The organism is Clostridium sp. UBA5988 (genome assembly GCF_002435615.1).
Classification (GTDB): Bacteria; Bacillota; Clostridia; order Clostridiales; family Clostridiaceae; genus Clostridium_J; species Clostridium_J sulfidigenes.
Genome location: NZ_DJBA01000009.1, coordinates 57672 through 166900 on the forward strand (window position 1 = coordinate 57672; position 109229 = coordinate 166900).

Consider the following 109229-nt stretch of genomic DNA (forward strand, 5'->3'; position numbering starts at 1 on the left):
GAAAGTCCAATATAATAATGATCTCCTACCATCATTATGTCTCCTGCTTCAACAGTACCTGGCTCTTTAATATATTCAATATTTTCATAGAAATTCTCTAAAGCTTCCTGCATGTCCCTTTGGAGAATTTCATTTCTTCTACTTAATGCACCAGGACGAGTAACAATTGCACATTTTCTTGTACAAAGTGCAACATCCTCTACAAAACAGGAATCAGGAAATTCTTCATTTGCATCTAATACTGTTATATTTACACCACATTCTCTTAGTGTTTCAATATATTTATCATGTTGTTTTAATGCCAATTCATAATCAGGCTTTCCCAGATTAGCTGTAGTTATACCCTCTACTAAACCTTTGCATGGTCTTCTCACAATTACATTTTTAAACATCTCAATTCCCCCTATACACTTTACTTCTATATAAAAATATGAAACATGTTACATTAATATTCATAGATTAAAATTTTATTTATTGCAATGCAGCTCTCTTTTTAGGTGCTTTGAAGAAGAAATTGAAAAATATCTACAATCTATGAATTATTCCATTAATGTCACTGGATTTCTAAAAAAAAAGTAAAGATATGATTCTATAAAAAATACTTGTAAGAACTATATTCTATGTAAAAAACTTAGCAGAGAAGTCTCTATAGAAATTGCTAATTTACTAGACCTATTATTTAAAAATTTCCCTATATAAATAGTTATATAGGGAAATTTTTAAATATATAAATATATGCCTATTTTGCTAGTTAACTAGTTAAATAGTTAACTATTTGTTCTGTCCATGCGGGTTTCAATGATTTTCATATAGGAGTGTTATGATTTTATATAAGAATTAATGCTCTAATTATATTTTTGACTTATTAACTTTTTCTCATATAATTTTTTAAATCCCCTACATCCTTCTTTAGATCTTCTACATCTTTTTTCACTTCATCTACTATCCTTAATTTATCGGTAAGGTGTGATATCACATCTTGATAATTTTTTTCTCTTTCTTCTTGCTTCACATCTCTTTTTTCTTGAGCTTTTAGTATATAGAATAATAAAAATATACTTAGTACAGCCCAAATGCCTTGGGATAAAGCTACCTTTAGAATTTCATTCTCCATCATTTATTTCACACTCCTTACTTGATATATTTATTTATTAGTAAGACTGTAATGACGTTTTGCTAAGAGAACACATTTTGGGTTTATTATTTATATGCCTAAAGCTCACAAATTAATATAAATGTATTTTACTATTAATAACCTTAAATTATCTGACAATACTTTTTATTTTATTTCTCCTTTCTGCATTCTAAAATAAAATTTAATAAGTTCTTAGATTTATTAAATTGCAATATGGCGATATGGCTATGAAAATTTATGATTATATGTCAATAAATTTATAATCATGTATTTATTGACATATATATTATATTTTAGTATAATCGACAAGAAGAGAGGTGTATTTATGAAGATTTTACATGTTAACCAGCAGGACAAGAAAAAAGAGGAAAAGAAATCAACAGTTGTTGAACCTATGGGCTGTGGAAAGTGCCATTGGTCAAAGCAAAGAGAATAATCCTCTTGTTGTATTGAGGCAAAAATTGAGCCCTAGGGCTCAATTTTTTTAATATAAGTATAAAAGGTGGGATTTATTATATGTTAAATTATTTAATAAAGATAAGAATAAACTTTTTTGCAACACTAATATTTAGTTCTTTTAATAGTTTGTTAGCAGTGGGACTAGCTTATGTGATGATGACATGTGTTGACTTTGCCACGTCTGGTCAACTATCTTCAGCTCTGAATTTTCTTCCTTGGCTATTACTGTATTTGTTGTTGTGCGTCTGTATTGATCTTTTATATCGTAAATCAAAATGGGAATGTTTATCTATTGCAAAATCAAATCTTCGTGATGATACCTTTAAGAAAATTCAAAATTTGTCCAGTATTAGTTTTCATAAGAAAAATACTGGTGAATGGATATCTCTGCTAACCAACGATTTGGACATAGTTGAGGAATCTTATTTTAGTGCTTTTTTTAGATTATTTGAGAGTATATTTGAACTTACAATTAGTTTGTTATTGTTGTTACTTATATCACCTATACTTGCAGGATTTGTCTTGTTAATCACTTTTATTCAATTAATAATACCTAAAATAATGAGTAAAAACCTATCTAAAGCGAAAGGAATTATGTCCGATGCAGCTTCATCATTTACCACCACTGCATCAGAGCATTTAACAGGAATGGACCTTTTAAAATGTTTTCATGTTACTGCCCAGTCCTTTGATATGATGAGTGAAAGAAATAATAACTGGGAGAAAAAAAGATATCATTCCAGGTTACTTTCATCTTTTGCTAATCTAATGTCTTTTACTATGGGCAATATACTGTATATTGGTATATATTTTATCGGAGCTATACTTGTTATTCTAGGATATGAAACTGTTGGAACCCTTGTTGCAGCATCCCAACTTGTAGTGTACATTAGTTCACCCCTTGTATGTTTAAGTGATGATTTAGGTGAAATAAAAAGTGCCCGAGAAATAATTCATCAGCTTCATAACAATTTTGATGACACAGGAATATTCTTAAATGAATATAAACAAATTGATAAGACTTTTGAAGCTCTTAGAGTAGTTAATCTGGATTTTAATTACGATGATAATACTATTTTTAGTGATGTAAATTTTGAGATTGCTGCAAATAAAAAATATTTCTTCTCTGCCCAGTCAGGGTCAGGTAAGACTACCCTTATTAACTTATTAATAGGAACCCTTCCTCCTACAAATGGAAATATCTATTTCAATCATACAAATATAACTGAATTAAATCCAGTTGATTATAACCGATTTCTTCAAGTAAGCTCACAAAATACTTTTATATTTAATGCAACACTTCGAAATAACATTACTCTGTTTTCTGAACAGTTTACTGATAAGGAAATAAATGATGTAATTGAGAGAGTTGGACTGAAATACATCTTGGAGCGCACAAGACAAGGATTGGATCAAGTTATAGGGCAAAGTGGATTTACTTTATCTGGAGGAGAGAAACAGCGTATAGCATTAGCCAGAATAGAATTATTTAATCCAAATATGATAATTTATGATGAAAGTTTTGCAAATCTTGATGAAGGAACAACCCAAGAATTGCTTGAGTTGATATTATCTCGTCCAAAAAGTACAGTTATTATTATATCCCATCAAATGTCGCCAAATATGATTAAGTGGTTTGATTATTTAATTACAATTAATAATAAGAAAATCGCTATTGAGGAGATTGAAAGTTATGAGTAATAGTAGTGATCTATCAATTAAAAATAAAGATGATTTTCCCATTAATAGTATTTTAAAAGCACGACTTGATTTACAACAAATTGGTATTTTGGTCCAAGAGTTATGGAATTCAGTTGGCTCTAGTATATTTAGCGTGCATATTATTGTGTTAAACACAACACTTACAGCAAACGGAAAGGGGATTTCGAAGGAATTAGCTTTAGCAAGTGCCTATGGTGAATTAATAGAAAGACTATCATTTTGTTTGCCTTTTAGAGTATCTCCTTTCTATAAAATGTTTTATGAAAAAATTTATTCAATAGAAGAAAATAAACTATTTATTCATATGCCATTTGAAAATTGGATTAAAAGTAGTAGTGCTGATACCTATTTTAGTCTGTTAAATAACGGTTTGGAAGAAAACAGTAAAGATCATTGTATTAATCTGTGGTGTGAACGAAAAGGAAACTGCCGCAATTATGATTTGGTTTCACGCTTTAATTTACTGTTACCTAGTAACTCAAGTTTAGATGAAAGCTTATTTCAATATGAACTTGATATTTCATATGCAGTATTAGATTACTACTATGGCTCTAATGGCATGTGTGCTGGTAATACTAAAGAAGAAGCTTTAGTTCAAGGCATTTGCGAAATTATTGAACGTGCAGTGCAATTTCAAGTGCTTGCTGAAAATGAAAATGAAATTTACGATATAACAGATTCATACTTTACAAATAGTTCCAATATAAATAATGATTATAAATATCTATATTCACATAACTTTAAATTAAAGATACTTTTGGTAGAAAATAAATTTAATTGTCCTGTTATAGCAGTTATTATTTTTAATGATATTGGGGGCTACTATGTTTCTTTTGGGTGTCATCCAAATATCTGGATAGCAATTGAGAGGAGCATTACTGAGTTATTTCAGGGATATAGCTTAGATACTCTTAGTGATGCATTTAAATACGAGTATTTATATCATGATGATCACCATAAAAATGAAAATTATGTAGCTTTGCTAAAATATGGAGTGGGGCATTATCCCATGAATTTTATTTTAAGGAATTATCCTGTTATGGATATCAAAAATTTTACCTGTGCAGTAAAGACAAATGTAGATTATTTAGATGAAATAATAGTTAATATAATGAATTTAGGCCTACCGATTTATGCAGTTAGCGGTTTGGATTTCGACTTACACACCTTTCAAGTAATTATTCCAAGTGTAAGTGAAGCTGAAAATATCCTTCCTGCAAGAAAACTTCGTTCTGACGCTCATGACAGCATTTATTCAAATTTAAGTGAAGTAGACAGAAAATCATGCCTAAAAATAGCAGATTATTGTTCTGAACTTTGGGCAAATGGAGATAAAACTATGGTTCAGCTATTAGATATTTCTAATTATTCTATTTACGAAAGATGTGAAACTCAAGTTGATGGTATTCAGTCTTCCCTCTTTATAAGTATGTTATATATTAAGGCAAAAGAGTGGGATAAGGCCTATGAGTATATGTTACATTTTCTCTCTGAAATAAAAATAATTAATGGAATTAATAAAGAAAACTTCATTTATTATTCTTTGTATAGCAATGCACTTGATATGCTAAGAAAAGGCGCAAGTAAAGATTATATTCTGGAATCTATAAAAATGATTGATCCACAAACTTTTGATGAGCTTCAAGGTGTTTTATTTAATAATGAAGACATTTTTATAAACTTCCCCAAGCTTGAATCAGAATCTTTACTTGCTTATAGTGAATCCCTTAGAAATTGCTTTGAGGCTGAAAAAACATGCTTAAATAGCCTTCTATGTAGGTAACTATATGAGAAAATTAAGTAATTATGTAGAGATAATAAAAACAGATATGGGATACTTGTTGTTTAATAAGCTTAATGAAATGATTGTAGAATTTGAAACTAAATACATTTGTGCGAGAAAAGATGGCTTTTTTGTAAATACCGTTGATAGAGATGACTTAGACGAATTAGAAAACAACGATTTTTTTATTACTGATGAACTTGTGCAAGATAGAATACGGAAAATGGAAGCATCAAGAAATGTAACTAATATTACTAATATTACCATCAGTGTTACTGAACAATGTAATTTGAGATGTAGATATTGTTATCAACTGCAATGGGATAAGTATTTACCGTTATCAGATGACGAATTTTGCAACTATATATTGGAGTATATACAAGGAATTCTTAAAGATCTTCAAGAACACAATAGTAAGCTTGTTATTAACTATATAGGGGGAGAACCACTTTTAAAAGCTGAACTAATTTTAGTACTGACAGATAAGATTTTGAATCTAGTAAATTCAACAAATGATAAAATTGATATTGGCTTTCATATTGATTCAAATATAATGATGATAACAGAAGAATTTGTCAAGCATTTCCCTAAACTAACTATAAATACAACATTTTCATTACCAGAGGATCACAATACACTGCGCTCTAGTTCATTTGAGCAAGTTAAGTGCAAACTGGAAATGCTTAGAGAAGTTGTAAAATTGCCAAATTATAATTTAATTATTCGCTATAACACAAACCATATTAATAAGAATTATTTAGAGTCATTCTTGATTTTTCTTAACACCATTGGCTTAAAATGTGCAATTGATATTCAAAATATCTTTAATAATGAAAATGTAGAATTTATTAACAATTTATGTGATAGTGAATTTGAAGACTTATATATCTCTGAATTTGTACCACTTTTATTAAATTATGGTTATAACCCAAACATGAGTATCCCCTATGGTTTAGGGAGAAAATGTCAAGGCTCGAATATCTTAAGCTGTAAATTTTATTCAAATGGATCCAAAGTTCTTTGCGACGCGTTCCCACCCAAAGATGATCTTAGCACGAAATTATGCATAGAAAATGAACAGATTTTACAACCTCTCACAGATAATTGTGTTAAATGTTATGATTATCCTTACTGTGGGGGACCAAAACCTTGTGATAAGGAAAAATGTCAAGGCACTTTTAATAATAAAGAAATTATTAGAAAGAGAATTAAAATGTTTGCAAAATATCTATAATTACAAAGTTCAAAACTTGCAGAGCTTATTTATCTCCTTTTAAAAAACATATATTAATTTATACTTACATCTGGTAAAATTTAACATTGTGGAGCTAACTCTTTAAATGTCAACATTAAAATAAAAAATAAGGAAGTGTCGCAAAACTAGTCCGAATTCCTATTCACAGAAATATCAAGGTACTTTTGTAAAATAGATAATTCTATTTTACAAAAGCTCTAACAAAAAAAACTGAAGTCCCTATGGATTTCAGTTTTTTATTGTTAATACTTCTGATTATATAATCTTTTAATAAACTAAACAATACATAAAATTAATAGGCTTATTAAGGTGAATCTAAAAATAAATAACCGATGGTTTTGAGTGTAGATTAACCTTCCCATCCTTCTGGGAATTCAGCGTTGTGATATACGTTTTGTACATCATCATCATCTTCTAAAACATCTAACATCTTTTGGAATTTAGTCGCAACTTCTTCATTGATTTCAGTGTATGTGTCTGGAATCATTTTAACATCTGCTTCTAAGAATTCTATTCCGTTAGATTCTAAAGCTTCTCTCACAGTACCAAAGTCTTCTGGAGTTGTAGTTACTACAAATACTTCATCTTCAGCTACAAAGTCCTCAGCACCTGCATCTAAAGCCATCATCATTAACTCATCTTCATCTAGTTCATCAGTTTTTTCTATGATGATTTCACCTTTACTTTGGAACATGAAGCCTACACATCCAACGGTTCCCATATTTCCACCTTGTTTAGAGAAGGCGTATCTTACATTTCCTGCTGTTCTATTTTTATTCTCAGTAAGACACTCAACTATAACTGCTATTCCTTCTGGTCCGTATCCTTCATAGATTATAGTTTCATAGTTTACTGCACTTAACTCTCCTGCAGCTTTTTTAATTGCTCTAGTAATTGTATCATTAGGCATATTAGCTGCTTTTGCTTTTGCTATAACGTCTCTAAGCTTAGCATTTGTCTCTGGATTAGAGCCACCGTTTTTAGCTGCAACAACTATTTCCTTACCTATTTTAGTAAATATTTTACCTCTCTTAGCATCTGCTTTACCCTTTTTAGCTTGGATATTATGCCACTTTGAATGTCCTGACATATTAACTTCCTCCTGTACTATATATATAATTATTAACTTTAAAATCAATGTACCTATTATAACATAATATGTCTAATAATTTCAAATTTCAAGAGCTATCCTTCAATAGCTCTATAATATCTGTATCCTTCTTTAAATAAATACTCTTCATCCTCTTCACATATAGTTACTTTTCCACTAGTAGCCTCTACAAAATCTGCAATTATTGTTTCCTTATTTTCTACCTCTGTGAACAGTGATAACTCCACTTTATCTGTATATATGGTATCTTCAATATGCCAATTATTTGTACCACATAGGTATTGTATTTTACCTATTAAGTCATATTCTAAAGTAAATCTTAATTTTAAGCCCTTTACTTTTTCTACAACACCTGCTTCTTCAATGGCTGAAGAGGCTCCTTTAGAGTAAGCTCTGATTAGTCCGCCTCCCCCTAAAAGAATACCACCAAAGTAACGAGTAACTACCACCGCTACATCGGTTAAATCATTTTTCTTTATAACTTCTAAAACTGGAATACCTGCTGTTCCTTGGGGTTCACCGTCATCACTGTATCTTTGTATGCCTTTATTTTCTCCCACTATATAAGCATAAACATTGTGGGTTGCTTCTTTATGCATACTCTTTATTTCATTTACAAAGTTCTTTGCTTCTTCTTCAGTATTTACTCTCTTTATGTATCCTATAAATGTAGATTTCTTTTCTTGAAATTCTGAAGTAGCACTCCCTTTCACTGTAAAATAACTCATATTTAGACCCCCTCTATAATATTTAAAATAGATTACTGTACTCTAAACCATAATGAAGATTTATCCAAGACTATTAGCTCATAAGTATTATGGCTATTATGGTAAGTACTATAGCAGTAATCTCCTTCTTCCCTAATTTTTCTTTAAAGAATATAACTCCACAAAAGTTTGTGATTAAAATAGTTCCTGCACTTACCATAGGAAAGGCTATAACTGCTCTTACTTCTTCTAAGCCCTTTATTAAAAAGCTTGGCATTAATACATTAGGAATACCTACCATGACACCAAAACACATATCTATTAACTTTACTTTTCTATTTTTAATAATTAACATAATTAAACTTATAGTAAATCCTGTTAGGAAAGTATAAAATAAATATAAATTTTTATATTGTACCATACCAAAGTTTTGGAATAACTTTGTTACAAAATCTCCTCCACCAGCTAGTATAAAAAGAAGTATTAAATCTACTTTCATAGTATCTTTAACCTTTTGTTCTTCTTTGTTATTAAGATTTATAACTATTATAGCTATGATAGACAATATTATTCCTAATATAGGTAATAATTCTATGGTATCTCCTAATAGTATAACAGATAAAATTGTAGGTATTAATACTCCCAGCTTCATAAAAGTTGCAGATACAGATACTCCATTCTTTCCTACAGATTTTTGATATAGAATAAAACTTAAAAAATACAAAACACCTGTAATTATACCTAGAATTATTGCTAAAGCTCCTGTTCCTTCTTTAGAGAAGAGTTGTCCACTTATAAGTACCTGATTAAATTCCTGCATAAACATAGAAAACCAATTTATGTGGAAAATATTTAAACTTCCCATCATTATTATACTTGCCATCATTCCTGATAGATAATTTATGCTAGTTACCATATATCTATTGCTTTCTCTGCCTTCACTAAACTTAAATACAATAGCTATTAAAGAACTGCATAATATAGATAATAAAATATTAATCATTATTTTTATCTCCGTCACTCAAATTTTTAAAATTCATTTCTTTGTTGTCTCTTAGATTAATATAACTCTCACAAGCCTTTTTAATATACTCTTTATTAGTACTATTAAATAAAGCTCGGATTTTATCATCGGCTTCTCCACAGCTTATCTTCTGTAAGGACTTAACTGCATAACTTATTACTTGAGGATTTTTATCCTCCAAAGCTCTAATAAGAGCTCTCTCAGCTCTTGAATCACCTATTTTTCCAAGAGCTGAAATTGCCATTCTTCTAATATTTACATGATTATTAACTGTTGCCTTTATAAGTATATCTACTGTGACATTACTTCTAAGTTCACCCATTATCCATATGGCAGCTTCTTTGTCCTTAAGTCCTAGCTCCATATAGTTTTTAACTAAAAAGTGAATTAGCTTTTCTTTATTAACTCTATCTAAACTATTTAAAACCAAAATTCTCTCTTCCTTAGCTGCTAAGATTAGAGATTTAAAAAGATCTGATGATGATTCACTTTTAGCTAAAAACCTGTATTTTATTTTGCAATTTATAAGATGTTTTTGAATTGTAGCTCTATCTAAATTTCTAATTTTACATATGGCTTCTATAGATTTTCCTTCTAAGCTTAGAAAATAGCTGATTTCTTCATCACTATAATTTTCAATGAAATTCCAATCATATTTAACTAATCCTGTACTCAAATTTTCTCCCTACTCTCCCCTTGGAATAATGCTCTAATTTCTATCCTAACAATATAACGATACTTTAGTTACTATTATATAATATATTTTGAACTTTTGTTGTAGACCTCATCATCACCTTGAACTACAAGAATAGTACCTTCTTCACCATACTCTTCACTTTCTACCAAAGCATTTCTATGTAGATATGCAACTGATGAAGAATCACTATATGGTATCAATACTTTAAAGGTTTTTAATTTATAAGGAAGTATTTCTGTACATCTATTTAGCAACTCTTCAAAATTGATTTTATGTTTAGCTGATACTTCTAAAATAGAATAGTTATTAAATGTTTCCTTTAAAGAATTTAAAATATCATCATTAGAATTATCAATTTTGTTGAGCACCAATAAAGTTGGCTTATCTCCTGCACCTAATTCCTTAAGTACTTCCTCTACCACTGTTATTTGCTTTTCTGCTGCATTACTAGATGCATCTACTACGTGAAGTAATAAGTCTGAATAAACTACCTCCTCTAAAGTTGATTTAAAAGCTTCTACTAAATCGTGAGGTAATTTTCTTATAAAGCCTACAGTGTCTGTTACTGTTGCAACTCTATTGTCTGGAAGAGCCATAGCCCTGGTTGTAATATCCAAGGTTGCAAATAACATATCAGCCTCAAAAACTTTTTCTTTTACTGTAGCTGACTTAACTGGTGAGTATTCGCAAAGAGCATTTCTAAGGGTAGATTTTCCTGCATTAGTATATCCCACTAATGATATCTTAGAAATATTATCCTTACTTCTTCTTTCTCTTTGAGTTGCTCTTATACTTTTTATCTTTTCTAATTCTTTATTTAAATCATAGATAGTATCTCTAATCTTTCTTTTATCTGTCTCTAGCTTTTTCTCTCCTGGTCCCTTTGTTCCTATACCTCCTCCTGTTCTTGAAAGCATAGTTCCTAATCCACTAAGCCTGCTTAATCTGTATTTTAACTGGGATAACTCTACCTGAATTTTAGATTCCTTACTTCTGGCTCTCCTTGCAAATATCTCTAAAATAAGAGTAGTTCTATCAATTACCTTTGTTCCTATGGCTTGCTCTAGATTTCTTACTTGAGATCCTGATAATTCCTCATCAAATATTACTACATTTGCTCTTAGTGATTGTCTTAAATATGCTATTTCTTCAACCTTACCACTACCTATAAAATAGGCTGAATCAATCTTATTACGTTTTTGAAGTATTTCAAAAACTGGCTCTACATCACAGGCTTTAGTAAGTTCCTTCAACTCAGCTAGGCTTTCCTCATCTTCTATAGATACTAATATTGCTCTTTCTGAATTATCTTCCACTATGTTATCTACTTTAAAAACATCTTCAATATATCTAACCTTATCTAAAAACTTGTAGCTTAAAACTTTATCGATGGTTAAATTTTCAACTTCTTCTTCTATTAGCATGTTATCCTTCACATCACAGAAACCCATATTATAAATTAGAGGTTTATCCTCTGATACACCAATGGCAACTATACAATCTAGTTTTAATTTTAGAAGTGCAGATAAATCTAATGCGGATAGTTTAGGATTTCCATTGGGATGGGTATGGATTACTCTCACTTGAGATAATCTTCCCTCTCTAGTGTCAATCATAGGAACTTCAACTGTTGAGCTATCTCCGATGGCAACACTAACAACACTACCCTTTCTATCTATAGCAACGCTAACCTCTCTTTCAATTTCAAGGGTAACCTCTCTTAAAAGTTCTGCTAACTCTTCAGTTAATATGTCTGATTTTTGAAATCTCATATCATATATAGTTTCTAACTTTTTCAAGATGAAGTTTTTAACTCCATCAGTATTTCCATTTATCATATAATCATCTCCAAACTTTATTTTTTTATTAATAATTTTTCTACATTAAACAAACACTGCATTCTTATACATTTTATACTATTGACAATTTCACCTTAATTTTATACTATGAAAACATTAATGTAAATATAAATTGAGGTGTGATTACATGGAAGATAAACAAAGAAATGTTCTCTTTTCTAGAGAAGAAATCAATGAGGCTGTAGTTAAAATTGGAGCAAAAATTTCTAAGGACTATGAGGGAAAATCTGTTTACGTATTATCTCTACTTAGAGGAAGCTTCATATTTGCTGCTGACTTAGTTAGAGAAATTACTGTACCTACAACTATAGGTTTTATGACTACATCAAGCTATGGTCATGGTGAAGAAACTAGTGGTACTTGTAAAATAGTTCAAGATGTACCTGATAATATTGAAGGTATGGATGTACTTGTAGTAGATGACATTGTAGATAGTGGTATTACTATGAACTTTGTGGTTGAACACGTTAAAAAATTGGGTGCTAAAAGTGTAAAATGCTGTACTCTTTTAGATAAACCAGAAAGAAGAACCGTAGAAATATCTCCAGACTATTGTTGTTTTGAGATTCCTGATTTATTTGTAGTTGGATATGGCTTAAATTATGGTGACTTATATAGAAATATTCCTTACATATTTAACTGGGAATCTAAATAATAATTTTACAAATGTTTTAAATAACTAATATAAATTAGTAGAAGAATAAACATGAAAACATACTAAAAGCTAATATTAACCTATTAACTTCTAGTATGTTTTTAATTTATTAAATTTATATTTTTACATTAATATAATTTTCTACTTAATAGCCTCTACAATTAAAGGAAGAGCATTTCCTGTATAGGTACTTCTATTAAAATCATCGTAGCTCCAGGATTTTTCAAATCCAACTTCCTTTAACATTTCAAATAACTCTTGATTTTCTAACATAAATAGATCTACTGTATTTTCTAAAATCTCATTATTTTCTTTATCAGTTATTCTTCCTGTAAATTTTACAATATCACTATCTGGTTTAATACTATAAAACCTTTCAAATTTAACTTTAGGACCATCAATAAGAGGCAATTCTTTAATATGTTCCCTCTTCACCTTATCAAAATTAATAGTTTGAATACATAATGGTGAATCCTTTTTTAATACTTCATAGCATCCTTTTAAAAATTCTTTTATTTGACTTTTTCCGCCTAGGTGAGGAAGTACATTCCCTATACATACAATACCATTAAACTCTTCTCCAAAGGACTTAGCTATAGTTTTCATATCCATAACTTCAAACTTCAAAGTATCACTTTCCTTATACCTGTCCTTAGCTATTCTTATCATTTCTTGGTCTAAGTCTATGCCTAAAGCCCTATATCCTTGTGAAGAAATATATTCTGTAGTTTCTCCAGTACTACATCCAATATCTAAAACAAATCCACCCTTTTCTATATTCTTTAAAGCAAACTTCTTTTTACCTAATGGTGCTGGAAAAATATCATCATAATATTTAGCTAAGGCATTATAAAATTTTATACATTGATCCATACTACTCATCTCCTGTTCATTAATTCTTTATTCTATAGGAAATTCCTACTTTTTAAATTAATCATATCTTTTCATATATCTATATTTATTTACATAAATAGTACACTATAAAAAGAATTTATTCAGTGATTAACATCACACTTTCTAATTACCGTTAAGATCCATTTGGATTGCAGTACTTGGTACCCTTCCAACTATAATGGTTTCAACTATAGGTATCTCATTAACTATTTCTAATTCACTAGAAGATACTGCCATAATCATCTTTACTCTAGTGGTGGTTTCTATATAAATTTTATGCCTAGTTTGATTTATTCCTGCATCTTCAAACTCGGATATATATCTAGTAGTAATATGCCCTATAGGCCGCATTCTTATTTTTACATCTGGACCAAGTCTAGCTAAAATATTATTTTTAGTCACATATCCCATGGGTATCTTTATGTCTACTTTAGATTTTTCCTCTAATTCTTCTTGCGCCTTTAATACAGTTAATGTAGCAATTTCGCTTAGTTTTAAAGTATCTGCTGACATCATTATGATGTTTCCATCATTATCCTTATCAAATTTTATTATATCATTATAATTAAAATTCTTAGAGTATTCCTGGAAAATTGTTTTATTTACTGTATTAGTGACCTCTGCTCTCATCTGTGCATCTGCCACTAATTTAACCGTTGGCATTATAATTTTATCTAAAGTATATATAAAAGTTATTAAAAAGGTCATAATTAAAAAAATTATTATGGTAAATTTTAACTTTAATGATGATTTCATAGTATTACTCCTTCATAAATGTGGTATAATGTTAATAAATGTATAATATGTTACATAAAATTATTAATATCTAATATATGTATATGTATAAGAACTTCATTGAAGAATACTATATTGTATTTATATTAGCATATAAGTTATAATATAGTATCGAAGATATGTTCATCATAAAAGGAGGAGAATATGGGAGAAAATAAAAAAATTAAACCTAAGCAAAAAAAGCCCAAGAAGAAAAGTCGTAAAGTCTTTAAAGTAATATATATAGTTTTACTACTTTTAATCATAACTTGTGCTGCTGCTGGTTTTGGTATTATATCTGGCATGATTAAAACAGCTCCAGAGCTTGATCTTGATATATTTTTATCTAATGGAGAAACTACACTTCTATATGACAATAAAGGAAAAGAAATGGATGAGTATAAGACTCCTGAAAAGAGAATATCTGTAGATATATCTACAGTACCTAAATATCTACAGGATGCCTTTGTAAGTATTGAAGATCAAAGATTTTTAGAACATAAAGGTGTTGACATTAGAAGACTTGGAGGAGCTGTAATCCAAGATGCTAAAATAATTCTTGGTTTATCAAATGACGAAATTCAAGGTGCATCAACTATTACTCAACAGTTGGTTAAATATAAGTTTTTCCTTGAAGATTCTATAAATAATAGGGCTAATATAGAAAGAAAAGTTCAAGAGATTTATTTGGCACGTAAGTTAGAAAAGCTTCTATCTAAGGAACAAATTCTTAACGAATACATGAATACTATCTTTTTAGGTGGTAATGCTCACGGAATTGAAGCTGCTTCAACCATGTATTTTGGAAAATCTGTATCAGATGATTTAACCCTTAAGCAATGTGCATTTTTAGCAAGTGCTGCTCAGAATCCAACTATATCTTACATGAATGCCTATGAGGCCTTTGAAAAAGAAGAAGCCTTTGACTCACCAAGAACTAAATTAGTTCTTGCTAAAATGCTAGAGCTTGGAAAAATAACTCAAGAAGAATACGATACTGCTTTAGCAGAACCTCTTATGCTAAATTTCTCAACTTTAGAGGGTGACAAAATGGTTTATGAATGGTTTTCGAGACCTGTAATAAAACAAGTTGCTAAGGATTTAATGAAAACTTATGGATATACTGAAGCTGAAGCCTATGAAAAAATCACCTTTGGTGGTTTAAGAATATATACAACCATGGATAGAAAACTTCAGGATTCAGTACAAAAAATTATGAACAATTATCTTAAAGATACTCAAGGCTCTAAGGCAGATGGAGTTCAAACCTCAGCTATAATAACAGATTATCTTAAAGGTGAAGTTAAAGTTATAATTGGTGGTATTGGTGATCAACCAGCTATGTCTTATAATAGAGCTATCTCTGTTGGAAAGGATGGTCAAACCTTCCTACGTTCACCAGGTTCTAGTATAAAGCCACTTACTGTATATGCTCCAGCTATTGAAGGTAAAACTTTAACTGCAGGGTCGGTGTTTGTAGATGGTCCATTACCAACTTCTATTGGTTCTAAATATCCAGATAAAGGCGGTCCTTACGTTCCAAAAAACTGGAATTACCAATTTGATGGATATATTACTATCCGTGATGCTCTTGCTCTTTCTAAAAATACTGTGGCTGTATCTGTAGTTGACAGAATAGGTCTAGATACCTCTGCATCCTATGGAGAAAAATTTGGGTTAAGTATAACTGATAGAGATAGAACTAGTATTTCTGCTTTATCTCTAGGTGAAATAGATGGAACTACACCTTATGAAATGGCTCAAGCCTTTGGTACCTTTGGAAATCAAGGAAATATGACTACTTCAAGAATATATACTAAGGTTACTGATAAGAATGGTAAAGTTCTACTTGAGCCAAAACTTGAATCTAAGCAAGTGATTTCTCCACAAACAGCTTATATTGTTTATGATATGCTTGAAGGTTCTGTGAACAACACAGGTCCACAAGCAAGATTTGGGAATATGGAAGTTAGAGGTAAAACTGGTACCTCTGAATCTACCAAAAACCTTTATTTCAGTGGATTAACACCTTACTACTCAGCTGCTGTATGGATGGGCTATGATAATAGTAAGGAATTACCTTTTACTAGTAGTAGCGTTCCAGCTGGTCTTTGGGGTAAGATTATGGCAGCAGCTCATGAGGGACTTGAAAATAAATCTCTTCAAGCTCCTGGTGGATTAACTAGTGCTTATATTTCTAAAGATTCTGGAACCCTTCCAACGGCGCTTACTAAGAAGGATCCTAGGGGAAATAGAATTTACTCTGAAATCTTTATAAATGGTACTCAACCAACTACTCTGGATAATATCCATGTGGAACTTGACGTTGTAAAGGCTGCTGATGGTAAATACTACTTACCTTCTGATAAAACACCTAAAGATAAAATACAAAAAGTAGTATTTATAACTCGTGATACTAGATTGTATTCTGGTAACATGCTTGATAATAAATATCTAGCTCCAGTAGATAAAGATCCTACAGAATATAAAGATGAAGAAAAAGATAAAGATAAAGACAAGGATAAAGATAAAATACCTAATCCTAATAAACCAGGTGAAAATACAAATCCTGGTGAAGATACAAATCCAGGTGATACAACTACACCTCCTGTAGAACCATCTGATCCTGGTGGTGATACTGGAGATGAAGGTAATGATGGTAATACTGGAAATAGTGAAATTAAGCCCGAAGCTTTCAATCATCTGTTAAATATCTATGCTATGATCCCTAAAATATTTAGTAATGGTATAAGAGGTTAATTATTTTATTATAAAATTAAAGTCTTCTCAAATTTGTTAATTTGAGAAGACTTTTTATATGTCTACTTAGTTTTAGAGTCAAATAGAACTGACATCATATATCCAAATACTACAGCTGCCGCTATACCTGCTGAAGTAGCACTTACACCTCCTGTGACAATTCCTAATAAACCATTTTTATCAACTTCCTCCATAACACCTTTAGCTAAGGAATATCCAAATCCAGGTAGAGGAATCCTAGCTCCCGATAAACCAAACTCAGCTATCTTTTCATATATGCCAAATCCTTGAAGAACTACCCCTGATACCACAAATATAACTAATATTCTAGATGGAGTTAATTTTGTTGTATCCATTAAAACTTGACCTATCACACAAATGATTCCACCAACTACAAAAACCCTTAGAAAATCTCCCCACATATTTATTCACCCCCAAACTCTAGAGCAATGGCATGGGCTATACCTGGTATAGTTTCACCTTGATAGTTAGATATGGTGCTTAGAAGAGCTCCTGTAGCAATTAGTAATACCTTTTTATATTTTTTCTGTATCATCCCTTTATAAATCATACTACTCATAACTGTAGCAGAACATCCTGCTCCACTACCTCCACAGTTGGTACTCTGTGACTTACAATCAAATATTTCATCACCACAATCAATATAATTTGATCCTATATTATAGCCATATTCCTTTAATAACTCAGTAGTTATTTGCTTACCAACAGAACCTAAATCTCCACTGACAATGATGTCGTAATTACTAGGCTTCCTACCTGTGTCTTGAAAGTGTTGTTTTATAGTATCAACTGCTGCTGGAGCCATGGCTGCTCCCATTTCATTAGGGTCAGTTATTCCATAATCCTTTACCTTACCAAGGGTAATATGAGTTACACGAGGTACATTATTTCCCTTTTTAGCTAATACCACTGCTGCTGCACCTGTAACTGTCCATTGAGATGAAGGAGCCCGCTGACTTCCCATTTCTAGAGGCACTCTAAACTGACGCTCTGATGACGAGAAATGAGATGAAGATACTGCCATCATATGATTACCTATATCTGCTTCTAAACATATTGACGCTAGTGAAAGTGCTTCTATAAATGTAGAACATGCCCCATATAAACCCAAAAATGGAATATCTACTTCTCTTGCCATAAAACAAGAGGGCATTAATTGATTTATTAAATCCCCGGCAAAAACATAAGAGATATCTTGTTCTTTAAGGTGTGCTTTTTTAAGTACTTCTTGAACTACATGTAATTGCATTTTACTTTCTGCCGATTCAAAGGTCTTACAACCACATAAATCATCCTCTAGAATCTCATCAAAATTATCCTTTAATGGACCTTCCCCTTCTTTGGGACCAACAACGGTATATGTAGCTATAAGTCTTGGTTTTGTCAATAATTCTACTGTTTGTAATCCTACTTTTCTTCCCATATTATTACCACCTAAAAATATAATATAATATTCCAAGTATAACAGAGGCACTAATGCTATAAACAAGCACTGGTCCTGCTATAGTAAACATCTTTGATGCAACTCCAAACACATATCCTTCTTTTTTAAATTCTATGGCTGGTGATACAATAGAGTTTGCAAAGCCTGTTATTGGGACTACAGATCCAGCCCCTGCATAATCTCCAATTCTGTCATATATACCTATCCCTGTTAATAGGGCTCCTAGAAATATCATAATAACTGTTTCCCATGCAGTAGCTTGTAATTTATCTTGACCTAAATAAATCAATGTTTTAAATATAATCTCTCCAATTACACATATTAATCCACCAGTCCAAAAGGCTCTGAAAGAATTCTTAAATATAGTAGGTTTAGGTTTGGAACTTTCATATACATTTTGAAACTTAGCTTTTATTTTAGTTTCTTTTACTTTCATTATTATCCTCCTAACATCAAAATTGTAAAAGTATTAATGATAGTATCTGCATTTTACTAAAATTTAAACAAAAAAAGATGCTTACGCATCTTTTTCAAATTTACAAATTAAAAACTTATGATTTTTTTAACTTAAAATCACAAAAGCTAAGAACTCTGTTTACCCGATGACTATCAGCTCTAATACTCCCACTTCTTCAAAGTGGTAGTAAAGAGCTGTTACGTCCCTGGATAACGATTTCTAACCTTCGAAGAAGCTAAGAACTCTGTTTACCCCGATAGCCTATCTCTCATGATTTTTAGAACTTTTTTTTCAATTCTAGAAACTTGTACTTGACTTATGCCCATCATCTTAGCTACTTGAATTTGAGTTTTATCTTTAAAATATCTAAGTATTATAATTTGCCTTGATTTAACATCCAATTTATTTAAGGCTTCCTTCAACGCTAGCTTATCAATTACCTCATTATCTTCTTCATAATCCTCACTAAGCTTATCTATAAGTAATACTGGAGCTCCGTCATCTTGATGAATAGTGTCATATAGGTATTGCATGCTACTAGCAGATTCTAGTGCAGTGATTATGTCTTCTTTATCTACCTTTGAATAATCTGACAATTCTTCAATGGTAGGTTCTCTTCCAAGTTCTTTAGTTAATGCATCCTTATCATAATGTAACTTTCTAGCCGTATTTTTAATGCTTCTACTTACCTTTATCATTCCATCATCTCTTAAAAATCTTTTTATTTCTCCTATAATCATTGGAACAGCATATGTAGAAAATTTTACATTAAAGTTCTCGTCAAAGTTATTTATAGCTTTCACTAGGCCTATGCATCCTATTTGAAATATATCATCGTACTCATAGCCTCTATTTAAAAACTTTTTGCTTATAGAAGAAACTAAAGGTAAATTCATTTCTGTTAAATATTCTAAAGCTTCATTATCTCCTTCTTTAGCCCGTTTTATTAGTTCTTTATTATCGTCATAATTATAGTTATTATTTCTATGAATTTTCTCACTCATATTTTTCACCTATCTTACAGTGTTGAAAGCTTTTTTCATTGTTACAGTTGTTCCCTCACCCTTTACAGATTCTACTATTAGGCTATCCATAAAAGTTTCCATAACTGTAAAGCCCATTCCTGATCTTTCTAAGTCAGGTCTAGATGTATATAGAGGTTGCATTGCCATGTCTACATTATCTATTCCTGCACCATTATCTATTACTTTTACTGTAAACTCATTTTCAATAATTGTAGCCTCTAATTTTACAAAGTTACCTTCACTTTCATTGCCATAGCCATGAATAATTGCATTGGTAACTGCTTCTGATACTGCAGTTTTTATATCACTAAGCTCGTCTAATGTAGGATCTAACTGCGCAGCAAAAGCTGCTATTACAACTCTTGCAAAGCTTTCATTTTTAGATAAACTACTAAATTCAACTTTGATTTTATTTTCCATATCATTAATTCCTCCCACTAAATGTTCCTTAGTGCTTCTTCAACATTTTCATACATTGAAATTATTTTAAACATACCTGAAAGCTCAAATATTCTCTTAACCGTAGGCGTAACATTTGTTAAGCACACCTTGCCACCCCTTAAGGACATCTTCTTATATCTTCCTATTACTGCCCCAATTCCTGAACTATCCATAAAATTCACACCAGAAAAATTGAAAATTAAAGCCTTATATCCATCTTTATCTAAAATATCATCAATCCTAGTTCTAACTTCTTCTGCACTATGATGATCAAGTTCTCCTTGAAGTGTAACTACGATTTTGTCATCTAATGGTTCAAACCTAAGTAACATATGCTTCCCTCCAACCTATATTATATTCATAAATTTTTACATTTAGAACATACACTAATTATACACTATATTGTTAATTCGTTACAGTTTTTTCCAAAATTTATTTGAGAAATTTAATACAAAAATATTTACTTGTCAACATATTTTTACATTCATCGCCTTAATTATTTTACATTTAAGCATAATTCTCATATTTACACAAATATTCCTGATTTAAAACTTAGCAACTTAGCGTAATAAAAATTAGAGGTATTGTTTCTCTTTATCTTATTAATTTTAAAATTATTTAGTGAGTTCTTCATATTTATAACTATATTTATAAAAATAATCTTATTAAAAAAGAGAATGTACTCAATGGATATTCTTCCTTGAGACATTCTCTTTAATCTTGTGTTTGTAATTATCTTAAGCTACATATGTTGATTTACAATAGCTAATATCTCTTTTTGCTTTTTCATACCATCTTCACTTAATCTTTTTAATTCACTTCTAATTTCCTCTGTATAAGCTTCATCTTTTATAGAAGAAAGATTTATTTTTACATTTAAAATTGCTCCTTCTATAGCACTTTGAGCTAATAATGCTGCTACACCACCATCAGAAATAGCGTTTTTATTACCATATTTAACACATACTAAGATTCCTTCATAAATTTCATAGGATCTTCTTGCTACTTTTAATGGTACTTGTGTTGCCGCCTTATACCCTAATTGTATTTTAGTACTCCTAGCAGCTTTTTCTTCATCAGTGTCCTTAGGCATTTTAAATGCAGCCATAAGTTCGTTGAAAGCTTCTGTATCTTCATTCATAAGGTCTAGGAATTCATCCTTTTCTCTTCCTGATACTTCTAAATATTTATTTACTAATGCCTTCTCTTCCTCATTTAATGCTTCATAAGCTTTTTTGCCTACAGTTAAGTTAAAAACCATTGATGATAATGCACTAGATAATGATGCACAAAGAGCTGCTACACTTCCACCACCTGGAGCTGGTGAATTTGAGCCTAATTCTCCAATAAACTCTCTCACAGTTTTTGTATCTAACATAAATATTCCTCCTATATTACTTATTTTTTTCTCTATCTACAACTATCTTACCATTTTTTATTACCTTGTCTATAGAATTTATTCCAAAGTGATAAACTAGATAATTTAAGTTTTTGCTATTAAATATAGCTATATCTGCCTTTTTACCTTTTTCTATAGAACCAACAGATTTTTCTCTATTAATAGCACAAGCTGCATTTATAGTCATGGCATTGATTATCTCATTAGGAAGCATTCTCATCCCAAAACATGCAAAGGTCATAACATTTTGCATGGATTCAGTAGGAGATGTTCCTGGGTTACAATCTGTAGCAAGTGCAACGGCCACGTTATTATCAATCATATCTCTTGCTCTTGCAAACTTACCAAGCATTAAATAGAAAGCTGTAGAAGGCAATAATACTGCTACCACATCATTTTCACTTAAAGCCTTTATTCCTTCATCAGAAGCTGCTATTAAATGCTCTGCTGAAATACATTTCAACTCTCCTGCAAGCTCTGCTCCCTTAACAGATTCAACTTCATCACCATGAAGCTTGAGTTTCATTCCATATTCTCTACCCTTTTCAAGGATTTTTCTACATTCCTCAGTAGTGAATACCCCTTCTTCACAGAAGCAATCTATAAATTCTGCTAAATTTTCTTTTGCTATACCTGGTATCATTTCTTCCATTATAAGTTTTATAAAACCTTCTCTATCACCTTTATATTCCTTAGGAATAGCGTGGGCTCCCATAAAAGTAGATACCACATCTATTGGATGAGTCTTATCTAATCTTTTATTTACTTCTAATATTTTTTTCTCAGTCTCTAAGTCTAAACCATAGCCTGATTTACTCTCTACAGTAGTTGTACCGTGATTTAACATTATATTAAGTCTACTTTTAGCTTCTGCTACTAATTCATCTAGAGATGCTTTTCTAGTGTTTTCTACAGTACTTAATATTCCTCCACCCATATTTAGGATTTCAATATACCCTACCTTATTTAATTTTAGAGGCAATTCATTTTCACGACTTCCACTATAAACTAAATGAGTATGGGGATCTACAAGTCCCGGTGTAACTGTTTTGCCTTTACCACTAATAATTATGGTATCTTCATCTATATAAGATTTATATTCTTCATCTTTTCCTACAGCAGATATTATATCGTCTTCTATAAATACAAAACCATTTTCTATGATATTGGCATCATTCATTTCTTTGCCTTTTTTTCTATGACTACCTTCACAGGTAACCAGGCAATCAATATTCTTAATTAATATAGACATGTCTTTCAACTCCTAAGCTATTTTATTCGCTTATTCTTCTTTCTAGTATTTGATCCATAGAGAAATTCTCTATTTGAAGATAGTATTCAGCACTATTGATTAAGGCAGCCATTGGTACAAGTCCTATAACTTCACTACCAACTACTGGTACTCCATAGCGTTTTGCTTCCATCTTAACCATTTCAAAAGCTCTGTATACTGCTGTTTTTTCATAGTTTACTAAGTTCATAGATACTTGTGCTATATTTCTATCTTCAAGCATTACTCCCATAGCCTTTGCAAATCTTAATCCGCCACCTAAATGTCTAACTGTCTTAGCAATGGTATCTGCTATTTGTAAATTGTCTGTACCTAAATTTACATTGAAGGCTACTAAAGGTTGTCTTGCAGCAATAGCAACGCATCCACCCTTAACATTAACTTCTTTTGGACCATAGTCTGGTGCCCATTTATCTTCTTTTATTTTTTCAAAGAAGCCTTCATATTGACCTTTTCTTACCGTTGCTAAATTTTCTCTATGTGAAGCTGTAGCTGCTTTTTCATATAAATATACTGGAATATTAAATCTTTCTGCAATTACTTTACCAACTCTATTAGCTATTTCTACGCACTCTTCCATGGTAATTCCATCGATAGGTACAAATGGAACTACATCTAGAGCACCCATTCTTGGATGAGCTCCTGTATGAGCACTCATATCTATATTTTCATAAACCTTTTCTGCCATATTTATTATTGCTTTCTCTAGAGCTTCCGGTTCTCCTACCACAGTAACAACAGATCTATTATGGTCTGCATCACTAGAATAGTCTAGTAACTTTACGCCTTCTACTCCTCTAAATACATTTACTATAGCTTCAATTTTTTCCTTGTCTCTACCTTCACTAAAGTTAGGTATACATTCTACTATTCTTGCCATAATTAACTCCTCCTATTTATTTACAGTTGATACCAATACCTATATTTATAGATATTGGTATCAACTTTTATTTTAAAATTACAATATACTAATTCTTTAAAATTTTTAAGGTTGCATTAATAATTAACCTTAACTACTTCTTCAACTTTATTAGCTAGATCTCCACTACGAAGAAGATCTGTAACCTTATCTATCTCTTTATACATAACTACATCATTTTCTATAAAGTTAACTGCATTTCTAACTGATTCATAGGCAACTTTAGTACCTTTACCTAAGGTATAATCCTCTCTAAAATCAATAGCTTGACATGCTGCTAAAATTTCAGTAGCTACTACTCTCTCTGCATTTCTTATTATATCCCTTGCCTTTCTAGCTGCTATTGTACCCATGCTAACATGATCTTCTTGGTTTGCAGAAGAAGGTATTGAATCAACACTAGCAGGGTGAGCAAGGATTTTATTTTCAGAAACTAAAGCTGCTGCTGCATATTGAGTTATCATAAATCCAGAATTTAAGCCACCATGTTTAACAAGAAAAGCTGGAAGATCATTTAATTGATAGTTAATTAATCTTTCAAGTCTTCTTTCAGATACATTGGCAATTTCACTCATAGCTATACCTAAGAAGTCAAAAGTTACTGCCATAGGTTGACCATGGAAGTTTCCTCCTGAAATAACGTCTCCTTCCTCTGTTACTATTGGGTTATCTGTTACTGAATTAATCTCTATTTCTACTTTATGTTTTGCATAATTTAATGCATCCTTAGAAGCTCCATGAATTTGTGGTATACATCTTAAGGTATATGCATCCTGTACTCTAATTTCCCCTTGAGATGTCACAAGAGAACTTCCATCTACTAAAGCTAATATGTTCTTTGCTGTTTCAATTTGCCCTTCATGAGGACGTATGTTATGAGTTCTTAAATCAAAAGCATCTCTTATTCCTCTTAGTGCTTCTACTGTTAATGCAGCAGCTATATCGCCACTCTTAATTAAGTTTATTCCATCCCATAAAGCCAATGCTCCAACAGCAGTCATAACTTGAGTACCGTTAATTAATGCAAGACCTTCTTTAGCTATTAATTGAACTACTTCTATACCAGCTTTATTCATAGCTTCTCTACCACTTATTATTTTACCCTGATACTCAGCTTCTCCTTCTCCTAACATTGGTAATACCATATGAGATAATGGTGCTAAATCACCAGATGCTCCTAAAGACCCTTTCTCCGGTATTACTGGATGAACTCCCTTATTTAGCATATCCACCAAGGTTTGTAGTGTTGATAATCTTATTCCTGAGTATCCTTTGGATAAAGCATTAGCTCTAAGCAAAATTATTGTTCTCACTATATCTGTATCAAGGCTGTTTCCAAAGCCACAAGCATGAGATATAATTAAATTCCTTTGAAGAGTTTTGCAATCTTCACCTGATATAGATACATCAGAAAATTTTCCAAACCCTGTAGTTATTCCGTAGACTACTCTATCTTCTTCAACAATTTTATCTACAATTCCTCTAGACTTTTCTACTCTTTTTATGGCTTCTTCACTAAGCTCAACTTGATAATTATTTCTAGCCACATTTACTATGTCTTCAAGTCTTAAGTCATTTCCATTGATTATTACTTTATTCATTAATATCTCCCCTTTACAATATACTTACCTCTATAATTACTATTCTTTATAAAATCAAAATAACCTTTTAATTACTTCGTCGGAATATTATGAATATTTTTAATGTATTATCATTTTAACTTACTAAAGAATTAGTTATTCAGCTAAAAAAAGTGTTAAAACAGTATTATTCTTATATATTGTATAAATAAATAAATTTATACTATTTAATATTATATATATATTTTTTTATAATGTTAAAAGACTGTATCAGAATAGTTTTGCAAATTACACTGATACAGTCTTCCTAATTCCTAATAGTATCCTTAGCCAATTCAATCATAGCTAAGATAATAATAGTACTTCCAATTATTATTTTAAAAGACATAGATTCTCCTAAAATAATGACTCCTAAAACTAAAGAAACTATAGGCTCTAAAGCACTAAAAATAGCTGAATTAGTCGGTCCTATTAACTTTACTCCTTTTAAGAATGCCATTAAAGCAACAACGGTAGATATAAATGCAATCAACAATATAGATATAATTCCATAAAAATTGATTGGATTATTGAAACTATTAGTAACAATTCCTGTAGTACTTCCAACTATTGCTGAAATAATAGATATATAGAATGTCATAACATAACTATCTATATTTTTAACTTTATCATTAGAAGCGCCTAGAACGTATATAGCATAACATAATGCAGATAACAACACCAATACTACTCCAATAGTATTAATGCTTCCAACCTTAATATCTAACATTATAAATACACCTATAGTAGTTACCATCAAATATAAAAACTTTTTTAATTTAAACTTTTCTTTGTATATTATTATGGATAAAATCATAACCATTAAAGGATATGTATGTAATATCATTCCTGCTATACCTACATCTATATAATTATAGGATGTAAATAATAGTATAGATGTCATAGAATATCCTATAACTCCCATAAATAATATAAGTTTTATTTGTTCTTTACTTACCCTAAGTGAAAGTTTTTTAGTTTTTATATATATAAACAGTATTATTGATGCAAAAGTAAACCTTAGGGCTAAGGTATTTATCGCATTTGCACCACCCTTATATGCAAGCTTTGCTAAAATTGGCATTATTCCAAAGGCTATAGATGCTATTGCAATATAAAAAATTCCCTTAATTTTATTGCTACTCTTGTCCATGATTTTACCCCTCCCCTACTAAATCAACATGTATATTAAAATTTTAATATATATGAAAGGTACATCACAAATTAATTCTATATTAATTTATAGTTATCATTATTATAGCTGTGTTCGTGCTATTGTTCTTTATAACTACATCTGTTTTCTTTTAGTATATAACCTTGTATAACCCTAAAATAATTATTTCTATTCTATCTTTAAAAAGCTCCCTCTCTCTTAAATACTTTAAAAAAAGTAGTAAATAATATTTTTATATCGTACCAAATAGAAAAGTTACATATATAAGTTAAATCATAGTAAATAGTTTTTCCTAATTCTATTTCTCCTCTTCCACTAACTTGTGCAAGTCCTGTTATTCCAGGTAATACTAATAATCTTTGATAATAGTTTTCTGGATAATATTTTACAACTTCAGGTATTTCAGGTCTTGGTCCAACTAAGCTCATATGTCCAAATAAAACATTAAATAGTTGTGGTATTTCATCAAGGCTTGTGTTTCTCAAAAAACTACCTACTTTTGTGATTCTATTATCACTCTTACTCTGAAATACAAAGTTATCCATATTAGTTGGGTCTATTTGTAATTCTCTCTTACTTTCAGCTGATACCACCATAGTTCTGAATTTATATATGGTGAAATTTCTTCTATCTTTTCCTACTCTAACTTGCTTAAATAATACTGGTCCCTTACTATCTAGTTTTATTGCTAAAGCAATAACTAAATATATTGGAAGTAATATCACTATACCTATAAAAGATAATATAATGTCAAAAATTCTTTTTACTCCAAATTGAATTTTTTTATCCTCTATTTTTTCCTTTATATCTATTACTATATTATTCTCCAAAATAATTCCTCCTTGTACGAACACAAAATTATTATATCATTTATTTCATAAAAAAAATATTTTTAAATTATTATGAATTTATTATTACATATCTATATTATGTGAATTTGTAATATAAATATATATATTTATGACTATATTTCATACAAATTTAACTATTTTTCATCTCTTTTGTTAAATTATAAATTAAAAGATCTAATTCCATATAAAAACTAGATCCTTTAACTTTTATATTTATTTGTGGTAATTACTTATAATATGTGTAACTGCATTAATTACATCTTGAACATCTTCATCTGTCATCTTTGGATACAATGGTAATGAAAGTATAGTATCAAAGTAACTTTCAGCTACTGGGAAATCCCCTTCCTTATAACCAAAATTCTCTCTATAATAGCTCATTAAATGCACTGGTATAAAATGAACACTGGTACCTATGTTAGCTTCTCCCATAAGTTCTATAAACTTATCTCTATCAATTGTAAGTTTATCAAGCTCTAGTCTTACTACATAAAGATGCCAAGAATGAGTAGTATAATCTGCTTCTGGTGGAAGTTTAATTCCATCAAGTGTAGAAAAGCCTTCTTTATATTTCTTTACAATCTCTTTCCTTCTATCTTGCATTGCAGATAATTTATTCATTTGTGTCTTAGCAAGAGCTGCTTGAATGTCGAACATATTATACTTATGACCAGGATATTCTATATCATATCTCCAAGCTCCACCTTTTCCATATCTATTCCATGCAGCTTTGCTCATACCATGAGTTGACATTACTCTTGCTTTTTCAGCTATGTCTTCGCTGTTAGTTGTAAGCATTCCACCTTCACCTGTACATATATTTTTAGTTGCATAGAAACTAAAGGATGCACAATCACCTTTTTTACCTATTAGATCACCCTTATAAAAAGTATCAATTGCATGAGCTGCATCTTCTGATACGAAAAGATCATATTTTTCTGCTATAGCTCTAATTTTATCCATATCACAAGCATGACCTGTATAATGTACTGGAACTATAGCAGTAGTTTTATCTGTTATCTTCTCTTCTATCTTATTTACATCTATACAAAATGTTTCTGGATCTACATCTACAAATACAGGAGTTGCTCCTACATGAATTATTGTATTAGCTGTAGCTGCAAAAGTAATTGGAGTTGTTATAACTTCATCTCCTGGTTTAACTCCTCCAGCTATCAAAGCAATATGTAATGCAGCTGTAGCAGAATTCATAGCAACAGCATATTTAGCACCTGTATATTCTGCAAATCTCTTTTCAAATTCTATAGTTCTTGGTCCCTTAGCTACCCAGCCTGATTTTAATGTTTCTACAACCTCATTTATATCTTCATCATCAATTAGCGGCACTGCATAAGGTAAAAAAGTTTCTCTTTTTTTATACATATAAATTCTCCTTATCTTGACATTTCTGTATTTTTACTTATCTTTTTCTTTGATTTAAGTAAATAAAAATGTATCAGTCCTTCTAAAAATCCAATTCCATAACTAATATGTAATATAGGAAATATTATGGATATATATTTGAACAATTTTCTTTTTTGTTTTGTAATCTTAAAGGATTCAAATAAATCACTTATTATGTATATTCCTAATACACTCATCCATATATAGAATATTGGCTTAAATAATATACTTAATAAAATTCCTAAAACATTTCCTAATACAAACATCATAGGAATTAAATGTCTTATTGATGCAGTTTTACCATGCTTCTGCATAACTCTAACTTTCCAAAATCCATATTGATAATATTGTTTCCATAATTTTTTTAAAGAGCCTCTGCTATAGTAAACTGATTTAATACAAGGTGATAATAATATTTTATATCCATTTTTTATCACCCTAAAATTTAATTCATCATCTTGATTTCTAACTAATTCCTCATCAAAATATCCTATTTCATTCAATACTTCTTTCCTGTAACCTCCAAAAGCTACGGTATCAACAAATACTTCATGTTGAGCATATCTAAAAAGTGCATTTCCAACTCCAAAAGGCGAGCTCATAGCAAGGGATATTGCTTGCCCAACTTCATTCTCACTTACTGTTTCTATTGGACCACCTACACAACCTATTCCCATATCTTTATACAATAACTTTACATTGTTCTCTACAAATTTTTCATCAGCATAAGCATGGGATCCAAAAATTATAATTATGTTAGAATTACTGTGTTTTATCCCACAATTCATACCTTTAGGTGCAGTCAATTCTTTATTATCTATTAATTTTACATTGTCATAATTACTTTCATACTTTTTTATTATTTCTCTACTTCCATCTATAGACATACCATCACATATCAATATTTCATACAAATTTTTTGGATAAGTTTGTTTTAAAAACGAATCAATACACTTTCCAATATACTTTTTTTCATTTCTACAGGGTATTACTACAGAAACTGTTTTAGTAAATTCCATACTTTCACGTCCTAAATAATTAATTTATTATATAATTCTCTTTAATTTTCTATTTATATCTGATGAGGTAAAACCTTTCTCTTTTTCTAAGTAAAATAATATCTCTTTTAATATATTACTATGCTAATCTATGCTTTAACTAAAATATTAATCTATACTATCTACGTTTTAAAGTACTAGTATATATATTATTTACATTATTAAAATTATCTAATACATTATAATTTTCAACAACAAATTTTCTTCCATACTCTCCCATTGTTCTTCTTAACTCTTTATTTAGTATTAATTTTTCAATAGCATTTTTTAATTGACTCACATTTTTTGTTTCAACAACTATGCTACTATTGTTAGGACTCGTAGCTTCTGGCAATCCTCCCGTATTAGTTACGATAGTAGGCGTTCCACAAGCTTGAGCTTCTACTGCTGAAACTCCAAAACTTTCAAATAAAGAAGGTATTACTGCGATATCGAATTTATTAAAATTTTCTACAACTTTTTTTTGATCAATATATCCTAAAAACTTTACTCTATCCTCTATATTTAATTCTTTACACAGTTTTTTCAAGCTTTCTTCTAAGGGTCCTCTTCCAGCCAATTGAAGCTCTATATTATCATATTTATGGCATAATTCACCAAAAGCTCTAATCAAATACTCTATACCATATTTAATATCAAAAGTTTTTATTGCACCTATTATAACTTTTTCTTTCTCTTTGTATCTACTATCAAATGGTTTAAATATATTAATATCAACTCCAAATGGAGTAATTTGTATATCTTTATATGTATATTTTTTAGTCTCCTCTGCCATAGCTTTACTAGTAGACAAAATTATATCTGCCCTTGATAAGTTTTTCTCTAAGAACTTTTGACATATTATATTTTTCTTTGGAAATTCATAAACATCACTTCCCCATACAGATATAATATAGGGATGAAATCCAGTTAATCCACCTAGAAAACCATAGCTAGTAGCATAATGAGCATGTAGAATATCTGGTTTAATTTTTTCCACTAATTTTCTAACCTTAGCAATAAACTTAAAATACTCAACTTTATATAATAAACTTTCTTTTTCTACTTTTTCTGAGTCAATATTAAAGCTATGAACTGTTACTCCAGGTATATCTCCATTATTTAAGGATATTACATGAATATCATATCCTAGATCTTTAAAAAAAGAACACCATTTCTTAGTATGTACACTATTTGCATCAGATAAATAACAAATTCTCATATTTACTCCTTCTATCTTAAGTCTGCTTTTGGTATAAACTATTAATAACTGCGCTTGCTCTTGCTTTCCATGTATTTTTATTGTAAGCAACCTCTAAATTTTTTAACTTACCATTATACTCTATAAGATAATTTTTTTCTAAATAATTTAATATGCTTTTTATACTTTCAAAATTATAATCAGTAGTGTATCCTATTCCATTATTAATTATAAACTTTCCACAAGCAGTATTATTAATACCTAATATAGGCTTTCTATAAGATATATATGAAAATAACTTCATTGGCATGGCAAACTCCCAATATGCTGTGGGCTCTATTACCAAAGAAAAAATATCTGCATTCAATGCTTTCTTGTCAAGTTCATTTCCACTTTTATGAATTACACGTATTCTATTATTTAAATATTGTTGATAATATTCTTTGTTTGCTTCCCAATCATCAGGTCTACAGCATATATCTAATTCAAATTTTTCATTCTCATAGATAGCCTTAACTATCATCTCTATGTTGTATAATTCTTTACTTAATCCACCTACATATAGTAATTTTATAGATGAATCTTTTTTTAGATCTCTATTATCTGATAATTTTTGTTCACACCCTGAAGGTAATGGTATTACAGGTTTCTTTAAATTTAAAGGAATATATTTTTCCATTTCTTCCGATGGCAAATATAACACATCAATAACATTTCTATATTTAATTAAATCATAATAGTAAAATGTATATGCAACCATTTTCTTCATAAATGGAACACTCTTTTTATATTGGTCAAATCTCCAATGTATATCTCTATAGAATACTCCTATTTTTATATTATGCTTCTTGCAAAATTTAAGAAATCCAAAATCTAAAAAAGGATGAGTAGGTAAATGGTGTGACTCTGTAAGTAAAGTAGGTTCTGTAGAACTTTCCATATAAACAAAATCATACTTTTCACCATTCCTTATTTCAGTCTTTATTCTATTTATTATATTTTTTCTTTCTTTACCATTTCCTTCTATAATGGATACTTCGTAGCCTGCATCTTCAAACCCTTTAATTATATTAACTGGTCTTATATTAGATGCACTTGGATGATCCCTATTAATTTTGAATGGATAGTATATTATACATTTATTCATATATAAATCCTGCTTTCCAAATATATCATAAATTTTCTTTTTAATTATATACCAATAATTATATTTTAATACAACTAATTCAAACTCTTATTGTTAATAAATTTATATAAGTACTTACTTGAATAATTGATAAATACAAATAATAATATTATAAGTATTATATTAGAGCTATATATAAAATCAAAGAATCCTCCTTGAGTAGCATAAGCTAAATCACTTGTTAATATAGCAAACAATGCTACACTCAAAGCACTTTTTCTTATTTTTTTTGCAAATATATAGTATATTAATCCAAATAATATTCCCATATAAGCAATACTAGTTAAGACCCCTATAACTCCAAAATTAGCATATGCCTCTCCAATAAAAAATGCATTCATAACTCCTGCAATTCCATCAAATACATTTCTTGAACCATAAAATGCCATAACAATCTTAGCTGACCTTATATGTGGCAAATTTAATCCAAGTAAACTGGTAATTGTTCCACTCATACTTCTTCCCATAAGAAATGGAAAGGAATTAGGAAATAAATCAAAATGATAAATTAATGTTCCTACTTGAGTAAAAATCACCCTACTTATTGGACCATCATGTATAGATAGCGTTAAAACATATCCTGTTACTTTATACATTAATGCAATAATACCTGATAATCCACCTACCACAATATACATATATAATCTTTTTATACCATTATTAATTAAAATATATAATATAATAAATGTGAATAAATAAAATACTACAGGTGTTTTTGCAAAGTTATATGTCTTTACAATAAGTGATGATCCAAATAAAACAATAAATAATACTATCCATCTTGTTTTTTTTGTAGTTATTGCATACGCAAATGATATATATGATACAACTGGTATAAATGACAATATGAGTATATTCTTTACATACTGATTTATTATAACTGTATTAGAAATTATAATTCTTTCTGTTTTAAAATTAAACCCAGCTTCTGCATGTAAAAGTTTTATAAGGGGAATATATCCAATTTTAATAAGTAATAATATCATCATTAAAACACATACACTTGCTATTAATAGTACAATATAAAAGATAATTTTTTCATGGTCAACTTGTGTATCTTTTTCTAAATAACCATTATAAACTTCTTCCATATCAACTCTTAGTAATTTATGTGTAGCTATAATCATCAATGGCAATAAAATTGCAGTAAGAAATACAAAGAAAAAAGTAGTATTTATTGTTTTCTCATGTAATATATAGTTCATTGTATAGTGTTTCCTATCACCTAAAAAAACTAAACTAGCACCAATATAAGTTTGTAACACAAATAAATAAAATGTGTATGAAATTATATTAAGTTTTCTTATACTTAAAGTTCCAGCTGCTTTTTTAAATAAGTAGGTACTTAATGTTAGTCCAAATGCAACTAATAATATCTTTAAAATCATATAATTTTCTTCCTTTACTTAGTATCATTATATATGCTATTTACAAAAAACTCTTTTGTTTTAGTATCAGCATTTCTAAACCTTGTCTTCATTTCCATTATTTGCATTCTATCTACTTCATCATCTAAATAAAATTCATTCATACTTTTTAAATCCGCTAACATAGCAACATCTGTAACTTCTGTAAATCTAAGATTAATTTTCTGTAGATTCTCTAAGTCTCTAATTGAATTTAAATTATCAACATCATTATATGAAATATTTAATTCTTGAAGATTATAATTATCTTTAATAAACTCCAAATTTCTAATATTATTGTATGAAAGCTCCAATATATTCAAATCAGTAATAGCTTTTAATGAATTGATATTTTCAATTCCATTTCTATTAGCTTTTAACTCTATAAGATTTACTAAATTCTCCACTCCTGCAAAATCAACCATATAATTGTAAGAAACATCTAAATTAATCAAACTAATAATCTTAGTTAATGGTTTTATATCATTAACTCTATTGCTTCCTAAATTCAATATTTTTAAGTTATTTAAACCTACTAATGAATCTGTATTTCTTATATTATTCTTCATTAAATTTAGTGAAACAATTCCATTTAAATCTTCTAATGGTGTAATATTTTTTATATTGTTACCAGCTAAATTTAATTCAACTAGATTTTTTAAAGCACTTAAAGAACTAATATCCTCTATTTTATTATAACTTAAATCTAAGTTTTTTATATAAGATAAGTCTTTTATATATTCTATATTACTAATTTCATTTAAACTCAAATCTAGATTCTTAAGGGATGTAAAATTTTCTATCCCTTTAATACTTTTTATTTCTTTATCTTTTAAATTTAATTCTTTAATAGAATTTACATCAACGTCATAAATTTCACCTATATATTTTTTTATCTCCTTGCGCACAGCCATTTCAAATTTTTTATCTTCGATTTTTATAACTTCAGCATTCTTATATTTTTTTATATTGATTTTACTATTTTTAGCAATATTAATTCCTATACTTGATAATAATATTACACAAATAATAATAATACCTACCATGTAAATTAGCTTTTTATTATTTTTTATATAATCTAAAACTTTATTCATAAAACCTCCATCATTATTTAAATATTTTGTTTTTCATTTCTTTTATTGAATTAATTTCTTCTTTATTAAATAAGAATAACCCTTCAAATGTAAAATTTTCTTTTTTGATAAATATAATAACATACACTATACCATACACTGCATAAGAAATACTTGAAGCAATGGCAGCACCGTTTATTCCCATTACAGGTATTAAACATGCATTAAATACAACATTAACCACAAAAACTACAAATGTTATGTATAAATGAACTTTTGGTTTGCCTGAGCTTTGAAAATATGAAGAAGAAACCCTACCTATAGATGCAAATAAAATTCCTATGAATAGTATTATAGTTGGAGTTTTTGCTTCTCTAAATGCTTCTCCATACACAATTGGAATAAGTGTGGTACAAAACATTCCTATTATCATTAATATTAGTGTAATATAAAATGTAACTTTTATAGTATTACTTGTAAGCCTCTTACGTTCATTTTCGTTACTATTACTCATATTATAAAGTCTTCCCAATATGGCACTGGATACACTACTTGGAATCATAAATAACAACTCTGCTAATGATACAGCTGTAGAGTAAATTCCAAGTTGTGATTTCCCAAGCATAAAATCTATAAAAAATTGATCAATTTTATAGTTCATGAATATAAATAGAGTAGCTAAATATATTGTTAATCCAAATTTAAATTCTTTCTTGATTAATATTCTATTTAAAACAAATTTGAAATTAACTTTTAAATTTTTAATTAAAAATATAGAATTAAATATTACTGGAAATGAAATAATCAATAAATAAGTATATAAATTTAAAGCATTTGTAATCCATAATATAATTATTGTACCTAATTTCAATATATTTGAATTTAAATTGATTTTATTTACTTCGACTATTCTTTCATCTGCAATATAAAAAGTTGATAAGAACTCAGTTATCATTGTGAATGTTAGAATACATACACCTAATATAACCATAAAATAACTATATTGAGGAAATATAAGCCCTAATCCTTTTCCTAATATTATGGTCAGAGACATAATTAAACATATAATTGTTGTGTATGTAAAATTACTATTAAGCACCTCTAAACTTGTATATTCAGTTTTCTTACTAAAGTATGGAGTAGCATATGTTATTCCAAAATGTCCATATTGACCTATTGTTTGAAAAAACAATAAAAATGATACAGATATACCTTTTCCCTCTGTTCCCAATACTCTAGAAACTATAATACTAACTAAAAAAGCTAATACTGATATACTAATTTGGGTAAGAAAATTACTCGCTATATTTTTTTTATATCCCACAGTGAACCCTCACTTACTTGTTTTTCATTTCCTTCATATCCATAGTTGAAAAATCTCCTAATGGAAACTTAACAGGCATTCCTGTTGCTGTAGACTTGTAAGCAGCTAATATTATTTCTAGAGGTTTTTTAGCTTCTTCTCCACTTACTAGTGGCTGTCTATCTTCTATTATAGAGTCTACTACATCTTTAAATAATAAAGTATGTCCAAATCCATAAACACTATCTGGATCTGCTTCCTGTGCTGACAAAACTTCCTCTTCACTTTCCTCTGAACCTTCAATTCTCCAAGTTTCAATTTTGTTTACTGCAAGACCACCTATGCAAACAGCTGCCTTTTCACCAAAAATACTTAATGTTTCCTCTAAATTTGTAGGATACACACAAGCACTTCCTTCTATTATTCCTATAGATCCATTTTTAAATCTTATTAGTATAGCTCCAAAATCTTCAGCTTCAATATCTCTTAAGAAAGTATCACATTGAGCATATACTGTATCAACATCTGAGCACATCATCCATTGTAGTAAATCTATATTATGGATACATTGATTCATTAATGTTCCACCATCAAGTTCATAAGTCCCTCTCCAAGGAGCTTGCTCATAATATCCCATGTTTCTATTCCAAAGTATTCTTGCTGTACCATTAACCATCTTACCAAAATTATTTGCTTCAACTTCACTTCTTAGTTTTTGAATAGCAGTATTAAATCTATTTTGATGTGATACACATAATTTAACATTATTTTCTTTAGCACAAGCTATCATTTCATCAGCATCTTTAATCGATAACGCCATTGGTTTTTCAACTATAACATGGATATGTTTTTTCATACAATTTATAGCGATTTCTGGATGATATCCACTTTCAGTTGCTATATACACTATATCTATATCTTCTTTTTCTAACATTTCTTTATAATCTTTATATGTATTTACTATTGCATCCTTACCTAATTTTTTAATATATTCATCTTTTTTCGCAGTTGCCTTTTCTTCAACAGGGTCACAAGTTGCTACTAGTTTTAATGTTTCTTTATTATTTACTATTGCCTCTATTCCCTTATAGGATATCCTTCCACACCCAATAACAGCTACATTAAAATTATTCATTACTAATTCCTCCTAAAACTTTATATATATTTATAAGCTTTTCTTCTTCTTGTTTCCAATTAAATTCTTCTGAAATAGCCTTTATCCCATTATCACCCATACACTTAATTAAATCTTCATCCATGAGTAATTTTGCTATATTTTCAGCGATATCAACCTCATCTAGAGGGTTTATTACAATACCCGAATTATATGCTGTTATATATCTCTTTATAGGAGGCATATAACTTCCTATTACGGGAATACCACAACTCATGTATTCAAATTGCTTTGTAGGAATATTTTTAAAATATTTAGGTTCAGGTAATAGTGGAACAAGTCCTATTTTTGATTTATACATATATTCTCTCACTATATCATGATCTACTCTGCCAGTAAAAATAATATTACTTTCTAAGTCATTTTCACTGATATATTTCATTAATATATCCTTACATTTAGCATACCCAAAAGGTCCTACAAATACCATCTTTATATTTTCATACTTAGGATTGCTTTTTAAAATTTTAATTGCCTTTAATATTTGTAGAGCACCTCGCTCTATTGTTATTCCACCTTGATATATAATATCATATTCTTTTTTTATTAAATCATTTTTTATAGCATTAAATTGAGTGTAATTATGTATCACTTCAACACTCTCACTAATGTTATTAAACCTATCTTTAACAGCTTCATCAGCTGTAATTATAAAATCAAACTTTTTTGATATAAAAAGTTCACTCTTATCTACCATAAGTGTGGTTAATGCTCGTATAGGTTTGGGTACCTTCTTTGACATCCTAACCATATCTGGATAATGTTCATGAACATCATAAATTATTTTTGAATTTGGTAATTTTCTTCTTATCCTTAGTGCTTTATATATAATTTCAAAATCATGGAAATGATATATATCTGCTCTTTCTTCTATGGCCTTTTCAATTATTAAATCTAAAATAAAAAATCTTCCTTTTAAATCTTTTGGTTTAGGTATACCTTTTATTTTTATTCCTGAAACTATCTCAAATTCCTTATCATAAGGACCTATTATAGTAATATCATCACATATCTTTTTAAGAGAATTTGCTTGCTTATAGAATATTCTTGAATCAAAAGGACTATGCCCCGTGGTTAGTATACATATTTTCATGCTATATATTCCACCTCTTCTCTTTTACTTACACGCCTCTAAATATTTTTCTTTTAGACTTATAGCACTTCTCTTCCAAGTAAATTTAGTCATAACCTTTTTCTTAGCTAATAATGCCATATGCTCTCTTTTGTCCTCATTATTTATTATATACTCCATCTTTACTACTAAATCTTCTACATCTCTTGGATTCACTAATAATCCATCTAAGTTATCTTCAATTACATCCTCTATGCCTTGACCTTTACAACCAATGACAACTTTCTCTTGAGCCATTGCTTCAATATATACTACACCAAATCCCTCTTTGTAACTTGGAAGAACGAAAAAGTAACATTGATTCATATATTGCATTAATTTTTTATGAGGTATCTTACCTTTAAAAATTACCTTATCCTCAACGCCTCTATTCCTAGCAAGCTCTTTTAAATTTTCTCTTTCTTGTCCTTGTCCAACAATGACTAAAACTAAATCTTCATATTTTCCATGAATTTTAGCAAAAGCCTCTATAATATAATTAATTCCTTTAGTCTCAATAAGATTTCCTGCTGTCAAAATATATTTCTTATTCTTAAATTCTTCTTGTATTTGCTCATTTTTATCAACTAAAATATCTTTTCCATTTACTCCATTAGGAATTACCACATAGTTTTTTCCCGACTTAGAATATTTAAGTGCATCATTCTTTAGCTTATTACTTACAAAAATACACTTATATGAAGCTTCTAAAACTTTCATTACATTATCCCTACATGCCTTGCTAAAGTTAACCGTATAGTTCATATCTTGACCATGAATAGTTACAAACAACGGTTTATTATAAGACTTATTTAATAACATAGCTCCATATCCATCTGGCAAAGCTACATGAGCATGAATTATATCAAACTTAAAATTCTCATATATCTTTTCTACTGTCTTTTTTATTCCTTTATAAATTCTATTTCCATCTGATTTAAAATCTATATTTCTAGGTAAAAATATAGCTCTTGGATAATATACTTCTATTCCATCCCAAACAGCTTTCTTGGGGATATTATAATATCCCTTATATTTATCTGAAACTAATGATAATAAAAATGGTGTATATGGCACCGGTGATACAACCTTCACATTTATATCTGGAAATTCTTCTAGCATTGCTTCAACTTGCTTATGTATAAATATACCATTATTTTCATTAAAACTATTAGGATACATATGTGATATTATCAATACATTCATAAGTAATTCTCCTCATAATTTTTAGATACAGTACTTTTTTGTACTGTATCTAAATCTAATACCTAAATATATTAAAGTTTATTTATTTTATCTCTATTTTTTTTAACATTTTTTGTCGCATTTCTTGTATCATAAAGGAGCTTAGCCTTTTCAACCATCAATTCATAGTCGTAACAACTGTGATCTGTAGTGATGATTACTATATCAGCATTATCAATTTCTTTTTCCCAATCTACTGATATATATTCAATACCTTTATGTTTAAAAGACGGGATATATGGATCATTAATCATTATGTCCGCACCATTTTTGTTTAATATCTCAAGGACTTTCAATGTTGGTGACTCTCTCATATCATCTATATCTTTTTTATATGCTGCACCCATAACAAGTACTTTTGCACCATTTAACGCCTTTTTATGTCCGTTTAAAAGCTTCATCACGTTCTCAACTACAAATTCTGGCATAGAATCATTAATTATACCTGAAGTCTCTATAAGTTTTGTATGATAATCATACTCTTTAGCCTTCCATTCTAAGTAGAATGGATCTAGTGGTATACAGTGACCACCAAGACCTGGACCTGGATAGAACGGCATAAACCCATAAGGCTTAGTTTTTGCAGCTTCAATAACTTCCCAAACATCAATTCCCATTCTCTTACACAATATTGCCATTTCATTAGCTAATGCTATATTTATATTTCTAAAGGTATTTTCAAGAATTTTTTCCATCTCAGCTACTGCTGGTGAAGATACCTCCATAATTTCTCCATCTAATACACATCTGTATAAAGTTCCTGCAACCTCAGTACAATCTGGTGTACATCCACCTACAACCTTAGGTGTATTTTTAGTATTGTATTCCTTATTACCAGGATCTACTCTTTCTGGTGAAAATGCTAAAAAGAAATCCTCTCCACATTTTAATCCACTTTCTTCAAGAATTGGTTTTATAACTTCATCCGTTGTTCCAGGATAGGTTGTGCTCTCAAGAACTATAAGCATTCCTCGCTTTAAGTATTTTGCTACATCTTTTGTTGAATTAACTACATAGGATAAGTCCGGCTGTTTATAAAGATCAAGAGGTGTTGGTACAGCTATACATACTGTATCTACTTCTTCTATGAAACTAAAATTCGTAGTTGCTTTTAGCTTACCTTCTTTAACAAGGTCTGATAAGTCATTATCTACTATATCACCTATATAATTTTCTCCATTGTTAACCATAGCAACTTTTTTATCTTGAACATCAAATCCTATAACTTCATATCCTGCCTTAGCTTTTTCTACTGCTAGGGGAAGTCCTACATATCCAAGACCTACTACACCTAGTTTAGCTGTTTTATTCTTTAATTTTAATAATAATTCTTCCTTTAATTGACTCATAATTGTTCCTCCCATTAGTAATTTATTACATTACACAATTCGTTACATATCTTAGTCTTTCTTTCTTTTATATGTAGGAACTTTTTCTTCAAGCAATTTTATTATTTCCTCTTTAGTCATATTATCTACATTTCTAAACTGTTTTATAGCTTCTTCAATAAATTCTATAGTAGCATCTTTAGGTTTTTCTACAAAAATTTTATTGTGCTCTGTAGATGTAAGTGCTACTTCATCCATTAAAAGTTCTTCATACAACTTTTCTCCTGGTCTTAATCCCACATATTCTATTTTAATATCTACATCCGGCTTGTATCCAGATAGTGTTATTAAATCTCTTGCTAAATCAACCATTTTTACCGGTTTACCCATATCTAATACAAATATCTCTCCACCATCTGCAAGACCACCCGCTTGAATAACTAATTGAGCTGCCTCAGGAATAGTCATAAAGAACCTTGTTATCTCTGGATGGGTTACTGTTACTGGTCCACCCTTTTCAATTTGCTTTTTAAATAGTGGTATTACTGAACCATTACTTCCAAGAACATTTCCAAATCTAACTGCTACATAATCTGTTTTACTAACTTCATTAAAAGCTTGAATTATAAGTTCACAAAATCTTTTAGTAGCTCCCATTACATTAGTTGGATTTACTGCCTTATCTGTACTAATTAAAACAAACTTTTTAACATTATATTTATCACAGCATTTAGCTACATTATATGTACCTAAAATATTATTTTTAATGGCATCTCCTGCATTTCCCTCCATTAGAGGTACATGTTTATGGGCTGCTGCATGGAATACCACTTCTGGTCTGTGCTCGTGAAATATTTGATCTATTCTTATCATATCTCTTACAGAAGCAATAATTACTTGTTTATTTATTTCCGGATAGTTTCTGTTAAATTCCATTTCTAAATCATAAGCATTATTCTCATATATATCCAGAATTATTATTTTCTTAGGTGAGAATTTTGCTATTTGTCTAATAATTTCAGACCCAATACTTCCACCACCGCCAGTAACTAGTATTGTTTTATTTTTTATATATCTATCTATATGTTCTGATTTTAGCTTTATTGATTCTCTTCCTAATAAATCATCAATGTTCACATCTCTCATATGATTTACATTTATGTTATCATCAATAATTTTATAAATACCTGGCATGGTTTTAATATTTTTTGTTACCTGCTTACATATATCTAAAATTTCTTTCTTGGTATTCTTATCCACTGATGGCATTGCAAGCATTATTTCATCAACTTTATTTTGCTTACAAAAGGATATAATCTTATTTCTATCTCCTACAACCTTTACTCCATGAATTCTCTTACCTATCTTATTAATATTATCATCAATCAAACCTACAATTTTATAATGCAAGGTACTATTATTTTTTATTTCTTTTATGAGTATAGCTCCAGCATCTCCCGCGCCTATAATTAATAAGTTCTTTATTTTATTAATTTGCCCTTTATCTGTCCCATTATTCTCCATGATTCTATATAAAAATCTAACTCCACCTAAGCTTATGACGCTTAATAACCAAAATATAATATGAACTGTAATAGGGAATCTGAAAAATCTACTGTTTAACATGGTATGGCTTATAAAATATCCATATATTATAAATGCTATATTAGAAGCTGTCATAGAATAGACTATAGATAATAACTCCTCAACAGATGCATATTTCCAAATATTACTATACAACTTGAATATAACGTTAAATATAATAGTTAATACTACAACTGGAATTATTGATAGTAAAAAAAACTCTATATAATCAGGTTGAATCCTAAAGTCAAATTTTAGAAGTAAAGCTAAATATAAACTTATTACGACAAGAATTACATCTAAAACTATAATTTTATTTTCTTTTTTCATAATTTCACTTCCTAAATCAATTATGGTAATCAAATAGGTCAATGTGTTTTAACAGCAGATTTCAAAAGTTTATCACAGTTATTATACTGTTTTTTACATATAAACACAATTCCATTCAAAGTTATTCATAAAATGTTATTTAATTATTTATATTATTATATTGATACATTCTTATTCATTTGATTATCCTAATGTCTCTTCAAGTTCCTTTACAATTTCATCCTCTGGATCTAATTTTTTAGCTATATCTAAATGTATTTTTGCTTGATTAAAATCCTTAATATTTATATAACACATTATTAAATTAGTGCATACCTCTATAGATTTGGTAACTTCAAATACTTTCCTTAAATACTTAATTGCAGTTTCAAAATCATTCAAGCAAGCATAGTTTATTCCCAGTTCATTAAACACCTGAACATAGTTACTATCTATAGATAATGCTTCATTTAAATAGTATATAGCTTTTTCATAGTTTTGTAAAATTCTATAAGAAACTGCAATATAATAAAATATTTCGGCACTATCCCCTAATACATCTATTAGTGGTAATAATATTTCTAATGCTTTCTTTGGATCTTCATATACAAGTTCTTTACCCTTATCAAAAGAATTGATTATATCTAGATTCTCTTTTAATACCTCAACTTCTTCACTGACATTTCCTCCCAATGATATATATTGTTTAATATTAAAATGAGCTTTTTCAAAATCTTTATCTTCATAGCTTACTAAAGCTGAATAATAATAGGGTTGTGGATAATCCTTAATCTCTTTTCCAATTTCAATAAGTTTAATAATCTCTTCTTTAAATACAAGATTATTTTTTCTCATTCCATCAATTAAAATAAAAGCTTTATTTAAATTATCTGTTGTAACTTCAACTTCCAATAATCCTTTTAATAATATATACCCATCTTCATACTTTTCATTTTTAATATTATCAAATATTTTTCCTTTTATATAATTAACGCTATTAGGAATGGATTTTATTATTTCCTTATATACATGATTAAATTTAAAGTTTTTATCTGCTCCTAAGGCATAAAAAATTCCCTCTATAAAAAAATTAACAGGAATATTAGATAAATCATCTCCTTCTTTAGTTTTGGAAACTATTTTATCTGAATTTACTGGTAGATATATATTATCTTTAAATACATATTCATTTATTTTGCTACCTTTTTTTATTTCAAGAAATAGCATTTTCTCAAGTTTTTCTAAAAAATAATTTTCATTACTCATAATGCACCTTCTTACTATTCTATATTTTTTAATTTATTCCACTAAACTATATTACCATTTATTTTATTTTTAATCATCTGTTTTTTGTATAAAGTAATATTTTCGTAATTTTTTCATGTTTTATATAACACAATTTAATAAGCACATAAAATTTATATGTTTTATTATACATTTATAATCTTATAACTCATATAATAAGTAAAACATTATAAATATTTAATTATAAACTAAAATCTTATTGCATTGATACTAATATTATTCTATAATAAATTTGTTTTATAACTTTATAAATATTATATTTGGAGTAAAATTATTATAGGGAGGTCATTAAATTATATTATTGATATCTCTATACTTTATAAATTAGAAAGAGGGTATGGAATTGTATAAGTTAAACCAAAATGAAACCCCATTATTTGATGCCTTAATGGAATATGTGAATAGAGACACTCTTCCATTCCATGTTCCTGGGCATAAAAAAGGTGTTGGAGTAGACATAGATTTTAAAAACTTCATGGGCGAAAATCCGTTTAAGATTGACGTTACAGTTTTTAAACTAGTAGATAGTTATCATCATCCAACAGGTCCTATAAAAAAAGCTCAAGAATTAGCTGCTGATGCCTACGGTTCAGATGCATGCTTTTTCTCTGTTCATGGAACATCCGGCGCTATTCAAGCAATGATTCTTTCTGTAGTCGGTGCTGGGGACAAAATAATAATTCCTAGGAATGTTCATAAATCCATTACTGGAGGAATTATCTTAGCTGGTGCTATCCCTGTATATATGCAACCTGAGTTAGATAAAAAGATAGGAATTGCAAATGGAGTTACACCTGAAACAGTAAGAACTACATTGGAAGCTAATAAGGATGCTAAAGCTGTTCTTATAATCAATCCAACCTATTATGGTGTATCTACAGACATTCAGCAAATTGCTGATATTGTTCATGAATATGATATTCCTTTAATAGTTGATGAGGCTCATGGACCGCATTTAAACTTTAATAAAAATTTACCTATGTCTGCCATGGAAGCTGGTGCTGATATTTGTGCTCAAAGTACTCATAAAATTATTGGTGCTTTAACTCAAGGATCTCTACTTCAAGTTAACTCTAAAAGAGTAAGTATTCCAAGGGTAAAACAGGTTTTAAACTTAATGCATACAACTTCACCTTCTTATATTCTAATGGCTTCATTAGATACTGCTAGAAGACAAATTGCATTAGATGGAGAAGAATTACTAGATAAAACAATAGAACTTTCTAATTATGTTAGAGATGAAGTTAATAAAATTCCCGGTTTCTATTGCTTTGGTGAAGAAATCTTAGGAGTTCCTGGAGCATATGCCTTTGATCCAACTAAAATTACAATAACTTGTAGAGATTTAGGTATAACTGGTTATGATTTGGATATGATTTTAGCAAACAAGTATCATATTCAAATGGAACTTTCAGATTTATATAATGTCCTTATTGTAGGTTCCTTTGGTGATACTGAAGAGGGCATGGAAAGACTTTTAAGAGCTTTGAGAGAAATCAGTGATGACTATTATGGCAATGGTACTGCTAAAGCAGACTTCATAGACATCCCTTCCATTCCTGAGCAAATACAAATTCCTAACGAAGCCTTCAACAGCGTTAAAACTTCTGTTAGAATTAAAAATAGCGTAGGCATGATAAGTGGTGAATTCCTAATGGCTTATCCACCAGGAATACCTGTACTTTGCCCAGGAGAAAAAATTACACAAGAAATTGTAGATTATGTGCAACAACTAAAAGACACTGGTCTTTATGTTCAAGGTACTGAAGATCCTGAAGTTGAGTATATAAATGTAGTTAAAGATGAAGATGCAGTATTTATTAACGTTGAATAATAAATGTGAATTTTATATTATATAAATTATAATAATTAAAGGTATGATATCTCTCAGATACATACCTTTAATTATTTTTATTAATCTTTAATTGTATTGCTTTATTAATTTTTTTTCTTATTTCTTAACTCTAATAATTTAAATTCAGCATTGGTTTTTCCTGAATTTACTATACTTTTTAAATACTGATTATAAGACATGTTAATAATGCTTTCATAAGCTCTAATTAAACTTTCAAAATAACCCATCATATAGTTTACCTTCATTAATGGATCTGTATAAGATATATCAAATCTTATAGTATATTTTTTCCTTACTTTCTCTGCAGCCTTTTTTAAGCAATTATAACTTGATGCTCCTTTAGCTATAAGTATCACCTTTTCATAATTACATGCCATCACTTCTTTATATGCTGGCATACATGCTTCAATAATATTTTCATCAAAGTATTTCTTTTTTGATGTTTCTTCCTGTACTACCTTAAGAAAATCTTGTAATTTCAAGTTAGTTTTAGCTCTAAATTCTATTAGTTTTGATAATATATCTTTAACCTTTTCAACTTCCTTATGTTCAATATCATATTTTTTATTCATTTTCTCAATGATTTCAAATCCTTTCATCATTAATTCGAAATCAGTTTTATTTTTTTCTACTTCTTCTTCATTTTGAAGAGCCTTAATTATACTACCATTATCATCATTTAAGAATGCTTCCATGAAAAAGAATATTCTTCCAAGTCTCATTACTATTTTCTCATCTTCTACTACTTTATTATTTGCATCAATATATATATATCCCTTTTTCTTACCAATTAAGCTGGCAATACCTTTCTTTTCAAATATTACCTCTTTATATGTATTTCCCAAAAATAGCGCTGGCTCAGATATCTTAATATCTTCAAATAACTTACTATATTTTTTTATAGCTTTTTTTTCTTCCGAATTTGGTGCTTTGTATATTCCCATTAATTATCCTCCCAAAGTAATTTTACTTATATAATTATGAATAGTAACCACTAAACTTAATATATTCTTATTATCATTAGATGTACTTTTCAGACTTTTATTATAATATATTATATCAGAAAATAATGAAAATCATATAAATTTATTGCTTATATAAAAAATATTAGCTTTACCTCTATATAATAGAGTAAAGCTAATATTTTATAGAAACTTATTCTAAACCTTATAATGAACAAGCTTCAACCATGAAATTAACTCTTCAGATTTTCCTCTATACTTCCATTCCCGCAACTAAAGCTTTCTTATTTAACTCTACAGCCTTTGCTGGCACTAATGAAGCTACAACCTCTTCCCAATTTACATCCTTTATATCTAGGGCTTTAAGTAGCGCTCCTAGTAATACAACATTTTGTGCTTTCATATTACCTAGATCCTTTGCAATTTCTGCAGCTTTAATTATAACTGTATTTTCCGCTGTAGATCTTAGTGCTTCATTTACACCCTCTGGATATTTTTCTAGTCCTATTAGTACTGGTACAGGATGAATTTCATAATCATTTACTATTAAATGTCCACCTTCTTTTAAATAAGGTAGTGCTCTTAGTGCTTCACTTTTTTCAAAAGCAACTATGGCATCAGCTTTTCCTTTTTCTATTAAAGGAGAATATACTTTTTCTCCAAATCTAACTTGAGTAGTAACACTTCCTCCTCTTTGAGCCATTCCATGAACCTCAGACATTTTAACGTCATAGCCATTTCTTAACAAGCCTTCAGATAATATTTTTGAAGCTAGGATAGTTCCTTGTCCTCCTACACCTATAAATAATATACTTTTTACTTCCTTCATATTATTCACCAACCTTTTCTATAGCATCAAATGGACAAACTTGCTTACATATTTCACAACCATTACACATGCTTTCATCTATTTCCACTACACCATTTTGGAATTTCAATGCTGGACATCCTGTTTTTAAGCACATTTTACACTTCTTACATTTTTCTACATCAACTTTACACTTTAAGTTAGCTCTTTTCTTTAATACGTCTTTTATCAAAGCACAAGGTTGTTTTGTAATAATTACAAAAGGTTCTGTGCTATCATGAGCTTCTTTTACAGCCTTTGAAGTTTCTTCTATTTTATATGGATCTACTACCTTTATATTTTCCTTTTTAATACCACATGCAAGGACTAAAGCTTCAATATCTACCATTGGAGCTTCTCTATTTTGAAGGGTTCTACCTGTTCCTGGATTTTCTTGGTGCCCTGTCATTCCTGTGATTCTATTATCAAGAATTACACTTACTATTGGTGTATTGTTATAAACACTTTCAATTAATCCAGTTACTCCTGAATGGAAGAAAGTTGAATCTCCAATAAATGCAAATACCTTTTTATCTTCTCTATTAGCTACTATACTAGCTCTTTCCATTCCTACACCAGCTGATATAGAAGCACCCATGCAAATTACAGTGTCAGTTACACTAAGTGGTGCATTCATACCAAGGGTATAGCATCCAATATCTCCAGAAGCTATTACATCCTTATATTTTGATACTGCATAGAATATTCCTCTGTGAGGACATCCTGGACATAGTACTGGTGGTCTAGAAGGTGGATTAGTATCTGCTGTATAAGTTATTTTATTTTCTTCTCCTAAAATACCTCTTCTAATAATGTCTGGATTTAGTTCTTCACATATAGGAATAACTTCCTTACCTATGCAGCTAATTCCTAAAGCTTTAACTGAATTTTCTAAGTATGGATCATTCTCTTCTACTACATATAATTTTTCTACCTTAGATGCAAACTCTTTAATCATTTCATCTGGTAATGGATAAGAGAAACCTATCTTTAGGTATGATGCATTATCTCCAAAAACTTCTCTACAATATTCATAAGAAATACCACTAGTAATTATACCTATCTTTGCATTGCCCATTTCCATTCTATTAAGCTTTGTAGTATTAGAATATTGTCTTAGCTTCTCTAATCTCTCTTCTACTTCATAGTGTTTAATTTTTGAATGACCTGGAGTCATTATATATTTTTTAATATTTTTTTCATATGGCTTCACTTCTATAGCTTTTTTATCTCCAACCTCTACTACTGTTTTAGAGTGTGAAATTCTAGTTGTAACTCTAAATAAAACTAATGTATCAAATTTTTCACTTATTTCATATGCTTCCTTCATATAATCAATGCATTCTTGTGAGTTTGATGGCTCAATCATTGCAACCTTAGCATGAGGAGCATAAAATCTGTTATCTTGCTCATTTTGAGAAGAGTGCATTCCTGGATCATCAGCAGTTACAACTACAAAACCTCCGTTAACGCCTTCATATGCCATAGTAAATAATGGGTCAGCAGCCACATTAAGTCCTACATGCTTCATTGTAGTAAGCACTCTTGCTCCTCCAATAGATGCACCTGATGCTACTTCAAAACCAACCTTTTCATTTGGTGCCCATTCTGCATATACACCTTCATATAATGCAAAGTTCTCTAATATTTCTGTACTAGGTGTTCCTGGATAAGCTGATGCTACATGACATCCAGCTTCATAGGCACCTCTAGCGATGGCTTCATTACCAGTCATTATAACCTTTTTCATATTCACATTCCCCCATTACAATTTATCTTTTAATAATTAATTAACTATCCTACTTCAATTATTCCCCAATAATTGTTTACCCTAAAATACTACCTAATGCTATTGAATAAAGCTTTGATTTTGCACTATCTGCTCTGGATACCAATACTACAGGGCATTTTGCACCTACAATTACTCCGGCACTTTCAGCACCAGCAAAATAAGTCATAGACTTTCCTAGGAAGTTTCCAGCTTCAATATTAGGTACAAGAAGTATATCCACTTCTCCTGCTACATCACTTACAATTCCTTTATGGTGAGCTGCTTCCTTAGATATAGCGTTATCAAGTCCCAGTGGACCATCTATTATGCAACCTTTAATTTGTCCTCTCTTATTCATTGCTGAAAGAGCTGCTGCATCTAAAGTTGCCTGCATTGATGGGTTAATCACTTCTACAGCACAAATTGGTGCTACCTTTGGCATATCTATCTCTAGTGCTTTTGCCACTGTTACTGCATTCTTTAATATTCCTATTTTGTCTTTTAATTCTGGATATGGTACCATTCCTCCATCGGTAAGAAGTAATAGCTTATCATAAGACTTTACATCATATACCATTACATGAGATAGTAGATTATTTGTTCTTAGATTTGCTTCCTTATTAAGTACAGCTTTTAATAAATCTGAAGTTCCAAGTAATCCTTTCATTACATAATTAGCCTCACCCTTTGTAACCAATTCCACAGCCTTTGCTGCAGCCTTAGTTATGTCACACTCATTAATTATTCTTACTCTAGATAAGTCTATATTAGAATCTTTTGCTATAGTTTTAATTTCATCTTCATTTCCAACTAATATAGCATTTATGATACCCATGTCCACTGCCTTTATCACTGCCTCTAGAACAACATTGTCTTGTGCTACTGCTACTGCCATAGTTTTCTTTTCTTTTTTCTTTGCTAATTCTAACAATTCTTCTAAACTTTTAACCATATTTTCACTCCTTATGTATAGGTTTACTGAAAAAATTGAAATAAGTAGTAGATATTCAACACTTTTTTTATAATATTTTATATTTTCTTACTTTTAAGTATAATGTGTAATCCTTTCTGAGTCAATTTTAACTGCTAAAGTGTAATAGTATATTTTTTATTTAAAATTAATAAAAATAGATATCTTAAATTATACAGTTTAAGATATCTATTAAAAATATTTATTACATAAAAAACTTTACTTATTCGATTATTTTCTTTGGAAAATAATTCTCTTATCTATACTATCTACATCTTTACATCCTGTAAGTACCATAGCAGATTTTAACTCTCCCTTTAATCCATGAACATAAGTTTTTACACCATCTCTTTTACCACCAAAGGATGCAGTTACAAAAGGCCTTCCTATTAATACAGCATCTGCACCAAGGGCTAAGAATTTAAGTACATCTACTCCTGTTCTTACTCCTCCATCAGCTAAAATCTTAACTTTACCCTTTACTGCTTTTGCTATATCTTCAAGAACATCTGCTACACCTGGAGTTTCATCTAAAACTCTACCTCCATGGTTAGAAACAACTATAGCATCTACACCTGCTTCTACTGCAAGTAATGCTTCATCTACTGTCATAATTCCCTTTAGTATAAATGGAAGTTTAGTACTATTAACTAATTCCTTTATCTCCTTTACTCCTTTAGGCATTACTGGCTTCCCATGAAGAGCTAAAGTTATAAGTCCACAAGCATCTATATCCACTCCTAGGGCAAATGCTCCTGACTCTTCAGCTAATTTTATCTTTTCAATTATGTTTTTATTTTCCCATGGTTTTATAAATACAATACCTTCACCATTAAACTCCTTTAAAACTTTTAAATTAGTTGTTAAAAATGTATCTACTGCTGTATCTCCTACCATTGGGTAAACACCTGCATCTAACGTACCTCCAATAACCCAAGAAATATACTCTTCTTCAGAATACTTTCCGCCCATGTTAAGAGTAGTTCCTGAAACTGGAGCTGCAAAAACTGGTATATCTAACTTCTTACCAAAAATCTCAATAGCTGTATCTGGATCCTTAGCATCGTGAATTACGCGCATATTAAGCTTATATCTTTCAAGAGCTCTAATGTTTTCTGTAAATGCATTTCCAGTACCTTTTCCACCCATACCTGGGACTTCTCCTGCACAAACAATTCCATTGCATACATTACATACTTTACAGCTATTATTTAAATTAACTCTAGCTTCTTTTCTAACATCACTATAATTCATAAAATCCCCACCTAACTATAAAATTAAATATTATTTTCCTCAAAGAATTTATCTAATTCATCTTCAGTATAAATCTTTATATTATTTCTAATTAAAAGCTCCGCAGCCACTCCATTACCCGTTTTTTTACCACCTGAAAAAGTACCATCATATATAATTCCTTTGCCACAAGATGGACTCCTTGCCTTTAAAATAGCTGTATCAATTTTTAACTCTCTAGCTATATTTAATGTTTCCTCTGCGCCTTTAATAAATTCAGCAGTTACATCATCACTTACATCTCTTCCTAAAACCTTACATTTTCCATCTAAAACCATAGCCCCATCACCATTTACAATCTCATGAGCCTCTCTAGGAGTCGCCTGTCCTCCAAGTTGCTCTGGACATACTGGTATAGCCTTTCCTTGTCTTAAAAGTTCAAGAACTTTTTCATTTAAATTATTGTTACCGTCATATTTGCAGTTAATACCGCAAAGACATCCACTTACTAAAATCATTTCGTCAACCCCTATACTCTAGTATCACTTTAACTCAACCACAGTAACTCCTGTTCCACCTTCTCCATAATTACCAAGTCTATAGCTTTTTACATGGGGATGATGTTTTAATAAATCAGTGATAGAACTCTTAAGTACTCCTGTTCCTTTACCATGAATTACTGTAACTTCGCCGAGACCACCAAGATATGCTTCATCTAAATACTTATCTGTGGTGTAAATAGCCTCCTCGGAATCCATTCCTCTTAAGTCTACTGAAGATGATACTGCTTTTAGATTAAGCTTAGCTTCTCTTCTTTGAACCTTAGCTTTTTTCTTATCTTCACTAGATACTTTTCCCTTCCTTAAATCCTTAAGCTTTACAGAAACTTTCATTATTCCAGCTTGAACTTGAACCTCTCCCTTATTATCCACCTCAGATACTACTATAACATTTTGATTTAAAGATGGAAGATATACCTCCTGTCCTTGAGTTACAGAGGTTAATCCTTCTCCTTTAGGCTCGTCTTTTTTACTTAATTTTTCTTCCATATTATAAAGAGAATCCTTTATCTTCTTTCTTTCATTCTCTATTTTAGTTCTAGCTTCTGAAGAATAGCCTAACCTTTCAAGTTCTCTTATATTTTTAACAATGGAATCAGCTTCTTCCTTAGCAGCTTTTATAAGCTCTTTAGCTTCTCGTTGTGCTTCATAGATAGCTTTTTCTCTAACATTTTCGAACTTATATAACTTTTCTTCATATTTATTTTTTAGTTTTTCTGCTTCTGCTTTTAAACCTTCTGCCTTCCTAGCATCATTTTCTGCTTTAATGCTCTTTTGCTGAAGATTTTGTATTAACTCTTCAAACTTTAAGCTCTCTGTGGAAATATTTTCTTTAGCACTCTTTATAATATACTCTGGAAGACCAAGCCTTCTTGATATTTCAAAGGCATTAGATTTACCTGGCACACCTATAAGCAAATTATAAGTTGGTCTTAAAGTTTCAACATCGAATTCTACAGAGCCATTTTCTACTCCAACAGTTTTTAAAGCATAACCCTTAAGTTCACTATAGTGGGTAGTTGCTACTATTTTTGTATTTCTATCCCTTAAGTTATCCAAAATACTCATAGCAAGAGCTGCACCCTCCGTTGGATCGGTTCCTGAACCAAGCTCATCAAAAAGTGCTAAAGTATTTTCATCTGCTTCATTAATAATATTTACTATATTAGTCATATGAGATGAGAAAGTAGATAAACTTTGTTCTATACTTTGTTCATCACCAATATCAGCAAATATATTTGAGAATACACTAACAGCTGAACCTGCTCTTGCAGGAATCATCATTCCACTCATAGCCATAAGCTCTATTAAACCTACAGTTTTTAGTGTTACAGTTTTACCTCCTGTATTAGGACCTGTAATAACTAAAGAAGTAAACTCTCTACCAAGATAAATAGTACTTGGTACTACTACCTTTTGGTCTATTAAAGGATGTCTAGCCTCTATTAAATCTATAATTCCTTTATCATTTACCTCTGGACATACACAATTTAATTCATTGGCATATTTAGCTTTTGCAAATATAAAATCTAATTCCCATATAATACTTCCATTATTCTCTATAACATCAATGTTACCTGCAATCTTTAAGGTAAGTTCCTTAAGAATTCTATTTATTTCTGCCTTTTCTTTATTTCTAAGTTCTCTTATTTCATTATTAAGATCTACTAGTCCCATAGGCTCTATAAATAATGTAGCACCTGTACCACTCTGGTCATGTATAAGTCCCTTAACCTGTTCTTTGTACTCAGATCTTACAGGAAGTACATATCTATCTCCTCTTACGGTATAAAGACTTTCTTGAAGATATTTAGAGTAGGTTCTAACCATGCTGTTAACTCTGTCTTTAATGGAAGAACTTTTATCTTTTAGTTTCTTTCTAATTATAAATAAAGTTTCACTAGCTCTATCTGCAATTTCATCCTCTCCAATAATAGCTCTAAAGATTTCATCTTCAATATTCTTAAAGGGAACTATACCTGCTATTATATCTTCTAAAACTCTATAAGTTGTTTCCTCATCTTTGCTTTGTACATATTCCTTAAAGTTTCTAGAACTTTTAAGCATATTACCAATTCTAAGTAATTCTACTGGCATAAGTGTAGAATTTTTCTTAGCTCTTAAAAGTGCTTCCCTAACATCATATATTCCTTCAAAGGGTGGTGCACTTTTTGTAGTTAATAAAATTAATGCTTCCTTGGTCTCCTCTAAGTGTTCTTTGATTTCATAGAGATTGTTATATGGTTTCAGATTATCAATTAAATCTTTTCCAGCTTTTGTAACTGTATATTTTTTTAATATTTCCTTGATTTTATAATATTCAAGTACTTTAAAGGTCTTTTCATTCATTTCTTATCCCCTACTTTCTATTCAATTCCCCTCTTATAATGTCCTTTTGTAGTTTTCCCTAAATCTACATCTTCATCTTTAAATATATATTTCATCACCTTTAAAACCTGATTATAATCTTCATCTATAAAGTCAACTCTATAATTGTTAATATTATTTTTCCTTAATTCCTTAATAAATGGAACTATGTTTACAGGTAATGTATTATATATATGGCTTCTACAATATTTATCTGTAGTAACTAGAAACTCTTCATTCATCCTATCTCTTAATACAAACTTATCCTTATCACATCTGAAATTACAGTTTGAAGTAGAGCTCTTATCTCCAAAGGTACTACCAATTACACAGTATTCACTTACCATAAGTTCATACTTACCATAAACTACTACTTGCACTGGAGTTTTAATATTTTTAGCTAGAGAGAACATTTCTTTATTGTTAAGTTCTACACTTAAAGCTGATATATCTGTATACCTATTATAAAAATCATAGCTTTCACTATTTAAAATATTTAACTTATAATCTCCAATTATGTTAAGCCTATTTTTAAACACATTTATTATACCTAAATTAGCTGTAATTAACCCCTTAATTTTAGAAATATTCTTTTCTATAGCTTCAGTAACTAAATTAAATTCACTTTTTATTATATTAGGAACAATCATATATAAATTTTCATAATCTACTTCTTCTAAATTTAACCCTTCACCCTTTTTAAATAAATCTACTCCTATAGCTGGAGCTATATCTGGATTTTCACCTATAAAACTTAATACACTTTTTAATTGTTCTAGAGTTTTAACGCATATTAGATACTTATCATTAAATATATCTTTAGCTTCTTTAGAATTCCTATTAAATTCTTTATAAGCCTTTTCTTCCACATGCCGTTTATCACGAATTTTAATATACTTCATTATATCTTCAATAAGCTCACGTCTTACACTATTTATAGATGATACCCTTAAAAATCCTTCTTCAAAGGTTTCAAATTCAATGTTTTCTAGTTTAAAAGGAGTATCCCCTAACTTATTGAGATTTTTAATTATGGCTTCCTTATCCATAGGCTTATTAGCTGCAACCTCTACATTTTCTCCATAGACTTCAAATTCTTTTTCCTGATAAACCGTAGATAAATAAAATCTTTCTCCTGGAGCGAATCTAACCTTTATAGTCAAGGGTAACTTTACACCATAAATATCTTCATAATTTTTTTGAAGTTTAGTTAAAAGTTCATTATCTGAAGTTACATATACTTTATCTCCCACCTTATATTTAGTAGGCATAAGCTTCACTTTTTCGCCTTTAAAGGCTTCTTTAACCTTTTCTTTCCCCTTTAAAATATTTGTGATTGTAAATCCACTATTATCCGTTCTAACTCCATCCTGGGCTTTTATATCCTTTTGAAGCTGTATGGTTAAATCTTTATCAACGGTGCCTAAAAATACTCCTGTGTTTTTGGGACAATTATATGCCATCATATCTCTTCCAATGTTTCCTCTAAGATATGCCTTGGAAAACCCTTCTCTATTAAATAATTGATTTAGTATGGCCTTTTTAGGTGCTATCTCAAAACATTTGTTGTGATACACACTATCTATAGCTTCTCTATAGGTAGTTACAACACCACTTACATATTCAGGCTTTTTCATTCTACCTTCTATCTTTAATGATGAAGTCCCACTTTCAATTAAACTTTTAATTTCATCTATAGTACAAGTATCCTTTGGACTTAATAGATACCCTTCTCTATTTTCTCCACTAGATTTTTTTATTATAGTATAAGGTAATCTACAGGGCTGTGCACATCTTCCTCTATTTCCGCTTCTTCCTCCTATGATACTACTCATAAGACATTGTCCAGAATAACTTATACATAATGCTCCATGGACAAATATTTCTGTTTCTATATCTAAGTCCTTTGAAATATATCTTATTTCATCTAGACTTAACTCCCTTGATAAAACTATTCTTTGAAAGCCCTCATTCTTTAAAAATATAGCCCCTTCTCCATTATGTATAGTCATTTGTGTGGATGCATGAATTTCAAAATCTGGTATAGCTTCTTTTATAATTTTAAATAATCCCATATCTTGAGTTATAATAGCATCTACACCAATTTCATATAAAAACTTTCCATATTCTAAAGCTTCATCTAACTCGTCTTCTTTTATCACAGTATTAAAGGCTATATATACTTTAACATTATATAAATGACAATAATTCACTACTTCTATTAATTCTTCTTCATTAAAATTATTTGCATAGGCTCTAGCAGAAAACTTACTCCCGCCCATATATATAGCATCTGCACCACCTTGAACAGCAGCATAGATACTTTCTTTACTTCCACCTGGCGCTAATAATTCTATTTTATCCATATGTTCTCAACTCCTATCAATAAGAAATGTCTTTATTCTATATTAAAAAAGTCATACTTATTTTATTAGTACTTATTTTTTACTTCTCATGGATTATTATATCACAATTCTCTTTGTTACAAACTGTAAAAAATAATAGGAGCTAATACCTTTTTATTGGTTAGCCCCTATACATCTTAATTCATCAATTTTAAATATCCCTCATATATGCCTTCTAACATATTCTTCAAGTTATAATTATATCTTATATATTCTTTTAGTTTATTATTTTTTCTTTTTACCCTACTTTTCTCTACTGCTAATTTTATACTATTATGATTATAAGGATCACAATATATTGCCATATCTTTAAAATATTCCTTTGAAGCCCCTTCCTCTGTAACCACTATATTACATCCATAAGCTGCTGCCTTAAGGGATGATAAACTTGTAACTTCTGAAAAACTAGCCAATACGTGAGCACTAGAAAAGGTGTATGCATTATACAAATCATAGTCATTCATAAAGCCTAAGTAATGGGTAGTGGGATAAGCTAAACATTCTTTTAAGTAACGCTCCTCTGATGCTGTCCCAATTAGTACTAAATCTACTCCTATTTCATTACATATCTTACTCAATTCTAATTGGTTTTTCACTTCACAAATTCTTCCTACGCACAATATATAATTGTCTAAATTATATCTCTCCTTAAAATTATATAAAGGAACTTCATCATAATTTATATCTACTCCATTATAAACAACTTTAATATCTCCCTTTGTAGTGAAATCCCTGGTTATTAAAGACTTTTCGTATATACTATTGCAAAATATGATTTTACTTTTCTTTAAAATCAATTCCTTATAAACTTTACAATTATTCCATAGATTTTTTCGTTCCATATTATCACTATATTCGAAAAACTTCTCCATATTAAAATACATAGGTGATACTACTATATTACATTTACTATTACTAGCTAATTTAAAATGTTTATAAGCATCAAATATATTTTTAATATCAAAAAGATGTACTATATCATAATCATCATAATTAGCCTCCTCATTGGCTCCACATATATCTACATTTACCCCTTTCTCTTTTAAAAAAGTGTATATTTTAAATATTATAGTAGTATCTCCTGAACTTAAATTTATATAATTACTTCTAGCACACAGCAAAACTTTCATGTATAATCCCCCTAAGAATTATGGTTTTACCTAATACCTATGCCTATAAAATTTTAATTATCACAATATTAAAGAATAAAATTATATTTAATTCATAAATATAGCTAATTATCCTAAAATAAAAAAAGGCGATAATATATAAATATAATATTATCACCTAAACTTTTACTTTTTTCTTACATTAACTTGTCCATTTTTCATAAGCTGAAGATTTTTATCCTCAATCTCATGACTAAGTTTCTCTAGCTGTCTTACTCTAGCAATTTGGTCATATCTTAAATTATTATTTTCAGATAGAAGCTTTTTGTTAAAGGTCATTTGTTTTTTATTATCCTTTTTTAACTCTTGAACAACTTGGTCCATAAGTTCTAATTGCTCTTTAAGATATGTAACCTCATCCTTTAGCTTTCCTATCTCTTCATCTTTATCCGAAGTGTTAACTTTTCTTAAGTCTTCATTTTCTTTTTTTGCAGCCTGTAAATCTCTTTTTAGTCCTTCCACTTCGGAAATAAGATTTTTTTGTTCCTTTGCAATCATTTTATAATTTTCATTTGCTCTTTCACAGGCCTCTTTATTTTTAAAAACCTCATCTCCTAAATTAATTGCTGCAAGAATAGTAGCATCAGGACGACTTATTTTAGAATTCTTAAACATTAGACTATTTATTTTATTATCTACATATTGAGCAACCATTTGTAGATACTCATCATTTTCTTCTCCTCTAAGGTTATATTCCATTCCATTTATCTTAACTGTTATAATGCTCACATAAACACCCTCTTAATTATAAATTTACATCTGCATAAACTTATAATCATTTTAACATATATTAGCTATTTATTAAATAAGGTATTTAATAAATATTCCAAATACTTGTCAACAATATGTTTCATAAAACTTAATTAAATATAAATATAGTATATTATCGTACATATTATATAATTATATTGTAATATTTTACCATATTGAAACGCATTGCTTTTGCTTTTCCCCGTGTTCACTATAATTATAATCTATTTAAAATTGTAAACTATTCACTTCATAGAAAACTCCACAAAAATAAGTAGATGTAAATTTACACCTACTTATTTAAATTAATAATTATCTTAATTCTGCACCTAGCTTATACTCTAAGCTTCTTAAAATCTTATCATGAACCTTATTTACTTCAGTATCAGTTAAAGTTTTATCTGCATGTCTATAGGTTATAGCATAGGCTATACTCTTCTTACCTTCTGGAATTTGACTTCCTTTATAAACATCGAATAGCTTAGCACTTTCTAAGATGCCGCCACCTTGTTTTTTAATAGTGTCTTCTATCTCTTGTACTAGAACTCTATCATCTACTAAAACTGCAATATCTCTTGTTACTGCTGGGAATTTAGGAAGTGCTTTATGTTTTTTGTCTATCTTAGCACATTCCATTAACATATCTAAATTTAATTCAGCAACAAAACATCTTGTATCTATACCATAATTTTCACTTACATCTGGATGAATTTCACCTAAAACCCCTGAAATTTTATTTCTAAGTTTTAATGCAGCAGTTTTCCCTGGATGGAAGCTAGGGTTCTCACTTTCTCTAATAAAAATTCCATTATCTATTCCTAAGGCATCTAGTACATTTTCTACCACACCTTTAAGTTCTAAATAATCTCCCGCTCCATACATTCCTAAGGTTAGAGTATTTCTTTCTTCTGGCAACTTCTCTTCATCAGTATTTTTTATATATACTTTACCTATTTCAAAAAGCATTGCACTTTCATTACTCTTTACATAGTTTCTAGCTAAAGATTCCATCATTGATGCAAGAGTAGTAGTTCTCATAACCTTGAAATCTTCTCCTAGAGGATTTCTAATTTCCACTACATTTCTAAGTTCACTATCTTGTGGAATTAAAAGTTTATCAAAAATTTTATTACTTACAAAGGAATAACTTATAGATTGATTTATTCCACTAGCTACTAAAGCTTCTATTATTTTATCTTCTAGCTTATGCTTATCTGATTTTCCAGACTTTATTGCCTCACAATGAGGAAGGGTAGATTCAAAATTATTATATCCATGAATTCTAGCAATTTCCTCTGCTATATCCTCTTTTATATTTAAATCACTTCTAAATGTTGGACAATTAACAACTAAAACATCACTTTTAATTTCAGTATTCAAATCTAATCCATCTAAATATCTTTTCATATCTTCTTTTGATATATTGCTACCTAAGAATCTATTAACCCAGTTACTATCTACTTCTAAGGTATGAGGTTCTTTAACTTCATTATATATATCTATAACCCCAGTCATAACCTTACCTGCACCTAATTCTTCCACTAGAGCACATACTCTATCTATAGCTAACTTACATAGGTTTGGATCTAAATCCTTCTCAAATTTAGTTGAAGCTTCTGTTCTAAGTCCTAACTTTTTAGATGTATTTCTTATATTAAGACCATTAAAATTTGCACTTTCTAGGATTATCATAGAAGTATCTTCTTTAACCTCTGAGTTTAATCCTCCCATAACTCCTGCAAGTCCTATAGTTTTATCCCCATCCTTTATACAAAGCATAGTACTATCTATAGTTCTTTCCTCTTCGTCTAAAGTAACAAATTTTTCTCCATCTTTTCCAGTATCAACTACTATAGTATTAGATACTATATCTCTAGCATCAAAGGCATGTAATGGTTGACCTAACTCTAACATAACAAAGTTTGTTATATCTACAATATTATTAATAGGTCTTACATCAGCTTCTAATAATCTCTCTTGCATCCACTGTGGTGATGGTTCTATCTTTATATTGCTAATTCCTTTAGCCATATATCTTCTACATAGTGGACTCTTAATTTCTACTTTATAACTATCAGTTATATTAGTTTTACTTTCTTCACTATATTTAAGATTTGGCATTTTATAAGTTAACCCTAAAGTAGCTGCTGCTTCTCTTGCCATTCCAATTATACTAAAGCAATCTGCTCTATTAGAAGTAATTTCAAAGTCAATAATAGCACTTTCAAGTGGTATTACAGACTTGATATCTACTCCAATAGATGTATCTTTAGGTAATATCATAAGTCCATGTACTGGCTCATCTCCAGCAATTCCAAGCTCTTCTTCTGAGCAGAACATACCGTTTGACACTACTCCTCTTAATTTACCTTTCTTAATCTTAAGTCCTCCATGTAGCGTTGCTCCATGTAGTGCTACTGGAATAATATCCTGCTCCTTCATATTTGTAGCAGCAGTTACTATTTGTATTTCTTCCTCTTTGTTAATATCCACTGCACATACAACTAGTTTTTCTGCATCTGGATGTCTTTCTATTTTTGTTATCTTTCCTGTAACTACATTAGAAATTTCATCTCCTGTAAGTATAACCTCTTCAACATGAGACCCTGAAAGATTTAATGCATCTGCAAGTTCTACAGGGGAAACATTTATATCAACATAGTCTTTTAACCATTTAACTGGATACTTCATAATCTTCCTCCTTATATATTAAAACTGATTTAAAAATCTCATATCACTTTCATATAATAATCTAATATCTTCAATGCCGTATTTTAACATTACAATTCTATCTAATCCAAATCCGAAAGCAAAACCGCTATATTTTTCTGGATCAATTCCGCAATTTCTAAGTACTTGTGGATGCACCATACCACAGCCTACAATTTCTATCCATCCACTACCTTTACAAACTTTACATCCCTTACCTCCACATACAAAGCAAGTTGCATCCATCTCTGCTGATGGTTCTGTAAATGGGAAGTGGTGTGGTCTAAATTTAACCTTCATGTCATCTCCAAACATCTTTTGGATAAACATTTCTAGTGTTCCCTTTAAATCTCCAAAGGTAATATTTTCTGCCACTACTAATCCCTCAATTTGATAGAATATTGGTGAGTGAGTTGCATCTACAGCATCTGAACGATATACCTTTCCTGGTGCAATCATCTTTATTGGTGGCTTTTGATTTTCCATAGTTCTTATCTGGATTGGAGATGTCTGAGTTCTTAATACTATATTATCATTTATGTAGAAAGTATCTTGTTCTCCTCTCGCTGGATGATCCTTAGGTATATTTAAAGCTTCAAAATTGTAATGATCAAATTCTACTTCTGGTCCTTCTTCTATAGAAAAACCCATAGATAAAAATATATCATTTACTTGATCAAGAGTTAAACTTAATGGATGTTTTTTCCCCATAGTTTGTTTCTTTCCTGGCATAGAAATGTCTATTACTTCACTATTTAACTTTTCAGTCTTTTCTGCACTTCTAATAGCTACTACCTTTGTATCAATAGCACTTTCTATTTCTTCTCTTACTTCATTAGCGATTTTACCTACCACCGGTCTTTCTTCTGCTGATAGTTTTCCCATACCTCTTAAGATTGCAGTAAGCTCTCCTTTTTTCCCTAGATACTTTACTCTGATATTTTCAAGTTCAGCTTTATCTGTTACTTGACTTAGTTGTTCTAGGGCAATTTTTTTAATTTGTTCTAATTGTTCTTTCATATTCTAAGCTCCTTTCTAAAATTCATGAGTTCATTTAAAATTATGGATTAAAACTTTCTTTAGGAAAAAATTTTCACTTCATAATTAATAAAATTTCTACTTAATTTCATGTATAAATAATAGTTTCTGAAATTAAGTTTTTGCTTTATAGACATAAAAAAACCGTCCCTAAAAAGGGACGGAAAATCCGCGGTACCACCCTAATTGAGTTTTATTAAAACTCCTCTTAGTAAATCTATCGACCATAGCCGCTAATTACTACTATTACTTCATAATTAGTACTCAGAAGTGAACTTCGATATAATCCTATAAGAACAGCTTTCAGTCTTTGGCTCTTCCTCCCTTATATAAAAATATATATCTACTCTCTTCGTCATTGTATAAATATTTTATTTTTACTAAACTAGTTTGGATACTATTTTACATAAAAATATTTAAATCCTAGCTTGATAGAAACATTATACATATAATATATAAAAATTTCAAGTATTAATACTTTTTATTTAACTTTTGTCTTACACCTTCATATATCATAATAGATGCAGCTATAGCAACATTTAAGGATTCTGTATTTCCTAGCATAGGAATTTTAACCTTACAGGTAGCTAAATTCATAACTTCATCACTAATACCATTACCCTCATTACCTACAGCTATTATTGCATTATCTACTAAATTAACTTCATAAAAGTTTTTTTCTGTATCAAGGGAACTGCATACTAAATTATATCCCTCACTAATTAATCTTTTTGTAAAATTTAAATCTTCATCATGGATTATAGGAATATTAAATATGGAACCCATAGTAGCTCTTAAAGTTTTTTCATTATATAAGTCTACTGTATCTTTACTTAAAATAACTCCCCTACAACCAGCACTATGAGCTGTTCTTATTATAGTTCCTAGGTTGCCTGGATCTTGTACCTTATCAGCTAAAATATACAGTCCTTCTTCTTTATTGAAATTTTCCTCTTTCATTTGAAGTACAGCTAAAACTCCTTGAGAATTTTCTGTGCCTGAAATATTCTTAAATAGACTGTCATTTATAATAAATATTTTTTCTTCATATTCATCAATATAAAAAGAAAATTTTTCTTTAAATTTATCAACTGAGCTTTCCTTTATAAAAAGTTTATCTATAATAAAATCCGATTTAAAACCTTCTTCTAGAAATCTAAATCCTTCTATAATGAACTTTTTACTTTCAACTCTATATTTTTTCTCTTTTAATTTTTTAATTTCTTTTAATGTGTTATTATCCTTACTTTTTATAACCTGCACTTATAAATCTCCTTATCTAACTAAACTTTCAATTCCGTTTAGCTCAGAAGTTCCTCCTATGGCTACTATTATATCGCCTTCCTGTATAACCTCATCCGCAGCTGGAGATACCTCTATATTATCATCTCTTTTAATAGCTACCACATTTACACTGTATCTTACTCTTAAATCTAACTCTTTTAGAGAGTGACCTTCCCATTCCTTTGGGGTAACAATTTCTGCAATACTAAAGTCTGGTGATAACTCTATATAATCAAGTATGTTAGAAGAACAAAGGTTATGAGCAACTCTAATTCCCATATCTCTCTCTGGGAATATAACTCTATTAGCACCTATTTTATATAAAACTTTTGCATGCATAGCATTATTAGCCTTAGTTATAATATGCTTAACATTCATTTCTTTAACTAAAAGAGTAGATAGAATATTAGCTTGAATATCAGAACCAATACTAATTATAGCTACATCAAAGTTACCAATTCCAAGGGCTCTTAGACTAACTTCATCATTAGCATCTACTTGAACAGCATGAGTAACTCTCTCTGCAATGTTTTGAACTGCTTCTTCATCTATATCTACAGCTAATACATCATTACCAAGTGCATATAAAGTCTCTGCTACTGAAGTTCCAAATCTACCTAACCCAATAACTATAAATTGTTTTTTACTCATTAATATATCCCCCTTTATCCAACTAAGATTTTATCTTCTGGATACTTAATAGAATTTCCTCTTTTACTTTTTCTTATAGAAATTGCTACAACTAATGTAAGTGGCCCAACTCTACCTGCATACATAGTTAGAGCTACTATACCCTTGCCTATAGTGGTAAGCTCTTGAGTTAATCCTAATGTTAACCCAACAGTTCCAAAGGCTGAAGTAGCTTCATATAAATAATGTTCAAAAGGAGCACCCGATGCTCTTTCTGTAATAGATAATAATATGGTTGTAGTGAACACTAACGCCAATGCTATTACCACTACTGCTAAAGCCTTATATACAGTTTCTTTATTTATTTTTCTTTTAAATAACTCTGTATCTTCTCTTCCATTTATAACTGATAGTATTGTCATAAAAAGTACACCAGCTGTAGAAGTTTTTATTCCCCCAGCCGTTGATCCTGGTGAACCACCAATAAACATCAACATTATGGTTAAAAATGTAGATGCCATAGTCATCTTTGTCAAATCTATAGAATTAAATCCTGCTGTTCTTGGTGAAACCGATGCAAAAAATGCTGACAGCACTTTTTCTTTAATTCCCATAGGCTTTAAAGTATCTGGATTAGAAAGTTCAAATACAAGAAACATTATAAATCCAAATAAAATTAATCCTACACTCACGGCTATTACCAGTTTAGTCTGTAGTGTTAATCTTTTTGTACGTTTATAATTAAATATATCATTCCATGCATAGAAACCTAGCCCACCAATTACTATTAAAGAAGATATAGTAAGTATTATCAAAGCATTATCACTATAGGCAGTTAAACTACTATAATTCCCCATGAGATCAAATCCAGCATTACAAAATGCAGAAACTGCATGAAATATACTATAATATATACCTTTAATAATTCCAAACTCAGGTATAAATTCAAAGGAAAGCAGTAAAGCTCCTATAAATTCTATTGAAAAAGTAAATACTAATATATATCTAGCTAATTTTACTATTCCCTGAAGAGATGTTGAATTTAATGATTCCCTTATAATTAATCTTTCTTTAAGAGTTATTTTTTTACCAATAATTAATGATAAAAGTGTAGCAAAAGACATAAATCCAAGACCACCAATTTGTATCAAAATAAGTATTACTGTTTTTCCAAAATAGCTCCAATAAGTACCAGTATCTACAGTAACTAATCCTGTAACACAAACTGCAGAAGTTGATGTAAAAATACAATCAATAAATGGAGTTCCTACACCTTTTATAGTAGCAATAGGTAAGCTTAATAATAGGGCACCTGTAAATATTATAGTTGCAAATCCCATAGCTATTATTTGAACGGGAGTAAAGTTTTTACGCCTTAGAATATCCCTTAATCTTAACTGCATAGATAACACCTCAAACTTTTAAAAAAATTTATCACGATTATATATTTATATATAGTTTCCCCATTTCCTTATTAAAATATATATAGTATAAAAATGTAGCCATGGCTACATTTCTATACTATATATATCCCTTTATTTATTATCTTTATTTCTTCTATAAAAAATAATAAATAATTATGTACATTAAAATTTAGTCTAACAAAATCCAGAGACATGACATAGTCATCCTCTGGCTTTTATTTTTTATATTTAATTAAGCTTATATATGCTTCTTAGCAACTTCTACTAATTCAGCAAATGCTTTTGGATCGTTGATTGCTATTTCAGAAAGCATTTTTCTGTTTATTTCAACTCCAGCAAGCTTCATTCCATTCATGAATTTTGAATAAGAAAGATCATTCATTCTAGCAGCTGCATTTATTCTAGCTATCCATAGTTTTCTGAAATCTCTTTTCTTTAATTTTCTTCCAACATAAGCATTTCTTAATGCTCTTATTACTGATTCATTAGCTGTTTTAAATAACTTGCTTTTTCCACCGTAGTATCCTTTTGCAAGTTTTAATACTTTTTTATGTTTTTTACGACTATTCATCGCTCTTTTTACTCTTGCCATTATATTTACCTCCTAGATAACTTCCTACTATAAGTATGGTAGTAATTTCTTCATTATTTTTTCTTGAGTAGTTGAAACATATCCTGTTTTTCTAAGATTTCTCTTAGTCTTTCTGCTCTTCTTAGTTAATATATGGCGTCTAAAAGCTTTAGATCTTTTTAACTTACCTGTTCCTGTCTTTTTAAATCTCTTTGCTGCACCTCTATGTGTTTTCATTTTTGGCATTGTAAAGTCCTCCTCTCGGTTATGCTCTTTTTGGAGCTAATATCATTATCATATTTCTTCCTTCTTGTCTAGCTGGCTTTTCAATAACATAAACATCGCCTAATTTTTCTACAAAAAGGTTTAATATCTTGTGTCCTACTTGTGAGTTTTCAATTTCTCTTCCTCTAAATCTCACAGTAACTTTAACTTTGTCTTCATCTAATAAGAACTTTCTAGCATTATTAGCTTTTATCTCAATATCGTGATCTTCTATGCTAGCACTTAGTCTAATCTCTTTAAGAGTAGTGATTTTTTGTTTCTTTTTAGCTTCTTTTTCCTTCTTTTGTTGCTCATAAACAAACTTACCAAAATCCATGATTTTGCATACCATAGGTTTTGCATTTGGAGATACTACAACTAAATCTAATTCCTTTTGTAATGCAATTTCTAATGCTTCTTTTGTAGAAATTACTCCTAGTGCTTCCCCGTCTGAGTTAATAACTCTAACTTCTTTGTCTCTTATCTCTTCATTCATCATGAAATCTTTATTTTTACTGATAACATTCACCTCCGGCTTTTAAACCACATATTTTTATCTTATATAAAATAAAAAGGACAGCAAACGCCGTCCTGTTATTACAATCATTGTAAACCAAAATTTTACCTTACTAGCAGTACTGTAAGGTGAGAAACGGCAGTTTCTACTTGTTAATTAGTTATTTACTTTTTCACTAACATAGTTAATCTTACTACACCTTTATATTATTGTCAATAGGCATTTCTATAATTTCTTTAAACATTAAACATTCATTACAACCACTGCAATGATAAATTCTATTCTCAAAAACTTTCTCTAGAGTATTAATTAGCTCCTTATTTTTACATCTATTAGCAGAATGTATTACTATTTTTTTCGGGCACATAGTTATTAGCCCACTTATAACTAAATCATCTTGACTAACGTCTACTATATTTTTATTTTCGCAAATTTCATTTAAAAGGGTTTCCATAATATTATTTCCAAATTCATCTCTGAGTATATATGAATCTCCTCTTTTTCCAATATACAAATCTACCTTTTCAGCCTTACTTTCTTGTATCTCAACAAAATACTTTAAAAGACTAATAAATTCATTATACTCTTTTTCTATCATATAACTTTCTACCACTTTTTCTATTATCGTATATATCTGTGGCATTAATTCCTTGGATCTAAAGTCCATAAACCCTTTAATATTTAATACGTTACCTTCTTCTATACAATTAATAATTCTATCTAAAATACTATTTTTCTTATTCATATAATATATCACAGTATCATCTATAGGTACTTCTTCTTTTAAAATTTTATATATATCCTTTTTTACAATACTTATATCGTTATAGTTAAGAAAATTATACGTTTCATTCAGATGTTTATTAACTCTTTTTTCTAAAAATTCATTAATAATTACACCATATAAAATATTAGCTGTATAATAGTTAAATAATTTCTTAACTTCATCCTCAGTGTAATCACCATCTTCCCAATATATATGTATACATTCATCTAATTCATCATTTTCAATTTTCAAATTTATACATTTCTTTTTCTCTCTTAAATACTCACTCATACTCTTAACTTGATTTAATACATAATCCTTATAACTATTATTTACAATGGTCAACAGTAGCATTCAATCACCCCACTTCATGTTAAGAATTTTATAGATACAGAACTTTACTTTAATATATTATGTATATTATGTGTTTTTATTTTTTACTATATACAATTTATTAAATCCAATTTATTCTACAAATTTTATAACATATATGATATATTATTTTTAAGTTAGTAACAACTAACCTTAAGGTGGTGATATTTTTGAAATATGCTTTTGTAGACTTTAGAATTTCTTTTGAGGAATTATTTGCTTTGGAAAATTTAAATTGTAAAGTTATCCTTTGCGAACCATGCAATTCATTGTATCCAGCTATATGTGGTCATCCTGATATTCTTATGCATTTCATTGACAATAATAATGCCATCATTCATAAGGATGCATCTTCTACCTTTGAAGAAACTCTAAAATCTCTAAATCTAACAGTATTGAGAAGCACTAGCACTTTAACTGATAAATATCCTAATGATATTATCCTTAATGCTGTAAATACTCCTGATTTTTTTATGCATAATATAAGGTATACTGATAAAACTTTATTAGAAAATATTAATCATAAGACATTAATAAATATAAATCAAGGTTATACTAAATGCTCTACTGTAGTATTATCTAATAAGGCCTTCATAACTTCTGATATATGTATTTACAAAGAATTAAATAACTATGGATATGATGTACTCTTAATTCCACCAGGTGACATTCTTTTACCTCATTTGAATTATGGCTTTATTGGAGGAACTTGTGGTATGATAGATTCTAAAACTATAGTTTTTTATGGAGACCTAGATTTATATCCTCACGGGAATTTAATAAAAAGATTTTTAGATAAACATGGCATAACCCCTATTTCTTTAGCCAATTCTCAATTAATTGATAGAGGTAGTATATACTTTTTAGATATTTAGTAACTCATCTATACAAAATACTACAATATGAATTTTTAATATTTAATTTTAATGCCTCTCTCTTTGAAGCAAATTTATATAATGTATAAAATAAAAAAGCAAGTAAATAAATTACTTGCTTTTTTGGAGGCGCCACCCAGATTTGAACTGGGGATAAAGGCTTTGCAGGCCTCTGCCTTACCACTTGGCTATAGCGCCATATTGGAGCGGAAGACGAGATTCGAACTCGCGACGTTCACCTTGGCAAGGTGACGCTCTACCACTGAGCCACTCCCGCGTAATAATGGTGGCTCGAGCAGGAATCGAACCAGCGACACGAGGATTTTCAGTCCTCTGCTCTACCGACTGAGCTATCGAGCCAGACACAAATTTTAGAATTTATTGGCGACCCAGAAGGGACTCGAACCCTCGACCTCCGGCGTGACAGGCCGGCACTCTAACCAACTGAGCCACTGGGCCATATGGTGGTCGCAACAGGGATCGAACCTGTGACCCCCTGCTTGTAAGGCAGGTGCTCTCCCAGCTGAGCTATGCGACCAAAATTTAAATTTGTGACACCATTATTAAAAATAATCTTTGCTAAGCTTAAAAATCAATAAATCTTCCAAGTCTTAACAAAGACTATTATATTAAATTTTTAGTTTATTGTCAATATGGTTTTTAGAATTTATTATAGAAATTAGTTAATAGCTTCTAATATTTTTTTAATATCTTCTGGTTTAAAATCATAGGTTTTATTACAGAAATGGCACAATATTTCTTCTGTCTTGCCATCATCGTATATCTCTTGTAAATCATCTTTACCAATACTAATCAGCACTCTTTCAACTCTTTCTCTTGAACAGTCGCATTTATACGCTGGTACTAAAGCATCATATATTTTCAAATCCATATCTTCAAATATAAATTCTAATATTTCTTCTATAGTCATTCCCTTCTCTATCATAGCTGTTACCGATGGAACTTCTTCCAATCTATAAGTTATTATATCTGCTAAGAATTCTGACGCACCTGGCATCATTTGTATAATAAATCCCCCAGCAGCTTTTATAGATAAATCTGTATCTACCAATACTCCTAAAGCAACAGCAGATGGTGTTTGCTCAGATACCGTAAAGTAATACGCTATATCATCGCCTACTTCCCCTGTATATATAGGCACTTGCCCTACATAAGGTTCTTTAAGCCCCATATCCTTAATTACTTTTAGATATCCATTTTTACCTATAGCACCACCAACTTCTAATTTACCTTTTTCATTTAAAGGTAAATCCACTTTTGGGTTTCCTATATATCCTTTAACACTTCCATCATGATGGGCGGTAACAGTAACTCCTTTCGCTTCTCCACCACCATCTATTTGAATAGTTAAACTATCAGTATGATTTTTTAGCATAGAACCCATTAAAACCCCACCAGTTAACATTCTCCCTACTGCTGCTGAAGCTGTTGGCATACATTCATGAGTTTTAGTTGCTTCATTCACTAATTCTGTAGTAATAGCTGCAATTATTCTTACTTGGCCATCCTTTGCAGTGGCTCTAATTAATTTATCTTTCATTACTCTAACATCCTTTCTTACTCAAAACATAGGTTATTCTTTCTGTATTCTCGCCTATGGCAACTTCTTCATAACAATTAAGTTTTTTTTCTATGACAAGGTTTGATTCTTTTATAAACTTTTCTATTTTACTCTCACTATAGGCTCTCTCTCTGTGATGTTCATCAAATCTATGATACACTTGTCCTTCTTTAACAAAAAAGGTTAAGTACATATCAACAATATCCTCTTGTAATTGATTTTCCCAAATATATACCACATCTTCTCTGTCATAGTTAAAGCTATTATTTCCTAATATATTTTTTATTTTGTACTCTGTATTAATGTCAAAAATAAAAATACCATCATCCTTTAAGTGTTTATTAACTGACGCAAAATATAATTGAAGTTTTTCATCCTCAATTATATAATTAGTAGAATCCAATCCACAGGTTATCAGATCAAACTGCTTTTTAAGATTAAAGGTACATATATCTTGGCACATAACCTTAGCTTTAATTCCCTCTGCCTTTAATTTTTCATCAGCAATAGATAACATATACTCTGATAAATCTATAGCCGTTGTAAATATAAAGTTTTTCCCAATTAACTTGGTAAAATTCCCTGTACCACAAGCTAAATCTAAATATTCTCTTCTTCCAACATTATATTCCTTGCAAATCTCAATAATTTTATCTGCCCAACCTCTATAATTGATATCTTCATTAATAAGTTCATCGTATATATCTGCAAAATCATTATAACAGTCCATAGGTTCACCATCTTTTCTATATAATCACCTATTTATTTTACATTACTTTCTTTATTTTGTCTAAGAATTCTTCCATGACTATGTAACAAATCTCATATCTATATGTTATTCATATATTAAGCTATAACTATATCTCTTCATTAAATTAATACAATTTATCTTAATTATTATAACTAAGTCTTAGCTAAGCTTGATTATTATTAGTATATTATATAAAACTAAAAAAACTCGTCATTCTTAGGGATATTTAGACCCTTTTTCTTTTTGGTCATAATACCTCCAATTCTCCCCGTTTCTTCTGCAGTTAAACTATTCCATCCAAATTCATTTACCTTATCAGCTAAACCTAATTCTTCTACTATATCATATTTTATCTGCTCTCTTAAAGCCTCCTGTGGAGTTAATTCTTTATTAGCTTTCAATTTAGATTTTATTACTTTTTTTATAGGAGTCTTACCCACAAACTTCCACCTCCGCGTTATTAAAATATAGTTTTAATGTAATAACTATATTTTCTACCATAGACTTTTTTTTATTCATATCCTTTATAAATTCTATAGTTTTTCTTACTCCCATGGTAAGTAGTTTTAAATTTACACTAACTAATAAAAATACTCCTTAAAGTATTTCTAAATACTTTAAGGAGTATGAAACATCCTAATAATATTTTATATTATTTTCTACCTGAAGTGTAAGTGTATTTTAAATCAACTGTTCCAAATAATGGAGCACTGTAACTCTTAACATACTTTCTTACATATGTGTTTTTAAATCTCCAAGACTCTGGACTTATAACAGCATCTTCATATAATAAAATTCTTTCTGCTTGTTTAAATAATTCTGTTCTTTCTGCTGGATCTACAGTTTTTGCTGCATCAGCTATAAGCTTATCGTATTTAGGATTTGACCACCCTGTCATTACAACGTTAGCTCCAGTTACCCAGAAATCAAGGAATGTGTTAGGGTCATTGTAGTCACCGCCCCATGCCATAGCTGCTACTTGATAATCAAAGTTATCAGTTCTTTCTTGGAATTGTGCCCACTCAACATAATCAACTTTTACTTTTACACCAAGTGTATCTTCATAAACACGTTGTTGGAATTCAGCCCATACCTTATTTTCAGCTGAAGTACCTGCTTCTAGGTAGTTAATTGTTATTTTAGATGGATCATCTCCAAGTCCTAATTCCTTCATTCCTTCAATTAATAAAGCCTTTGGATCTGGATTTTCATCTAGAAGATCCTTAACTGGAGTATCATTTACTTTCTCTCTATAATCTTCTCCACCTATTTGTACTTTAGGAGGTACAAAAGACATAGCTGGCTCTCCAAGACCTTTTCTTAAAGTTTTAATTTTATTTTCTCTATCTTCAGCTACCATAAATGCTTTTCTTACTTTAGCATTACTAAATAACTTATCTTTATGGTTGAAGAAAGTATAAGTAGTAGAACCATCATATCCTTTTTTAGCCTCATACTCACCAGTTGCATCAAACTTTTCTATCCATTCTGGTTTAGATACTCCACCCATATCTAATGAACCATTAAGTAATTCATTCATTCTAGCAGATTCTTCTTTAATTATTTTCATTGTAGCTTTATCAAGTTTTACATTTTCAGCATCCCAATATTCTGGGTTTTTAGTAAATTCAACCTTATTGTTGTGTACCCATTCAGAAATTACAAATGGTCCACTATATACCATTGTATTTGCTTCAGTACCATATTTATCTCCATGTTGTTTTACTATATCTTCTCTTTGTGGTTGCATTACTTTAAAGTATGTTAAATCTAAGAAGTAAGCACATGGTGAAGTTAATGTAAACTCAATTGTTTTTTCATCTACAGCCTTAATCCCTAGGTCTTCTGCTTTAGCTTTACCTGAGTTAAATTCTGCAGCATTTTTGATTGGATATAAAAGGAACGCATATGGTGATGCAGTATTTTGATCTAAAGTTCTAGTGATACCAAAAACGAAGTCTTGTGCAGTAATTGCTTTTCCATCACTCCATTTAGCATCTCTTAGTTTGAAAGTCCAAACTGATTTATCCTCGTTAGGTGTCCAACTTTCAGCTATACCTTCTATGATTTTATCTTTTCCAGTTTCATCTTGAATAATTCTTGTTAATGCCTCTTGGCTATTTGCAAGAACTTGTGATGAATACATATCACTTGATTTTGATTGGTCAATTGTTTTTGGCTCAGCTCCTAATAATAAGTTAAGATACTGTTCTTTATCCATATCTTCAGAAGCAGCAGTCTCTCCACCTTTGCCCTCATCTTTTTTGTCATCTTTACCACAACCTACTAAAGCAACAGAAGTTACCATAGATACAGCTAGTAAAGCAGCTAATATTTTTTTGCTTTTCATGAATAATCCCCCTTCATTAATCATCAATATAATAGATATAATGTCATATCCATCTGATTTAAATTTATTATATATTAACATTTTCACTATTGCAATACCTATTATCTGAATATTTATAAGATTGTCTCAATTCGACTTATTAACTCATATAACTGCAAATATTTAATAAAATATTAATGCACCCTATCATTTTCATTAATTATATCAAAATTTTTTTAATTATAATTTATTTATTAATTTATTTTAATATTTTTTGCTTGTTTATTTTTCTTTTTTCTTCTTTTTTCTTTGTTTGTCGAGTTTTATTTGCGTATAAATTCGAAATTTGTAATACGAATTTTATCATTTAACCCCTATATACATTATATATATTAAAACATTTTATATAATATTGATTTATTCCCCCAAACTTTGAATACATTAAATTAAAATTTTCTTATAAAACCCACTTTTATAGGCAAAAACATCAAAGCATCTAAAAAAAGTGAAGCATTGGTTATTTGCTTCACTTTTTTCTCATTTCATTATAATATTATTTTCTTCCAGTAGTATAAGTATATTTTAAGTCTATTGTTCCAAATAATGGAGCAGTGTAGTTTTTAACATACTTTCTTACATAAGTATTTTTAAATCTCCAAGCTTCTGGACTTACAACACCATCTTCATATAATAGTATTCTTTCAGCTTCTTTGAAAAGTTCAGCTCTTTCATTCGGATCATCACTTTTTCCTGCTTTAGCTATAAGTTCATCATACTTAGGATTTGACCAACCTGTTGGTACAACTCCAGCTGTTGATGTCCATAAATCTAAATATGTGTTAGGGTCATTATAGTCTCCAGTCCATGCCATACCTGCAACTTGATAATCAAAATTATCAGTTCTTTCTTGGAATTGCGCCCACTCAACAAAATCAACTTTAACATTAATTCCAAGTTTTTTTGTATAAACTTGTTGTTGGAATTCAGCATATTCTTTAGCTACTGAATCAGTACCTGATTGTAAGTAACTAATAGTTATTTTAGATGGATCTTCTCCAAGCCCTAGTTCCTTCATACCTTCTATTAATAATGCTTTTGGATCTTTGTTTTCATCCATTAATTTTTGAACTGGCAATTCATTTACTTTTGTTCTATATTCTTCTCCACCTATTTGTACAGACTTTGGTACAAATCCTAGAGCAGGTTCGCCAAGACCTTTTCTTAAAGTCTTAATTTTATTTTCTCTATCTTCTGCTACTATAAATGCTTTTCTTACCTTAGCATTACTGAATAGTTTATCTTTAAGGTTAAAGAAAGTATATGTAGTTGAACCATCATATCCTTTTTTAGATTCATATTCACCAGTAGAATCAAATTTTTCTATCCATTCTGGTTTAACTACTGTAGCCATATCTAATGAACCATTAAGTAACTCATTCATTCTTGCAGACTCTTCTTTTATTATTTTCATTGTAACTTTATCAAGTTTTACATTTTCAGCATCCCAGTATTCAGGATTCTTAACAAATTCTACTTTATTATTATGTACCCATTCAGATATCATAAATGGTCCACAATATACCATGCTATTAGCTTCTGAACCATATTTATCACCGTGTTCTTTTACTATATCTTCTCTTTGTGGTTGCATTACTTTAAAGTATGTTAAGTCAAGGAAGTATGCACATGGTGATGCTAATGTAAACTCAACAGTTTTTTCATCTATAGCTTTAACACCTAAGTCTTCAGCCTTAGCTTTACCAGAGTTAAATTCTACAGCGTTAGCTATAGGATATAATAGGAAAGCATATGGTGATGCAGTATTTTGATCTAGAGTTCTAGTAATTCCATATACAAACTGTTCTGCAGTAACTGGTTTACCATCACTCCATTTAGCATCTCTTAATTTGAATGTCCAAGTTAATTTATCATCTGAAGTTTCCCAACTTTCAGCTATACCCTTTTCAATTTTATCTTTACCATTTTCATCTTGCACAATTCTTGTTAAAGATTCTTGACAGTTTGCAAGAATTTGTGAAGAATAAGAATCACTTGATTTAGATTGGTCAATTGTTTTTGGTTCAGATTGTAAAAGCATATTTAAATATTGTTCAGCATCTGCTTCTCCATTAGTAGCAGTTCCTGCACCTTTTTCTTCACCTTTACCACACCCAACTAATGCCACTGATGTTATCATAGATAATGCTAATAATGATGCTAGTATTTTTTTACTCTTCATAAGTAATCCCCCTTAAAATAATTTGGTTTAGTTCAAAAATTAAAAAATTTTCTTTCTAAACTCGGCTCATCTTTGCGTTATTCATTGTGCATATTTCTACACATTTCCTCATAACTTTTATTTATATTTATAGTACACCCTTTTAACGACAATGTCAATGTTCACTACTTCCGTTTAAGACATTATAATTTTAATTTTATTCAATTATATGAATTATTACCTTTATCTTTTACGTAAAATTCCCTATATTTCAACAAAATATTATAAATTCACGAATAACAAATGATTCTATTACCATTGGTACATCTTATCTTCAAGGTTTCATATTTTCTTTGTCGTAATTTGTAGTTTTTTTTATAAATCAATCAATAAAAGAAGATATATGAATTTCATTTTTTAATAAAATTCTTTTTTCTGTATTTTCTTTAAATAATACTCAATTAAATTCAATATGATATTTACTACTAAACACCCATATATGACCTCCTTTTATATTATTATTAAAAGATATAGTAATACTTATACCTGGTAATAAAACTCAATAATTGAATAAAGTTCATAGCCATGTGATCAAAGTCTTTGTTTAAAAATACAGTTATTAAAAACATGATTTTACTAAGTTTTTAAATAAAAAAAATAAGAGCGCTTTAGCACTCTTATTTTTTTATTTAAATTATAATATATGACATGCAGCAAAGTGATTTGGCTCAATCTCTCTAAACTCAGGAGTTTTTTCACTACATATAGGTTTTGCATATCTACATCTTGGTGCAAATCTACAACCTGGTTTAGGATTTATTGGGCTTGGCACTTCTCCCTCTAGAGGTATTCTTGCTTTTTTCTTAGTTGCATCAGGATCAGGAATTGGAATCGCTGATAATAACGCTTGAGTATATGGATGTAAAGGCTTATCATATAAATCTTTACTACTAGTAAGTTCAACCATAGTTCCTAAATACATAACTCCAACTCTATCAGATATATGTTTAACCATTGATAGGTCATGGGCTATGAATAAATATGTTAACCCTAACTCATTTTGCAATTTTATCAGCAAGTTAACAACTTGCGCTTGAATAGATACATCTAGAGCAGATATAGGCTCATCACAAACAATGAAGTCTGGTTCTATAGCAAGAGCTCTTGCTATTCCTATTCTCTGTCTTTGTCCACCTGAAAACTCATGAGGGAATCTAGATGCGTGCTCTTTATTTAGTCCTACCAATTGTAGTAATTCATAAATTCTAGCCTGTCTTTCATTACCTTTATGAAGATTATGAATATCTATTCCTTCCCCAATAATATCTCCAACAGTCATTCTTGGATTTAGCGATGCATAAGGGTCTTGGAATATTATTTGAGCTCTTCTAGTAAATTCTTTTTTCTGCTTTTTATCATATTTACTAATGTCATCTCCATCAAATAATATTTCACCACCAGTCGCTCCATAAAGTCCCATTACAGTCCTTCCACAAGTTGTTTTACCACAACCTGATTCTCCAACAAGACCTAAGGTTTCACCTTTAAATATGTTAAAGCTAACATCATCTACCGCCTTAAGTGTAGCATTCCTACCAACTTCGAAATATTTTTTAAGATTCTTTACTTCAATTAAAACTTCTTTTTTATTTGATTCAGTCATCTTATTCACCTCTTCTTAACGCTTCTGGAACTTCAACCTTAGGTGCCATTGGGTGTTTTAACCAACACAACACTTGGTGATCGTTCTCTACATTAGTTACTTCTGGCATCTCCTCTAAACATATTTGCATACAATATTCACATCTTGCAGCAAAAGGACATCCAACTGGTGGTTTAACTAAGTCTGGCGGAGTACCGTTTAAAGCGTAAAGCGTATCTTTATTTTTTGTCTCAAGTCTTGGAACTGATTGAAGCAATGCCCATGTATAAGGGTGTTGAGGATTTGCAAATATTTCTTCTACAGTACCTCTTTCAATAACTTGTCCAGCATACATTACTTGAATTCTGTCCGCAGTATCTGCTACTACTCCAAGATCGTGAGTAATAAGTATTACTGCAGTTCCTAGTTTCTTTTGAAGATCTCCTATAAGATCCATTATTTGAGCTTGTATAGTAACATCCAGAGCAGTAGTTGGCTCGTCCGCAATAAGTATCTTAGGATTACATGCAAGAGCTATAGCTATCATAGCTCTTTGTCTCATACCACCTGAGAATTCATGTGGATATTGATGAGCTCTCTTATCAGCATTTGGTATATTAACAAGATCAAGCATTTTTATTGCTTCTTTCATAGCTTCAGCTTTATTCATACCTCTATGAATTATTAAACTCTCAGCAATTTGCTTACCAACTGTCATTGTAGGATTTAATGAAGTCATAGGATCTTGGAATATCATAGATATATCTGATCCTCTTAATTTTCTTAATTCCTTCTCGTTCATATCTAAAATATTTTTACCCTCAAAAATGATTTTAGAATCCTTTTTAATTTCTGCTGGCATTGGTTCTGGTAACAGTCTCATTATAGCCTTTGATGTAACTGTTTTTCCACAACCTGATTCTCCAACTATAGCTAAAGTTTCACCCTTATCAAGATGAAAATCTACACCTCTTACTGCTTTTACTTCACCCGCATAGGTATGAAATGAAACTTGTAAATTTTCTATATCTAAAATTCTTTCCATTTGCCATTCCCCCCTTATTGACGTAATTTAGGATCTAGTGCGTCTCTTAAACCATCACCTAATAAATTAAAAGATAACATTGTTAACGAAATCGCTAAGGCAGGGAAAATTAATTGATAAGCGTAGAACATTAAGTTCTGTTGTCCTGCTGCAGCAAGAGCTCCCCAACTTGTCATTGGTGATTGAACACCTATTCCTAAGAAACTTAAGAAAGCTTCTGCAAATATAAATCCTGGTATATCAAATGTTATAGCAACAATCATTACACCTAAAGTATTTGGCACTAAGTGTTTTGCTATTACTCTTGAAGCATTTGCTCCTAGTGCTTTTGCAGCAAGTACATATTCTTGCTCCTTAATTTGTAAAAGTTGTCCTCTTACAAGTCTTGCCATATAGCACCATCCTGTGATGGTCATAGCTATAATAAGTGGTAACATACTACCACCATCCATAAGAACTCTGATAAGTATAACTAAAACTAGGTATGGAATACTAACTAATATTTCTAGTATTCTCATCATGATATCATCAGCAATTCCACCAAGATATCCAGCTATACCACCATAAATTGTTCCTACAACAGTATCGATAACAGCTCCAATTAACCCTATAGCGATAGATATTCTACCACCTATCCAAACTCTTGTAAACAAATCTCTACCTAAACTGTCTGTTCCAAACCAATATGTTGAGTTTGGTTTTAAATTTAACATATCATTATTTGTAGCTTGATACTCAAAATTACTTATCATAGGCCCTATTATTGTCATCAATGTAATTAATCCTAATAACACCAACGAAAGCATCGCAACTTTATTCTTTTTAAGTCTTCTCCATGCATCTTGCCAGTAGGTCATACTAGGTCTAAGTATTCCCTCTGAATCTAGGTTATCACAACCTATAATTTGAAATTTTTCTTTTGAAAATTCTGCCATACTTATCCCTCCTAACGCTTTCCGCTTGATACTCTTATTCTTGGGTCAACTAATCCATAGATTATATCAACTAAGAATAATGCAACTATAAATAATGCTGATACAAATATTGATTGTCCCATTATCATAGTATAATCTCTATCAGTAATTGCTGATACGAAATATTGTCCAAGTCCCGGTATTGAAAATATACTTTCAACTACGAAGGAACCTGTAAATATACCAGCAACTTGTGGTCCTAGAAGGGTAATAGCTGGTAAAATAGCATTTCTTATAACATGTTTAAATACTAAACTAACATTAGAAACCCCTTTAGCCTTAGCTGTTATTATATAATCTTGTCCAATAACATCCAAACAGTTAGCTCTCATATATCTTGCATAAGTAGCTATAGGAGCTAAACTTAATGCTATGGTAGGCAATATAGTATGCTTAAACTCGCCCCACCCTGTTGTTGGCAACCATGTTAATTTAACTGTGAAGAAGAATTGTAGTAGTGATGCTACAACAAAACTTGGTACAGATATACCAACTATAGCTATGAACATTACTAAATAATCTGGCCATTTTCCTCTTTTAAATGCTGCTACAATACCTAATAAGATACCTATTGTAACTCCCAGTATAAGACCTTGTCCTCCAATTCTTGCTGAAATAGGTGCATGTCTCATAATAGTCTCTGTAATATCTCTTCCCGGAGATGCTAGAGATTGTCCTAAATCTCCTTTCACCGCATTTTTAACGAATAATCCATATTGAGTTAAAAGTGGCTTATCTAATCCATATTTAGCATAGTAGTTAGCTTTTATTTGCTCTGGAAGTTTTCTCGCTGCAACCGCAAGTGGATCTCCAGGCATAGCATGGATAAGCATAAATGTTATTGATGATGCAATGAATAATGTCAATAACATATATCCAAATCTTTTTAGAGTAAATTTAAACATCGTCATCCCTCCATTTTTAAGTAAAAATATGCAATAAAATCCCCATCTACTGCATTTCCCCCAACATTAACCTTTTTCTACCTTAAGCACAATGAGACATTATTAGAAATTACATCTCACCGATAGACTCCTATAAATGAAATGTAAATATTTAAGACACCCTTAAGCTTACTAATGATATCGTATACAAAGTCGTTGTTTTATAATTTGCAACATTATGTATTATGATATTATAAAAACTTTAGCACTTTTTATTCTTTTTTGTCTCATATCAACTTTTAAAATGTAATGCATTATTTTCCCTTACTAACACCTCCCACACTAATAATAAAATCTAGTAAGGCTTCATTCCTTTAACATTACTAAAACACACTTAAGATGCTACTATGAAATTAGCAAAAATGATTTATTTAAATAGTTAGTTCCTTTTAAATATTTTGACAATTGCCGCAATATCAAAGCCACTGCCTTTTCAAAAGTAACACTAAGAAATTAATTCTCAGTATTTTAATCATTCATACATATTTCATAGATAATATGTGGTTATGTATTTTAGTAGTTATAATTGTTAAAAGTATGAAAATAAAAATAATAATAAATTCATTTTTTATAATATTAACACAGGGTTCTGTAAGTTGTCAAACTATTTTAATACATAATTTGTTCTTAAGATTACAAATTGCAACAAAATGTTAGATAATATATTAAATTTATATTTTTAAATCTTCTATATACCTTCATATTTTTACATATTTAAACAAATGTATCTTTTTATTTAAAATATTATCTTGTGAATTTTTAATATGATTCTTTTATATCTAAAATCTTATTATCCATTCTTTAAATTGACCTAACACTTCTCTACTTTCATCCTCCCCTTAACAATCTGGATTTAATAATATCTACATCCATTGTATTATGCTTTTAATTCCATTGACATCTCTGGTATATATCTCTGCTATAATAAAATTTTATATATAAATTTAATAAAGTTATATAACTTTATCTACTTAAGTTATATAATGTATTATAAATATAAGTTAAGTGAGGTGGTATTTTTGAAATACAATGTTGCTATAGTCGGGGCTACCGGAATGGTGGGAAGACAATTCATAAATATTTTAGCTGAAAGAAATTTTCCCATAGAAAATTTATATCTTTTTTCATCTGCCAGGTCTGCTGGAACTTCTATACACTTTAATGGAAAAGATATATTGGTAGAAGAACTTAAGAAAGAAAATATAATTAGCAAAAAAATTGATTTAGCTCTTTTTTCAGCTGGTGGAGATGTCAGCTTAGAATTTGCTCCTATATTTGCAAAGCACAATACCGTAGTTATAGATAATAGTAGTGCCTGGAGAATGGATCCTAAAGTTCCTCTAGTAGTTCCTGAGGTTAATGGTGAAGATATTAAATGGCATAATGGTATTATTGCTAATCCTAACTGTTCTACTATTCAAGCAATGGTTGCTCTTAAACCTCTTGATATTAAATATGGAATAAAAAGAGTTGTATACTCAACTTATCAAGCTGTATCCGGTGCTGGAGTTCAAGGGTTTAATGATCTAAAGGATGGAGTATCTAATGTTCCTCCTAAGAAATTTCAATATCCTATAGCCTATAATGTAATACCTCAAATTGATGTATTCTTAGATAATGGTTATACAAAGGAAGAAATGAAGATGATAAATGAAACACATAAAATTCTTCATAATGATCAAATCAAGGTTACTGCTACCACAGTAAGGGTACCTGTATTCCATGGTCATAGCGAAAGTATTAACGTAGAATTGGAAAACACTTTTGAATTGGATGATATTTTTGACTTATTTAAAACTTTACCTGGAATTACTGTAATGGATGATATAAAAAATAATATTTATCCTATGCCTGTAGATATAGAAGGTCAGGATGACGTTTATATTGGAAGAATCAGACGTGATTTTAGTGTTGATAATGGTGTTAACCTATGGGTTGTTGCTGATAATATTAGAAAAGGTGCTGCCCTTAATGCAGTGCAAATCGCAGAAGTTTTCATAAAAGAAAATTTAATAAAATAAATATAATGATTTAAGAGGTGTATATATGAGTATTTTTAAAGGTTCTGGTGTTGCAATTGTAACTCCATTTAGCAAAGATGGTGTAGACTTTCCTAAATTAAAAGAATTATTAGAATGGCATATTGAAAGTGGAACTGATGCTATCATAGTATGTGGTACAACTGGAGAAGCATCTACTATGACAGAAGCTGAGAGAAAAGATACTATAAAATTCACTGTAGATACAGTTAATAAAAGAATCCCTGTTATAGCTGGTACTGGTAGTAATAACACCATGGCTTCTGTTAAAATGAGCATCTACGCTGAGTCTGTTGGTGTAGATGGACTTTTAGTAATTAACCCTTACTACAATAAGACTTCGGCAAAAGGTTTAATTGCTCATTTTAAAACTATTGCTGAAGCTGTTAATACTCCTATAGTAGTATATAATGTACCATCTAGAACTGGCATGAATATTTCACCAAAGGCTCTCCATGAACTTTGTCAACTAGATAATATTGTTGCTGTAAAGGAAGCTAGTGGAAATATAAGCCAAATTGCAGAAATAAAATATCTCTGTGGAGATAAATTAGATATATATTCTGGAAACGATAATGAAATTTTACCAACTCTTGCTATAGGCGGACTTGGAATAATATCAGTTATTGCAAATATTGTACCTAAAGATGTTCATAATATATGTGAATTATTCTTTAATGGAGAAATAAGAGCATCTCAAGAGTTGTTTTTAAAAACCATCCCTTTAACTAATGCATGTTTCTGTGAAACAAACCCTATTCCTATAAAAACTGCCTTAAATCTTATGGGCAGAAGTGTTGGAAACTTAAGACTTCCATTAGTTGATATGGATGATAATAATTTAGTGACTTTGAAAGAAGCTCTAAAAAACTACCACTTATTATAAAGGAGACTATACATGGTAAAGATTTTATTAGTTGGATGTAACGGAAAAATGGGTCATATGATTTCAAAGGTAGCTTCTACTTCTGACACATTAAATATTCAAGCTGGAGTAGATATGAATACAGAATCTAATTTTAATTACTCTATTTATGATTCCATAGATAAAGTAACAGAAGAAGTAGATGTAATTCTGGACTTCTCACGACCTTCAAGTTTAGACTCTATATCAAAATATGCTTTAGCTCACTCATTACCAGTAGTATTTTGCACTACTGGCTATACGGAAGAACAAATAGTTCATATTAAGAATCTACAAAATTCAATTCCTGTGTTCTATTCTGCTAATATGTCTATAGGAATTAATATAGTAAATAATTTATTAAAATCTATTAGCAATAAACTATATACAGATTTTGATATTGAGATAATAGAAAAACATCACAATCAAAAGGTAGATGCTCCGAGTGGTACTGCACTACTTCTTGCAAATACTATAAAGGACTCTATAGAAGACGAAACAACCTTCAAATATGGTAGAGAAGGAATCTCTAAAAGAGAACACAAGGAAATAGGAATTCATGCAATTCGTGGTGGAAATATTATAGGTGACCATGAAGTTATATTTGCTGGTATGGGTGAAGTAATTGAAATTAAACACTCAGCTATTTCAAGAGAAGTATTCGCTGTAGGTGCTTTAAAGGCTTGTGAATATGTCCATAACAAACCAAAAGGCATATATTCTATGGACGATGTAGTTAAATAGCAAATCAATTTTAGTTCAAATAAAAAGTGTTATGAAATCTATATTTTCATAACACTTTTATTTAATATTTATCCTTTATATTTCATCTTAGTTAAGCTTTATCTGATTTAACCACTGTTCCATTAAATCTAAAGATAATTTTAAATCTTCCATGCTGTAGCAATAAGAAATTCTAACATAACCTTCTCCACCTTTTCCAAATGCAGTTCCTGGTACTACTGCTACCTTAGTATCCTCAAGCAGCTTATCACAAAAATCTTCACTACTAAATCCAAAGGATTTTATACACGGAAATATATAAAATGCTCCCTCTGGTCTTATAACTTCAAGTCCCATAGAAACTAGTCTATGATAGACATAATCCCTTCTTATCTTTAAATCTGATTTTATATGTTCTATATGGTACATAGACTTCCTAAGCCCTTCTAAAGCTCCATATTGACCAATAGACGGTGCACATGACACATTGTATTGATGAACCTTTATTATGCTATTTAATATCCATTCCGCAGCACATACATATCCTATTCTAATTCCTGTCATGGAAAACATTTTTGAAAATCCACCTATAAGTATAAGTTTATCTTTTAACTTTCCATACTGTGATATAGAGTTAAATTCTCCAAATACAATAGAGCTATAAATTTCATCACTTACAATTAATATATCTTTATCTTTTAATATATTAAATAATCTATCACATTGATCCTTGGTCAAAAGTTGTCCTGTAGGATTTGATGGATAAGACACTACTATTACCTTAGGACATTCTTTCTCTATGACTCTCTCCAATTGCTCCATATCTATAGATAAATCTTCCTTAACACTATAATTTATTACCTCTCCACCAAGAATCTTAACACAATTTTCATAGGCAGGATATGCAATGGAAGGTATTAGAACTTTATCTCCTGGATTTAATATTCCAGTAAAAGTAGATAATAATCCTTCACTTCCTCCTACAGTTACACATATTTCTTTACTGGAGAAACTTATATTTAAAGATTTTAGATACTTAGAAATTTCTTCTCTTAACTCTTCTATCCCAGCATTAGGTGTATAAGTAGTCCTATCTTCATCAAGGGACTTTTTCATAGCCTCTTTTATTTCACCAGGTATTTTAAAATCTGGCTCACCTAGAGTTAGTGATATAGCACCTTCTATCTTAGCAACCTTATTATAAAATTTCCTTATTCCTGATATCTCTATATTGTCTATATTACTTGACAACCTCATAATTTATACCTTATACTCCTTAGAATTCTATTCCTCTTCTTGCTGGAACCCCTTCATTAAAGTAGTGTTTAAGATCCTTCATCTCAGTAACTAAATTAGCTCTTTGCATTATTGATTCTGGCACATTTCTACCTGTCATTATAAGTTCTACATCCTCTGGTTTTTTATCTATCAATTCTATTAATTGTTTTTCTGTAATTAACCCATTAGATAAAGTTCCCATTATTTCATCCATTATCAATATATCACAATTTCCTTCTTCCAACTGTTTTATACAAAACTTATACGCTTCTTGAATATCCTCTTTTAGCTCTAACTTTTCTTCATCATTTAATGTCCAGAAAAATCCTCTAGGTCTTTCAAATCTATGAATAGTAAAATATGGAGCCATAAGTTTAGCTGACTCTAATTCTCCTGTTGCATCACTTTTTAAAAACTGAACCATACATACTCTATATTTATTTCCAGCAGCTCTAGTTGCAAGCCCCACTGCTGCTGTAGTTTTTCCTTTTCCGTTTCCAGTATATATTTGAATATATCCTTTGTTTAAGTTTCCCATATATTTACCTCCTAGGTCTACTTTTTTAATTTTATTATATCATTTACAAATAAAATATTCCATTATATATGATTTTTATGATATAACTATAGATATACTATATTGATAAATTAAATATACTAAGTATTATATTCAAAAATATCTTATTTATTTATAATTATTGTTGAGTTTTTTAGGATAATATATAAATGAATATATATTACTTGTCGAAAGGAGTTAGAGGTATGGAATATAATTTTACTGATCCATATGAAATTGCTAGATTTATAAAGGAGTCAAAGAAATCAACCCCTGTGAAAGCTTATGTTAAAGGTGATCTAAAGGATTGTAACTTTGAAAATGTAGACTGTTTTGGCGAAGGCAGCTTTTATGTTTTATTTGGCGATAGCGCTGATATAAATGATTTTTTAGATGCAAATAAAGAAAAAATACATAACTACAGGCTTGAATCTGATAGAAGAAACTCAGCTATACCTATGCTTGATACAAGAAGTATAAATGCTAGAATTGAGCCAGGTGCAATAATCCGTGATAGAGTATCTATTGGAAATAATGCTGTTATTATGATGGGTGCTGTTATCAACATAGGTGCTGAAATCGGTGATGAAACTATGGTAGATATGAATGCTGTTGTAGGTGCTAGAGGAAAGCTTGGTAAAGGGGTCCACCTTGGAGCTGGAGCAGTAGTTGCTGGAGTTTTAGAACCACCTAGCAAGTCTCCATGTGAAATTGGTGACCATGTACTTATAGGAGCTAATGCAGTAATCTTAGAAGGTGTAAAAATAGGAAATCATTCAGTAGTAGCTGCTGGTGCTATCGTTACAACAGATGTACCTGAAAATGTAGTTGTGGCCGGCTCTCCAGCTAAAATAATTAAACATGTAGATGATAAAACTAAGAGTAAAACTGAAATCTTAGCTGATCTAAGAAAATAATAAATTATAAAATAACAACCCAAAAGCTATCATGAAGGACTTCTTCATGATAGCTTTTTGGTTGATTTATCTCATTAAATAACTTCTTTCTCTTCATTATCATTTAAATTTGTTTCTTGTATATTGTTACTCTCATCTGTAGATGGATCATTGTCCACTTTTCCTATAATAGTTACATTATCTCTATTTTCGTCAGTAACTCTTTCCATTTTAGAGATTGAAACTTCATAGGCAATTTTTTTAACTACTTCTGTATCTGAAACTTTCTTTTGATATTCCCTACTTTGTAATCTTCCCCAAATTCTAATGTTATCCCCTACTTCTAAACTCTTACAAAATCTAGAGTTCCTTCCCCAAGCGATAGTAGGAATGTAATCTGATTTATTGTACAATCTATTAACAGCTAATAACATATCTGCTATTTCTCTGCCAAATGGTGTTGTTCTGTAAACGGGTGCCTTGCAAATATATCCATCTAAGAAAATTTGATTTGGATTTTTTCCTCTTTCTTCGAGTTGGCGAATATCTCTTGCAAATACAGTTAATATAAGTCTATTGGCACCATCTACAAACTTGTTATAGGATCTAAGCTGTCCATCTATTACAAGCTCACTTCCAATACTTACATCAATTCCTGCAATTAATCTTTCTGATACTGTAATTACTAATATGTCAGAAGTATCACTAAGTCTTGAAACCTCAAATTCAAAATTGTAAAATCCCTCTCCATACATTTCGTGGCTAAACTCTAAATCTGAGATAACTTTTCCCTCTAAGTAAATTTTGTTATTAAAAATATTATTATCCATGGTAACCCCTCTTTCCCTTGGTTTTTTAGTAAAATTTACTATAATTTATATTCATAAAAAATAAAAATATAACTATTTATAGTAAAAATCAAATATTTTTCTTATAGTTGTATTTACATTACCCCCGTGAATTAATTATAGAATAATTGTCTAAATTTTACAACATTTAATTTTCAAAAATTCACATTTTTTAGTCTTATAATTAAAATATGCAATAATTTTGTCAATTTTCATTTAGTATTTGTTTCCCTGAATGATCTAGATAATAATTATCACTATATATTAAGTTAGACACTGTAATGAATTCATAACCCATAGCTTGGTACTTTTCAATTATTTTCGGCAAATTTTCTGTGGTGTACTTTCCGTCATTATGAAATAGTAGTATAGAGCCTTCCCTTGCCTTTGATACTATTCTTTCATATTCTATATCTGCTCCATTAGCCTTCCAGTCAACACTATCAACATCCCACTGTATTGCCTTTAACCCTGTACTTTGTATAGCATCTACTGAATCATCATTATATGAGCCTGATGGAAACCTGAATGTCTTAGGCATTTCTCCAGTCAAATTTAATATTTTAGCATTAGCTATTTCTAAATCCTTAATTATGCTCTCCTTTGTCATATTTGTATAATCAGGATGTTTATTAGAATGATTTCCTATTTCATGTCCTCTCTTTGAAATTTCTATTACTTTGTCTGGATAATCATCACACCATAATCCGATAATATAAAATGTGGCCTTTACATTATATTTATCGAGGACATCTAGAATTTCATTAGTTTTATCATCACCCCAATTAACATCAAAGGTTATAGCCATTTTCTTTTCTTTTGTATCTACTGAATAAATAGGTATCTTTCTACCTGTTGGAATAAAGGTCTCCTTATAAAATACACGTCCCATAATACTTATACACACTATTAATATTAACAATGCTAAATAAGTTGTTATTTTTATTTTAATTCTATTAGATCTATCCATATTCCTCCTTTACTTATAAACATACTTTCTATAAAATTATATTCATAATCAGTTATTATATGCTATACTATAGCATGTAAACTTAATTCATATTTAATAAATATGTGTTATAATTTAATATAATAAATATGTATAAAAGTACATGGTTTAAAGGAGGTTACTTTATGTTTGATAATTCTTTGAACTTAGCAGAAAACAAGCTTCTACTGTTGCATATAATAGATAAAGTTGATTTACCTATATCAAACATACAACTTACAGAAATTGTCCTTGAAAATAATTTTATAAATTATTTTACACTGCAAGAATATATAGATGATTTAATCTCGTCTCAACTAATAAATAAAGTTAATTATAAAGATAAAGATAGATTAGTAATATCAAGTAAAGGTAAAGAAGTCCTATCTTTATTTAAAAATAGATTATCTAAGGATAGTTTAAGTAAATTAAATTCTTATATAGATGGGAAAATGAATCTTATAAAAAAAGAGGCTACAATATCAGCTGATTACACCATTGAAAATTCCAATAGCTATGTAGTTAGCCTAGGTGCTTCTGAAAATAATATCCCTCTCATGGAAATTAAGGTAACAGTGGCATCAAATAAACAAGCCAGAGAGTTATGTTCCAAATGGAAAGCTAACCCCTCTGACTTATACACTAAGATTATTAAAGTTTTAACTGAGTAATTTTTATTAAGCTCATTATAAATCTACCCTTAGTATTTTCATAAATATTTTAATCTATAATCATCCCTGTAGGCTGGCCCTTTAATGGGATGATTAATTTTTCATGATTATCATTTTTATTAATCCTCATTATCAAATCATTGTAGCTATCGCCTACGTAAATATACCTTTCATCGCAAATTATTCCTCTAGGCATACCACCAATTCTTATACTCTTTATATTTATAAAATTTATAATATCAATAATAGATATAGTTCCATCACCATAGTTAGATACATAGCAATACTTTTCATCGCAATACATATCAAAAGGACAATTTCCCACTGATAATCTATGTATTACTTTATGATTTTTGCTTGATATAACACTTACACACCCCTTATCCAAGCTGCCTGCACTACTTTCACAAACAAGAATATAATCCCCATTCAAAGTAAATAACGCTTTTGTTGGTGCTTGACCTACCTTTATGTTTTTAATGTCACTACCATATAAGGAATCAAATACAGTGATTGTATCGTCACCATTATTAGCTACAACTATTTCATTGCTGTGATTACAACAATCAATACTATGTGGAGAGTCTCCACAAGGAATAATCTCTATTATTTCTTTTTTATTCAAATCAAAAGTTACTACATTATTTGAGTCTCCACAAATAATATATAAATGATTTCCCAAGGCACAGATATCTCTACAGTTTCTTCCTAAATAATGGCTATAGGATTTTAAATCCTTCAAATTAACTATAGATACTGAACCATCGTAACAATTTGAAGTGAATAATTGATCCCCTTGTATACATAATCCATGAGGACCTACTTTATTTTCATTAACTCCTTCTAACTTTATAACATCTTCTAATGCAAACTTCTCTATACCAATTTTGTTAATGCTATCTTGAGTTGTATTACAAATATATAAGTACCTCATTGGAATCCCTCCTCACATTATACTATGAAGGAACCTTCCATTATGCTACGAAAAATTTGTTACACCATAAATATATTATATTTAAAAATTATGATTTCTTATTATCTTCCTCATATCTCCCACCATATAAAGAGAACCAGATATGACTAGTAAAGTATCCTCATCGCAATATGAAAGTGCTTTAATGTAAGCTTCTTCATAATCCATAATAGCTTCACACTCTTTATTGCAAATATTAATTTTCTCCTTTAAATCTTCACATAGCTCAGCTCTCTCACTATGAGGAGTTACAGCTATAATTTTTTCTGCTTTAGGACATATTATATTTATCATTTCATCTACTTGCTTATCTGCTAAAATTCCTATTATTAACACTAGTTTTTTATATTTAAAATAAATTTCTATACTTTCAGTTAACTTCCTTATACCATCAATATTATGAGCACCATCAATTACCACTAAAGGGTTTTTTCTCATAATTTCTAATCTGCCTGGCCATTTAACTTGAGATAAACCATTTGTTATACTTTCCTTTGTAATATTAACTCCAAGATCTATTAAAGTTTCACAAACATTTATAACAACATTACAATTTTGAATCTGATAAGTTCCTAAAAGAGATAATTTAACATTATAACTATCTCTTTCTGTTATAATGTTTAAATATTGAACCACTGTATTTTCCTTATACTCTCCTACTTTAACTAAAGATGCATTTTCTCTTTTCACTTTTATAAGTGGTGAATTTTTCTCTTTACAAATGTTCTCTATGACTTTAGTGACTTTATCTTCCTGTGGATATAAAACTACTGGAGTATTATTTTTAATAATTCCACCCTTTTCATAAGCAATTTCCTCTAAGGTATTTCCTAAAATATTCATATGATCATAGCTTATAGATCCAATTACAGATAAAATTGGCTCTATAACATTAGTAGAGTCTAGTCTTCCTCCAAGTCCTACCTCTACAACAACAAAATCAGCCTTCATTTTATAAAAATATAAAAATCCTGCACAAGTTATTATCTCAAACTCAGTAGGGTTACCATAACCTAAAGTAGTTACTTCTTTAACAGCCATTGAAACTTCTGTAACTATCCTAGCTAAATCTTCCTTGGGAATATTCTTATTATTTATCTGAATACGCTCTTCAAACTCTTCAATATAAGGAGATATATAGCATCCTACTTTGTACCCACTATGTATTAATATCTTTGTAATCATAGCTGTGGTTGAACCTTTACCATTAGTTCCTGCCACATGAATAGTTTTAATCTTCCTATGTGGATCTCCAAGGAGTTCTAGTATCTTTTCTGTTCTTTCCAAGCCCAGTTTACTTCCAAACTTAGCAGTATCCTTTATATAGTTAATAGCTTCAGTATAATTCATAATAACCCTCCTGAATTCTAATTTCATAACCTATTTTACCTCATTACATATCCATACTCAACTATATCACACTAGTAATTATCAACATTAAAAAGGATATCTCCAAAGTATAAGACTATAAATAAAACATATAGTCTATACACTTTTAGATATCCTTCTATTTATTAATATTAAAATGTATTTTTATATATACATTCTTAAATGTTTTTTATTGTAACTTTTCTATACTTTCTAATACGGAATTATACATTTCTTTGTACTTTTCACCCTTAGCTTTTTCCTCTTCAACAACCTCAGCTGGAGCTTTAGAAACAAATCTTTCATTAGCAAGTTTTTTCTCTACTCTTTCAATTTCTCCTTGTAATTTAGCTTTTTCTTTGTTTAATCTTTCAAGTTCTTTCTCTACATCTACTAACTCTAAAAGTGGCATGTAAATCTCGGCGCCCTTTGAAACTACAGATACTATATTTTCTGGTGCTTCTTCTTTAGCCTTTAAGATTATAACTTCACTAGCAGATGCTAATTTTTCAAAGTAAACTTTCCCTTCCTTGAAAGCTTCTGCTGCTTCAGTTGCATATATATATGTTTTAGCCTTTCTTGAAGGTGGTACATTCATTTCTGTTCTAGCATTTCTTGTATTTCTTATGGCATCTATAATATAGTTCATATATTCTTCTGCTTTGAAATCTTCTAAATCAGCTTCAAACTCTGGCCATTTAGCAATTGTAATAGATTCACTTTCTTTAGTTAAGTGAGTATAAATCTCTTCTGTGATATATGGCATTACTGGATGAAGTAATTTTAATCCTGAAACTAAAACTTTATTGAGAACATTTAAAGCTATTCCTTTAACTTCTTCATTATCACTATATAGAGACGGTTTAGCAATTTCTATATACCAATCACAGAATTCAGTCCACATAAAGTCATGAACCTTTTGAAGTGCAATACCAATTTCATATTTTTCTATATTCTCTGTAACTTCTTTAACTATATTGTTAAGTCTTGATAATATCCATCTGTCGGCTATAGAATAGTTTTTACAGTCTTTATATTTCTCTATAAGAGCTTCATCATTGTACATCATAACAAATCTTGATGCATTCCAAATCTTATTAGCAAAATTTCTTGCTGCCTCAACTCTTGATTCATAGAATCTTATATCACTTCCCGGAGCATTACCAGTAACAAGGGAAAATCTTAGAGCATCTGCTCCATAATTTTCTATAACTTCTAGTGGGTCAACACCGTTATCTAAAGACTTAGACATCTTTCTACCTTGATCATCTCTAACCATCCCATGGAAAAACACTGTTTTAAATGGTACTTCATCCATGTTATACAAACCTGAAAATATCATTCTTGCAACCCAGAAGAATATAATATCTCCACCAGTAACTAATGTGCTTGTTGGGTAAAAATATTTTAAATCCTCTGTATCACCAGGCCAACCTAAAGTTGAGAATGGCCATAATGCTGAACTAAACCAAGTATCTAAAACATCCTTATCTTGCTCTAGATTTGTAGAGCTACACTTACTACAATGAGCTGGCGCTTCTGTTTCAACTATTATCTCTCCACAATCTTTACAGTACCAAACTGGAATTCTATGTCCCCACCATAATTGTCTTGAAATACACCAATCTTGAATATTTTCCATCCAGTTATAATAGATTTTTTCAAATCTTTCTGGAATGAATTTTATATCTTTTTCTTTTACAGTTTTAATTGCTGGTGCTGCAAGAGTATCCATTTTTACATACCATTGCTTAGATAGCATTGGCTCAATAGTACATCCACATCTATCATGAGTTCCTACGTTATGACTATGATCTTTAATCTTAACTAAATATCCTTGTTCTTCCAAATCTTTTATAATAAGCTTTCGAGCTTCATATCTCTCAAGTCCTGAATACTTTCCATAACCTTCAGATATAGTTCCATTTTCCTCCAAAACTACAACTTCATCTAAGTTATGCCTCTTACCTACTTGATAATCATTAGGGTCATGAGCTGGAGTTATCTTAACACAACCTGTTCCAAATTCCATATCTACATAGTCATCGGCAACAACTTGAATTTCTCTATTCACTAATGGTAACCTAAGTTTCTTACCAACTAGGTGAGCATATCTTTCATCCTTAGGATTAACTGCTACTGCAGTATCTCCAAGTAAAGTTTCCGGCCTTGTTGTAGCAATTTCAACTACTTCATCACTACCTATTACAGGGTAATTTATGTGCCAGAAATGTCCTCCTTGCTCTTCATATTCAATCTCCGCATCTGAGATAGCAGTCATACATTTAGGACACCAGTTTGTAATTCTATTTCCTTGATATATAAGACCATCTTTGTATAATTTAACAAAAACTTCTCTAACAGCCTTACTTAAATTTTCATCCATAGTAAAAGCTTCTCTTGTAAAATCAGCAGAACAACCCATTTTTTTAAGTTGAGTTTTAATTCTATCTCTATATTCCTCTGTCCATTCCCAAACCTTTTCTAAAAATGCCTCTCTACCAATTTCCTTCTTTTTAATTCCTTTTGCAAGTAAAGCTTTTTCAACTCTTACTTCAGTAGCTATACTTGCATGGTCCTCTCCTGGAAGCCATAATGTGCTATACCCTTGCATTCTCTTAGTTCTTATAAGTATATCTTGAAGAGTGTTATCTAAAGCATGACCAAGGTGCAGTTGTCCTGTGATATTCGGTGGTGGCATTATTACTGTATATGGCTTTTTATTTTTATCTACTTGTGGAGTAAAAAATCCACTTTCTTCCCACCACTTATATAGTCTTTCTTCAAACTCTTTAGGATCATAATTCTTTGCTATATTGTTATTTTCATCCATTGTTATTACCTGCCCTTCTATATGTTTTTATTTTTTACTTTTGATTACTTGTTCTAACAATTACAGTTCTTAGTATCTATAATGTACAAAACCTTAACTAAACTATTACACAGAAATTAGCATTACATTTATTAATATACTTAATACTAGGGTAATTTAATAGATTAGTATAAAATTAATAAAAAAAAGCGCTATCACCCCAAAGGACGACAGCGCGCGTTACCACCTTTATTTCTCAAAATTACTTTTAAGACTCTCTTAATTTTAACGATGAGGAACCACCGTCTCTAGCTACTTAATTTCGCTAAAGCAACTCCGAAGCTACCTTCAAAATACTTCCTATAGAAAACCTTTCAGCCCATGGATTTTCCTCTCTTAATATTTCATATTCTTACTCCTCTTCATCACAGTCAATTTATTATGTATTATATATATTTCTCTTTTATAATATTATATACAATACAACTCTTTTGTCAATACAAATTTTAAAATATAATTTACATAAATTTATAAATGTTATAGTATATTTTAGAACAAAATGGAAAATATTAAGATAAAGTACTAATTAGGAGGTCTTTTCCTTGAATTATTTTGCACAAGGTAATGATTTATATAAACTTAAGGACTATAAAAATGCTATTGATATGTATAAAAAATCTGCAGAGTTAAAGGAATATGAAGCACCTTCACTTTATAATTCTGCTGTATGTTTTATTAAACTAAAAAACTATAAGGCTGCAATACCTCTTATTCATAGAGCTTTGAATCTACGAAAAGAAAGTAAATATTATTTCAACCTTGCTTATTGTCATGTAATGATGGATGAAAATAAAAAGGCCCTAAATTATTTTAATACTGCATGGTCCATAGATAATACGGATACTGAATGTGAAAAGGCCATAAGTTTCATACTTTCTAAGTATAAAAAAACAAGCATATAAGCTTGTTTTTTTATATTTAACTATTATTTTAATTTCATAATACAAACTTTATAATATAAAAGTTATATAAATCTAATATAAAAGACTAATTAAAACTTAAGTTTTAATTAAATTTTTACTTCCATTCTCCTGCGATTTTTCTATTTCTATGCTCTGAATTAAAGGTATCATTATCAAAATAATTCCCTGCATTATAAAAAGTTGAATCCACATTTACCCATTTATCCATTTCCTTTATATACACTTCATTCCATGAGTGACTAACCCAAGACATTCCATTATAACCTTCTCCTACAATTAGTCTTACTGGTATATCATTTGCTTTACACATTGCAACATATAAACATGCATAGTCAAAGCAAACACCTTTTCCTGTATTAAAAGTATTTATGGCTCCAGAATTAATCTCTGTAGGTATGGGATTATTCATAACTTCTGTAGCCTTATCATCATCATAAATTATAGCATTCCCTATCCATTCATATAAAGATCTTGCTTTATCATAATCGTTATCATACTTACTAGTTATACTTAATGCAGTATTGTCTATGATCTCATTAGATCTTATTCCCTCATCTAATGTTACTCCATTATAAAAAACTACCCCTTGAAGATATCCATTTACATCATCTACTATATTATTTTTCTCATCTACTACTTTAAATGAATTCTCTAATATATTGGGGAAACTTTTAGCTATCTCTGAATCCGTAACAGGCTCTATAATCTTTTTATTAATATAACTATATATGGTAGATGAATTTAATTTACTATCTAGCTTTGGATTATTTAAAAAAATTGATGCATAGCTAAGTAATGCTGATAATATTATCATATAGCATATAGCCTTAGGAATTTGAAATATTCCTCCTAATAAAGCTCTAGTACCTCTACCTGTATTTCTAATACTTGTATCAATGGCATCTGAAGCTGGATATAAAGTAGCCCTGCTGATAAACTCTATAAGGGCTTTAAATATCTGATAAATAATTAAGAATGTAAACAATAGTATAATTGCATTAAATAGCTTAGATTTAGTAATAAGATAAGCAAAGGATGGAGAAATCTTTGAGGATATATATTCAACTAATCCATACTTATCTAATGCAAACACATTTTTCACCACCACAGTAGTTAATATTATTGAACAAACCATTGCCATAGAAGTTAATACACCCTTAATTGTAACCACCATGCTTTTACTTTTCAATTTAAATACAATGCCCATTATTACAGGATATACAAATGCTATAACCAATACTAATGAAACAATATTTATATTATACTCCTCTAAAAATTCCATTCTATCCCTCCTTTTCTCTCCTGTTAGATTTTCTTCTAGATTTAATAATAGGAATCTTCACCTTTAATAATCTTGTTTAATACAGTTTTGATATCGCTGTAATTATAACCCTTTCTTAAAAGGAAATCCTGTAATTTTTTCTTTATTTTAATTGCATCCTCTTCTGATTTGCTAAGGCGTTCATATCTTTTTTCTGCAATACTGAGAAGTTCATCCCATTGATTTTCCTTAACCTGATTATAACCATCTGACCTAAAGGCTTCTATATTTTCTTTTTCCTTGATTTCTAATTTATTTACTACTGATTTAATAGTATCAAAATTATATCCCTTAGATATTAAAAAAGTATTAAGTTTACTTTTTATTTTTACTATATTGCCTTCATTTTTACATAGCACCCTAAGTTTTTTTTCTGCTAGCTTTAAAGCCACTGTTTCTTCATCCATAGAAGAAATTTCATTCAATATGTTATTTATCATTTCCTCAGATATACCCTTTTTTATAAGTTTATATCTAATGTTTCCTTTGCCTTCTATTTTAATATTTTGTGTTACAAAAGCTTTTGCATAATATTCATCATCAATAAATTTATATTCCTTTAGAAATTCTAAAACTCTGTCTATGACACTATCTTCATATTCCTTCTTTTGTAGAAATTCTCTCACTTGAAACTCACTCTTTAGAGCTCTCTCAATATACTTTAATGCCTTTGTCTTTGCTGTAAGAAAATTATCTTCAACTATAACCTTCTTTAGTTCTTCAATATTAATTTCTTTTCCCTTAGATAAATTATGATAATATACTAATTCACTGCTACATCCAAAGGCAAATTCACCATTTATAAATATATTGACTCTGTTATCCTTTTTCTTTTGGGCTTCAATCTTAGTAATTATTTTACTCACTGTTCTTCCTTCCCATCATCTATAGAAATTTTATACCTTACTCCCTATCACATAGAAGCACATGAATTGTAGGCTTATTTAGTACCTTCTTAGCTACTTCATATAAATCTTGAGCTACTATATAATTCAAATTATCCATATCTTCATTAAATTGATATAAATTATCCTCTTCCATAGCCTGATGTACTACATAATTTCCTAAATCTGTTGAATCCTCTAAAGTAGAAGCTATAGCAGTCTTAAACACCTTTTTCATTAAATTTATAGTATTACCATCAAATACAATTATTTCCTCTTTAATTTTTTCTATACAATTATTTATGGTTTCTATAGTTGCATCAACATCCTCTGGCGCTACTGCTGCATAGATATATAAAGTTTTCAAGTTGTTTGTTAAGTCAAGACTTGTATAAATATCATAAGCAAGTCCCCTATCTTCTCTAAGTTCTCTAAATAATATAGAATTAGAACTCTCTCCAAACTTGTGATTTAATATTCTTAAAGCTAACTCTTCCTTCTTAGTTAGGTCATTAAAGGTATATAAATATATTATTGTACTCTGCTCCATATTATCTCTATGAGTAATCTTAATTTTGTCTTTATTTTTTTCAAAATTTAAAATAGGCTTATTTACTTCTTTTCTTTTCCACTGACTAAAATATTTTTTAACTAACTCTATTACATATTCATGTTCATAAGATGATACCACTGTTATCACTGTATTATTAGAAACATAGTGATTATTATAATATCTTATTAAATCTTCTCTACTAATTGACTTTACAATCTCTTCTTTTCCTATTACATCAATCTTCAATGGACTATGAGTAAATGCCATATCATTTATTTTTTGAAAAGATAAATCTTCTACATCATCCTTACCACTTCTTAATTCTGCTAATATTACTCCTCTTTCCTTCTCAATGTGTTCCTCTAAAAAAGTAGGATGTTGAAGTAAGTCACTAATCAATTCTAAACTTACATCTAATTCTTCGTTTAAAGTAGTAGTATTAAAAACAGTGGACATATAATCTGTATAAGCATTATACTCTCCACCTAAATTTTCTAAATCACTATTTAATTTTTCATTATCTCTATTTACAGTTCCCTTAAAAAGCATATGCTCTATGAAATGAGATATACCACGTTCTTGTTTTTCTTCACAAACAGCTCCAACCATAACTCCTATATTTAAAGAAGCTATTTGGGTTTCTTTTTTTATAGTTATTAACCTAAGTCCATTTTCCAAATATGTTTCCATTGTATCAAATAAAAATTTTTTCATATATTCTCCTTAATTTAAAATATCTATATATAATTATACCTATAATTCTAATTATATCTACACATAATATAATATATGATTTTCTATAAATGTAATAGAGTTTTATATTTCCACCTGCATAATTATTATCTATTTCATTATACTTAAGAATAAATACTTAGGGATAAAATTTCAGTTTACAATTGCTATTATGGATTTACTATGTTACTATTAGATGTATTTAAAGAAAAAAGAGAAGAGGAATATGAATGATAAAAACTAAATTTGAAGAACTTGGACTTAAGGATTCCATATTAAAGTCTATAAATGACTTAAACTTTGAAAATCCTAGTGATATACAAGAGAAAAGCATTCCTGTAAGTTTACAAGGTTACGATATAATAGGTCAAGCGCAAACAGGAACTGGTAAAACCCTTGCCTTTGGAGCACCTATTCTTAGCAACATGGGTCCTAAGGGTGGAGCTATCCAAACCTTAATATTAGCTCCAACAAGAGAGTTAGCTATTCAGGTTAGCGAAGAACTTTTAAAATTGTGTAAGTATGAAAAGTATAAAATCCTACCAATCTATGGTGGTCAATCCTTTGACAGACAACTTGCTGCTCTAAAAAGAGGAGTAGATATTGTAGTTGGGACTCCTGGAAGAATATTAGATCACATTAACAGAAGAACATTAAAACTTCAAAATGTTAAATTCTTAGTTTTAGACGAAGCTGATGAAATGTTAAACATGGGATTTATTGAGGATATTGAAAGTATCCTATCTAACTTAAATGAGGAAAGACAAACGCTTTTATTCTCTGCTACAATGCCAAGACCAATAAAAAACCTATCTAAAAATTACATGAAACCTGATGCTCAACATATTGTAATAGCTAAAAAATCCATGACTGTATCCAAAATACAACAATCATACTTTTTAGTTAACTCATCTAATAAATTTGATTCACTTTGTAGAATTTTAGACGTAGATAATCCAACTACAACAATAATGTTCTGTAAAACTAAAAAAGGTGTAGATGAATTAGTTGATGCTTTACATGGTAAAGGCTATAGTGTTGAAGGTATGCACGGAGATATGAAACAAAGCCAAAGAATGAACACATTATCTAAATTTAAGAGCGGACAACTACATTTCCTTGTAGCTACTGATGTTGCAGCTCGTGGAATTGATGTTGAAGATGTTACTCATGTTATTAACTATGACTTGCCACAAGATATAGAATCTTATGTGCATAGAATAGGAAGAACTGGAAGAGCCAATAAAGAAGGTATTGCTTATAGCTTTGCTTCAAGAAAAGAAGTTTCTTTTATAAGACAAATAGAAAATCATACTAAAAGTAAAATAGCAAAAAAAGACATTCCTACTTTAGCTGATATATTCTCTGCTAAATCTGGAAGCTTAATAGAGAATATTGGGAATGTATTACAAGAAGACTCATACAGTACCTTCTTACCAATGGCTAAAGAATTAATAAATGAGTATGGTGGTGAAGACGTTACTGCTTCTTTACTTAAACTAATGTTTGATAAAGAATTAAATTGTAACTATGCTGAAGAATCTGTAGATGTAGATGATACAACAAGATTATTCTTATCTATAGGTAAACTCGACAAGGCTAGAGCTAAAGATGTTATTGAATTTTTAGATAACACTGCAGGTGTTAAAGGTAAAGAAATTGGAAGAATTGATATCCTTGATAAATTCTCCTTTGTTGATGTACCTAGCAATCTTGTAAATATAATATTAGAGAATTCTAAAGGAAAAATGTTTGGTAAAAGAAAAGTAAACATTGAAATATCTAATAAAAGAAAATAGATTCACATCTAATATATAGCCAAAATGCGGTATTTTACATAATACTGCATTTTTTATTTTTTGCTTGAATCTGGTATACTTATAGAAAATACAATGTTAAAATATAGTAAATAATATTTTTAAAGGAGGATATATGAAAATTTTAAATAAAATTCTATTAATAGTATTATTTATTACCTGTGTTGTTCTATGTGGATGTAATAACAATAGTAAATATGAAGAAGCCTACTCTTTCACTGATGACCTAGCAGCAGTGAAACTTAGAGGTCTTTGGGGATTTATTGATACAGAAGAAAATCTAGTTATAACTCCAACCTATGAAGAAGCACATTCATTTTATAACAATATAGCCCCTGTAAAAAAAGATGGATTTTGGGGTGCTATTGATAAAAAAAATAATGTGATAATTCCTTTTGATTATGAAGAAGCTACTATTGTATCTGATACTCTCATTTCTGTTAAAAAGAACAGTAAGTATGGTTGTATAGACTTTAAAAACAATATAGTAGTTGATTTCGTATCTGAAACCCCAATTTCAATATATAATTGTGGAGAGGAAAATATAGCCATTATAACAGAAAATAATTACCAAGGCTTTATAGTTTTAAATACTAATTTAAAGGTAGAGCCCAAGTATACTGCCATAATGCCTAACAATTCTATAGTTCATCTTGAAAGTAACGGAAAATTTGGTTTTGTAAATCTAGAAAGTAAAACTATAGTAGAACCTAAATATTCTTATTACTTAAGCTTCAATGATGATTTAGCTCCTGTAGATATAGATGGAAAGTTTGGTTATATAAATACTAAAGATGAAATGATAATTAAACCTATTTACGATGGGGCTGATTCATTTATTAATGGACTAGCTACAGTATATCTTGATGGTAAGACTGGATGTATAGACAAGAATGGTGATGTTGTAATTCCATTTAAATATGATTATATAAACTCCTTTTGGGAAAGTGATGTTTTGGTAGCTTCCTTAGATAACAAGGTTGCTCTTATGAATACTAAAGGAGAATTTCTCTTTGAACCTAAGTTTGAATATATTCAATTAGGTTCTGAAGATAATATGTTTGCTGCTAGCTATGTAGATGAAGATGGTAACCGTAAGAATGTATTTATAAATAAACAAGGTAAAATTATACTTACCACAGACTATACTGAAATTTATCCATTCTATGATGGTTTTGCTACTATTTATAAGTCAAGGAAATGTGGTATCTTAGCTTCTAATGGAATTGAAGTAGTTCCTCCTATTTATGATGAGGTTTATAGTATTGATTCATCTAGAAATATATTTCAAGTATACCTAAATGGTAAATGGGGGCTTATAGATAAAACCCAAAAGGAAATTTTAAAGTGCCAATATGATATTATTAACCCCTACAATGAAAATATCTTTTTAGTAAGTAAAGATAATAAATGGGGGCTTTTCAACAAATCCTCTAATAAATTTACAGATACCATATATGATGAAATCACTCCTTCTTTTGGGGATACAGCTCCTATATCTGTAAGATTAGATAATCAATGGTTTTATATTAATGAAGATGGTAATAAACTAAAGTAACTTTTAAATCATAGTTATATGAAATATTTTATAATTACACTAATACTTTAAAGAATATATAAGTTTTAAAGGATGCATGATGGATATATTTATTATGCATCCTTTTCATATCTCTCTAAAGCTCTCATAAAGTTACCCTCTACTAATTCACTTAACTTTTCAATAATCTTATGAGAATCTTCCTTCATTCCACCATTCATCCACTGAATTACCAAACCTGTAAATGCTAAAGTATAAAAATTTGCAATAAACTTTTTATTGTCTTCTGTAGCTCTCATATTCTGAGAAACTTCATTAACTACTCCAATAATTAAATCATAAGTAACTGTGTAAAGATATGAATCTAGGTAATTCTTTCCTAAAGAATTTAAAGTATTCATGCAAAATCTTCTATTGCTTTCTATATAGTTGAAAATCTTTTGAAATCCGTCAGTCCAGGTGTTATAACTTCTGTATTGTGATATGCTTTCTACGGCTTCTGTTTCATAAATCCATTCCAGTAGATTGTATATATCTTGAAAATGATAGTAAAATGTTTGTCTATTTAATCCACAGTTATTAACTATCTCTTTAACAGATATCATATTTAAAGGTATAGAATTCATTAATTTCTTCAAAGATTTAGCTAATGCTTTTTTTGTTATTATTGAATTTGACATAGGTACTTATTTCCTCCCTATGGATTTTTTCATCTTTACATTTACTATACATTATATTATCCTTTTATTCCATTAATTTTCTATTACTCATATTTAAAATTTATAAATATTTACGCAACAATAAGAGCTATCTATAAATTAGTTAAACCTATTAGGTTAACCAATTTATAGATAGCTCTACACTTAAAATAGATTCAATTATATCTCTATTATATCGCCATTAGTTCCAATGGTTACTTCTTTATAAGGAACTATTACTTGTGCTTGAAGCATGGCATTTTTAACTGAAGCTACTATTCCTGAGCAGCATGGCACTTCCATTCTAACTACAGTTATACTCTTTATATTGTTCTTCTTAAGTATTTCAGTTAATTTATTCTTATAATGTTCATTGTCATCAAGTTTTGGACATCCTATTACTGTAACTTTATCCTTCATAAAGTCTCTATGGAAATTCCCATAAGCATAAGCTGTACAATCTGCTGCTACTAATAAGTTAGCATCCTTTAGATATGGCGCACTAGTATTTATTAAGTTCAATTGTACCGGCCATTGCATAAGCTCAGAGTTGTTTTCAGTAGTATTCTCTCTTTTTTTAGGCATAGTTTCCATAGTGATTATTGGTTTTCTTTCAATGGTTTTAGCCATTGTTCCAGGACATCCACATGGCAACTTTTCTTCCCCACCAATGTTTATATCTTTAATCTCTTTAGACTTATTATCTAATTCTAAAATTCTTGTCTTTACTGCATCATCATCATATTCATCCGCTTCTCTTTCTATAATCTCTATAGCTGCTGTAGGACAATTGGGTAAGCAATCTCCTAATCCATCACAATATATATCGCTAACAAGCTTTGCCTTTCCATTGACTAATTCTATAGCTTTTTCATGACAGGCCGTAACACATAATCCGCAGCCATTACACTTTTCCTCATGGATCTTAATTATTTTTCTCTTCATAACAAATCCTCCTAAACCTATTATTTAATCTAATTTATCATATTTCTCAAAATTATATTTTTTAGCACACTTATTTTTTGTTTATTTTCAACACCAAGTTTAAAATAAACTATATTTAATATAGCTTAATTATAACTAAATTTCTATAATAGGTCTGTAACTTTTGTTACACAACTAAATTTTTATTTATCTTACTAATTTTCTTGTTAAGGTACCTATTCCTACCCCCATCATAATTACTCCTACTATCATTTCAGTATTTGCAACTATATAAGAAGCTGGTATTGGCGTTTCATTATCAGACCCTAGCCCTGTAAATAATTCAACACTTATATTTATACATTGATTCATTTGACTTAGAAATTCATTGAAACTTTTTGGTAAACCTATACCCCACCAGTAACTAATTATTTGGCTTTGTGATGAATATCCCAAAGTCAAATACATAGTTGCAAAAATTAGTATTAAAACTAAAGAGGTTATTAATGGATATAATATTCGTTCTCCATACCCACAGGTAAACCAATAAATATAAGATATTGTTTTAGGTAATAGCTTTTTCAAGCTTTTTCTTTGCATATTCTTACAAAGATAATAATATTCTCCAAAGTTGTTCTTCAAATTATTTTCATTATATTTATCAGCAATGGTTTCATATACTTCATATATCCCTTCATATTCATCCTTAGTTTTTTTCTTTGGCTGAATTTTATCAAAAAAAGTTTTTGGATCCAGTTTGCTTTTTAACTTATCATTAAATTCTAAATCCTCAATGTAAGTTGATATTATTTTTCCTCCTGATAAATCCACATCAACTAAATTAATTCTTTTCATATAAGAATTTATAATTATAGCATTAGACATATCTGTAAGTTCAAAAGATGTATGTTTAAGTTCACATTCATCAAAAATTAAATATGTAATATTAGAACTTAAAAACTTACAATATAACTTACACCTTTCAAAGATGCAAGATAAATTATCCTCCTTATTTAAAGACGGTACATTATTAATTTCTTTCAAAATCATAGTGCAATTTTCGAAAATTACTCCTCCCCCCCCAAAGTCACACTCTATGAACCTACATGCAATAAATGTGCAATTTTTAAACTTTATATTATAAAATTTACACTCTATAAACTCAGTGCATACAATATTTTTATCAGTAATCTCTAAAAAATACCCCTCATTTTCAGTTGAAGAATTATTTATAGTTCTATCTTTAATGCTTCTAAAACTATACTCTTCATCTGGTTTGATACTAATTTTGTTCTTATTATTTTTTATTTCACTAAATAGTTTCTTATTATTTTCTATTCTTTTATATAGCTCTTCCTTTCCCTTAAACACTTCTTCTTTAAAGTTTATATAAGGCATAAAAGTCCTCTCCTTTAAATATCTACTATTTTTTATACTAATACTACTTAGTATGATACCTTTATATAAGAATTACTCCTACCTTTATTTTAATGTTTTTTTCTTTTCTGTAAGTTTAGATATTACCATAGTACAAACCGTGTTACCTGCAGAATTTAATAAGGTTGCGGGCGCATCAATTATAGTTGCAATAACTAACATTATTGCTAAAGCCTCTGGAGGAAATCCAAATATACTTAATATTAGCATCTCGCCAATGGAACCACCTACTGGTATAGCACCAACAACAGCTCCTACTAGTAAACCCACCATGAAAATAATAGTTAAAGTTCCCAAGCTATTAATGTCTCTTCCGAATATAGCAAATAAAAACATTATCTTATATATTCCACCTATCACTGAACCATCCTTATGGATATTTACACCTAAAGGCATAACTATATTAGCTAAGGAACTAGATACTCCCATATTTTTAGCTGCCTGAATATTTACTGGAATACAGGCTGCACTAGAACATGTAGCTAATGCTGTCACTGATGGTCCTGTGGAATTTCTCCAGAAAGCTTTTATCCCTTCTTTACCCCCTGCTATATAGGCATAGAGAGTAAAGAATATAATAAAATATACTATAGATACTATCAAATACAGTACAAATACCTTTGCATATCCACTTAATATTTGACTTCCTAATTGACCAACTACGTTGGCAAAATATGCTGCTAATCCTATTGGAGCATAATACATTATTATATTTATCACCTTATTTACTACTATAGCCCCACTATTTAAAAAATTAGAAAACACCTTTCCTTCTTCCTTTGCTAGCATAGTTCCAAAACCTATAAGCATAGAAAATATTAAAAGTGCCAATAGATTACTTCTAGATAACAACTGTGAAAAATCACCTACAGTAATACTAGAAACTATTTTTTCTAAAAATCCTACTTGCTCCTTAGGTACAACTTGAGCACTATTCATTAACTCTGTAAACATAGACGAATTTAGTCCCTGTGCAGGATTAAAAATTTTGAAGGTAGTTACCCCTATTACTCCTGATATAATAGCCGTACATGCAAATACTACTATTGTAATTCCAAGTATCTTTCCTAATTTTTTTGAGCTATCCATATTAGCAATAGCCGATGAAATACTAAAGAATACTAATGGTATCAGTATTGTAAATATTAAATTTAGAAATATTGTTCCCAGTGGTGCAAAAATACTTGCCCTTTCTCCCATAATCAACCCTATAACTCCACCTATAATAACTGAAATTATTAAAAATATCGAGGACTTATAATTTTTTAAAATCTCCATTTTTCCTCCTCCTAGTATAAAATAATATAATTAGTAATTTAATTTTCATATATGTTATAATCTTATTATATTCAACACTATGTACAATAAATATTGAATATACTGTTTAAAACATTGCAAAAACTGCTTTTTTAATAATATGATAAATGAAGTATATTTAGTTTTGGAGGTATCTTTATGGATAACACATATTCAAGTAACAAATCTGGATATCTTAATAAAGACTTTCAGCTTTTTCATATAAAGGACAAAAAAAATCAAGAATTCGAGTTTCATTATCATGACTTTAATAAAATAATAATCTTTTTATCTGGAAAAGTTACTTATTTAATTGAAGGGAAGGCTTATTATTTAAAGCCTTGGGATATTCTACTTGTAAACAATCATGATGTGCACAAGCCTATTATCGATTCTAATGAGACCTATGAACGTATAATTATTTGGGCTAATTCAGGTTTTATTGAAAATCATAATTATGAAGGTTGCGATTTATCAACTTGCTTTAAACTAGCAAAAGAGAAGAGTTTTAATTTAATAAGACTTGAAGATAAGTTTCAAAATAACCTTAAAAATATCATATCTTCCTTAGAAGGATCCTTTAACTCTCAAGATTTTGGAAGTAAACTTTTAGGCAACTCCCTCTTTATTCAACTAATTATATATCTTAACAGACTTTATCTTGATAAAACTTATATTACTACTAAGGATTCTTTAAAATACGATAAACAAATTGAAGAGATTTTAAAATATATAAACAATAACCTATCACAAGATCTATCCATTGAACTTATATGTAAGGAATTCTTTATAAGTAAATATTATTTAATGCATAAATTCAAAAATGAAACTGGGTATACTCTTCATAACTATATAATTCAGAAGAGATTATTTATGGCTCAAGAACTTATAAAATCTGGTGAGCCAGTAACTAAGGTTAGTTCCCTCTGTGGATTTAAGGATTACTCTAGTTTTCTACGTAGCTTTAAAAAGTTCTTTCACAAATCACCCCGAGAATATATAAATGCAATAAAATAAGCTGTCTCAAAATAAACTACTGCTGAGACAGCTTCTTAAAACACAATTTAACTATTTTATTTCATTTCCGTTGAAATCTTTAAATTCAGGCTTATTTTGAGGATCTCCTACATTGTTTTGATTCTCATGAAGCTTTTGTCTTCTTTTTCCCTTCTGAGCTGGATTGTTAGAACCTGATTTTCTCTTCATAATAAACACATCCTTTCCTTAAATAGTTTCTACTTTTTTTAAGGTTTTATGTGTTTAAATTAAGTGTTATCGCATCCAAGCCCCAGCTAAAGTTAATAAACCACCCCTTATTTTATATGCTTCTATAATATCCTTCGCCTTGTACTTAATTCTATTAGGTGCTATAAGCTGAACTCCCGGAATACATAAAGTTCCTTCTGCCATTCCACTATCCATAAAGGCTATTTCTAATTCTACCTCACCTTCTAATATGTTAGGTATTACTGATTTATTATTAATAGCTTTCTCTGCTACTGATTCTAACATTTTATGAACTCTTTTAGGTTGTATACATTCACCCACATATCTACTGTGAGCTTTTTTGACTTCCACAGTTTCTATATTCTTGTTAAACTCTTTAGCTTGACATGTTAATATATTATCTCCTGATGCCATAACAATAGGGACTTTAAAATATCCTGCCACTAAGGAGTTAAATTCAAATTCTCCCACTACTCTTCCATTTAACTTTATTTCCGATACCACTGAACCATTATAGCTATGAGCTAAGATTCCTGAAGTATTATGTCTTCCGTGATATCCTATTAGCATAACTGCATCAAAAGTATTATCTATGCCCTCCATCATGCCAAGGATTTTTTTATTTCCACTAATTAATACTACATCCTCATCTAATTCTTCAATAAGGATACTTGTCATAGGTCCATGAGAGTCATTTACTAATATTTCTTCTGCTCCTGCTTTTTTAGCTCCTCTTATAACTGCATTTACTTCTTCTGTCATAAACCTTCTTGCTCTTTCATAATTATATCCATTCCT

Annotated in this window: 95 protein-coding genes, 5 tRNA genes and 3 other annotated features (1 of these 103 only partly in view); of the genes, 16 read left to right on the forward strand and 84 right to left on the reverse strand. The window is 29.7% G+C overall.

What is annotated here, in order from left to right; genetic code table 11:
• On the reverse strand, positions 1–392 hold the 5' portion of the coding sequence (locus B3J31_RS00730; protein ID WP_346866706.1) for a dimethylarginine dimethylaminohydrolase family protein. It extends 376 nt beyond the left edge of the window; only the first 392 of its 768 coding nucleotides appear in the window; the start codon lies at positions 390–392; its stop codon lies off the left edge, out of view.
• Positions 393–865: 473 nt separating this feature from the next.
• Positions 866–1114 (reverse strand): BhlA/UviB family holin-like peptide, encoded by a 249-nt coding sequence (locus B3J31_RS00735; RefSeq protein WP_150843415.1) that lies wholly within the window; start codon positions 1112–1114, stop codon positions 866–868.
• A 537-nt stretch (positions 1115–1651) separates the two neighbouring features.
• Here B3J31_RS00735 and B3J31_RS00740 point away from each other — a divergent pair.
• From B3J31_RS00740 to B3J31_RS00750, 3 genes are read left to right on the forward strand one after another with little or no spacing between them, the layout of a single operon-like run.
• Complete coding sequence (locus B3J31_RS00740) at positions 1652–3295, forward strand: ABC transporter ATP-binding protein (protein WP_346866707.1); 1644 nt, start codon at positions 1652–1654, stop codon at positions 3293–3295.
• Positions 3288–5099, forward strand: a complete 1812-nt coding sequence (locus B3J31_RS00745) for a YcaO-like family protein (protein WP_035134442.1) — start codon at positions 3288–3290, stop codon at positions 5097–5099. Before B3J31_RS00740 ends, B3J31_RS00745 begins: the two co-directional genes overlap by 8 nt.
• Positions 5100–5103: 4 nt before the next feature.
• Positions 5104–6333, forward strand: coding sequence for a 4Fe-4S cluster-binding domain-containing protein (locus B3J31_RS00750; protein WP_150844465.1), 1230 nt, complete (start codon positions 5104–5106; stop codon positions 6331–6333).
• A gap of 370 nt (positions 6334–6703) precedes the next feature.
• On the opposite strand, the gene B3J31_RS00755 is transcribed toward B3J31_RS00750, so the two are convergent.
• The 5 genes from B3J31_RS00755 to hflX all read right to left on the reverse strand — a co-directional run bounded on the left by B3J31_RS00755 (position 6704) and on the right by hflX (position 11731).
• Entirely contained in the window at positions 6704–7444 is a 741-nt protein-coding gene (locus B3J31_RS00755; protein WP_346866708.1) for a YebC/PmpR family DNA-binding transcriptional regulator, read from the reverse strand.
• Between the two features lie 95 nt (positions 7445–7539).
• Complete coding sequence (locus tag B3J31_RS00760; RefSeq protein WP_346848638.1) at positions 7540–8193, reverse strand: YigZ family protein; 654 nt, start codon at positions 8191–8193, stop codon at positions 7540–7542.
• A gap of 73 nt (positions 8194–8266) precedes the next feature.
• Positions 8267–9175: an EamA family transporter gene (locus B3J31_RS00765; protein WP_346866709.1), complete on the reverse strand. Its 909-nt coding sequence runs from the start codon at positions 9173–9175 to the stop codon at positions 8267–8269.
• Entirely contained in the window at positions 9168–9872 is a 705-nt protein-coding gene (locus tag B3J31_RS00770; RefSeq protein ID WP_150844469.1) for a HEAT repeat domain-containing protein, read from the reverse strand. Before B3J31_RS00770 ends, B3J31_RS00765 begins: the two co-directional genes overlap by 8 nt.
• Positions 9873–9946: 74 nt before the next feature.
• Positions 9947–11731: a GTPase HflX gene (hflX, locus tag B3J31_RS00775; protein ID WP_346866710.1), complete on the reverse strand. Its 1785-nt coding sequence runs from the start codon at positions 11729–11731 to the stop codon at positions 9947–9949.
• 148 nt (positions 11732–11879) lie between these two features.
• Here hflX and hpt point away from each other — a divergent pair, with 148 nt between their 5' ends.
• Complete coding sequence (gene hpt / locus B3J31_RS00780) at positions 11880–12407, forward strand: hypoxanthine phosphoribosyltransferase (protein ID WP_035134426.1); 528 nt, start codon at positions 11880–11882, stop codon at positions 12405–12407.
• Between the two features lie 141 nt (positions 12408–12548).
• Here the strand turns inward: hpt and B3J31_RS00785 are convergent, their stop codons facing one another.
• Both B3J31_RS00785 and yunB read right to left on the reverse strand, forming a co-directional pair.
• Complete coding sequence (locus tag B3J31_RS00785; RefSeq protein WP_346866711.1) at positions 12549–13280, reverse strand: class I SAM-dependent methyltransferase; 732 nt, start codon at positions 13278–13280, stop codon at positions 12549–12551.
• 144 nt (positions 13281–13424) lie between these two features.
• The gene (gene yunB, locus B3J31_RS00790) at positions 13425–14057 is read right to left on the reverse strand and encodes a sporulation protein YunB (protein WP_346866712.1); all 633 of its coding nucleotides are present in this window, start codon (positions 14055–14057) and stop codon (positions 13425–13427) included.
• Between the two features lie 183 nt (positions 14058–14240).
• Between yunB and B3J31_RS00795 the strand changes: the two genes are divergently transcribed.
• Entirely contained in the window at positions 14241–16835 is a 2595-nt protein-coding gene (locus tag B3J31_RS00795) for a transglycosylase domain-containing protein (RefSeq protein ID WP_346866713.1), read from the forward strand.
• Between the two features lie 62 nt (positions 16836–16897).
• Here the strand turns inward: B3J31_RS00795 and spoVAE are convergent, their stop codons facing one another.
• The 25 genes from spoVAE to B3J31_RS00920 all read right to left on the reverse strand — a co-directional run bounded on the left by spoVAE (position 16898) and on the right by B3J31_RS00920 (position 44103).
• The gene (spoVAE, locus tag B3J31_RS00800; RefSeq protein WP_150844475.1) at positions 16898–17257 is read right to left on the reverse strand and encodes a stage V sporulation protein AE; all 360 of its coding nucleotides are present in this window, start codon (positions 17255–17257) and stop codon (positions 16898–16900) included.
• 2 nt (positions 17258–17259) lie between these two features.
• Positions 17260–18279 (reverse strand): stage V sporulation protein AD, encoded by a 1020-nt coding sequence (gene spoVAD / locus B3J31_RS00805; RefSeq protein WP_346866714.1) that lies wholly within the window; start codon positions 18277–18279, stop codon positions 17260–17262.
• 4 nt (positions 18280–18283) lie between these two features.
• A complete protein-coding gene (gene spoVAC / locus B3J31_RS00810) occupies positions 18284–18736 on the reverse strand; it encodes a stage V sporulation protein AC (protein ID WP_035134416.1) in 453 nt (150 codons plus the stop codon).
• Positions 18737–19005: 269 nt separating this feature from the next.
• Positions 19006–19761: an RNA polymerase sporulation sigma factor SigF gene (sigF, locus tag B3J31_RS00815; protein ID WP_035134413.1), complete on the reverse strand. Its 756-nt coding sequence runs from the start codon at positions 19759–19761 to the stop codon at positions 19006–19008.
• A gap of 9 nt (positions 19762–19770) precedes the next feature.
• Positions 19771–20202: an anti-sigma F factor gene (gene spoIIAB, locus B3J31_RS00820; protein WP_035134411.1), complete on the reverse strand. Its 432-nt coding sequence runs from the start codon at positions 20200–20202 to the stop codon at positions 19771–19773.
• 17 nt (positions 20203–20219) lie between these two features.
• Positions 20220–20555, reverse strand: coding sequence for an anti-sigma F factor antagonist (spoIIAA, locus tag B3J31_RS00825; RefSeq protein WP_035134409.1), 336 nt, complete (start codon positions 20553–20555; stop codon positions 20220–20222).
• A 410-nt stretch (positions 20556–20965) separates the two neighbouring features.
• Positions 20966–21601: a cyclodeaminase/cyclohydrolase family protein gene (locus B3J31_RS00830; RefSeq protein ID WP_150844477.1), complete on the reverse strand. Its 636-nt coding sequence runs from the start codon at positions 21599–21601 to the stop codon at positions 20966–20968.
• Positions 21602–21617: 16 nt separating this feature from the next.
• Complete coding sequence (hutI, locus tag B3J31_RS00835; protein ID WP_150844478.1) at positions 21618–22874, reverse strand: imidazolonepropionase; 1257 nt, start codon at positions 22872–22874, stop codon at positions 21618–21620.
• A 22-nt stretch (positions 22875–22896) separates the two neighbouring features.
• A complete protein-coding gene (ftcD, locus tag B3J31_RS00840) occupies positions 22897–23793 on the reverse strand; it encodes a glutamate formimidoyltransferase (protein ID WP_035134405.1) in 897 nt (298 codons plus the stop codon).
• A gap of 116 nt (positions 23794–23909) precedes the next feature.
• Positions 23910–25433 carry a histidine ammonia-lyase gene (gene hutH, locus B3J31_RS00845; protein WP_346866715.1) on the reverse strand — a complete coding sequence of 508 codons (1524 nt, stop codon included), beginning with the start codon at positions 25431–25433 and terminating at the stop codon, positions 23910–23912.
• Between the two features lie 286 nt (positions 25434–25719).
• Complete coding sequence (locus B3J31_RS00850; protein WP_150844480.1) at positions 25720–26604, reverse strand: EamA family transporter; 885 nt, start codon at positions 26602–26604, stop codon at positions 25720–25722.
• 200 nt (positions 26605–26804) lie between these two features.
• Positions 26805–27458: an exopolysaccharide biosynthesis polyprenyl glycosylphosphotransferase gene (locus B3J31_RS00855; protein WP_150844506.1), complete on the reverse strand. Its 654-nt coding sequence runs from the start codon at positions 27456–27458 to the stop codon at positions 26805–26807.
• A 231-nt stretch (positions 27459–27689) separates the two neighbouring features.
• Positions 27690–28859, reverse strand: a complete 1170-nt coding sequence (locus tag B3J31_RS00860; RefSeq protein WP_346866716.1) for a DegT/DnrJ/EryC1/StrS aminotransferase family protein — start codon at positions 28857–28859, stop codon at positions 27690–27692.
• An 11-nt stretch (positions 28860–28870) separates the two neighbouring features.
• On the reverse strand, positions 28871–29899 hold the full coding sequence (locus B3J31_RS00865; protein WP_346866717.1) for a glycosyltransferase family 2 protein: 1029 nt from the start codon (positions 29897–29899) through the stop codon (positions 28871–28873).
• Positions 29900–30056: 157 nt separating this feature from the next.
• Entirely contained in the window at positions 30057–31139 is a 1083-nt protein-coding gene (locus B3J31_RS00870) for a glycosyltransferase (RefSeq protein WP_150844483.1), read from the reverse strand.
• A gap of 16 nt (positions 31140–31155) precedes the next feature.
• The gene (locus B3J31_RS00875; RefSeq protein WP_346866718.1) at positions 31156–32265 is read right to left on the reverse strand and encodes a glycosyltransferase family 1 protein; all 1110 of its coding nucleotides are present in this window, start codon (positions 32263–32265) and stop codon (positions 31156–31158) included.
• 74 nt (positions 32266–32339) lie between these two features.
• Positions 32340–33692 (reverse strand): O-antigen polymerase, encoded by a 1353-nt coding sequence (locus B3J31_RS00880; protein ID WP_346866719.1) that lies wholly within the window; start codon positions 33690–33692, stop codon positions 32340–32342.
• A gap of 14 nt (positions 33693–33706) precedes the next feature.
• Positions 33707–34804: a leucine-rich repeat domain-containing protein gene (locus B3J31_RS00885; RefSeq protein ID WP_346866720.1), complete on the reverse strand. Its 1098-nt coding sequence runs from the start codon at positions 34802–34804 to the stop codon at positions 33707–33709.
• A 13-nt stretch (positions 34805–34817) separates the two neighbouring features.
• Positions 34818–36107, reverse strand: coding sequence for a polysaccharide biosynthesis C-terminal domain-containing protein (locus B3J31_RS00890; RefSeq protein WP_346866721.1), 1290 nt, complete (start codon positions 36105–36107; stop codon positions 34818–34820).
• A 13-nt stretch (positions 36108–36120) separates the two neighbouring features.
• The gene (locus B3J31_RS00895) at positions 36121–37221 is read right to left on the reverse strand and encodes a Gfo/Idh/MocA family oxidoreductase (RefSeq protein ID WP_346866722.1); all 1101 of its coding nucleotides are present in this window, start codon (positions 37219–37221) and stop codon (positions 36121–36123) included.
• Positions 37214–38353 carry a glycosyltransferase family 4 protein gene (locus tag B3J31_RS00900; protein ID WP_346866723.1) on the reverse strand — a complete coding sequence of 380 codons (1140 nt, stop codon included), beginning with the start codon at positions 38351–38353 and terminating at the stop codon, positions 37214–37216. The genes B3J31_RS00895 and B3J31_RS00900 overlap by 8 nt, the downstream gene beginning before the upstream one ends.
• A gap of 24 nt (positions 38354–38377) precedes the next feature.
• The gene (locus B3J31_RS00905; RefSeq protein WP_346866724.1) at positions 38378–39577 is read right to left on the reverse strand and encodes a glycosyltransferase; all 1200 of its coding nucleotides are present in this window, start codon (positions 39575–39577) and stop codon (positions 38378–38380) included.
• A 71-nt stretch (positions 39578–39648) separates the two neighbouring features.
• Positions 39649–40965 (reverse strand): nucleotide sugar dehydrogenase, encoded by a 1317-nt coding sequence (locus B3J31_RS00910; protein ID WP_346866725.1) that lies wholly within the window; start codon positions 40963–40965, stop codon positions 39649–39651.
• A 51-nt stretch (positions 40966–41016) separates the two neighbouring features.
• Positions 41017–42858: a polysaccharide biosynthesis protein gene (locus tag B3J31_RS00915; RefSeq protein WP_150844491.1), complete on the reverse strand. Its 1842-nt coding sequence runs from the start codon at positions 42856–42858 to the stop codon at positions 41017–41019.
• Between the two features lie 183 nt (positions 42859–43041).
• Positions 43042–44103, reverse strand: coding sequence for a tetratricopeptide repeat protein (locus tag B3J31_RS00920; RefSeq protein ID WP_346873558.1), 1062 nt, complete (start codon positions 44101–44103; stop codon positions 43042–43044).
• A 382-nt stretch (positions 44104–44485) separates the two neighbouring features.
• Between B3J31_RS00920 and B3J31_RS00925 the strand changes: the two genes are divergently transcribed.
• Positions 44486–45976, forward strand: a complete 1491-nt coding sequence (locus B3J31_RS00925; RefSeq protein WP_346866727.1) for an aminotransferase class I/II-fold pyridoxal phosphate-dependent enzyme — start codon at positions 44486–44488, stop codon at positions 45974–45976.
• 104 nt (positions 45977–46080) lie between these two features.
• Here the strand turns inward: B3J31_RS00925 and B3J31_RS00930 are convergent, their stop codons facing one another.
• From B3J31_RS00930 to ytxC, 19 genes are all read right to left on the reverse strand, one after another.
• Positions 46081–46941: a hypothetical protein gene (locus B3J31_RS00930; protein ID WP_346866728.1), complete on the reverse strand. Its 861-nt coding sequence runs from the start codon at positions 46939–46941 to the stop codon at positions 46081–46083.
• Positions 46942–47212: 271 nt separating this feature from the next.
• Positions 47213–47788, reverse strand: a complete 576-nt coding sequence (locus tag B3J31_RS00935; protein WP_150844495.1) for an indolepyruvate oxidoreductase subunit beta — start codon at positions 47786–47788, stop codon at positions 47213–47215.
• 1 nt (position 47789) lies between these two features.
• On the reverse strand, positions 47790–49556 hold the full coding sequence (gene iorA, locus B3J31_RS00940; protein WP_150844496.1) for an indolepyruvate ferredoxin oxidoreductase subunit alpha: 1767 nt from the start codon (positions 49554–49556) through the stop codon (positions 47790–47792).
• Between the two features lie 76 nt (positions 49557–49632).
• Positions 49633–50529, reverse strand: a complete 897-nt coding sequence (locus B3J31_RS00945) for a phosphate butyryltransferase (protein WP_150844497.1) — start codon at positions 50527–50529, stop codon at positions 49633–49635.
• A gap of 249 nt (positions 50530–50778) precedes the next feature.
• Positions 50779–51801, reverse strand: a complete 1023-nt coding sequence (locus tag B3J31_RS00950; RefSeq protein ID WP_346866729.1) for an alpha-hydroxy-acid oxidizing protein — start codon at positions 51799–51801, stop codon at positions 50779–50781.
• Between the two features lie 23 nt (positions 51802–51824).
• On the reverse strand, positions 51825–52298 hold the full coding sequence (locus tag B3J31_RS00955) for a 2-thiouracil desulfurase family protein (protein WP_150844499.1): 474 nt from the start codon (positions 52296–52298) through the stop codon (positions 51825–51827).
• 24 nt (positions 52299–52322) lie between these two features.
• Entirely contained in the window at positions 52323–54689 is a 2367-nt protein-coding gene (locus tag B3J31_RS00960) for an endonuclease MutS2 (protein ID WP_346866730.1), read from the reverse strand.
• A 17-nt stretch (positions 54690–54706) separates the two neighbouring features.
• Positions 54707–57073, reverse strand: a complete 2367-nt coding sequence (locus tag B3J31_RS00965) for a U32 family peptidase (protein WP_346866731.1) — start codon at positions 57071–57073, stop codon at positions 54707–54709.
• A gap of 176 nt (positions 57074–57249) precedes the next feature.
• Complete coding sequence (locus B3J31_RS00970) at positions 57250–58242, reverse strand: glycosyltransferase (protein ID WP_346866732.1); 993 nt, start codon at positions 58240–58242, stop codon at positions 57250–57252.
• Positions 58243–58407: 165 nt separating this feature from the next.
• The gene (locus tag B3J31_RS00975) at positions 58408–59010 is read right to left on the reverse strand and encodes a cell division protein ZapA (protein WP_346866733.1); all 603 of its coding nucleotides are present in this window, start codon (positions 59008–59010) and stop codon (positions 58408–58410) included.
• A gap of 333 nt (positions 59011–59343) precedes the next feature.
• A complete protein-coding gene (gene pheT, locus B3J31_RS00980; RefSeq protein ID WP_346866734.1) occupies positions 59344–61722 on the reverse strand; it encodes a phenylalanine--tRNA ligase subunit beta in 2379 nt (792 codons plus the stop codon).
• Between the two features lie 18 nt (positions 61723–61740).
• Positions 61741–62760, reverse strand: coding sequence for a phenylalanine--tRNA ligase subunit alpha (gene pheS, locus B3J31_RS00985; protein ID WP_035134359.1), 1020 nt, complete (start codon positions 62758–62760; stop codon positions 61741–61743).
• Positions 62761–62931: 171 nt separating this feature from the next.
• Positions 62932–63146, reverse strand: a binding site (T-box leader).
• 103 nt (positions 63147–63249) lie between these two features.
• Complete coding sequence (locus tag B3J31_RS00990) at positions 63250–64041, reverse strand: TrmH family RNA methyltransferase (protein ID WP_150846011.1); 792 nt, start codon at positions 64039–64041, stop codon at positions 63250–63252.
• A 12-nt stretch (positions 64042–64053) separates the two neighbouring features.
• Complete coding sequence (locus B3J31_RS00995) at positions 64054–64713, reverse strand: TrkA family potassium uptake protein (RefSeq protein ID WP_346866735.1); 660 nt, start codon at positions 64711–64713, stop codon at positions 64054–64056.
• 14 nt (positions 64714–64727) lie between these two features.
• Complete coding sequence (locus B3J31_RS01000; RefSeq protein WP_346866736.1) at positions 64728–66095, reverse strand: TrkH family potassium uptake protein; 1368 nt, start codon at positions 66093–66095, stop codon at positions 64728–64730.
• 259 nt (positions 66096–66354) lie between these two features.
• On the reverse strand, positions 66355–66708 hold the full coding sequence (gene rplT, locus B3J31_RS01005) for a 50S ribosomal protein L20 (RefSeq protein WP_150846014.1): 354 nt from the start codon (positions 66706–66708) through the stop codon (positions 66355–66357).
• 27 nt (positions 66709–66735) lie between these two features.
• Positions 66736–66933, reverse strand: a complete 198-nt coding sequence (rpmI, locus tag B3J31_RS01010) for a 50S ribosomal protein L35 (RefSeq protein WP_035135823.1) — start codon at positions 66931–66933, stop codon at positions 66736–66738.
• 19 nt (positions 66934–66952) lie between these two features.
• Positions 66953–67480 carry a translation initiation factor IF-3 gene (infC, locus tag B3J31_RS01015; RefSeq protein ID WP_035135821.1) on the reverse strand — a complete coding sequence of 176 codons (528 nt, stop codon included), beginning with the start codon at positions 67478–67480 and terminating at the stop codon, positions 66953–66955.
• Positions 67481–67513: 33 nt separating this feature from the next.
• Positions 67514–67625, reverse strand: a sequence feature (ribosomal protein L20 leader region).
• A gap of 36 nt (positions 67626–67661) precedes the next feature.
• A complete protein-coding gene (gene ytxC, locus B3J31_RS01020) occupies positions 67662–68588 on the reverse strand; it encodes a putative sporulation protein YtxC (protein WP_035135819.1) in 927 nt (308 codons plus the stop codon).
• Positions 68589–68776: 188 nt separating this feature from the next.
• Between ytxC and B3J31_RS01025 the strand changes: the two genes are divergently transcribed.
• Positions 68777–69481, forward strand: coding sequence for a DUF6873 family GME fold protein (locus B3J31_RS01025; protein WP_346866737.1), 705 nt, complete (start codon positions 68777–68779; stop codon positions 69479–69481).
• Positions 69482–69605: 124 nt separating this feature from the next.
• Here the strand turns inward: B3J31_RS01025 and B3J31_RS01030 are convergent.
• The 15 genes from B3J31_RS01030 to B3J31_RS01100 all read right to left on the reverse strand — a co-directional run bounded on the left by B3J31_RS01030 (position 69606) and on the right by B3J31_RS01100 (position 80927).
• A tRNA-Cys gene (locus tag B3J31_RS01030) sits at positions 69606–69679 on the reverse strand.
• A gap of 4 nt (positions 69680–69683) precedes the next feature.
• A tRNA-Gly gene (locus tag B3J31_RS01035) sits at positions 69684–69758 on the reverse strand.
• A gap of 7 nt (positions 69759–69765) precedes the next feature.
• A tRNA-Phe gene (locus B3J31_RS01040) sits at positions 69766–69841 on the reverse strand.
• A 22-nt stretch (positions 69842–69863) separates the two neighbouring features.
• Positions 69864–69940, reverse strand: a tRNA-Asp gene (locus B3J31_RS01045).
• A gap of 3 nt (positions 69941–69943) precedes the next feature.
• Positions 69944–70019: transfer RNA gene (locus B3J31_RS01050), tRNA-Val, on the reverse strand.
• Between the two features lie 141 nt (positions 70020–70160).
• Positions 70161–71042: an Hsp33 family molecular chaperone HslO gene (hslO, locus tag B3J31_RS01055; RefSeq protein WP_346866738.1), complete on the reverse strand. Its 882-nt coding sequence runs from the start codon at positions 71040–71042 to the stop codon at positions 70161–70163.
• Between the two features lie 4 nt (positions 71043–71046).
• A complete protein-coding gene (locus B3J31_RS01060; protein ID WP_346866739.1) occupies positions 71047–71793 on the reverse strand; it encodes a class I SAM-dependent methyltransferase in 747 nt (248 codons plus the stop codon).
• Between the two features lie 218 nt (positions 71794–72011).
• A complete protein-coding gene (locus tag B3J31_RS01065) occupies positions 72012–72254 on the reverse strand; it encodes a small, acid-soluble spore protein, alpha/beta type (protein WP_346866740.1) in 243 nt (80 codons plus the stop codon).
• Positions 72247–72369 carry a hypothetical protein gene (locus B3J31_RS01070; RefSeq protein ID WP_346873559.1) on the reverse strand — a complete coding sequence of 41 codons (123 nt, stop codon included), beginning with the start codon at positions 72367–72369 and terminating at the stop codon, positions 72247–72249. The genes B3J31_RS01065 and B3J31_RS01070 overlap by 8 nt, the downstream gene beginning before the upstream one ends.
• A 97-nt stretch (positions 72370–72466) precedes the next feature.
• Positions 72467–74164, reverse strand: a complete 1698-nt coding sequence (locus B3J31_RS01075; protein WP_346866741.1) for a peptide ABC transporter substrate-binding protein — start codon at positions 74162–74164, stop codon at positions 72467–72469.
• Positions 74165–74696: 532 nt separating this feature from the next.
• On the reverse strand, positions 74697–76382 hold the full coding sequence (locus B3J31_RS01080) for a peptide ABC transporter substrate-binding protein (RefSeq protein WP_346866742.1): 1686 nt from the start codon (positions 76380–76382) through the stop codon (positions 74697–74699).
• A 673-nt stretch (positions 76383–77055) separates the two neighbouring features.
• The gene (locus tag B3J31_RS01085; protein ID WP_346866743.1) at positions 77056–78024 is read right to left on the reverse strand and encodes an ABC transporter ATP-binding protein; all 969 of its coding nucleotides are present in this window, start codon (positions 78022–78024) and stop codon (positions 77056–77058) included.
• 1 nt (position 78025) lies between these two features.
• A complete protein-coding gene (locus tag B3J31_RS01090; RefSeq protein WP_346848583.1) occupies positions 78026–79048 on the reverse strand; it encodes an ABC transporter ATP-binding protein in 1023 nt (340 codons plus the stop codon).
• Positions 79049–79062: 14 nt separating this feature from the next.
• Positions 79063–79983 (reverse strand): ABC transporter permease, encoded by a 921-nt coding sequence (locus B3J31_RS01095; protein ID WP_346866744.1) that lies wholly within the window; start codon positions 79981–79983, stop codon positions 79063–79065.
• An 11-nt stretch (positions 79984–79994) separates the two neighbouring features.
• Positions 79995–80927 (reverse strand): ABC transporter permease, encoded by a 933-nt coding sequence (locus tag B3J31_RS01100; RefSeq protein WP_346866745.1) that lies wholly within the window; start codon positions 80925–80927, stop codon positions 79995–79997.
• Between the two features lie 1058 nt (positions 80928–81985).
• Between B3J31_RS01100 and B3J31_RS01105 the strand changes: the two genes are divergently transcribed.
• Genes B3J31_RS01105 through dapB form a run of 3 tightly spaced genes read left to right on the forward strand, consistent with a single transcriptional unit; the run spans position 81986 to position 84653 of the window.
• Positions 81986–82987, forward strand: a complete 1002-nt coding sequence (locus B3J31_RS01105; protein WP_346866746.1) for an aspartate-semialdehyde dehydrogenase — start codon at positions 81986–81988, stop codon at positions 82985–82987.
• A 25-nt stretch (positions 82988–83012) separates the two neighbouring features.
• Entirely contained in the window at positions 83013–83891 is an 879-nt protein-coding gene (gene dapA / locus B3J31_RS01110; protein WP_346866747.1) for a 4-hydroxy-tetrahydrodipicolinate synthase, read from the forward strand.
• A 12-nt stretch (positions 83892–83903) separates the two neighbouring features.
• Positions 83904–84653, forward strand: coding sequence for a 4-hydroxy-tetrahydrodipicolinate reductase (gene dapB, locus B3J31_RS01115; RefSeq protein ID WP_346866748.1), 750 nt, complete (start codon positions 83904–83906; stop codon positions 84651–84653).
• Positions 84654–84740: 87 nt separating this feature from the next.
• Here dapB and B3J31_RS01120 read toward each other — a convergent pair whose 3' ends face one another.
• Together B3J31_RS01120 and B3J31_RS01125 are read right to left on the reverse strand one after the other, a co-directional pair.
• Complete coding sequence (locus B3J31_RS01120; protein ID WP_346866749.1) at positions 84741–85889, reverse strand: pyridoxal phosphate-dependent aminotransferase; 1149 nt, start codon at positions 85887–85889, stop codon at positions 84741–84743.
• A 19-nt stretch (positions 85890–85908) separates the two neighbouring features.
• Positions 85909–86448 (reverse strand): cob(I)yrinic acid a,c-diamide adenosyltransferase, encoded by a 540-nt coding sequence (locus B3J31_RS01125; protein WP_150846031.1) that lies wholly within the window; start codon positions 86446–86448, stop codon positions 85909–85911.
• Positions 86449–86672: 224 nt separating this feature from the next.
• On the opposite strand from B3J31_RS01125, the gene dapD reads away from it, so the two are divergent.
• On the forward strand, positions 86673–87383 hold the full coding sequence (gene dapD / locus B3J31_RS01130) for a 2,3,4,5-tetrahydropyridine-2,6-dicarboxylate N-acetyltransferase (RefSeq protein ID WP_035133067.1): 711 nt from the start codon (positions 86673–86675) through the stop codon (positions 87381–87383).
• Between the two features lie 74 nt (positions 87384–87457).
• Here dapD and B3J31_RS01135 read toward each other — a convergent pair whose 3' ends face one another.
• Both B3J31_RS01135 and pdaB read right to left on the reverse strand, forming a co-directional pair.
• Complete coding sequence (locus B3J31_RS01135; RefSeq protein ID WP_150846033.1) at positions 87458–88192, reverse strand: single-stranded DNA-binding protein; 735 nt, start codon at positions 88190–88192, stop codon at positions 87458–87460.
• 223 nt (positions 88193–88415) lie between these two features.
• Positions 88416–89180 carry a polysaccharide deacetylase family sporulation protein PdaB gene (gene pdaB / locus B3J31_RS01140; RefSeq protein WP_346866750.1) on the reverse strand — a complete coding sequence of 255 codons (765 nt, stop codon included), beginning with the start codon at positions 89178–89180 and terminating at the stop codon, positions 88416–88418.
• Between the two features lie 164 nt (positions 89181–89344).
• Between pdaB and B3J31_RS01145 the strand changes: the two genes are divergently transcribed.
• Positions 89345–89869, forward strand: a complete 525-nt coding sequence (locus B3J31_RS01145; protein ID WP_150846035.1) for a DUF4364 family protein — start codon at positions 89345–89347, stop codon at positions 89867–89869.
• Positions 89870–89918: 49 nt separating this feature from the next.
• Here B3J31_RS01145 and B3J31_RS01150 read toward each other — a convergent pair whose 3' ends face one another.
• The 3 genes from B3J31_RS01150 to B3J31_RS01160 form a co-directional block, all read right to left on the reverse strand.
• Positions 89919–90803, reverse strand: a complete 885-nt coding sequence (locus B3J31_RS01150) for a YncE family protein (protein ID WP_346866751.1) — start codon at positions 90801–90803, stop codon at positions 89919–89921.
• An 81-nt stretch (positions 90804–90884) separates the two neighbouring features.
• Positions 90885–92192: a folylpolyglutamate synthase/dihydrofolate synthase family protein gene (locus B3J31_RS01155; protein WP_346866752.1), complete on the reverse strand. Its 1308-nt coding sequence runs from the start codon at positions 92190–92192 to the stop codon at positions 90885–90887.
• Between the two features lie 208 nt (positions 92193–92400).
• Positions 92401–95043, reverse strand: coding sequence for a valine--tRNA ligase (locus tag B3J31_RS01160; RefSeq protein WP_346866753.1), 2643 nt, complete (start codon positions 95041–95043; stop codon positions 92401–92403).
• Positions 95044–95242: 199 nt separating this feature from the next.
• Positions 95243–95460: a binding site (T-box leader), on the reverse strand.
• 164 nt (positions 95461–95624) lie between these two features.
• Here B3J31_RS01160 and B3J31_RS01165 point away from each other — a divergent pair.
• A complete protein-coding gene (locus B3J31_RS01165) occupies positions 95625–95984 on the forward strand; it encodes a hypothetical protein (RefSeq protein WP_346866754.1) in 360 nt (119 codons plus the stop codon).
• A gap of 115 nt (positions 95985–96099) precedes the next feature.
• On the opposite strand, the gene B3J31_RS01170 is transcribed toward B3J31_RS01165, so the two are convergent.
• The 3 genes from B3J31_RS01170 to B3J31_RS01180 are packed head-to-tail and all read right to left on the reverse strand — an operon-like array spanning position 96100 to position 99477.
• Positions 96100–97287, reverse strand: a complete 1188-nt coding sequence (locus tag B3J31_RS01170) for a transglutaminase-like domain-containing protein (protein ID WP_346866755.1) — start codon at positions 97285–97287, stop codon at positions 96100–96102.
• A gap of 41 nt (positions 97288–97328) precedes the next feature.
• On the reverse strand, positions 97329–98192 hold the full coding sequence (gene recX / locus B3J31_RS01175; protein ID WP_346866756.1) for a recombination regulator RecX: 864 nt from the start codon (positions 98190–98192) through the stop codon (positions 97329–97331).
• 37 nt (positions 98193–98229) lie between these two features.
• Positions 98230–99477, reverse strand: a complete 1248-nt coding sequence (locus B3J31_RS01180) for a pitrilysin family protein (RefSeq protein WP_346866757.1) — start codon at positions 99475–99477, stop codon at positions 98230–98232.
• 248 nt (positions 99478–99725) lie between these two features.
• Here B3J31_RS01180 and B3J31_RS01185 point away from each other — a divergent pair, with 248 nt between their 5' ends.
• Both B3J31_RS01185 and B3J31_RS01190 read left to right on the forward strand, forming a co-directional pair.
• Positions 99726–101294 (forward strand): DEAD/DEAH box helicase, encoded by a 1569-nt coding sequence (locus B3J31_RS01185; RefSeq protein ID WP_346866758.1) that lies wholly within the window; start codon positions 99726–99728, stop codon positions 101292–101294.
• A gap of 133 nt (positions 101295–101427) precedes the next feature.
• Positions 101428–102870, forward strand: coding sequence for a WG repeat-containing protein (locus B3J31_RS01190; protein ID WP_346866759.1), 1443 nt, complete (start codon positions 101428–101430; stop codon positions 102868–102870).
• 92 nt (positions 102871–102962) lie between these two features.
• On the opposite strand, the gene dhaS is transcribed toward B3J31_RS01190, so the two are convergent.
• The 4 genes from dhaS to B3J31_RS01210 all read right to left on the reverse strand — a co-directional run bounded on the left by dhaS (position 102963) and on the right by B3J31_RS01210 (position 107186).
• On the reverse strand, positions 102963–103529 hold the full coding sequence (gene dhaS / locus B3J31_RS01195) for a dihydroxyacetone kinase transcriptional activator DhaS (RefSeq protein WP_346866760.1): 567 nt from the start codon (positions 103527–103529) through the stop codon (positions 102963–102965).
• Positions 103530–103727: 198 nt separating this feature from the next.
• Entirely contained in the window at positions 103728–104492 is a 765-nt protein-coding gene (locus B3J31_RS01200) for a 4Fe-4S dicluster domain-containing protein (RefSeq protein WP_346866761.1), read from the reverse strand.
• A 186-nt stretch (positions 104493–104678) separates the two neighbouring features.
• Complete coding sequence (locus B3J31_RS01205) at positions 104679–105869, reverse strand: pentapeptide repeat-containing protein (protein ID WP_346866762.1); 1191 nt, start codon at positions 105867–105869, stop codon at positions 104679–104681.
• A gap of 84 nt (positions 105870–105953) precedes the next feature.
• Positions 105954–107186 (reverse strand): dicarboxylate/amino acid:cation symporter, encoded by a 1233-nt coding sequence (locus tag B3J31_RS01210; RefSeq protein ID WP_346866763.1) that lies wholly within the window; start codon positions 107184–107186, stop codon positions 105954–105956.
• Between the two features lie 177 nt (positions 107187–107363).
• Between B3J31_RS01210 and B3J31_RS01215 the strand changes: the two genes are divergently transcribed.
• On the forward strand, positions 107364–108221 hold the full coding sequence (locus tag B3J31_RS01215) for an AraC family transcriptional regulator (RefSeq protein ID WP_346866764.1): 858 nt from the start codon (positions 107364–107366) through the stop codon (positions 108219–108221).
• A 51-nt stretch (positions 108222–108272) separates the two neighbouring features.
• Here B3J31_RS01215 and B3J31_RS01220 read toward each other — a convergent pair whose 3' ends face one another.
• Positions 108273–108410, reverse strand: coding sequence for a clostri-philic family protein (locus B3J31_RS01220; protein ID WP_167403140.1), 138 nt, complete (start codon positions 108408–108410; stop codon positions 108273–108275).
• A 66-nt stretch (positions 108411–108476) separates the two neighbouring features.
• Positions 108477–109229: M55 family metallopeptidase (locus tag B3J31_RS01225; RefSeq protein ID WP_346873560.1), on the reverse strand; the 753-nt coding region annotated here is incomplete at its 5' end.

Excerpts from the sequence above, each read along its gene's own strand:
- spoVAD (WP_346866714.1), bottom strand. The coding sequence starts at position 18,279 with ATGGGAAGAAAAGTAGGATTACAAACAGTAGAATTATTGACAAAACCA.
- rpmI (WP_035135823.1), bottom strand. The coding sequence starts at position 66,933 with ATGCCAAAAATGAAAACACATAGAGGTGCAGCAAAGAGATTTAAAAAG.
- B3J31_RS01185 (WP_346866758.1), top strand. The coding sequence starts at position 99,726 with ATGATAAAAACTAAATTTGAAGAACTTGGACTTAAGGATTCCATATTA.
- B3J31_RS01075 (WP_346866741.1), bottom strand. The coding sequence starts at position 74,164 with ATGAAAAGCAAAAAAATATTAGCTGCTTTACTAGCTGTATCTATGGTA.
- ftcD (WP_035134405.1), bottom strand. The coding sequence starts at position 23,793 with ATGGCAAGAATAGTAGAATGTATACCTAACTTTAGTGAAGGTAGAGAC.
- B3J31_RS00965 (WP_346866731.1), bottom strand. The coding sequence starts at position 57,073 with ATGGATAAAATAGAATTATTAGCGCCAGGTGGAAGTAAAGAAAGTATC.
- B3J31_RS01215 (WP_346866764.1), top strand. The coding sequence starts at position 107,364 with ATGGATAACACATATTCAAGTAACAAATCTGGATATCTTAATAAAGAC.
- B3J31_RS00920 (WP_346873558.1), bottom strand. The coding sequence starts at position 44,103 with ATGAGTAATGAAAATTATTTTTTAGAAAAACTTGAGAAAATGCTATTT.
- B3J31_RS00970 (WP_346866732.1), bottom strand. The coding sequence starts at position 58,242 with ATGAAAGTTTTGCTGTGTGCTAGAAGTAATTATATAAATTTAAGTTCA.
- hutH (WP_346866715.1), bottom strand. The coding sequence starts at position 25,433 with ATGAATAAAGTAATAATCAATGGAAATGACTTAAGACTTGAAGACATA.
- pheT (WP_346866734.1), bottom strand. The coding sequence starts at position 61,722 with ATGAAGTATCCAGTTAAATGGTTAAAAGACTATGTTGATATAAATGTT.
- B3J31_RS00745 (WP_035134442.1), top strand. The coding sequence starts at position 3,288 with ATGAGTAATAGTAGTGATCTATCAATTAAAAATAAAGATGATTTTCCC.
- B3J31_RS00870 (WP_150844483.1), bottom strand. The coding sequence starts at position 31,139 with ATGAGAATTTGTTATTTATCTGATGCAAATAGTGTACATACTAAGAAA.
- B3J31_RS01095 (WP_346866744.1), bottom strand. The coding sequence starts at position 79,983 with ATGGCAGAATTTTCAAAAGAAAAATTTCAAATTATAGGTTGTGATAAC.
- B3J31_RS00765 (WP_346866709.1), bottom strand. The coding sequence starts at position 9,175 with ATGATTAATATTTTATTATCTATATTATGCAGTTCTTTAATAGCTATT.
- B3J31_RS01180 (WP_346866757.1), bottom strand. The coding sequence starts at position 99,477 with ATGAAAAAATTTTTATTTGATACAATGGAAACATATTTGGAAAATGGA.
- B3J31_RS01080 (WP_346866742.1), bottom strand. The coding sequence starts at position 76,382 with ATGAAGAGTAAAAAAATACTAGCATCATTATTAGCATTATCTATGATA.
- hpt (WP_035134426.1), top strand. The coding sequence starts at position 11,880 with ATGGAAGATAAACAAAGAAATGTTCTCTTTTCTAGAGAAGAAATCAAT.
- spoIIAA (WP_035134409.1), bottom strand. The coding sequence starts at position 20,555 with ATGTTACTTAGGTTTGAACCATTAGATGACAAAATCGTAGTTACACTT.
- B3J31_RS00755 (WP_346866708.1), bottom strand. The coding sequence starts at position 7,444 with ATGTCAGGACATTCAAAGTGGCATAATATCCAAGCTAAAAAGGGTAAA.
- hutI (WP_150844478.1), bottom strand. The coding sequence starts at position 22,874 with ATGTCTATATTAATTAAGAATATTGATTGCCTGGTTACCTGTGAAGGT.
- B3J31_RS00735 (WP_150843415.1), bottom strand. The coding sequence starts at position 1,114 with ATGGAGAATGAAATTCTAAAGGTAGCTTTATCCCAAGGCATTTGGGCT.
- B3J31_RS01085 (WP_346866743.1), bottom strand. The coding sequence starts at position 78,024 with ATGACTGAATCAAATAAAAAAGAAGTTTTAATTGAAGTAAAGAATCTT.
- dhaS (WP_346866760.1), bottom strand. The coding sequence starts at position 103,529 with ATGTCAAATTCAATAATAACAAAAAAAGCATTAGCTAAATCTTTGAAG.
- B3J31_RS00750 (WP_150844465.1), top strand. The coding sequence starts at position 5,104 with ATGAGAAAATTAAGTAATTATGTAGAGATAATAAAAACAGATATGGGA.
- B3J31_RS00865 (WP_346866717.1), bottom strand. The coding sequence starts at position 29,899 with ATGGAATTTACTAAAACAGTTTCTGTAGTAATACCCTGTAGAAATGAA.
- B3J31_RS00995 (WP_346866735.1), bottom strand. The coding sequence starts at position 64,713 with ATGAGTAAAAAACAATTTATAGTTATTGGGTTAGGTAGATTTGGAACT.
- pheS (WP_035134359.1), bottom strand. The coding sequence starts at position 62,760 with ATGAAAGAACAATTAGAACAAATTAAAAAAATTGCCCTAGAACAACTA.
- B3J31_RS00795 (WP_346866713.1), top strand. The coding sequence starts at position 14,241 with ATGGGAGAAAATAAAAAAATTAAACCTAAGCAAAAAAAGCCCAAGAAG.
- B3J31_RS01205 (WP_346866762.1), bottom strand. The coding sequence starts at position 105,869 with ATGCCTTATATAAACTTTAAAGAAGAAGTGTTTAAGGGAAAGGAAGAG.
- spoVAE (WP_150844475.1), bottom strand. The coding sequence starts at position 17,257 with ATGTGGGGAGATTTTCTAAGGGTTTTTGTAGTTGGTGGAATCATTTGT.
- B3J31_RS01060 (WP_346866739.1), bottom strand. The coding sequence starts at position 71,793 with ATGGACTGTTATAATGATTTTGCAGATATATACGATGAACTTATTAAT.
- spoIIAB (WP_035134411.1), bottom strand. The coding sequence starts at position 20,202 with ATGGAAAATAAAATCAAAGTTGAATTTAGTAGTTTATCTAAAAATGAA.
- B3J31_RS00885 (WP_346866720.1), bottom strand. The coding sequence starts at position 34,804 with ATGAATAAAGTTTTAGATTATATAAAAAATAATAAAAAGCTAATTTAC.
- B3J31_RS01090 (WP_346848583.1), bottom strand. The coding sequence starts at position 79,048 with ATGGAAAGAATTTTAGATATAGAAAATTTACAAGTTTCATTTCATACC.
- iorA (WP_150844496.1), bottom strand. The coding sequence starts at position 49,556 with ATGAAAAAGGTTATAATGACTGGTAATGAAGCCATCGCTAGAGGTGCC.
- B3J31_RS01125 (WP_150846031.1), bottom strand. The coding sequence starts at position 86,448 with ATGGGAAACTTAAACAAAGGATATATTCAAATATATACTGGAAACGGA.
- rplT (WP_150846014.1), bottom strand. The coding sequence starts at position 66,708 with ATGGCAAGAGTAAAAAGAGCGATGAATAGTCGTAAAAAACATAAAAAA.
- B3J31_RS00850 (WP_150844480.1), bottom strand. The coding sequence starts at position 26,604 with ATGGACAAGAGTAGCAATAAAATTAAGGGAATTTTTTATATTGCAATA.
- B3J31_RS01070 (WP_346873559.1), bottom strand. The coding sequence starts at position 72,369 with ATGGGAGTAAGAAAAACTATAGAATTTATAAAGGATATGAATAAAAAA.
- dapB (WP_346866748.1), top strand. The coding sequence starts at position 83,904 with ATGGTAAAGATTTTATTAGTTGGATGTAACGGAAAAATGGGTCATATG.
- B3J31_RS01160 (WP_346866753.1), bottom strand. The coding sequence starts at position 95,043 with ATGGATGAAAATAACAATATAGCAAAGAATTATGATCCTAAAGAGTTT.
- B3J31_RS00915 (WP_150844491.1), bottom strand. The coding sequence starts at position 42,858 with ATGAAAAAAGAAAATAAAATTATAGTTTTAGATGTAATTCTTGTCGTA.
- B3J31_RS01210 (WP_346866763.1), bottom strand. The coding sequence starts at position 107,186 with ATGGAGATTTTAAAAAATTATAAGTCCTCGATATTTTTAATAATTTCA.
- B3J31_RS00830 (WP_150844477.1), bottom strand. The coding sequence starts at position 21,601 with ATGTTAGATACAAAAACTGTGAGAGAGTTTATTGGAGAATTAGGCTCA.
- B3J31_RS00900 (WP_346866723.1), bottom strand. The coding sequence starts at position 38,353 with ATGAAAATATGTATACTAACCACGGGGCATAGTCCTTTTGATTCAAGA.
- pdaB (WP_346866750.1), bottom strand. The coding sequence starts at position 89,180 with ATGGATAGATCTAATAGAATTAAAATAAAAATAACAACTTATTTAGCA.
- B3J31_RS01220 (WP_167403140.1), bottom strand. The coding sequence starts at position 108,410 with ATGAAGAGAAAATCAGGTTCTAACAATCCAGCTCAGAAGGGAAAAAGA.
- hslO (WP_346866738.1), bottom strand. The coding sequence starts at position 71,042 with ATGAAAGATAAATTAATTAGAGCCACTGCAAAGGATGGCCAAGTAAGA.
- B3J31_RS00950 (WP_346866729.1), bottom strand. The coding sequence starts at position 51,801 with ATGAATTATAGTGATGTTAGAAAAGAAGCTAGAGTTAATTTAAATAAT.
- B3J31_RS00740 (WP_346866707.1), top strand. The coding sequence starts at position 1,652 with ATGTTAAATTATTTAATAAAGATAAGAATAAACTTTTTTGCAACACTA.
- B3J31_RS00895 (WP_346866722.1), bottom strand. The coding sequence starts at position 37,221 with ATGAATAATTTTAATGTAGCTGTTATTGGGTGTGGAAGGATATCCTAT.
- B3J31_RS01135 (WP_150846033.1), bottom strand. The coding sequence starts at position 88,192 with ATGGATAATAATATTTTTAATAACAAAATTTACTTAGAGGGAAAAGTT.
- B3J31_RS00945 (WP_150844497.1), bottom strand. The coding sequence starts at position 50,529 with ATGGTTAAAAGTTTAGAAGAATTGTTAGAATTAGCAAAGAAAAAAGAA.
- B3J31_RS00930 (WP_346866728.1), bottom strand. The coding sequence starts at position 46,941 with ATGGGAATATACAAAGCACCAAATTCGGAAGAAAAAAAAGCTATAAAA.
- B3J31_RS01190 (WP_346866759.1), top strand. The coding sequence starts at position 101,428 with ATGAAAATTTTAAATAAAATTCTATTAATAGTATTATTTATTACCTGT.
- ytxC (WP_035135819.1), bottom strand. The coding sequence starts at position 68,588 with ATGCTACTGTTGACCATTGTAAATAATAGTTATAAGGATTATGTATTA.
- B3J31_RS00860 (WP_346866716.1), bottom strand. The coding sequence starts at position 28,859 with ATGTATAAAAAAAGAGAAACTTTTTTACCTTATGCAGTGCCGCTAATT.
- spoVAC (WP_035134416.1), bottom strand. The coding sequence starts at position 18,736 with ATGAAAGTAAAAGAAACTAAAATAAAAGCTAAGTTTCAAAATGTATAT.
- B3J31_RS01200 (WP_346866761.1), bottom strand. The coding sequence starts at position 104,492 with ATGAAGAGAAAAATAATTAAGATCCATGAGGAAAAGTGTAATGGCTGC.
- B3J31_RS00875 (WP_346866718.1), bottom strand. The coding sequence starts at position 32,265 with ATGAATAAATGTATAATATACTATCCATTCAAAATTAATAGGGATCAT.
- B3J31_RS01145 (WP_150846035.1), top strand. The coding sequence starts at position 89,345 with ATGTTTGATAATTCTTTGAACTTAGCAGAAAACAAGCTTCTACTGTTG.
- B3J31_RS00955 (WP_150844499.1), bottom strand. The coding sequence starts at position 52,298 with ATGATTTTAGTAAGTGGATGTCTTTGCGGTATTAACTGCAAATATGAC.
- B3J31_RS00760 (WP_346848638.1), bottom strand. The coding sequence starts at position 8,193 with ATGAGTTATTTTACAGTGAAAGGGAGTGCTACTTCAGAATTTCAAGAA.
- B3J31_RS01000 (WP_346866736.1), bottom strand. The coding sequence starts at position 66,095 with ATGCAGTTAAGATTAAGGGATATTCTAAGGCGTAAAAACTTTACTCCC.
- B3J31_RS01150 (WP_346866751.1), bottom strand. The coding sequence starts at position 90,803 with ATGAGGTACTTATATATTTGTAATACAACTCAAGATAGCATTAACAAA.
- B3J31_RS00935 (WP_150844495.1), bottom strand. The coding sequence starts at position 47,788 with ATGAAGGAAGTAAAAAGTATATTATTTATAGGTGTAGGAGGACAAGGA.
- yunB (WP_346866712.1), bottom strand. The coding sequence starts at position 14,057 with ATGAAATCATCATTAAAGTTAAAATTTACCATAATAATTTTTTTAATT.
- B3J31_RS00905 (WP_346866724.1), bottom strand. The coding sequence starts at position 39,577 with ATGAATGTATTGATAATATCACATATGTATCCTAATAGTTTTAATGAA.
- B3J31_RS00910 (WP_346866725.1), bottom strand. The coding sequence starts at position 40,965 with ATGAGTCAATTAAAGGAAGAATTATTATTAAAATTAAAGAATAAAACA.
- B3J31_RS01170 (WP_346866755.1), bottom strand. The coding sequence starts at position 97,287 with ATGGAATTTTTAGAGGAGTATAATATAAATATTGTTTCATTAGTATTG.
- B3J31_RS00960 (WP_346866730.1), bottom strand. The coding sequence starts at position 54,689 with ATGAATGAAAAGACCTTTAAAGTACTTGAATATTATAAAATCAAGGAA.
- dapA (WP_346866747.1), top strand. The coding sequence starts at position 83,013 with ATGAGTATTTTTAAAGGTTCTGGTGTTGCAATTGTAACTCCATTTAGC.
- B3J31_RS01120 (WP_346866749.1), bottom strand. The coding sequence starts at position 85,889 with ATGAGGTTGTCAAGTAATATAGACAATATAGAGATATCAGGAATAAGG.
- B3J31_RS01155 (WP_346866752.1), bottom strand. The coding sequence starts at position 92,192 with ATGAATTATACTGAAGCTATTAACTATATAAAGGATACTGCTAAGTTT.
- B3J31_RS01100 (WP_346866745.1), bottom strand. The coding sequence starts at position 80,927 with ATGTTTAAATTTACTCTAAAAAGATTTGGATATATGTTATTGACATTA.
- B3J31_RS00880 (WP_346866719.1), bottom strand. The coding sequence starts at position 33,692 with ATGATTTTAAAGATATTATTAGTTGCATTTGGACTAACATTAAGTACC.
- hflX (WP_346866710.1), bottom strand. The coding sequence starts at position 11,731 with ATGATAAATGGAAATACTGATGGAGTTAAAAACTTCATCTTGAAAAAG.
- B3J31_RS00785 (WP_346866711.1), bottom strand. The coding sequence starts at position 13,280 with ATGGATCAATGTATAAAATTTTATAATGCCTTAGCTAAATATTATGAT.
- dapD (WP_035133067.1), top strand. The coding sequence starts at position 86,673 with ATGGAATATAATTTTACTGATCCATATGAAATTGCTAGATTTATAAAG.
- sigF (WP_035134413.1), bottom strand. The coding sequence starts at position 19,761 with ATGAGTGAGAAAATTCATAGAAATAATAACTATAATTATGACGATAAT.